The sequence below is a fragment of the Hydrogenophaga aromaticivorans genome (genome assembly GCF_013387465.1).
GTDB classification, from domain to species: domain Bacteria; phylum Pseudomonadota; class Gammaproteobacteria; order Burkholderiales; family Burkholderiaceae_C; genus Hydrogenophaga; species Hydrogenophaga aromaticivorans.
In genome coordinates, this window is record NZ_VYGV01000001.1 from 1 (window position 1) to 112,817 (window position 112,817).

General features: G+C 66.7%; 107 protein-coding genes and 1 tRNA gene (1 of these 108 running past the window's edge). 43 read left to right on the forward strand and 65 right to left on the reverse strand.

The genetic code is table 11. The features are described 5' to 3' along the window. A partial coding sequence (locus tag F3K02_RS00005) for an ABC transporter permease (RefSeq protein WP_177131864.1) occupies positions 1–570 on the reverse strand: 570 nt, incomplete at its 3' end. A gap of 196 nt (positions 571–766) precedes the next feature. On the opposite strand from F3K02_RS00005, the gene F3K02_RS00010 reads away from it, so the two are divergent. After that, complete coding sequence (locus tag F3K02_RS00010; protein ID WP_177131867.1) at positions 767–1,891, forward strand: ABC transporter ATP-binding protein; 1,125 nt, start codon at positions 767–769, stop codon at positions 1,889–1,891. Between the two features lie 7 nt (positions 1,892–1,898). On the opposite strand, the gene F3K02_RS00015 is transcribed toward F3K02_RS00010, so the two are convergent. Then, a complete protein-coding gene (locus F3K02_RS00015) occupies positions 1,899–3,197 on the reverse strand; it encodes an ATP-binding protein (protein WP_218179310.1) in 1,299 nt (432 codons plus the stop codon). Further along, the gene (locus F3K02_RS00020; RefSeq protein WP_177131870.1) at positions 3,194–3,952 is read right to left on the reverse strand and encodes a response regulator; all 759 of its coding nucleotides are present in this window, start codon (positions 3,950–3,952) and stop codon (positions 3,194–3,196) included. Before F3K02_RS00020 ends, F3K02_RS00015 begins: the two co-directional genes overlap by 4 nt. A 241-nt stretch (positions 3,953–4,193) precedes the next feature. On the opposite strand from F3K02_RS00020, the gene F3K02_RS00025 reads away from it, so the two are divergent. The 3 genes from F3K02_RS00025 (at position 4,194) to F3K02_RS00035 (ending at position 5,914) form a co-directional block, all read left to right on the forward strand. Further along, positions 4,194–4,814, forward strand: coding sequence for a hypothetical protein (locus F3K02_RS00025; RefSeq protein ID WP_177131873.1), 621 nt, complete (start codon positions 4,194–4,196; stop codon positions 4,812–4,814). A 22-nt stretch (positions 4,815–4,836) separates the two neighbouring features. Further along, positions 4,837–5,175 (forward strand): hypothetical protein, encoded by a 339-nt coding sequence (locus F3K02_RS00030; protein ID WP_177131875.1) that lies wholly within the window; start codon positions 4,837–4,839, stop codon positions 5,173–5,175. 70 nt (positions 5,176–5,245) lie between these two features. Continuing rightward, on the forward strand, positions 5,246–5,914 hold the full coding sequence (locus F3K02_RS00035) for a DUF2202 domain-containing protein (RefSeq protein ID WP_177131877.1): 669 nt from the start codon (positions 5,246–5,248) through the stop codon (positions 5,912–5,914). A gap of 94 nt (positions 5,915–6,008) precedes the next feature. On the opposite strand, the gene F3K02_RS00040 is transcribed toward F3K02_RS00035, so the two are convergent. From F3K02_RS00040 to F3K02_RS00095, 12 genes are all read right to left on the reverse strand, one after another. Next, positions 6,009–6,434 carry an ExbD/TolR family protein gene (locus F3K02_RS00040; RefSeq protein WP_177131880.1) on the reverse strand — a complete coding sequence of 142 codons (426 nt, stop codon included), beginning with the start codon at positions 6,432–6,434 and terminating at the stop codon, positions 6,009–6,011. A gap of 3 nt (positions 6,435–6,437) precedes the next feature. After that, complete coding sequence (locus F3K02_RS00045; protein WP_177131882.1) at positions 6,438–7,172, reverse strand: MotA/TolQ/ExbB proton channel family protein; 735 nt, start codon at positions 7,170–7,172, stop codon at positions 6,438–6,440. A gap of 35 nt (positions 7,173–7,207) precedes the next feature. Further along, positions 7,208–7,939: an energy transducer TonB gene (locus F3K02_RS00050; RefSeq protein WP_177131884.1), complete on the reverse strand. Its 732-nt coding sequence runs from the start codon at positions 7,937–7,939 to the stop codon at positions 7,208–7,210. Further along, positions 7,936–9,516, reverse strand: a complete 1,581-nt coding sequence (locus F3K02_RS00055; protein ID WP_177131886.1) for a PepSY domain-containing protein — start codon at positions 9,514–9,516, stop codon at positions 7,936–7,938. Before F3K02_RS00055 ends, F3K02_RS00050 begins: the two co-directional genes overlap by 4 nt. A 10-nt stretch (positions 9,517–9,526) precedes the next feature. Next, complete coding sequence (locus F3K02_RS00060) at positions 9,527–11,746, reverse strand: TonB-dependent receptor (protein ID WP_177131888.1); 2,220 nt, start codon at positions 11,744–11,746, stop codon at positions 9,527–9,529. Positions 11,747–11,841: 95 nt separating this feature from the next. After that, positions 11,842–14,136, reverse strand: coding sequence for a TonB-dependent receptor (locus tag F3K02_RS00065; protein ID WP_218179311.1), 2,295 nt, complete (start codon positions 14,134–14,136; stop codon positions 11,842–11,844). 254 nt (positions 14,137–14,390) lie between these two features. Beyond that, entirely contained in the window at positions 14,391–15,026 is a 636-nt protein-coding gene (locus F3K02_RS00070; RefSeq protein ID WP_177131890.1) for a cyclic nucleotide-binding domain-containing protein, read from the reverse strand. Positions 15,027–15,105: 79 nt separating this feature from the next. Continuing rightward, complete coding sequence (locus F3K02_RS00075; protein ID WP_177131892.1) at positions 15,106–15,495, reverse strand: DUF2946 family protein; 390 nt, start codon at positions 15,493–15,495, stop codon at positions 15,106–15,108. 41 nt (positions 15,496–15,536) lie between these two features. Next, positions 15,537–15,974 carry a Spy/CpxP family protein refolding chaperone gene (locus tag F3K02_RS00080; protein WP_177131895.1) on the reverse strand — a complete coding sequence of 146 codons (438 nt, stop codon included), beginning with the start codon at positions 15,972–15,974 and terminating at the stop codon, positions 15,537–15,539. Between the two features lie 32 nt (positions 15,975–16,006). Further along, entirely contained in the window at positions 16,007–16,501 is a 495-nt protein-coding gene (locus F3K02_RS00085; RefSeq protein WP_177131898.1) for a copper chaperone PCu(A)C, read from the reverse strand. 40 nt (positions 16,502–16,541) lie between these two features. After that, the gene (locus F3K02_RS00090) at positions 16,542–17,195 is read right to left on the reverse strand and encodes an SCO family protein (protein WP_177131901.1); all 654 of its coding nucleotides are present in this window, start codon (positions 17,193–17,195) and stop codon (positions 16,542–16,544) included. Positions 17,196–17,257: 62 nt separating this feature from the next. Next, complete coding sequence (locus F3K02_RS00095; protein ID WP_177131904.1) at positions 17,258–17,650, reverse strand: DUF2946 domain-containing protein; 393 nt, start codon at positions 17,648–17,650, stop codon at positions 17,258–17,260. 96 nt (positions 17,651–17,746) lie between these two features. On the opposite strand from F3K02_RS00095, the gene F3K02_RS00100 reads away from it, so the two are divergent. Next, positions 17,747–18,391, forward strand: a complete 645-nt coding sequence (locus F3K02_RS00100) for a glutathione S-transferase family protein (protein WP_177131907.1) — start codon at positions 17,747–17,749, stop codon at positions 18,389–18,391. Positions 18,392–18,401: 10 nt separating this feature from the next. Here F3K02_RS00100 and F3K02_RS00105 read toward each other — a convergent pair whose 3' ends face one another. From F3K02_RS00105 to F3K02_RS00130, 6 genes are read right to left on the reverse strand one after another with little or no spacing between them, the layout of a single operon-like run. Then, positions 18,402–19,145: a lysophospholipid acyltransferase family protein gene (locus tag F3K02_RS00105; protein WP_218179312.1), complete on the reverse strand. Its 744-nt coding sequence runs from the start codon at positions 19,143–19,145 to the stop codon at positions 18,402–18,404. Positions 19,146–19,162: 17 nt separating this feature from the next. After that, positions 19,163–20,491: a dihydroorotase gene (locus tag F3K02_RS00110; RefSeq protein WP_177131913.1), complete on the reverse strand. Its 1,329-nt coding sequence runs from the start codon at positions 20,489–20,491 to the stop codon at positions 19,163–19,165. After that, the gene (locus tag F3K02_RS00115) at positions 20,488–21,444 is read right to left on the reverse strand and encodes an aspartate carbamoyltransferase catalytic subunit (RefSeq protein ID WP_177131916.1); all 957 of its coding nucleotides are present in this window, start codon (positions 21,442–21,444) and stop codon (positions 20,488–20,490) included. The genes F3K02_RS00110 and F3K02_RS00115 overlap by 4 nt, the downstream gene beginning before the upstream one ends. Before the next feature lie 3 nt (positions 21,445–21,447). Further along, positions 21,448–21,963 carry a bifunctional pyr operon transcriptional regulator/uracil phosphoribosyltransferase PyrR gene (gene pyrR / locus F3K02_RS00120; RefSeq protein ID WP_177131919.1) on the reverse strand — a complete coding sequence of 172 codons (516 nt, stop codon included), beginning with the start codon at positions 21,961–21,963 and terminating at the stop codon, positions 21,448–21,450. Continuing rightward, positions 21,960–22,367, reverse strand: a complete 408-nt coding sequence (ruvX, locus tag F3K02_RS00125) for a Holliday junction resolvase RuvX (RefSeq protein WP_177131928.1) — start codon at positions 22,365–22,367, stop codon at positions 21,960–21,962. Before ruvX ends, pyrR begins: the two co-directional genes overlap by 4 nt. After that, positions 22,364–22,954 carry a YqgE/AlgH family protein gene (locus tag F3K02_RS00130; protein ID WP_177131934.1) on the reverse strand — a complete coding sequence of 197 codons (591 nt, stop codon included), beginning with the start codon at positions 22,952–22,954 and terminating at the stop codon, positions 22,364–22,366. The genes ruvX and F3K02_RS00130 overlap by 4 nt, the downstream gene beginning before the upstream one ends. Before the next feature lie 63 nt (positions 22,955–23,017). Between F3K02_RS00130 and F3K02_RS00135 the strand changes: the two genes are divergently transcribed. Further along, positions 23,018–24,529, forward strand: coding sequence for a cryptochrome/photolyase family protein (locus tag F3K02_RS00135; protein ID WP_177131936.1), 1,512 nt, complete (start codon positions 23,018–23,020; stop codon positions 24,527–24,529). 51 nt (positions 24,530–24,580) lie between these two features. Here the strand turns inward: F3K02_RS00135 and F3K02_RS00140 are convergent, their stop codons facing one another. The 6 genes from F3K02_RS00140 to F3K02_RS00165 form a co-directional block, all read right to left on the reverse strand. Further along, positions 24,581–30,772, reverse strand: a complete 6,192-nt coding sequence (locus F3K02_RS00140) for a hybrid sensor histidine kinase/response regulator (protein ID WP_177131938.1) — start codon at positions 30,770–30,772, stop codon at positions 24,581–24,583. Between the two features lie 34 nt (positions 30,773–30,806). Beyond that, the gene (locus F3K02_RS00145) at positions 30,807–33,056 is read right to left on the reverse strand and encodes a methyl-accepting chemotaxis protein (protein WP_177131940.1); all 2,250 of its coding nucleotides are present in this window, start codon (positions 33,054–33,056) and stop codon (positions 30,807–30,809) included. Between the two features lie 87 nt (positions 33,057–33,143). Then, a complete protein-coding gene (locus F3K02_RS00150; RefSeq protein WP_177131942.1) occupies positions 33,144–33,680 on the reverse strand; it encodes a chemotaxis protein CheW in 537 nt (178 codons plus the stop codon). 40 nt (positions 33,681–33,720) lie between these two features. Beyond that, positions 33,721–34,086: a response regulator gene (locus tag F3K02_RS00155; protein WP_177131944.1), complete on the reverse strand. Its 366-nt coding sequence runs from the start codon at positions 34,084–34,086 to the stop codon at positions 33,721–33,723. Next, entirely contained in the window at positions 34,086–34,487 is a 402-nt protein-coding gene (locus F3K02_RS00160; RefSeq protein ID WP_290965190.1) for a response regulator, read from the reverse strand. The genes F3K02_RS00155 and F3K02_RS00160 overlap by 1 nt, the downstream gene beginning before the upstream one ends. A gap of 74 nt (positions 34,488–34,561) precedes the next feature. After that, positions 34,562–34,735: a rubredoxin gene (locus tag F3K02_RS00165; RefSeq protein ID WP_177131951.1), complete on the reverse strand. Its 174-nt coding sequence runs from the start codon at positions 34,733–34,735 to the stop codon at positions 34,562–34,564. 144 nt (positions 34,736–34,879) lie between these two features. Here F3K02_RS00165 and thiD point away from each other — a divergent pair, with 144 nt between their 5' ends. Continuing rightward, on the forward strand, positions 34,880–35,815 hold the full coding sequence (gene thiD, locus F3K02_RS00170) for a bifunctional hydroxymethylpyrimidine kinase/phosphomethylpyrimidine kinase (RefSeq protein ID WP_177132732.1): 936 nt from the start codon (positions 34,880–34,882) through the stop codon (positions 35,813–35,815). A gap of 9 nt (positions 35,816–35,824) precedes the next feature. Beyond that, complete coding sequence (gene hemL, locus F3K02_RS00175) at positions 35,825–37,126, forward strand: glutamate-1-semialdehyde 2,1-aminomutase (protein WP_177131953.1); 1,302 nt, start codon at positions 35,825–35,827, stop codon at positions 37,124–37,126. Between the two features lie 440 nt (positions 37,127–37,566). On the opposite strand, the gene purH is transcribed toward hemL, so the two are convergent. From purH to dusB, 3 genes are read right to left on the reverse strand one after another with little or no spacing between them, the layout of a single operon-like run. Next, the gene (gene purH, locus F3K02_RS00180; protein WP_177131955.1) at positions 37,567–39,153 is read right to left on the reverse strand and encodes a bifunctional phosphoribosylaminoimidazolecarboxamide formyltransferase/IMP cyclohydrolase; all 1,587 of its coding nucleotides are present in this window, start codon (positions 39,151–39,153) and stop codon (positions 37,567–37,569) included. Between the two features lie 52 nt (positions 39,154–39,205). Beyond that, positions 39,206–39,445, reverse strand: a complete 240-nt coding sequence (locus F3K02_RS00185; RefSeq protein WP_177131959.1) for a helix-turn-helix domain-containing protein — start codon at positions 39,443–39,445, stop codon at positions 39,206–39,208. After that, entirely contained in the window at positions 39,442–40,482 is a 1,041-nt protein-coding gene (gene dusB / locus F3K02_RS00190) for a tRNA dihydrouridine synthase DusB (protein WP_177131962.1), read from the reverse strand. Before dusB ends, F3K02_RS00185 begins: the two co-directional genes overlap by 4 nt. Before the next feature lie 136 nt (positions 40,483–40,618). Between dusB and F3K02_RS00195 the strand changes: the two genes are divergently transcribed. Further along, the gene (locus F3K02_RS00195) at positions 40,619–41,104 is read left to right on the forward strand and encodes a YqaA family protein (protein WP_177131965.1); all 486 of its coding nucleotides are present in this window, start codon (positions 40,619–40,621) and stop codon (positions 41,102–41,104) included. A gap of 55 nt (positions 41,105–41,159) precedes the next feature. Beyond that, positions 41,160–42,347 (forward strand): MFS transporter, encoded by a 1,188-nt coding sequence (locus F3K02_RS00200; protein WP_177131968.1) that lies wholly within the window; start codon positions 41,160–41,162, stop codon positions 42,345–42,347. An 81-nt stretch (positions 42,348–42,428) separates the two neighbouring features. Here the strand turns inward: F3K02_RS00200 and F3K02_RS00205 are convergent, their stop codons facing one another. The 3 genes from F3K02_RS00205 to F3K02_RS00215 all read right to left on the reverse strand — a co-directional run bounded on the left by F3K02_RS00205 (position 42,429) and on the right by F3K02_RS00215 (position 45,276). After that, on the reverse strand, positions 42,429–43,202 hold the full coding sequence (locus tag F3K02_RS00205; RefSeq protein WP_177131971.1) for an RNA pseudouridine synthase: 774 nt from the start codon (positions 43,200–43,202) through the stop codon (positions 42,429–42,431). Positions 43,203–43,210: 8 nt separating this feature from the next. Beyond that, positions 43,211–44,302 carry a redox-regulated ATPase YchF gene (gene ychF, locus F3K02_RS00210; protein ID WP_177131976.1) on the reverse strand — a complete coding sequence of 364 codons (1,092 nt, stop codon included), beginning with the start codon at positions 44,300–44,302 and terminating at the stop codon, positions 43,211–43,213. Positions 44,303–44,391: 89 nt separating this feature from the next. Then, positions 44,392–45,276 carry an MOSC domain-containing protein gene (locus tag F3K02_RS00215; protein ID WP_177131979.1) on the reverse strand — a complete coding sequence of 295 codons (885 nt, stop codon included), beginning with the start codon at positions 45,274–45,276 and terminating at the stop codon, positions 44,392–44,394. 90 nt (positions 45,277–45,366) lie between these two features. Between F3K02_RS00215 and F3K02_RS00220 the strand changes: the two genes are divergently transcribed. The 4 genes from F3K02_RS00220 (at position 45,367) to F3K02_RS00235 (ending at position 49,721) form a co-directional block, all read left to right on the forward strand. Next, on the forward strand, positions 45,367–46,554 hold the full coding sequence (locus F3K02_RS00220; RefSeq protein WP_177131982.1) for an FAD-dependent monooxygenase: 1,188 nt from the start codon (positions 45,367–45,369) through the stop codon (positions 46,552–46,554). Between the two features lie 47 nt (positions 46,555–46,601). Then, a complete protein-coding gene (locus tag F3K02_RS00225; RefSeq protein ID WP_177131985.1) occupies positions 46,602–47,315 on the forward strand; it encodes a DsbC family protein in 714 nt (237 codons plus the stop codon). A gap of 74 nt (positions 47,316–47,389) precedes the next feature. Next, positions 47,390–47,869 (forward strand): DUF3429 domain-containing protein, encoded by a 480-nt coding sequence (locus F3K02_RS00230; RefSeq protein ID WP_343066926.1) that lies wholly within the window; start codon positions 47,390–47,392, stop codon positions 47,867–47,869. A 10-nt stretch (positions 47,870–47,879) separates the two neighbouring features. Further along, positions 47,880–49,721, forward strand: coding sequence for a M61 family metallopeptidase (locus tag F3K02_RS00235; RefSeq protein WP_177131988.1), 1,842 nt, complete (start codon positions 47,880–47,882; stop codon positions 49,719–49,721). Between the two features lie 27 nt (positions 49,722–49,748). On the opposite strand, the gene paaK is transcribed toward F3K02_RS00235, so the two are convergent. The 3 genes from paaK to F3K02_RS00250 are packed head-to-tail and all read right to left on the reverse strand — an operon-like array spanning position 49,749 to position 52,294. Then, entirely contained in the window at positions 49,749–51,044 is a 1,296-nt protein-coding gene (gene paaK / locus F3K02_RS00240) for a phenylacetate--CoA ligase PaaK (protein ID WP_177131991.1), read from the reverse strand. After that, on the reverse strand, positions 51,041–51,442 hold the full coding sequence (gene paaI / locus F3K02_RS00245; RefSeq protein WP_425485555.1) for a hydroxyphenylacetyl-CoA thioesterase PaaI: 402 nt from the start codon (positions 51,440–51,442) through the stop codon (positions 51,041–51,043). Before paaI ends, paaK begins: the two co-directional genes overlap by 4 nt. A gap of 45 nt (positions 51,443–51,487) precedes the next feature. Next, positions 51,488–52,294, reverse strand: coding sequence for an enoyl-CoA hydratase-related protein (locus tag F3K02_RS00250; protein WP_177131996.1), 807 nt, complete (start codon positions 52,292–52,294; stop codon positions 51,488–51,490). Between the two features lie 175 nt (positions 52,295–52,469). On the opposite strand from F3K02_RS00250, the gene F3K02_RS00255 reads away from it, so the two are divergent. The 5 genes from F3K02_RS00255 to F3K02_RS00275 all read left to right on the forward strand — a co-directional run bounded on the left by F3K02_RS00255 (position 52,470) and on the right by F3K02_RS00275 (position 55,260). Next, complete coding sequence (locus F3K02_RS00255) at positions 52,470–53,258, forward strand: enoyl-CoA hydratase (protein WP_177131999.1); 789 nt, start codon at positions 52,470–52,472, stop codon at positions 53,256–53,258. 150 nt (positions 53,259–53,408) lie between these two features. Beyond that, a complete protein-coding gene (locus F3K02_RS27925; RefSeq protein WP_425485551.1) occupies positions 53,409–53,828 on the forward strand; it encodes a high-potential iron-sulfur protein in 420 nt (139 codons plus the stop codon). A 64-nt stretch (positions 53,829–53,892) separates the two neighbouring features. After that, positions 53,893–53,969: transfer RNA gene (locus F3K02_RS00265), tRNA-Met, on the forward strand. Positions 53,970–54,038: 69 nt separating this feature from the next. Continuing rightward, entirely contained in the window at positions 54,039–54,599 is a 561-nt protein-coding gene (locus tag F3K02_RS00270; protein ID WP_177132006.1) for a YaeQ family protein, read from the forward strand. A 22-nt stretch (positions 54,600–54,621) separates the two neighbouring features. Then, a complete protein-coding gene (locus F3K02_RS00275) occupies positions 54,622–55,260 on the forward strand; it encodes a class I SAM-dependent methyltransferase (protein WP_177132009.1) in 639 nt (212 codons plus the stop codon). 12 nt (positions 55,261–55,272) lie between these two features. On the opposite strand, the gene F3K02_RS00280 is transcribed toward F3K02_RS00275, so the two are convergent. After that, positions 55,273–55,866, reverse strand: coding sequence for a carboxymuconolactone decarboxylase family protein (locus tag F3K02_RS00280; protein WP_177132012.1), 594 nt, complete (start codon positions 55,864–55,866; stop codon positions 55,273–55,275). 112 nt (positions 55,867–55,978) lie between these two features. Between F3K02_RS00280 and F3K02_RS00285 the strand changes: the two genes are divergently transcribed. The 7 genes from F3K02_RS00285 (at position 55,979) to mdoH (ending at position 65,227) form a co-directional block, all read left to right on the forward strand. Continuing rightward, entirely contained in the window at positions 55,979–56,347 is a 369-nt protein-coding gene (locus F3K02_RS00285; protein ID WP_246309035.1) for a hypothetical protein, read from the forward strand. Between the two features lie 117 nt (positions 56,348–56,464). After that, positions 56,465–57,817 carry a tRNA (N6-isopentenyl adenosine(37)-C2)-methylthiotransferase MiaB gene (miaB, locus tag F3K02_RS00290; protein ID WP_177132015.1) on the forward strand — a complete coding sequence of 451 codons (1,353 nt, stop codon included), beginning with the start codon at positions 56,465–56,467 and terminating at the stop codon, positions 57,815–57,817. A gap of 158 nt (positions 57,818–57,975) precedes the next feature. Continuing rightward, positions 57,976–59,397, forward strand: coding sequence for a sensor histidine kinase (locus F3K02_RS00295; protein ID WP_218179313.1), 1,422 nt, complete (start codon positions 57,976–57,978; stop codon positions 59,395–59,397). Then, entirely contained in the window at positions 59,387–60,067 is a 681-nt protein-coding gene (locus F3K02_RS00300; protein WP_177132021.1) for a hypothetical protein, read from the forward strand. The genes F3K02_RS00295 and F3K02_RS00300 overlap by 11 nt, the downstream gene beginning before the upstream one ends. Continuing rightward, entirely contained in the window at positions 60,064–61,497 is a 1,434-nt protein-coding gene (locus F3K02_RS00305; protein WP_246309037.1) for a sigma 54-interacting transcriptional regulator, read from the forward strand. Before F3K02_RS00300 ends, F3K02_RS00305 begins: the two co-directional genes overlap by 4 nt. Before the next feature lie 191 nt (positions 61,498–61,688). Beyond that, positions 61,689–63,257: a glucan biosynthesis protein G gene (locus F3K02_RS00310; protein ID WP_177132023.1), complete on the forward strand. Its 1,569-nt coding sequence runs from the start codon at positions 61,689–61,691 to the stop codon at positions 63,255–63,257. Then, entirely contained in the window at positions 63,230–65,227 is a 1,998-nt protein-coding gene (gene mdoH / locus F3K02_RS00315; RefSeq protein ID WP_177132026.1) for a glucans biosynthesis glucosyltransferase MdoH, read from the forward strand. The genes F3K02_RS00310 and mdoH overlap by 28 nt, the downstream gene beginning before the upstream one ends. Positions 65,228–65,265: 38 nt before the next feature. Here mdoH and F3K02_RS00320 read toward each other — a convergent pair whose 3' ends face one another. After that, positions 65,266–65,919: a hypothetical protein gene (locus F3K02_RS00320; RefSeq protein WP_246309039.1), complete on the reverse strand. Its 654-nt coding sequence runs from the start codon at positions 65,917–65,919 to the stop codon at positions 65,266–65,268. Positions 65,920–65,938: 19 nt separating this feature from the next. Then, positions 65,939–67,309, reverse strand: coding sequence for a signal recognition particle protein (gene ffh / locus F3K02_RS00325; protein WP_177132029.1), 1,371 nt, complete (start codon positions 67,307–67,309; stop codon positions 65,939–65,941). Between the two features lie 177 nt (positions 67,310–67,486). Here ffh and F3K02_RS00330 point away from each other — a divergent pair, with 177 nt between their 5' ends. The 8 genes from F3K02_RS00330 (at position 67,487) to F3K02_RS00370 (ending at position 77,884) form a co-directional block, all read left to right on the forward strand. Beyond that, the gene (locus F3K02_RS00330) at positions 67,487–68,287 is read left to right on the forward strand and encodes a cytochrome C assembly family protein (protein ID WP_177132047.1); all 801 of its coding nucleotides are present in this window, start codon (positions 67,487–67,489) and stop codon (positions 68,285–68,287) included. A 12-nt stretch (positions 68,288–68,299) separates the two neighbouring features. Then, positions 68,300–68,539 (forward strand): PP0621 family protein, encoded by a 240-nt coding sequence (locus F3K02_RS00335; protein ID WP_177132051.1) that lies wholly within the window; start codon positions 68,300–68,302, stop codon positions 68,537–68,539. 30 nt (positions 68,540–68,569) lie between these two features. After that, complete coding sequence (locus F3K02_RS00340; protein WP_177132054.1) at positions 68,570–70,366, forward strand: sensor histidine kinase; 1,797 nt, start codon at positions 68,570–68,572, stop codon at positions 70,364–70,366. Between the two features lie 16 nt (positions 70,367–70,382). Next, a complete protein-coding gene (locus F3K02_RS00345) occupies positions 70,383–71,852 on the forward strand; it encodes a sigma-54-dependent transcriptional regulator (protein ID WP_177132057.1) in 1,470 nt (489 codons plus the stop codon). Further along, positions 71,842–72,465 carry a 1,6-anhydro-N-acetylmuramyl-L-alanine amidase AmpD gene (ampD, locus tag F3K02_RS00350; RefSeq protein WP_177132060.1) on the forward strand — a complete coding sequence of 208 codons (624 nt, stop codon included), beginning with the start codon at positions 71,842–71,844 and terminating at the stop codon, positions 72,463–72,465. Before F3K02_RS00345 ends, ampD begins: the two co-directional genes overlap by 11 nt. Positions 72,466–72,945: 480 nt before the next feature. Further along, positions 72,946–75,810, forward strand: a complete 2,865-nt coding sequence (locus F3K02_RS00360; RefSeq protein WP_281362700.1) for a ribonucleoside-diphosphate reductase subunit alpha — start codon at positions 72,946–72,948, stop codon at positions 75,808–75,810. A gap of 143 nt (positions 75,811–75,953) precedes the next feature. After that, entirely contained in the window at positions 75,954–77,117 is a 1,164-nt protein-coding gene (locus F3K02_RS00365; protein WP_177132070.1) for a ribonucleotide-diphosphate reductase subunit beta, read from the forward strand. 218 nt (positions 77,118–77,335) lie between these two features. Then, entirely contained in the window at positions 77,336–77,884 is a 549-nt protein-coding gene (locus tag F3K02_RS00370; RefSeq protein ID WP_177132073.1) for a histone, read from the forward strand. A gap of 71 nt (positions 77,885–77,955) precedes the next feature. On the opposite strand, the gene F3K02_RS00375 is transcribed toward F3K02_RS00370, so the two are convergent. The 7 genes from F3K02_RS00375 to F3K02_RS00405 all read right to left on the reverse strand — a co-directional run bounded on the left by F3K02_RS00375 (position 77,956) and on the right by F3K02_RS00405 (position 84,564). Then, on the reverse strand, positions 77,956–78,843 hold the full coding sequence (locus tag F3K02_RS00375) for a carbohydrate kinase family protein (RefSeq protein ID WP_177132076.1): 888 nt from the start codon (positions 78,841–78,843) through the stop codon (positions 77,956–77,958). 17 nt (positions 78,844–78,860) lie between these two features. Then, a complete protein-coding gene (locus tag F3K02_RS00380; protein WP_177132743.1) occupies positions 78,861–80,207 on the reverse strand; it encodes a DUF3426 domain-containing protein in 1,347 nt (448 codons plus the stop codon). 82 nt (positions 80,208–80,289) lie between these two features. Beyond that, positions 80,290–81,174 (reverse strand): 50S ribosomal protein L11 methyltransferase, encoded by an 885-nt coding sequence (gene prmA, locus F3K02_RS00385; protein WP_177132745.1) that lies wholly within the window; start codon positions 81,172–81,174, stop codon positions 80,290–80,292. Positions 81,175–81,318: 144 nt separating this feature from the next. Further along, on the reverse strand, positions 81,319–82,668 hold the full coding sequence (gene accC, locus F3K02_RS00390; protein WP_177132079.1) for an acetyl-CoA carboxylase biotin carboxylase subunit: 1,350 nt from the start codon (positions 82,666–82,668) through the stop codon (positions 81,319–81,321). A gap of 11 nt (positions 82,669–82,679) precedes the next feature. Next, positions 82,680–83,144, reverse strand: a complete 465-nt coding sequence (accB, locus tag F3K02_RS00395; RefSeq protein ID WP_177132082.1) for an acetyl-CoA carboxylase biotin carboxyl carrier protein — start codon at positions 83,142–83,144, stop codon at positions 82,680–82,682. Positions 83,145–83,422: 278 nt separating this feature from the next. Continuing rightward, positions 83,423–83,950, reverse strand: a complete 528-nt coding sequence (locus F3K02_RS00400; RefSeq protein ID WP_177132085.1) for a TlpA disulfide reductase family protein — start codon at positions 83,948–83,950, stop codon at positions 83,423–83,425. After that, complete coding sequence (locus F3K02_RS00405) at positions 83,947–84,564, reverse strand: hypothetical protein (protein WP_177132747.1); 618 nt, start codon at positions 84,562–84,564, stop codon at positions 83,947–83,949. Before F3K02_RS00405 ends, F3K02_RS00400 begins: the two co-directional genes overlap by 4 nt. 90 nt (positions 84,565–84,654) lie before the next feature. Between F3K02_RS00405 and mpl the strand changes: the two genes are divergently transcribed. Next, positions 84,655–86,145, forward strand: a complete 1,491-nt coding sequence (gene mpl / locus F3K02_RS00410; protein WP_177132088.1) for a UDP-N-acetylmuramate:L-alanyl-gamma-D-glutamyl-meso-diaminopimelate ligase — start codon at positions 84,655–84,657, stop codon at positions 86,143–86,145. A 14-nt stretch (positions 86,146–86,159) separates the two neighbouring features. On the opposite strand, the gene F3K02_RS00415 is transcribed toward mpl, so the two are convergent. The 8 genes from F3K02_RS00415 to rodA all read right to left on the reverse strand — a co-directional run bounded on the left by F3K02_RS00415 (position 86,160) and on the right by rodA (position 95,229). After that, on the reverse strand, positions 86,160–86,480 hold the full coding sequence (locus F3K02_RS00415) for a hypothetical protein (protein WP_177132091.1): 321 nt from the start codon (positions 86,478–86,480) through the stop codon (positions 86,160–86,162). An 80-nt stretch (positions 86,481–86,560) separates the two neighbouring features. After that, positions 86,561–87,616, reverse strand: a complete 1,056-nt coding sequence (locus F3K02_RS00420; RefSeq protein ID WP_218179314.1) for a hypothetical protein — start codon at positions 87,614–87,616, stop codon at positions 86,561–86,563. A gap of 221 nt (positions 87,617–87,837) precedes the next feature. Beyond that, the gene (locus F3K02_RS00425) at positions 87,838–88,971 is read right to left on the reverse strand and encodes a 3-deoxy-7-phosphoheptulonate synthase (protein WP_177132098.1); all 1,134 of its coding nucleotides are present in this window, start codon (positions 88,969–88,971) and stop codon (positions 87,838–87,840) included. 239 nt (positions 88,972–89,210) lie between these two features. Beyond that, positions 89,211–90,575, reverse strand: coding sequence for a chromate efflux transporter (gene chrA / locus F3K02_RS00430; protein ID WP_177132101.1), 1,365 nt, complete (start codon positions 90,573–90,575; stop codon positions 89,211–89,213). Further along, positions 90,572–91,444: a chromate resistance protein ChrB domain-containing protein gene (locus tag F3K02_RS00435; RefSeq protein WP_177132104.1), complete on the reverse strand. Its 873-nt coding sequence runs from the start codon at positions 91,442–91,444 to the stop codon at positions 90,572–90,574. Before F3K02_RS00435 ends, chrA begins: the two co-directional genes overlap by 4 nt. Positions 91,445–91,601: 157 nt before the next feature. Next, the gene (gene tldD, locus F3K02_RS00440; RefSeq protein WP_177132109.1) at positions 91,602–93,062 is read right to left on the reverse strand and encodes a metalloprotease TldD; all 1,461 of its coding nucleotides are present in this window, start codon (positions 93,060–93,062) and stop codon (positions 91,602–91,604) included. A gap of 65 nt (positions 93,063–93,127) precedes the next feature. Then, positions 93,128–94,024: an NAD(P)-dependent oxidoreductase gene (locus tag F3K02_RS00445; RefSeq protein ID WP_177132749.1), complete on the reverse strand. Its 897-nt coding sequence runs from the start codon at positions 94,022–94,024 to the stop codon at positions 93,128–93,130. A 50-nt stretch (positions 94,025–94,074) separates the two neighbouring features. Next, a complete protein-coding gene (rodA, locus tag F3K02_RS00450; RefSeq protein WP_177132112.1) occupies positions 94,075–95,229 on the reverse strand; it encodes a rod shape-determining protein RodA in 1,155 nt (384 codons plus the stop codon). On the opposite strand from rodA, the gene F3K02_RS00455 reads away from it, so the two are divergent. From F3K02_RS00455 to F3K02_RS00490, 8 genes are all read left to right on the forward strand, one after another. Next, a complete protein-coding gene (locus F3K02_RS00455; RefSeq protein ID WP_246309041.1) occupies positions 95,228–95,884 on the forward strand; it encodes a YqiA/YcfP family alpha/beta fold hydrolase in 657 nt (218 codons plus the stop codon). The genes rodA and F3K02_RS00455 overlap by 2 nt on opposite strands. A 41-nt stretch (positions 95,885–95,925) precedes the next feature. Then, a complete protein-coding gene (locus tag F3K02_RS00460) occupies positions 95,926–98,010 on the forward strand; it encodes a ribonuclease catalytic domain-containing protein (RefSeq protein ID WP_177132119.1) in 2,085 nt (694 codons plus the stop codon). A 24-nt stretch (positions 98,011–98,034) separates the two neighbouring features. Next, on the forward strand, positions 98,035–98,901 hold the full coding sequence (locus tag F3K02_RS00465) for a TonB family protein (RefSeq protein WP_177132121.1): 867 nt from the start codon (positions 98,035–98,037) through the stop codon (positions 98,899–98,901). Next, the gene (locus F3K02_RS00470; RefSeq protein WP_177132124.1) at positions 98,901–99,686 is read left to right on the forward strand and encodes a transglycosylase domain-containing protein; all 786 of its coding nucleotides are present in this window, start codon (positions 98,901–98,903) and stop codon (positions 99,684–99,686) included. The genes F3K02_RS00465 and F3K02_RS00470 overlap by 1 nt, the downstream gene beginning before the upstream one ends. Positions 99,687–99,696: 10 nt before the next feature. Then, positions 99,697–100,314 (forward strand): lysophospholipid acyltransferase family protein, encoded by a 618-nt coding sequence (locus F3K02_RS00475; RefSeq protein ID WP_177132126.1) that lies wholly within the window; start codon positions 99,697–99,699, stop codon positions 100,312–100,314. Continuing rightward, positions 100,314–101,303, forward strand: coding sequence for a phosphatidate cytidylyltransferase (locus tag F3K02_RS00480; RefSeq protein ID WP_177132129.1), 990 nt, complete (start codon positions 100,314–100,316; stop codon positions 101,301–101,303). Before F3K02_RS00475 ends, F3K02_RS00480 begins: the two co-directional genes overlap by 1 nt. Before the next feature lie 20 nt (positions 101,304–101,323). Continuing rightward, positions 101,324–101,872, forward strand: coding sequence for a crossover junction endodeoxyribonuclease RuvC (gene ruvC, locus F3K02_RS00485; protein WP_177132134.1), 549 nt, complete (start codon positions 101,324–101,326; stop codon positions 101,870–101,872). A 345-nt stretch (positions 101,873–102,217) separates the two neighbouring features. Next, positions 102,218–102,814, forward strand: a complete 597-nt coding sequence (locus tag F3K02_RS00490) for a hypothetical protein (protein ID WP_226464929.1) — start codon at positions 102,218–102,220, stop codon at positions 102,812–102,814. A gap of 63 nt (positions 102,815–102,877) precedes the next feature. On the opposite strand, the gene F3K02_RS00495 is transcribed toward F3K02_RS00490, so the two are convergent. From F3K02_RS00495 to murD, 11 genes are all read right to left on the reverse strand, one after another. Then, complete coding sequence (locus tag F3K02_RS00495; protein ID WP_177132140.1) at positions 102,878–103,054, reverse strand: hypothetical protein; 177 nt, start codon at positions 103,052–103,054, stop codon at positions 102,878–102,880. A gap of 39 nt (positions 103,055–103,093) precedes the next feature. After that, the gene (gene lpxC, locus F3K02_RS00500) at positions 103,094–104,017 is read right to left on the reverse strand and encodes a UDP-3-O-acyl-N-acetylglucosamine deacetylase (protein WP_177132143.1); all 924 of its coding nucleotides are present in this window, start codon (positions 104,015–104,017) and stop codon (positions 103,094–103,096) included. Positions 104,018–104,223: 206 nt separating this feature from the next. Continuing rightward, entirely contained in the window at positions 104,224–105,432 is a 1,209-nt protein-coding gene (gene ftsZ, locus F3K02_RS00505; protein WP_177132145.1) for a cell division protein FtsZ, read from the reverse strand. Continuing rightward, positions 105,429–105,563: a hypothetical protein gene (locus F3K02_RS27730; RefSeq protein ID WP_281362699.1), complete on the reverse strand. Its 135-nt coding sequence runs from the start codon at positions 105,561–105,563 to the stop codon at positions 105,429–105,431. Before F3K02_RS27730 ends, ftsZ begins: the two co-directional genes overlap by 4 nt. A gap of 91 nt (positions 105,564–105,654) precedes the next feature. Further along, entirely contained in the window at positions 105,655–106,884 is a 1,230-nt protein-coding gene (gene ftsA, locus F3K02_RS00510; protein ID WP_177132150.1) for a cell division protein FtsA, read from the reverse strand. A gap of 13 nt (positions 106,885–106,897) precedes the next feature. Next, entirely contained in the window at positions 106,898–107,692 is a 795-nt protein-coding gene (locus F3K02_RS00515) for a cell division protein FtsQ/DivIB (protein ID WP_177132153.1), read from the reverse strand. 10 nt (positions 107,693–107,702) lie between these two features. Then, positions 107,703–108,683: a D-alanine--D-alanine ligase gene (locus F3K02_RS00520; RefSeq protein WP_177132157.1), complete on the reverse strand. Its 981-nt coding sequence runs from the start codon at positions 108,681–108,683 to the stop codon at positions 107,703–107,705. Continuing rightward, entirely contained in the window at positions 108,680–110,089 is a 1,410-nt protein-coding gene (gene murC, locus F3K02_RS00525; protein ID WP_177132160.1) for a UDP-N-acetylmuramate--L-alanine ligase, read from the reverse strand. The genes F3K02_RS00520 and murC overlap by 4 nt, the downstream gene beginning before the upstream one ends. After that, positions 110,086–111,165 carry an undecaprenyldiphospho-muramoylpentapeptide beta-N-acetylglucosaminyltransferase gene (gene murG / locus F3K02_RS00530; RefSeq protein ID WP_177132163.1) on the reverse strand — a complete coding sequence of 360 codons (1,080 nt, stop codon included), beginning with the start codon at positions 111,163–111,165 and terminating at the stop codon, positions 110,086–110,088. The genes murC and murG overlap by 4 nt, the downstream gene beginning before the upstream one ends. Further along, on the reverse strand, positions 111,162–112,406 hold the full coding sequence (gene ftsW / locus F3K02_RS00535; RefSeq protein ID WP_177132751.1) for a putative lipid II flippase FtsW: 1,245 nt from the start codon (positions 112,404–112,406) through the stop codon (positions 111,162–111,164). Before ftsW ends, murG begins: the two co-directional genes overlap by 4 nt. Positions 112,407–112,447: 41 nt before the next feature. Further along, positions 112,448–112,817, reverse strand: partial view of a UDP-N-acetylmuramoyl-L-alanine--D-glutamate ligase gene (gene murD, locus F3K02_RS00540; RefSeq protein WP_177132166.1) — the end only. It continues 1,472 nt past the right edge of the window; 370 of the gene's 1,842 nt are visible here — the last part of the coding sequence; the start codon falls outside the window, past its right edge; the stop codon is at positions 112,448–112,450.

The window sequence follows — 112,817 nt, forward strand, 5'->3', positions numbered from 1 at the left end:
GGCCAGCGGCAGCGCCACCTCGCGGATGCGGCGCGACAGCGGCGCACCCAGCAGGCGCGCGGCCTCCATCAGCTGGGAGGCGCGCTCAGACAGCGCGGTGCGCGCCAGCAGGTACACATAGGGATAGAGCGAGAAGGTGAAGACCCAGACCGCACCCGGCGTGTTGCGGATCTCCGGGAACACCCGCCCCCGCAGACCGAAGGCCTCGCGCAGCCCCACCTGCAGCGGCCCGCTGAACTGCAGGAAATCGGTGTAGGCGTAGGCCACCACGTAGGCCGGCATGGCCAGCGGCAGCAGCAGCGCCCACTCGAACAGGCGGCGGCCCGGGAAATCGAACAGCGTCACCGCGCTGGCCGTGCCCATGCCCACCAGCGCCACGCCCAGGGCCACGCAGACGCACAGCACCACGGTGGTGAGCGCGTAGTCCGGCAGCACCGTCTGCGCCATCTGGTGCAGCACGTCGCGCGCCGCGGCGTCGAACTGCAGCCACGAAGCCCCCAGCGACAGCACCGGCAGCGTCAGCAGCAGGGCCAGCAGGAGCAAGAAGGCAAAGGCCATCCAACGCGGCATGGGCGGTTTGAAAAAAGTGGGGAAGAAAAGACCAGCGGGAAAGCCGTGTCCATGATGGCACGGTCACCGCAGGCCCCGCCTGACAGGGCCCTTGACCCGCATCAACACAAATGAGAATTGTAGTCATCTACAATTTGAACCTGTCCGCAGGCTGTTTGAGGCTGCGGCCCCGAACAGCCCACCGCCAGGATCAGCCATGTTCCTCAACGTCTCCCAGCTCAGCGTGCGCTACACCGGCCAACAGCCGGCCGCGGTGGACGGCGTGTCGTTCGGCCTTCGTGCGGGCGACATCGGCGTGCTGATCGGCCCTTCAGGCTGTGGCAAGACCACGCTGCTGCGCGCCGTGGCGGGGCTGGAACGGGCCAGCAGCGGCAGCATCACCCTGCAGGGCGAAACGGTGAGCGACGGGCAACACCACATGCCGGCCGAACAGCGGCGCATCGGCATGGTGTTCCAGGACTACGCGCTCTTCCCCCACCTGGACATCGCGCGCAACGTCGGCTTTGGCATCGCCAAGCTCTCCCGCAACGAACGCGAAAAGCGCGTGACCGAGGTGCTCAAGCTCGTGGGCCTCGACGGCATGCAGGCACGCTACCCGCACGAACTCTCGGGCGGCCAGCAGCAGCGCGTGGCCCTGGCGCGTGCGCTGGCGCCGCGCCCGCGCCTGCTGCTGCTCGACGAGCCGTTTTCCAACCTCGACGTGGACCTGCGCGAGCGCCTGGCGCACGAAGTGCGCGCCATCCTCAAGGCGGCGGGCGCGACGGCGCTCTTCGTTACCCACGACCAGCTGGAAGCCTTTGCCATCGGCGACGTGATCGGCGTCATGCACCAGGGCCATCTACACCAGTGGGACGACGCCTACGCGCTCTACCACCGGCCGGCCACGCGTTTCGTGGCCGAATTCATCGGGCACGGCGTGTTCGCGCCGGCGCAGATCCGGCTGGTGGGCAACGAGGTTTCGGTGCAGACCCCGCTGGGCGCGCTGCACGACGTGGAAGAGTGCCCGCTGCCCAGCGCCTACGAGTCGGGCCTGTGCGACGTGCTGCTGCGCGCGGACGACATCGTGCACGACGACCTGGCGCCCGCCAAGGCGCAGATCGTCCGCAAGGCTTTTCGCGGCTCCGAGTTCCTCTACACGCTGCGCCTGGCCAGCGGCGAGACGCTGATGACGCACGTACCCTCGCACCACAACCACGCCGTGGGCGAGTGGATCGGCATCCGCGCCGAGGTGGACCACGTGGTCACGTTCGCGCGCGGTGCCTCGGCGACTTCGCCGCCCGCGCCAGGCGCCCGGAAGCCACCCGTCGACGCCCCGCTGTGAACAGGTCCTAAAGAACCACCCAGGCTTCCATGCCACCGCCGGCCCGCTCGCCGAGCGACACGCGCCAGCCGTTTGCCTGTGCCAGTTCGCGCACGATGGCCAGGCCCAGTCCGCTGCCACCGGTCTTGGGGCTGCGCGAGGGCTCCAGGCGCTGGAACGGCTGGAACATGGCTTCCACCTGATCGGCCGGAATGCCGGGCCCCCGGTCGAGCACGCCTACGCGGCAATGGGCTCCGTCCTGCTCGCACACCAGTTCCACCGGGCCCGAAGGGGCGTAGCGCAAGGCGTTCTGCAGCAGGTTGCCCAGCGCACGGCGCAGTGCGATGGCAGGCACCGGGCGCACGCAGGCTTCACAACGCACCTGCACCGGGCTGGCCGCGGTCGCGTGTTCGGCGGCCAGCTCGTGCAGCAAAGCCGCCATGTCCACCGGTGTGGCGGGTTCGTGTTCCAGCCCGCGCGCCAGGTCCAGCACGTTGCCGATCAGCTGGTTCATCAGTTCCATGTCGCGCTCCAGCCGGTCCAGCAGCGTGGGGCTGGGCTGCGTCCTGAGCATCTCCAGCGCCAGCCGCATGCGCGCCAGCGGTGTGCGCAGGTCGTGCGACACGCCGGCCAGCAGCGTGGTGCGGGCCGACAGCAGATCGCGCACCTGCACCGCCATGGTGTTGAAGCGCCGGCTCAGCGCCACGATCTCGCGCGGGCCGGTCTCGGGCAACAGGTCGGGCGCCACGCCCTGCCCCAGCTGGGTGCTGGCCTGTTCCAGCCGCGCGAGCGGCGCCACCACCCGGCGCGCCAGCAGCAGCGCCAGACCCACCGCCACCGCCAGCCCGGCGGCCAGACCGATGAGCAACACGGCCAGTGGCCGGCTGTTGATGCGCGCGCTGGACAGCCCCACCGCCAGCGTGCCGCCACCCGCGGGCACACGCGCCCAGTACCAGTCGAGACCGGCGTCGTCGGTGGCGCGGATCAGGTGCCGGTCCAGCCCGACGCGCCCGGCCAGGGCCGCCTCCAGCAGGTAGAAAAAGGGCGGGTGCCATTCGTCCACGCTGGCGCCGTCCACCTCGGGCCGGATCAGCAGCGACTGCCGCAAACGCAGTTCGGTTTCAAACGCCGGGCGCGTGGCCGGGGGCAGCTCGGCCCAGGTCTGGGCCGACAGCACCATCAAGCCCGCCAGGTCGTCGGCCGAGCGGCGCGCCATGGGCAGCATCACCAGCCAGACAAACGCCAGCACCACCAGCAGCTCGACGCCGATGAAGGCCAGGGCCAGCAACACCGTGTTCTGACGCACCAGACCCACGGACCGTTTCACACCAGATCTCCCTGCGGGTTGAACAGATAACCTTCGCCGCGCACCGTGCGGATGAACTGCGGCGCCGCCGGGTCGGCTTCGATCTTGCGGCGCAGACGGGTCACGCGGCTGTCCACGCTGCGGTCGAAGGGATCGCGGTCGTAGCCCTTGAGCATGTCCACCAGCACATCGCGCGACAGCACGCGGCCGGGGTGGCTGACAAAGGCGGCGAGCAGCGCGTATTCCGCACTGGTCAGGGCCACCTCGTGGCCGTCGCGCAGCAGGCGGTGGCCCGCCGTGTCGAGCTGGTAGGGGCCAAAAGCCGGCCGCAGCGCCCCGGCGGGCGCGCCCATTGGCGCGGCGAGCGGACGCTCGGCCACCACCGGGGACGGCGCGTGCGCGCGCCGCAGCACCGCCCGCAGGCGCGCCAGCAACTCGCGCGGACCAAACGGCTTGGGCAGGTAGTCGTCGGCACCCACCTCGAGGCCGATCACGCGGTCCATCTCTTCGCCGCGCGCCGAGAGCATGAGCACCGGCATGTCCCACTGCGCCTTGATGCTGCGCGTGAGCGACAGGCCGTCTTCACCCGGCAGCATCAGGTCCATGACGATGGCATCGGGCAGCTCCCTGGCCAGGGCTTCGCGCATCGCCGCGCCATCGCCCACGGTCCGCACCACAAAGCCGTTGGCTGACAGGTAGTCCGACAAGAGGCAACACAGATCGGGGTCGTCGTCCACCACGAGCACGCGCAGCGCAGAAGGAGTAGGCGCATTCATGCGCGAAGTGTAGGCCGACCACCGCGCGCCATGGCCCGCGATGCCGCCCCCTGACACCGGCTGACACACACCGGCACCACGCGCCACACGCCGGGCCCGAACCGGCATGTGCTGGCGACAGAGCGGGCCCAGGATTCAGCCATCGGCTCCGGCATTCGATGCCGAGCGTCGTCGGCCCAGCCGCTGTCCAGGTTGCAGCGGCCCGGTCCCACACCCCCCAACCTGGATGCAAAGGAACATCATGACCCCCGCCTCCAAGCTCCTCACCGCCCTGCTGGCCGCCCTCACGCTGACCGCCGGTTCCGCCATGGCCGCCGACCCGGTGCCCGTCGCTGGCCGCCAGTTCATGACCGAGCAGGAACAGGCGCAGATGCGCACCCGCATGCGCAACGCCACCACCGAGGAAGAACGCGCACGCATCCGGGCCGAGGAACATGCGCTGATCCGCGAACGCGCTGCGGCACAGGGCATCACCTTGCCTGAAACCCCGCCTGCCCAGGGTCAGGGCTTGGGACTGGGTCAAGGCCCAGGCCCAGGCCCAGGCCCAGGCCCAGGCCCAGGCGTCGGACAAGGCCCTGGCCGGCAGTTCATGACCGAGCAGGAACAGGCGCAGATGCGCACCCGCATGCGCAACGCCACCACCGAGGAAGAGCGCGCACGCATCCGGGCCGAGGAACATGCGCTGATCCGCGAACGCGCTGCGGCACAAGGCATCACCATGCCTGAAACCCCGCCGGCACAAGGGCAGGGCTTGGGACTGGGTCAAGGCCCTGGCGCCAGCGGCGCAGGTGCAGGGTCTGGAGCAGGGCCTGGCGCCGCGGGTGGCATGGGCCAGGGCCAAGGCCGGATGAACAAGCGCTGAGCCACCTCATCCACCACCGACCATGACGCTCTCCCGATGGACATCCGGTCTGGGGCTCTGCGCGCTGCTGTGCCTGCAGGCGCAGTCCGCCCTGGCCGCGGAACCTGAACGCCCGCCGGTTCGGCCGCGCGAAACCCCGGTGCCTGCATTGCTCAGCAGCGACGAAGTCCCGCCGGGCATGGCCTTGCCCTACGGGGCGGGCTACGAACAACGCCTGCGCGCCGCGGGATCGCAGAACGGCGCGACCAACCACGCGGCCAGCGGCGCTTCACAGGGCGCGGGTGCTTCGCGCGGTGGTTCGGGCAGTGGCTCAGGCGGCTCGGGGGGTCGCGGCAACGGCGGCGCGGGGCGCGGCCGGTGACGTGTCCGCGGTCACCCGGATCGCTCCGCCACAAGACAACCATCCCCACCTTCTTCTATGGAAAGACACCATGAGCCACCTCACGATCACCCGTTTTTCCGCCATCCTCCTGGCCTCCCTGGCGCTGGTCGCGTGCGGCGGTGGAACCGACGATGACCTGGACAAACGCGGCACCCCCACCTCGGTCAATGCCACGCTCGCCACACTGCCCATCGAAGCGCTGAGCCAGGCGGAGATCGACTCCCTGCTCTACATGCGCGAAGAAGAGAAGCTGGCGGGTGACGTGTACACCCGGATGGACGCGCTGTGGGGCCGCAGCGTGCCGGTGTTCAGCAACATCACCGCCAGCGAAGCCACCCACACCGAAGCGGTGCGCCAGCTGTTGCAGCGCTACAGCCTGCCCGACCCGGCCGCCGGCAACACGGTGGGCGTGTTCCAGAACCCGGACCTGCAAGCGCTGTACAACCAGCTGGTGGCCGATGGCTCGGTCTCGCTGATCGATGCCTTGAAGGTCGGTGTCCACATCGAAGAACTGGACATGGTGGACATCAACACCCACCTGGCCCGCGTGGACAACCAGGACATCCGGCGGGTCTACGAATCGTTGTTGCAGGGTTCCCGCAACCACCTGCGGGCGTACTACCAGACCTTGCTGAATCAAGGTGGCAGCTACACGCCGCAGTACCTGAGCCAGGCCGAGTTCGATGCCATCGTGAACTCGGCGATGGAGCGGGGGTGATCGCCTGCCACAGGGTGGCGTGCGCGCCGGGCATCCATTTCCGGCCCGTCAACCAGGCTGCCGTCCTTCATGCGGCAGGCTGCGAGGCACCCTGTCAGGGGCCCGGCCCAGGGGCCACAGGCTCGGTGATGAAGCCGATCTTGCGCACCCCGGCGCGCTGGGCGACGGCCATGGCCAGGGCCACGCGCTCGTAGCGCACGGCCTTGTCACCCCGGATGTGCAGCTCAGGCTGTGGATTCTGGGCCGCGGCAACGCTCATGCGTCGTTCGAAATCGGCGTCCTCCACTCGCGCCTCGTTCCAGAAATAGACGCCATCGGCACCCACCGACAAGCGGATGTTGTCCGGCTTGTCGAGCAGCTTTTCATTGCTGGCGCGCGGCAGGTCGATGTTGACCGCGTGTTTGATCACCGGCACCGTGATGATGAAGATGATGAGCAGCACCAGCATGACGTCGATGAACGGGATCATGTTGATCTCGGCGAGCATCTGATCGCTGTCGTCCTGGGTTCCGATGGCCATGGCTCAACCCCGCTTCATGAGAAGGACCTTGCTGTCGCCAGGGGCGGTCACGCGGGCGCCCGTCACCAAGTAGGCGTGCAGGTCGTGCGCGAAGCGGTTGAGCTGGTGGTTGATGCCCTTGTTGCCGCGCACCAGCGTGTTGTAGCCGAGCACGGCGGGGATGGCCACCAGAAGACCGAGCGCGGTCATGATCAGCGCTTCGCCGATCGGGCCGGCCACCTGGTCGATGCTGACCTGGCCCGCAGCGCCGATGCTCAGCAGCGCGTGGTAGATGCCCCAGACGGTACCGAACAGTCCGACAAAGGGAGCGGTCGATGCGATGGAGGCCAGCACCGTGAGGCCGCCTTGTGCGCGCGCGGTGAAGTCGTCCAGGCTGCGGCGCAGGCAGCGTTCGACCCAGTCGCTCACGTCCAATGTGTCGTGCAGTTGCGGGCCGGGCCGGCCGTCTTTGTGCTGGACGTGGCGCGCGGCCTCCCGGCCTTCCATCGCCAGCGCGCGGAACGGGTTGCCATCCTGCGAGCCCAGCTTGTCCAGGCCTTCGGCGAAGTCGGCGCTGTGCCAGAAGCCTTTACAGGCCTTGCCCTGTCGGCGCTGGGTGCGCTGGTCCAGCCACTTGAGCAAAAAGATGACCCAGGTGGTGAGCGACATCAGCAGCAGCGCGATGGCCACCGCGCGGGTGACGGTGTCGCCCTGGGTCCAGACGTGGGCCAGGCCGGAGGATGTGAAGTTCGATTCCATGGGGGTGTGACTGTGAGAGGGAAAGGCCCGGTCGTTCAACCGAGCACGAAGTGGATGGGAACGTCGAACCACATGGCTTGCGGAACGCCGCCCTGCTGACCTGGCACGTAGCGCCACTGGCGCGCGGTCCGAAGCGCGACCTGGTCCAGCCGTTCGTAGCCGCTGGAGACGACCACTTGGGCCTGGCGGGCCGTGCCATCGAGCTCGATGAACACCCGCACCACAACCCGGCCCGCTTCGCCGAGCTGGCGCGATACCGCGGGGTACGGTGGTGGCGCGTTGTGAAGGTAGGCGGCGCTGCTGGAGGGCAGCACGATCTGGGCGGGTGCCGGTGGTGCGACAGGCTCGGGCGGTGCGGTGGGGGCGCCCACGACCGGCTCTGGTGAAACGGGCACGACGGTGGGCGCGGCCGGCGGAGCAAACTGAACATCTGCGATGGGCGCCGACTGTGGAACCGGTTGCGGTCGCACGGGCTCGGCTGGCCTGGTTCTGGGCTGAGGTGTCAGCTGCACCTTGTGCGGTGCCGGCGGGATGAGCTGCGGTGGCGGCGCTTCGATAAGCTGGACCAGAACCGGCACCAGCGTGAACCGTTCCACCGCGCGGCCCAGCAAACCCGACTTCAGCGCCCACAGCCCCAGCCCGTGCAGCAGCACGACGCCCGCGACCACCGCCTGGCGTCGCAGGCCCGGCGGCACGACACGCCCTGGCGAACGCCCGGACAGGGGTGGCGCAAACGCGGGCTCGGACACGGGCACGCCTGCGTTCATCCCGCCACGCGGGCCGTTGGCCGCGCCAGGTTCTTGCGGGTGGCACGCAGCTTGAGCCCCAGGCGCCGCCAGCCGACCACCACCCCCGTCAGGCTGAGCAAGGCACCGCCCGCGCTGAGCGCGATCATCACGATGTCCCACAGCGGGCGCTGGTTCAGCAGGGGCAGCCAGTCCCAGCTGTGCAGCAGCGCAAACAGCCAGCGGCTGGTGCGGCGGCCCACGTCGGTGCGTCCCAGCACGGCCCCGGTGTGCGGATCAAGGTGCACCCAGCTGGCCTGCGGGTCCTGGTACACCACGCGCAGCATCGGCAGCGGCCGCTCGTTGCCGCCGCTCATGGTGTGGGCCTCGCGGTCGTAGTAATAGAAGTCGTAGGTGTCGAGGCGCTCGATGCGCGCGACGGGCGCGTCCAGCAGTCCGGCCGCGGCACGCCGCAACGCCAGCTCGTCCACCTGCCAAGCATGGGCGCTGCGGCTGTCGAGCAACTGCGGCCGCCCGGTGACGCGCAGGGCCTGCACGGTGAGCGTGCCCAACACCGGCACCCACCGCAGCTCACGGACCGCGCCACCGGCGGTGGCGAGCAAAGCGGCCGGGGCGGCGTCCTCGGCCGTCACCTGCAGGGCCACCCCCTGCAGCGTTGCCGTGCGCAGGGGCGCCGCACCGGTGTCGAACACGCGCCAGGGGTTCATCGACATCAGTCCGCTGAAGATCCAGGTGAACGCGATCAGCGCGAACAGCAGGCCCGAGATGTGATGCCAGCGCATCAGGCGCCCGGGATAGGGTGAACGCGAACCATGGCGGTAGGGTTGCCGCAAACGCCAGCGCATCACGCCCACCACCGTGCCCAGCAGGGTCACGGCAATGCCGGCGATGGACAGCCAGTTCACGATGTCGCTCCAGTACGGATCGAAGGCGTTGCCCCGGAAGGGATAGAGCCAGTGAATCCAGGCGCCGGCGTAGTTCCACCCGCGCTCGCTGCGCGTGGCGTCGCGCACCACCTCCCCCGTGAGGCTGGAGACGTAGAGCTGCGTGCCCTGCGCATCGGGCAGTTGCACCAGGTGCAGGGGGCGGTGTGCGTCGAGTGCCTTCGAATGGGTGAAGGCGTCTTCCTGCACCAGGCCCAGATGGCGCAGACCCTCAGCGGAAACGCCGGGTCCGGCGTAGGCCGCCGCACTGGCCAGCGCCAGCGCGGTGTCCGCGCCCCGCAGGCGCTGGCCCGTGGCCGCATCGACCACCACCGTGCCGCTGCCCGGTGGCGTGCGCCGCCGGCCGGTGGCGTCCGAAGGCGGCGACTCGGGCACAACCAGGTACACCGCCTGGCCACCGCGTCCGGCCGCCAGGCGCAACTCCTTGAGCGGGCCTTCGATTCCGGCCTTCTCCAGCGCCTGCCTGGGCGCGAGCAGCCCGGCACCGTCACCCAGCGAGGGCAGATGCGCCAGGCGCTCAGCCGGTGTGAGCTTGGGGTAGCCCACATACATCATCACCACGCCCGAGATGAACCACAGGGCGAAGAAGATGCACAACACGATACCCAGCCAGCGGTGGGTCAGGAACAGCCAGCGTTTGAGGCGCAGTTGCATCACGGCCTCTTCAGAAGCTCACGCGCAGCGCCAGGTCGGCCGTGCGGGGTGCGCCCAGGTAGACCATGGTGCTGCGCACGCTGGCGGCGTAGACCTTGTCGGTGGCGTTGCGCAGGCGCGCCGTCAGTTGCGCGTTGCGGTTGATCCGGTAGCTCATGCCCAGATCGACCAGCGTGTAGCCGGGCCAGCTTTGGGTGTTGGCGGCATCGGCATACACCGCGCCCACACGCCGCAGGCCCACGCTGGCTTCGAGCTGCGGCGTGAAGGCGTACGAGGTCCAGAGGTTCAGCACCGTGCGCGGCGTGTTGGTGGGCCGCTTGCCGGCCAGCGACATGCCATTCTGCGTGAAGCTCTCGTACTGCGCGTCCACGTAGCCCAGGTTGCCCTGGATGGCCCACTGGCGCGTGGGCTGCAAACCGACACCCGCTTCGACGCCCTTGGCCGACTGTTCGCCCACCAGCACCGTGAGGTTGCGGTCGTTCGGGTCCTGCGTGGCGATGTTCTTGCGGGTGATGTGAAAGGCGGACAGGGTGGCGTTGCCCCGGCCCTGCCAGAAGTCCAGTTTGCTGCCGACCTCGAATTGCCGCCCGGTGGTCAGCTCGCTGTTGTCGCGCACGTTGGCAAACGAAGCCGTACTCAGGATGCCCGCCGGTGGATCGGCCGCGGTGGCGAACTGGCCATACAGATTGGCTCCCGGGGCGAAGTCCCAGACCAGGCCGATGCGCCCCGTGGTGGGGTTGTAGCTGCGCGAATAGCTGGCCGGGTTGGCGGCGTTGATCTCGCGGCGGTTGGTCAGATCCAGTTCGATGCGCTCGTGGCGCAGCGCGGTCACCAGGTTCAGCGTGGGCACCAGCGCCGTGCGGTTCTCGGCGTACAGCGCCACGGTGCGGACGCGGTTGTCGCGATCGGGCCGGAACCCGGGCGCCATGCCGGGGATGGAGAAGAAGGACTCGGTCTCGAAGTGATAGGGATCGACCGTGCTCACCGTGCCGGACAGGCTGTTGGGGAACCGGGTCTGCTTGTTCTGGCTGACGTCCAGGCCAAACGACCAGTCGCTGCGCCGCTCGCCGATCTGGCCCTTGTAACTGCCGTCGATGCGGTCGCCGACCAGCCGCTGGTCGTGGCGCTGCAGCAGCGTGTTCGAGCGGACCACGGCCGTGTTGTCGCTGTTGAAGACATAGGTCTCGACGTTGCGGTAGTCGCGCAGCGCGTCGTAGACATAAAAGGTGTTCTTCCATTGCAGCGCATCGCTCACGCGCCAGTCGGTGACGGAACGCAGCCAGTGCACCCGCTGGGCGTAGACACCATCGGCGCTGTTGTAGTTTTTGAACCGGGTGCGCTCGTCGATGCGCAGCGTCCCGGCCACGGGGTTGAGCAGGGGCGTGCCCCAGTAGGGCCGGTCCACCTGCTCATCCTGGTACTCGTAGGCCAGGGTGTGGCTCACCCCGCCCCCGAAGTCCGACAGCAGCGAGGTCGCCAGCTGCGTGGCTTTCCTCTCAGTCCCTTCGGTCCAGGCGCCACCCTCGCGGTGGTTGAAGTCCAGGCGCAGGTGGTGGTCGCCGCTGCCCTGCCCATCCCCGGCGACGCGCCGGTTCAGCCCCAGGGACGCCTCCCTGAGGCTGTCGGTCCCCAGGCGCAGCTGGGCTTCGCTGAGGTCGTGCCTCGTCGCCAGTTTGGTGATGTGGTTGATGGTGCCGCCCACGGCACCGGCGCCGTAGAGAAAGCTCGACGGACCACCGATGGCCTCGACGCGCTCGTAGATCCAGCTGTCCACCGGACGGGCCGCAATCGAGTACTGCACGTCCACCCCGTTGAACAGCTGCGTGATGGACGCGCCGCTGAACCCCCGATACATCACGCCGATGCTGCCCGGCGCGTCGTGCGCGGTCACGCCCGGGATGCTGCGAAGCACGTCCTGCGTGTTCTGCGCACCACGGGCGTCGATGGTGGCGCGGTCCACCACGGTCACGCTGGCCGGTGTTTCACGCGAGGTCAGTCCCAGGCGGCTGCCCGTGTCCACCGGCGTGTCCAGCGGCAGCTTGCTGTTGGGCTGATCCGGTGAGGCTTTCACTTCGACGACAGACAGCGTGCCCGCGGCGGCTGGCGGGTCCTGGGCGGTTTGTGCCAGCACGGCAGGCGTGGCCAGCGCAGACAACGCAGCCGCCAGCGCCAGACGCAGCGAAGAGGCCACAAAGACTGGGTGAGACAGGTTCTTGAACGGTGGTTTCATGATGGAAGAGTGGTCAAGGGGTGTTGGGGGCGGGGCCGCCTGACGGCGGCCCCGGATACCGTGGATGGGGTGTGAGGACGGCGCGGTTCGCCCCGTCAGAACTTCACGTTCACGCCTGCGTACAGCGTGCGGCCCATGCCCGGCACGGCCGTGCCCCACTGCGGGTAGTTGGGCAGCATGGGGTTGCTCATCGTGGTGCCCTGGCCGACGTAGGCGCCGCCCGTGGGCAGGAAGTACAGACGGTCGAACAGGTTCTCGATGCCGAAGTCCAGCCGCACCGTTTTCCACGCGTAGCTGCCGCGCAGGTTGACCAGCCCGTAGCCCGGTGTCCGGATTTCGTTGCGCACCGATGACACGGTGGTCTTGGCCTTCACCGCCACCAGTTCCAGGCTGTTGTCCCAGCCGCCGATCTTGTGGGTCAGTGCCAGCTTGCCGTTGAGCGGCATCACGTTGTAGAGCCCGTTGCCGGTGTCGAGGTTTTTCCCGTGGGTGACGTTCAGCAGGCCCTTGACGCCCCAGTCACCCAGCGCGTTGTTGGCCAGTGGCGCGTGCCCGGCCAGATCCACGCCAAACAGGCGCGCGGTCTGGTTGGTGTAGCGCAGCACGCTGAACTTGTTCTTCACCGGGGTTGCGGCGGCCTGGTTGGTGGTGGCGTCCCACTGGACAGCGTCGATGTAGTCGCTGACGCGCGTGTAGTACGGCGTGGCCTGGAAGCCCCAGGCCTTGTCGGCGGCGTGCCAGTCGAACGTGGCGGACAGCGTGTTGGCCTTCTCGGGCTTCAGGTCGAGGTTGCCGACGTAGCCGTTGCCTTCGCCCACGAAGTTGTTCATCAGCGCAGCCATCTGCCAGGTGGACCACGGGAAGCGTTCGTAGACGTTGGGCGAGCGCTCCTTGTGGGCGAAGCCGAACTCGATGTCGACCTGCTCGCTGGCGGTGTAGCGCGCCAGGGCCGTGCCATCGACGTTGGTGTCGGTCGAGCGGTGGTCGCGGGCGTTGAAGGCGTTGGCGTCGCGGGCCTGGAAGCCCATGCCGGCCGGGTTGTAGCCGACCGCGCTCCCAGCGTTCATCGCCACCCGCTCCACGCGCGCGCCGACCAGCGTCATCCACTGCGCGCTCGGTCGCGACTCCCATTCGCTCCAGAGCCCCGTGCGGTCACGCTCGCCGTCGCGGATGTTCCAGAAGGTGCCGGGGTACATGCCACCGCCCGAGGGCGTCCACCAGTCGTTGATGCGGTAGCGCTGCAGATCGGCGCCCACCCGCAAGCGGTCCTGCTCGCTCAGCGGCAGCTCACCCTTGACGCTGAAGCCGGTGGTCTTGCCCTCGGTGAACATGGGCATGCCAGCGGCGCAGCTGGCGCTGATGGTGCTGCAGGGGGCGCCGTTGACCATCATCGGTCCGCCCGAAGCCGTGCCGTACCAGTAGCGCTTGTCGGCACCGAAGTCCATGAAGTGGTCCACGGTCTCGTGGTAGACGCGCGCTTCCAGCGTGCCCCAGTCGAGCTGGCCGGTGTAGCTCAGATTGATGCTCTTCTGGTCGTTGTCGAGCAGGTCCATGCGCTGATTCGGGTAGAGCTGGTAGGGCATGTCCTGCACCCCCAGCTTCGCCTCGAAGAAGTGGTTGTCCTGCTTGAAGGCCAGCCCCAGGGTGTGGTTGCGCGTCTCGTAGGCGGTGGAGCCCACTTCGTCGCGCGCCAGCGTGTGGCCCGGCCGGCCGGTGAAGTCGTAGGTCTTGAAGTCACCGCCCGCCGAGTAGTTGTCGGCCTGGCTGGTGGCGCCGCTGTAGCTGACGTTGAGCTGCTCGGTGGCCAGGGTGGCCGAGAGGTTCAGGCCCCGCGCGCGGTTGTTGCTGCGGTAGAAGGCGCCCACCTCGCCCTCCCGCAGCGTGCGCTGGCCAGGCTGTGCAAACACGGGCGGACGCGTCTCGGCCAGGATGCTGCCGCCGATGCTGTCACCGCCCGCACTGACGGGCGAGATGCCGGCATACACCTTGAGCGAACCCAGTTGTGTGGGATCGATGTAGGAGAGCGCCGGATTCATGTGGTTCGGGCAGGACGCGATCAGGTCCATGCCATCGATCTGGATGCGCAACCGGTCGTCGGCCAGGCCGTGCATCGAAGGCAGGCTGGACACGCCCCCGGCGCCATTGAGGCTCACACCGGGGATGTCCTGCAGCAGGCGGGCCGAGTCGCTGGTGGCCGCCCGCTGCGGCTGCAGGCTGGCCGGGTCCACGGGGGTGGCGCCGGGCAGCGACTCCTGGTCGGCACGGACGGTCACGGCCGGCAGGGTGCTGATCGCGGTGTCCTGCGCCAGCGCCTGGCTGCACAGCAGGCTCAGTGCGGGCATGGCCAGCGCCATGGCGCGGTGGAAGTGGGACGGGCGGAGATCGATCATGGAGAGTCCTTGTTGTTGAAGTCAAAAAAGAAGAGCAAGCGAATGGATGCAGCAGCGACGTGGCCAGCGGCGAACTTGCCTGGGCGCGGCGCGGGCACAGTGGTACCTCGCTCCGGGCGGGCAGCTCCCGCGCAGGGACGGCGCACATGCGCACGGCGTCACCGTCCATCCGCATCCGGTGGATCGCCCCGCGTGCCGTGCGCGCGATCCGTACTGCGGAGCGTCAGTGGTCGAGGTGTGTGGTCAGAAGGGCGTCAGGCGGCCGCACCGAGCGGTGCCGCGTTGGCCGCCCAGGCCGTGGCCAGGCGCGCGGGCGCTGTGCTCGACCAGTCGCGCACGGCGCGCACCGGTCCGCGCTTGCGGCTGCGCGGGGGCAGCAGTTGCGCCAGGGCGCGGCAGACGGTTTCGGTCTTGGCGTCCACCAGCAGGGCCACCTCGCGCAGCGCGGGCAGGGCCTCGCGCACCGCATCAGCCTGGCCCATACGGCCGGCTTCATGAACCGCGCGGTCCAGTCCCATCAGGCCCAGCAGATGGGTCAGACGCTGCTGCACGTTGCCGCTGCGCAGTTGGGCCATGTCCTGGCTGCGGTCCAGTTGCTGCAGCAGGGCCTGTTGCAGCAAGGGCTCGGGCGCAGCATCCGGGCGCACCGGCTCCAGCCGGCAACGCGTGAACGCGCTGGCGCTGAGCTGGTAGGGCTGGCCACACAGGGACTCGGCGCCGATCAGGTCGCCCGGCAGGGCCAGTTGCACCGGCTGGCGGATCGGGCCACTGTCGCGGTCCAGGTGCACGACACCTTCGACCACGAGCCACACGGGGCCGGATTCACCGGCGAGAAAAATCGACTGGTTGCTGGCGCAGGCCAGCGCCACGGAAGATACGGTTGAAGTCATGAAACGCTCCTGAGACATGCCGGTGGAACCCACCGGCCTCTGAACCAGCGACCCCACACCTGGGGGCCGCACGAAGGGTTCAGCTCAGCAGCGGGGGGCCGCGTGCGCCGGGGCTGGGCGCGGCCAGGTCGTGTTGGGTGGCCGCCTGGTGCCGCGGTGTGGCCCAGGTGCCATCGGCCGCTGGCACCACCGGCAGCGCCGGCAGCAGCGGCGCAAAGCGCTCGGCCGCCAGGGCGCAATGGCCGCAGTCGTCCAGCGCGTGCAGCAGGTCATCGGCGCTGGCCGGCTCGGCCGCCACCCCGTCGGCGGTCAACTGGACCCAATGCATGCCCTGCGACGTACAAAGCTCCACCCAGTCGCCCACCACCCGCGTGCTGGCCAGCGCACGCGAGACGGCGGGCGCGAGCACGGCCAGCAGCATCGCGGCCAGCAGGCCGCGCGCCAGGGCACGCATCAGACGGGTGGACATGGTGGGGTCGCCGCAGCCGTTTCAGTCAGCGCAAATGCCGATCAACGCAGACCGTCGAGGTAGAGCAGGCTGATCTGGGTGAACTGCTCGGCGCTCATGATCTTGCGCAGGGCCTCCACACAACGTTCACGGCCCTTGAAGTGCTCGACCTCGGCCTCGGCGATCTGCTTCATCAGCGCTTCGCGATTTGCGGCGGGCTGGTTGTCCAGGATCGCCATGCGCAGTTCGCCGCGCAGCGTCAGGATCTTTTTTTGCAACGCCACGCGGCCGGGCATGGCCTGCTTGCGGTAGTCGTCCAGCGCCTGGATCTGCTCGGCTGTGAGCTTGAGGTCCGCCTCGTGCTTCAGGGTCAGCGGCATCAGCTCGACCACGGGGATGGCGCCGTCGCCGGGCACGGATTTGGCCGCGGCCAGCCCGCTGCCCAGCACCAGGGCCAGAGCAAGGGCGGAATGACGAAGGGTGGAAGATGAAAAGTTCATGGCGTCGCTCCCGGAGTGGTCGAAGAAAATGCTCAGTGTTTGTGTTCCATGCTGGGCTTCATGTCAGCGCCCGGCTTCATGGGCATGGGAGCATTGCCGCCTCCCAGCGCGGTCACCGGCGCCTTGACTTCCTGTGTGAAGCGCTGCTTGGTGGCGTCTTCGAAAACCAGGGTGAGGGGCACGCTCTCGCCACCCTTGAGCGGCTGTTTCAGGTCCATCAGCATCACGTGAAAGCCGCCGGGCTTGAGCTCCGTGGTGCGGCCAGCGGCGAGGTCCAGACCCGGGATCTGGCGCATCTTCATGACGTCGTTTTCCATCGCCATTTCGTGGATTTCCACCACGCCGGCCACGGGCGACTCGACCGCCACCAGACGGGCATTGGCCGAGGGCGTGAGGCGCATGAAGGCGCCCGAGGCTTTTTGCGTGGCCACGGTGCCGCGCACCCAGGCGTCTTCGACTTTGACCGTGGTTTGCGCCCAGGCACCGGCGGTGACGGCGAGCAGCGAAGCGATGAGCAGTTTTTTCATGATGACTCCAGTTGGATTTGCGTTGAAGAAAAGGAAAACGTCAGACCGGCTTTTCGGCCAGCAGCTGCCGGATGTCGGCGGTGTAGTCGTCGGCGGTCTGTTCGTGGCGCAGCACCACGCGGATGTGGCCTTCGCGGTCGAACAGGTAGCTCAGCGCGGTGTGGTCCATGGTGTAGGTGCTGCCGGTCGGGACCTTCTTGTAATAAACCCGGAATTCGTCGGCCACCGCCTTGATCTGCTCGGGGCTGCCGGTGAGCGCCATGAACGAGGGGTCGAACGCGGCCATGTAGTCGCGCAGCAGCTCGGGCGTGTCGCGCTCCGGGTCCACGGTGACAAAGATCACCTGCAGCTGTGCGGCGTCGGCGCCGAGCTGCTGCTTCACGGCAGCGGCCCGCGTGAGTGCGGTGGGGCACACGTCCGGGCACTGCACGAAGCCGAAGTACAGCATCACCACCCGACCGCTGTAGTCGGCCAGGGTGCGCGACTGGCCGTTGAAATCGGTCAGTGCAAAACCACGCCCATAAGGCGCGCCGGCGATGTCGATGCCCTTGAAGGCGGCGGCAGGCGGGCCGCTCAGCGGCTGGTCACAGCCGGCCAGCAGGCCACCGAGCGCGGCCGCAGCCAGCCAGGCGTTGACGCGGCGGCGGGACGGCGCCTGGAGCGCCAGAGATGCAAAACGGGAGCGTCGAGGCATGGGGCCTCCTGAACGTCATGGAACACACGCAGCACCCGTGAAGGTGCGCAGCCGTGGTGAAGTCAGGAAGCGAGCGGGGGGCCGCGGGCCTGGGGCGCGGCCCAGACGGCGGAAGGTTCTGAGGCGCGAGAAAAAGCCGGCACCGGATCGGCCGGGGCATCCAAAAAGCCCGCAACGTGGGCCACGGGTGGCAGGCCGGCAGCCCCGCCGTGCAGGTTGCACCAGGGGCAATGCTGGGACGCATCGGACATGGGTTCGTCCATGCCCGCATCAACCGCCCCGGACCCGTCTGCCTTGACCCAGAGCATGCCGCTGGCGCTGCAGACCTCGACCCAATCGGCGCGGTCCGAAGAGGCCACCATGGCCTGGGCCACGGCCGGTGCCAGCGCACCAAACACCATGACCAGCATGGCAAGCCATGAGGTCAGTCGGCGGTGGGCGCGTACGAAATGCATACCGGGAGTCTATCAGCGACGGGTCAAATGCGCGACCCTGCGGTGTCCGGGTCGCCGATACGATGGGCGCTCGACAAGACCACAATGGAGACTTTCATGCTCACACTCTGCGGCTTCGCGGCCAGCAACTACTACAACAAAGTCAAGCTCGCCCTGCTCGAAAAAGGCGTGCCTTTTGAGGAAGAACTGGCCTGGGTGGGCCAGACCGACAGGGCCGCCAGCCCGCTGGGCAAGGTGCCTTACCTGAAGACCGACGAGGGCACGCTCTGCGAGTCCACCGTGATGCTCGAATACATCGAGGCGAAGTACCCGGAGCAACCGCTGCTGCCCGCCGATCCGTTTGCCGCGGCCAAGGTGCGCGAACTGCTGCGCTATCTGGAACTGCACCTGGAGCTGGTCGCGCGCAGCCTCTACCCCGAGGCCTTCTTCGGCGGCAAGATCAGCGACGCGGCCAAGGAAAAAACCGGCCAGCAGCTGGAGAAGAACATCGCGGCCTTCGCCAAGCTGGCGAAGTTTTCGCCCTTCATCGCCGGCGACAGCTTCACCCTGGCCGATGTGGCTGCTGCCGTGCACTTGCCCCTGGTGAGTGGCGCGACCCGGATCATCTATGGCCGCGACTACCTGGCCGATCTGCCCGTGCGCGACTACCTCAAGCGCCTGGGCGAACGGCCCGCCGTGCAGAAAGTCAATGCCGACCGCAAGACCAACACCGAGCTGATGATGCAGCGCGTGAAGGGCTGAACGGGCCGATTCAATGATTCGGTGGCGCCAGCCCCAGCATCTGCGCCACCTCGGTGCGCACGTCCTGCGCCCAGGCCCGCCGGTCGCGCCCCTGAAAGAGCTGGGGTTCGCCGTAGTGCACCACGGCCTGCAGACCCTGGGCGCGCAGTGTGCTCCAGATCGAAGCAACCAGCGTGGTGTCTCCGATGAACAGAGGGGCGTCGCTGCGCCCGCCGCTGGCACCATCCACATAGGCCATCGCGACCGGCAGCACCGGCGCATTGGCCGAAATGGCCGCCTGGAACAGGTTGGCGTGGAACGGCAGCAACGAACGGCCGTCGCCCGTGGTGCCTTCGGGAAACACGGCGATGCTGTCGTGGGCGCGCAGGCGTTCGGCCATCTGGTGCACGACGCGCATGGCATCGCGCCGGCTCTCGCGCTCGATGTAGAGCGTGCCCGCGCCGGTGATGAGTGCACCCAGCACCGGCCAGTGTTTCACGTCGGCCTTGGACACGAAGCGCGCCGGCTGCGCGGCGTTCATCACCACGATGTCGAGCCAGGAGATGTGGTTGGCCACCAGCAGCACCGGCCCGTTCGCGGGCGGCGTGCCACGCACCACCAGCTCCACGCCCATGATGCGCAGCATCTGGCGCGACCATTCGCGCACCATCAGCGCACACTGGTCGGGCGTGAGTTGCCCGAACTCGCTGCGGATGATCCACAGGCCGCTCAGCACATGGCCTAGGGCGCGAACGGCCCGCCACAGCGCTGTCAAGCGCGACCCGCGAGCGCTCACGCCAGCGCCGCGGCCGGGCTCAGCTCGTGCGCGACCTGGCCAGCCACCAGCGTGGCGCGCACTCGCACCGGCATTTCGTGACCACCGAAGGGCGTGTGTTTGCCCTGGCTGCGCAGCGCCGCAGGCTCCACACGCCAGCTGGCGTTGGGATCGAAGATGCACAGGTCGGCCTGCCCCCCCACGGTCAGCTGGCCCACGCTGTGCTGCAACGTGCCCAGGCTGTTGCCGAGCACCGCCTGCGGGCCGGTGGTCAGCACAGTGAGGGCCTGCATCAGGCCCAGGCCATCCTGTTGCGCCCATTTGCAGGCCAGGCCGAGCAGCAGTTCGACGCCGGTGGCGCCGGGCTCGGCTTCGGCGAAGGGCAGCACCTTGGCGTCGCTCTCCACCGGGTTGTGGTCGGACACCAGCGCATCGATGCTGCCATCGGCCAGGCCCGCTCGCAGCGCATCGCGGTCGCGCTGCTGGCGCACCGGCGGCTGCAGGCGCAGGCGGCTGTCGTAATAACCGATGTCCACATCGGTCAGGTGCAGGTTGTGCACACTCACGTCGCAGCTCACCGGCAGGCCCTCGGCCTTGGCCTGGCGCACCAGCGCCAGCCCGGCGGCGCTGCTGATGCGGCACAGGTGCACGCGCGCTTCGCTGCCCTTGCCGTGCACCGAGCGCAGCAGTTCGAACAGCGTGTGCAACGCGATCGTCTCGGCCATCACCGGAATGCCGGCCAGGCCCATGCGCGTGGCCAGCGGGCCGCTGGCGGCCACGCCCTTGCCGAGCCAGAAGTCCTGCGGACGCAGCCAGACGGTGTAGCCAAAGGTGGCGGCGTACTGAAGGGCGCGCTGCAGCACCTGCACGTTGACGATGGGCACCTCGGCCTGGCCGAAGCCGATGCAACCGGACTCGGTGAGTTCGGCCATCTCGGTGAGCTCTTCGCCCTTCAGCCCCCGGGTGAGCGCACCCAGCGGAAACACGCGCGCCTGGTGCAGTTTTTCGGCGCGGAACTTGAGCATGTCCACCAGGCCGGGTTCGTCCAGCACCGGATCGGTGTCGGGCGGGCAGACCAGCGAGGTCACACCGCCGGCCACCGCCGCGGCCATTTCGCTCTCAAGCATCGCGGCGTGTTCCTGGCCGGGCTCGCGCAGGCGCACCGCCAGGTCCACCAGGCCGGGCGCGACCACGCAGCCACTGGCGTTGATGGTGCGGTTGGCGTGGAAATCGGGCGCCACGTTGCCGATGGCGATGATGCGACCGGCTGCGATGGCGATGTCGGCCCGTTCGTCGCGGCCGGTGGCCGGGTCCATGACACGGCCGTTTTGGATCAGTATCTTCATGCTTCATTCCCTGCAACGATGCCCATCACCGCCATGCGCACGGCGATACCGAATGTGACCTGCGGCAGGATCACGCTCTGCGGACCGTCCACCACCGCGGAGTCGATCTCCACCCCCCGGTTGATCGGCCCGGGGTGCATGACGATGGCGTCGGGCTTGGCCCAGCGCAGGCGCTCGGGCGTGAGGCCGAAGCTCTTGAAATACTCCTGGCTCGACGGCAGCAGCGCGCCGCTCATGCGCTCGTTCTGCAGACGCAGCGTGATCACCACGTCGCAGTCCTTGATGCCTTCTTCCAAGGTGTGGCAGACGCGCACACCCATCTGCGAGAGATCACCGGGCACCAGGGTGCGTGGCCCGACCACGCGCACGTCCGGGCAACCCAGCGTGGTCAGCGCGTGGATGTCGGAGCGCGCCACGCGCGAGTGCAGCACGTCGCCGACGATGGCCACCGAGAGCTTGGTGAAATCTTTCTTGTAGTGCCGGATCGTGTACATGTCCAGCAGGCCCTGCGTGGGGTGGGCATGGCGGCCATCGCCGGCATTGATCACGTGCACGTGCGGCGCCACGTGTTGCGAAATCAGGTACGGGGCACCCGACTCGCTGTGCCGCACGACGAAGATGTCGGCCGCCATCGCAGAGAGGTTGGCGATGGTGTCGAGCAGCGACTCGCCCTTGGCAGTGGAGCTGCGCGCGATGTCCAGCGTGTACACATCGGCCGACAGGCGCGTGGCCGCGATGTCGAAAGTGGTGCGCGTGCGGGTGCTGTTCTCGAAGAACAGGTTGAACACGCTCTTGCCACGCAGCAGTGGCACCTTTTTGACCTCGCGGTTGCTGATGCTCACGAAGTTGGCCGCGGTGTCGAGAATTTTGGTGAGGATGTCGCGCGACAGGCCTTCGGTGGACAGCAGGTGAATGAGTTCACCGTTCTTGTTGAGTTGGGGGTTCTTGGCCACGTTTCAGGCTTCCTTCTTGTTTTCCAGCACGAAGCTCAGGCGCCCCTCGTGGTCGCGCGCGAGTTCAAGTGTTTGTGTCGGTGCCAACACCACCGTGGCCGCGCAGACCCGGGCCTCGATCGGCAGTTCGCGTCCGCCGCGGTCCACCAGCACCGCCAGCTGCACGCTGGCCGGGCGACCGTAGTCGAACAGTTCGTTGATCACCGCGCGCAAGGTGCGGCCGGTGTAGAGCACGTCGTCGATCAGGATCACATGCGCGCCGTTCACGTCGAACGGCAGCACGGTCTGGGCACTGAGCGCCAGACCGCGCTGGGCGAAGTCGTCGCGGTGCATGCTGGATGAGATCACGCCGGCATCGCCGTCGCGCCCGAGATCGCGCTGCAGGCGCTCGGCCAGCCAGGCGCCGCCCGATGTGATGCCGGCCAGGTACACCGGCTCGGGGGTGGAGGCGATCAGGTTTTTCACGCCCTTCAGCAACGCCAGGTAGAGCTGTTCGGCGTCCAGTTGCAATGCACTCAAGGCAGGCTCCTCAAAAACTGTTCCAGGATGATGCAGGCCGATGCGGCGTCGGCATCTTTCGCGCCCAGCGCATGGGCTTCGGTGGTGCTGTAGCGCTCGTCCACCTCATAGACCGGCAGACCGTGACGGCCACGCAGCTGGCGCGCAAATTTCAGCGCGCGGGCGGTGTTTTCGTGCGCTGCGCCATCGGGGTGGTAAGGCACGCCGACCACCAGGGCGTCGGGCTGCCACTCTCGGATGCGTTCGGCGACTTTGGCCAACCGCGCATCCCCTTCGGCAGCGATCGTGGCCTGCGGGGTGGCGGTGCGCGTGATGCGGTTGCCGCTGGCCACACCCGTGCGTTTCAGGCCGTAATCAAAGGCTAAAAAACTCTGACCGTTGACCGGAACTTCCACCACCATCATGCATGGCCCGCATCTGGCGACAGCATCCACGGCTGCAGGCCCAGCAGGGCCATGGCACGTTCGTAGCGCTCGGCCACGGGCGCGTCAAAGATCAGGCTCGGATCGGCCTCCACGGTGAGCCAGCTGTTTTCGGTGATCTCGGATTCGAGCTGCCCCTGGCCCCACGACGCGTAGCCCAAGGTGACAAACACCTTGCGCGGCCCGGCACCCGAGGACATGGCTTCGAGCACGTCTTTGGAGGTCGTCATCTCCAGCCCGCCCGGAATGGACAGCGTAGAAGCGTAGACCGACTCGCCCTCGCCGCCTTCGATCGCCTCATGCAGCACAAAGCCGCGCTCGGTCTGCACCGGGCCGCCCTGGAACACCGGCAACAGCGCCAGGTCTTCGCGACCCATGGGCAGGTCGACCTTTTCAAACAGGCGCGGCAACAGGATGTCGCTGGGCTTGTTGATCACCAGACCGAGGGCACCGCGCTCGCTGTGCTCGCACATGAACACCACACTGCGACCGAAAAGCTCGTCGCTGAGACCGGGCATCGCAATCAGGAAATGATTGGTCAGGTTGATGGGGGCAAAATCGTCGGTCATGGCTGGATTTTAAGCCGCCGCCCCGTTCGCAGCGCCCCGCCTTGCAACCCGACCGTCCAGCGCATGAACACCTACGACAAAGGCCTGATGTGGTTTCGCCGCGACCTGCGTGCCGAAGACAACGCCGCGCTCTACCACGCCCTCAAAAGCTGTCGTCAGGTGTGGTGTGTGTTCGTCCTGGACACCGAGATCCTGGAGCCGCTGCTGGCACGTGGTCTGACCGCCGACCGGCGGGTGGCGTTCATCCGTGAATCGCTGGTGCAGCTGGATGCCCGGCTGCGTGCGATGGGTCGCGAGCACGGCACCGAAGCCACCGGACTGATCGTGCGCCACGCGCGCGCGCGGGATGCAATCCCCGCCCTGGCCCGGCAGCTGCAGGTGCAGGCGGTGTTCGCCAACCACGACGACGAACCCGCCGCCCACGCGCGCGATGCGCACGTGCTGGGTCAACTGGCCCATGAAGGCATCATGTTCCATGGTCACAAGGACCACGTGGTCTTCGAGCGCCGCGAGGTGCTGACGCAGGCGGGCCACGCATTCGGCGTCTTCACGCCCTACAAAAACGCCTGGCTCAAGCAAGTCGACAGCTTCCAGCTCAAGCCTTACCCGGTGGCCCGGTACGCGGCGTCGCTGGGCGCCCTGCCCGGCCCGGTGGGTGGTGAATGGAATGCGCCCGTTCCACGTTTGTCCGACATCGACTTCGAACCCATCGACCCCGCCCAGCTCAAGATGGCGCCCGGCGAAAAAGGCGCGCACCAGCTCTTCGAGGATTTCGTGCAGCGCATCGACCGCTACCACGAGACCCGCGACTACCCTGCCATCAAAGGGCCCAGCTACCTCAGCGTGCACCTGCGCTTTGGCACCCTATCGATCCGCCAGGTGGCCAGCGTGGCCTACCAGATGCACCTGCAGGGCATGGCGGGCGCCAGCACCTGGCTGAGCGAACTGATCTGGCGCGACTTCTACCACCAGATATTGGCCAACTTCCCGCACGTGGTGGACAAGGCTTTCAAGCCCGAATACGACCACATCAGGTTCGAACAAGGCAAACACGCGAAAGAACTGTTCGCTGCCTGGTGCGAAGGCCGCACGGGCTACCCGCTGGTGGACGCGGCGATGGCGCAGATCAACCAGACCGGCTACATGCACAACCGCCTGCGCATGGTGGTGGCGAGTTTTCTGGTCAAGGACCTCGGGATTCACTGGCGCTGGGGCGAAGCCTATTTCGCCGACCACCTGATCGATTTCGACCTCGCGGCCAACAACGGCGGCTGGCAGTGGGCCAGTTCCAGCGGCTGCGACGCCCAGCCCTACTTTCGCATCTTCAACCCGGTCACCCAGAGCGAACGCTTTGACCCGCAAGGCAAGTTCATCCGTCGCTACCTGCCCCAGCTGGCGAACTTGCCCGACGCCTGCATCCATGCGCCCTGGCAGGCGCGTGAACTGGAGCTGGTCGCCGCGGGCGTGGAACTCGGCAAGACCTATCCACACCCGGTGGTGGACCACGCCGAGGCGCGCGAACGCACGCTGCTGCGTTACGCGGTGGTGAAAAAGCCCAACGCCACGCCCAAATGAAAGACCCCGGCGCGGTGGTCGGGGTCTTCAGGTTCGGCGCCTATTGAACGGTCAGGCTTCGATGCCCGCTTTAGCGTAGTGCCCGATCAGGGCCAGCAGCTCGTCTTCCGCGTACGGCTTGCCGAGGTAGTGGTCCACACCGAGTTCACGCGCGTGTTCGCGGTGCTTTTCGGCGATGCGCGACGTGATCATGATCACCGGCAAGGCCGCGAGGCGCGGATCACTGCGGATGTTGCGCACCAGATCGAAACCGTCCATGCGCGGCATTTCAATGTCGGACAACACCACCGTCGGACGTTCCTGCTGCAGGCGTTCAAGCGCCTGCAGACCATCGGCCGCGAGCGACACGCGGTAGCCTTCGCGTTGCAGCAAGCGCTGCGTCACACGGCGTACGGTGATGGAATCGTCGACCACCAGCACCAGCGGCACGGCGCTCGCCGCCATGTCCATCGGCAGCGGTGTCTCCGCGCCGGCCTGTACCGGCTGCTGCGTGTGGTTGGACACCCACTCCTGCACCTGGGGACCGTACACCGTGGCCAGCGCCACCGGGTTGTAGATCAGCGCCACCGCGCCCGAAGCCAGCACCGACATGCCCGCCAGACCCGGCAGACGCGAGAGCTGCGGCCCCAGGTTCTTGACCACCACTTCCTGGTTGCCCAGCACCTCGTCCACGTGCATGGCCACACGCTGGGCCGCACTTCGGAAAATCACCACCGGCAGGGTGCGCCCCTGGGCTTCCTGCGTCCGCACGGAGGACTGCAACAGCGCCCCGGCCCAGTAGAACGGCACCTCTTCGCCCGCCACGGTCAGAGTGCCCTTGGCATAGGACTGCGCCAGTTCATCGGCACTGACACGCCGCACCAGCTCGACCAGGTTCGACGGCACGCCCAGCGTGAGCGAACCCGCGCGCACCATCACCACCTGCGTCACCGCCGTGGTCAGGGGCAGCACCAGCTTGAAGTCGGTACCGAGGCCCGGCCGGGTGCGGGTCTCGACCCGGCCACCCAGAGCCACCACGTCGGTGCGCACCACGTCCATGCCCACGCCGCGTCCGGCCAGTGAAGAGACCTCACTGGCGGTGGTCAGTCCCGGCATGAAGACCAGCTGGGCCGCTTCTTCGTCACTGAGCTCGGTGCCCGCGACCACATAGCCCTGCGACAACGCCTTCTCGCGCAGACGCACCAGATCCAGCCCGGCGCCGTCGTCCTGGAACACCAGCGACACGTCGTTGAGCTCGTGGGCCAACCGGATCTCGATCCGGCCCTCGGCCGGTTTGCCCGCAGCGAGCCGCGCCTCGGGCGCTTCGATACCGTGCACCACGCAGTTGCGCAGCAGGTGTTCGAAAGCGGCGGTCATCCGGTCCAGGATGCCCCGATCCATCTCGATGTGGCCACCGACGATGTCCAGGCGCACCTGTTTGCCGGTTTCCTTGGAGGACTGACGCACCACGCGGTACAGGCGCTCGGAAATGCCTTCGAACTCCACCATGCGGGTGCGCAACAGGTCGCGCTGCAGCTCACGTGTCTGACGGCCCTGTGCGACCAGACCGTCTTCGGTCGCCTCCACGGCGCGCTGCAGGTTACGCTGCACGGTGGCCACGTCGTTCACCGACTCGGCCATCATGCGGGTGAGTTCCTGCACACGGGTGAAGCGGTCGAACTCCAGCGGGTCAAACGACTGGTCGGCATCACGGGCCTGTGCCAGACGCGATTGCATCTGGGTCTCGGCCTGCAACTCGATGTCCCGCAACTGGATGCGCAAACGGTCGAGGTTGCCCGTCAGGTCCTTGAGCGAACCGCGCAGGGTGACCAGCTCGGACTCCATGCGCGAGCGGGAAATCATCACCTCGCCGGCCTGGTTGACCAAGCGGTCGAGCAGTTCCGGACGCACCCGCACGGCGGCGCCGGCTCGGGCCTGCACGGCCTTCGGCGCGCTGGGCAAATCCAGACCGGTCAGGCCGGGCACGTTGGCCGTGTCGACCGGTTCCACCACCGGAGCGACCGGCTGCGCGACGGTCTCGGACTCTGGCGCCGACAGGGCTTCGGTGGCCGCCTGTTCGGGCGCGTGCCGGACCACATCGGGCACTTCGGGGTCGGTCCGGCGCAACAACTCGAAGCGGGCATTGATGGCATCAAAAGACGCCATCAAGGGCTCGACCTCGGCCGAATATTGCACCTCGGACCCCAGGCGCTCGGCCTCGGTTTCCATGCGGTGCGCCATCTCGCCCAGACGCAGCGCGCCAGCCAGCCGGGCACTGCCCTTGAGGGTGTGCAGGTTGCGCAGCACCTCGGCACGGGCACTCGTGTTCTCGGGGCGTGCCACCCACTGGCGCAGGGCCGCGCCCAGCTGGGGCAGCAATTCGAGCGCCTCATCCGCAAAGATGGGGAACAGGTCCACGTCGATGGTGTCGAGGGCGTCGATGTCGTCGTCGATGTCCTGCACAGGTCCCTGGCTCTCGACCTCGACCAGGGGCATGATCGCGGTTGCGGGATCGCCGAAACCTGTGGCCTCGAATGCCGGCGGGGCAAAGGCCGACGGCACATCCTCGGGCGACACCGTGCTGTCGATGGCCGGCTCTGCGTCTTGCGGCAGTTCGGCATCCCAGCGCGAAGGCAGCTCTGTGTCCAGCCCTTCGGTGCTGGGCACCGGGGCATGCAACAGCCGGTCCAGCGCGACCAGCAGGTCTTCGTTGGGCTCCTTGAAGAAGCCCGCGGCGAACTGGTGCAGCAGGCGGCGGATGTCTTCAGCGGCATCAACAAACAGCTGCGACTGTTCGGCGGTGGCAACCACCCCACCTTGCTGGTGCAGGGCCACGGCGCCCAGGGCATGCTCCAGCGCGCGGGCAATGTCCGACAGCGGCTGGAAGCCCACCGTGGCGGAAGCGCCCGCCAGCGAGTGCGCGAGCGCTTCGGCCTGGTCGGGCACGGGCTCGTGGCGCTCCAGCGACCACTCGGCGAGGCAGGTGCACAGGCGGCGCGACCACTCGTCGGCCTCGTTCAGGTACACGTTGTAGAGCTTGATGCCGATACGCAGCGGTCCGATCAACCGGGTCTGGTCATCGGGCATGTCGTCCGCCGGGGCATCGACCACCGGTTCTTCTTCCGGCGTGGCTTCCGGCGACGCCGGCTCCTCGTCCGCCACCGTCGCATCGGACGTCGCCTCTTCCGATGTCACTTCGGGCAGCGTCAGGTCTGTCGGGTTTCTCAGGTCCTCTGCAGGCTCAGGCTCAGGCTGTTCGGCCTGAACGTCCTCGAAGTCGATGACCTCGATCGTCACATCGGCCGCTTCGGGCGTGGCAAAGACATCCACGTCGACCTGGTCGGGCGCCTTGAGCGACCCGGTGGCGTCTGCCCCGGCTCCCTCGGACCCGGCCGCCGTTTCAACAGCCTGTGGCGCGGCATCGTCCAACGCCGACAGGTCGTCCAGATCGAGCGAAATGTCGTCGAACATCGACGACACGTCCGCGGCGGGGTGTTCTGCGCGGTCGACCGGCTCCACCGCCGCTTCGGCAGCATCCGGCACCTGCACCTTCGAAGACACCAGGGCGAGGCTGTCGAAATCGATGTCAGACAACATGGGCGACGACACTTCGACGCCCTTCATCGACGGTTCTGGTTCCAGACTGAAGTCGAGGTCGGCAGAGGACGTTTCGGCAAAATCGCGTGGCGCTTCATCGACCACTTCGGGTTGGTCCCAGTCCACCACGGTCACGGTCTGAGCAGCCTCCTGTTCGGGCTCGACCTGCACGGTCACCGACTCGGCCACGCCACTGGCCACGGCCAGCGGCAGGTACTGTGTCTGGTCGCGCCAGGCTTGCGCGCTGCGGATGAACGGTTCGGCTTTCCACTCGTCGGCGGCGCGTGCCTCGATCGCGTCCACCCAGCGGTCGAACGCCTCCATGGCGTCTTTCGCCAGTGTCAGCAGCCCGGCGGCAGCGGGGCGTTGCTCCGCCAGCACCGCGTTAAACAGCTGCTCCATCGCCCAGGCGGCCTCGCCATATTCGGTCAGGCCCACCATGCGCGAACTGCCCTTGAGGGTGTGAAAGGCACGGCGCAAGGTCGTGAGCTGCTCCAGCTCTCCCGGATGCGCCTGCAACTGCCGCACCGCGTCCAGTCCATTGACCACCACCTCGCGAGCTTCCTCCAGGAAGATGTCGAGCAGGTCTTCGTCGTCGTTGTCCTGGGCCGGCTGTGCCGGCTCAGCAGCGGACGCGGGCATCGCCACCTGCGACAACCCGACCAGAGCCTGCGCACCCGCCTGGGCGTCGTGGTTGACCACGGCTTGCGCGGCTTCGCGCGCGGCGCGCGCCACGCCGCTCTGTTCTGCCAGCTGGGCCTGATCGGCCAGGGTGTCGAGCTGCTGGCTCAGATCGGCCAGATTGACGTCGCCCTGCGCGCCCTCCACCACCCGCATCACGCCGGCGCTGATGGCCTGGACTTCGTCGGTCATCGCTGACGGCAAGGGATTCACTGTGCGCCCCATGACCGGACGCAACTCACCCGACTCTTCGTCAAAGACAAACAGCTTCTTGGCCAGCGCGGGCTGGTAGTTGAGCATGTCGACCAGGAAGCTCAAGGCGCTGAGGTTGTCGCCCAGGTGCTGGAACGTGCCCGCCTCGCGGGCCATGGCTTCGTCGACCTCGGTATCCAGAATCTGTTCGACGGCGGTGCGCATGCGGCTCACCGCCAGCACCGCCTGGTCCAGCCCCAGCACCGACAGCACGCCACGCATCTGGGCGAGCTGTGAGACCGCCACGTGGAGGCAGGCCTTTTCACGTGGCATGCGGAAAAACTGGTCCAGCGATTTTTCGGCCTCACCCAGCGAGACCTTGAGTTCACCGACAACACTGCCCATCGTCTGCCGGTCGCTCACCCGGCGGTAGAGCTGCTCCATCCAGGCGTCCAGGGGTTCCGCCGGCGCGCCTCCGAGAACGCTCTCCAGCCTCGCCGCGAGCGCCTGGGTGCGTTCCGTGAACTCCTCATCGCTGGGATCAAAATCTTCAAACGCCGCCTCAAGGTACAACGTGGTGGTGGCCACCTCCATCGAGAGCTCGGGGCGCATCACACCGGCCTGTCCACGCGCCGCCTGGTCCACCGCCTTGACCAGCACCTGGGCCAGCGCGGTGCTGGCGGGGTGCAGCTTGAGCAAGGAGTCGCCGATCAGGCCGAATTGATCCACCACCTGCCGCGCCCGGTTGGCATCACCACCGGAGAACAGCGCCCACGACTCCTTGGCCGCACCAATGCGCTTGCGCGCCTGCACCAGCACCGCCGGGTCAAACTGACCCAGGGAGGCCAGCGCGTAGTCCACCGGCAACGCGTCGGTCAGGCCAAATGCCTGTCGCACGGCGCTCAGGTAAGGCGTCTTGCCCCCGTCCATCGGCAGGCTCTGGGCACAGAAAAAAAGCAGGTCGCGCAGCAGGGTCTCGGACACCTCAGCCGGCTTGCCCGCCTGCGCCAACCCGGCGAACTGCAACAGGATGCGGGAAGCGGCCCGTTTGACATACACATCCGAGGGCAGCAGGTCGTGTGCCAAGGCTTCAAAATAGCCCGCCGCCACGCGCCAGAAGGTGCGCACCCGGGGCACGGCGGCGCCGGCCGAGAGACCCGCACTCAGACGCGCGAGTTGTTGCGCAGCAGCGTGGCTGTGGGTCTTGACCACCAGTAGGACCAGACGGTCAAACATCGAGCGCAGCTGGGGATCCGGCAACAAAGCCTTGGCACCCTCTGGCGGGACCATGTTGTTCGCCTGCCGTTCAAACGGCCAGAGGTCGGCGGGATGCACCCGCTCTGCCGCGGCCAGTTCCTGCACATCCCGGTACTGGGGGAACAAGGCCATGGGTTGCATCGGCTTGTTGTTCAACACCGCCTGGAGGTATTCCATGAGCGCAAAACCCGCGCGCTCCACCTTGGCCGCAGCGGCTTCGGTGCAGGTCTGGGGACGCTGCACAAAACGCTGAACGGCGGCTTCCATGCCCCTGAGCACCTGCGCGGGAGACACCAGCCCCACCATCTCCAGGGCGCCCACGGCCTGGTGCAATTGCTGGCGGGCCAAGCGCAGCGAGCCCGGATCGACCGCTTCCAGATCGTTGTGCCGCGATTGTTCGGACTCACGCACAAACCGCCTGACAGCCTTGTTGGCCCCGTCGAGCGACTTGCGCAATTCGTCGAACACCCAGGCGAGCGGACCGAGGTCGGCGAGCGGCGCGTCCGTCGGCAAACTGTCGGTGGTGGTGTCGAGCATGGCGATGTAGGGAAATGAAGACCCGACCTGTCGGTCAGGCGATCTTGAAACGGGACACCGACTGGCGCAGTTCTTCGGCCATGGCCGAGAGTTCGCGCACCTGCTGCGCGGTCGAACGCGTGCCTTCACCGGTCTGCTCGGTCACGGCAAAAATGTGCTGGATGTTGCCGGCCACCTCGTTGGCCGATTCGGCTTCGCGGGACGCGGCATCCGAAATCTGTTCGATCAGCTCGGCCAGGCGGCGGGACACACGGTCGATCTCTGACAGCGCGGTACCGGCGTTGTCGGACAGCTTGGCCCCTTCCACCACACCTTGCGTGGAGCGCTCCATGGCGGCCACCGCGTCTTGCGTGTCGGTCTGAATCGCCTTCACCAGCGCCGCGATCTGGCGCGTGGCATCTGCGGAGCGTTCGGCCAGGCGCTGCACTTCTTCGGCCACCACCGAGAAGCCGCGACCGGCTTCACCGGCGGATGCGGCCTGGATGGCGGCGTTCAGGGCCAGCACGTTGGTCTGCTCGGTAATGTCCGAGATCAGTTCGGTGATTTCACCGATCTCCTGCGACGATTCGCCGAGTCGCTTGATGCGCTTGGAGGTTTCCTGGATCTGGTCGCGGATGGCGTTCATACCGCCGATGGCGTCCTGCACGGCCTGCAGACCCTGTTCGGCAGCCTGCAGAGAGACGCGGGCCACCGAGGCCGACTCCTGCGCCTGACCCGACACCTGGTTGATGCGCTGCGCCATGTCCACCACCGACTGGCCGGTTTCGCGAATCTCGCGCAGCTGCTCGTTGGATGCGGCCAGCAGTTCGGTGGAGGTGCTTTCCACCGCCGAGGTGGTTTGCGCCACGCGGGTCGCCGTGGCTTGCACGTTGCCCACCAGCGAGCGCAGTTCTTCCACCGTGTAGTTCACCGAGTCGGCGATGGCGCCGGTGATGTCTTCGGTCACCGTGGCTTCCTGCGTCAGGTCGCCTTCGGCCACCGTCTGCAGCTCGTTCATCAGCCGAAGAATGGCGGCCTGGTTGGCGTCGTTCACCCGCTTGGCGTCCTGTTCCTGCGACTCGGCTGCGATCCGCTGGCTTTCGGCCGTCAGCTGGCTCTGGCGGCTTTCCTGCAGCTGGACATAGGCCAGTCCGCCACCGCACAGCAAGGCAAACAAGGCACTCGCCAGCAACGCCGCCAGCTCGCGGCCACCCAGTCCCGCACGGGCCGAGAGATCGCTCTGGAGTTTTTGCAGTCCGATGCGCAACGGTTCGCTGTCGGCAATGATGCTCGCCTGGGCTTCACGCGCTGAAGCCAGACCCTGCAGGTTGCCCAGAATGGCCGCCGCTTCGGTGCGGGTCTGGTCATACATCTTGAGCAGCGCTTCCAGGCGCTCGCGAATCTGCGTATCGCTGGTGGCTTTCAGGCGCAACTCGTCACTCCCGTTGAGCAACGCGTCGGCGATCTCCTTGAAGGTGTTCAGGTCCTTGCCGAGCAGGAACACCGCCTCGGGACTCACGCCCTCCAGCGTCAGGAATTCGTTGGCCGATTTGCCGATGCGCTGGGTCAGCATCACGAGCTGACCGGCCGCAGAGATGTCGTTGGCGGGCGCGTTACGCTCCAGCTTGAGCGCCGAAATCGTCTCGGCGATTTCCAGCAGATCCGAAGACTGGCGGTTGATCGAACGCAGCGAATCGCCCACCTGGGTCAGGATGGCCTGCTGGGCCAGAACGGTCGTGGCATTGCTCATGGCGGCATCGACCCGGGGCGTCAGTTCGGCCAGCTGGTCGGCGTAGGCCGCACCCAGGGCATCGATCGAAAGTTCTGCATCGCCCTCCTTGAACCCGCGCATGTTGCGCGAAAGCACCTCGGAACTCTCGCGCACTTCAGGGAACGCAGAAGGGCTTCCCACCAGGGCCTGGGACACGCTCTTGGCCAGTCGCTGCGATTGCATCAGCGCCTGACCGCTCGCAGCCACCTGCTGGCTGACCTTCTCGGTCTGGCTCAACACGAAAAAGATCACCGCCACCAGCAACACCAGCGCAAAGATGAGCAAGGTACCGAGGCTGCGCCGGTGCTGCTCGGCCGTCTTGCGTCCCAACAGAGGAAGGGACACCAGACCGGCCCCCGAGGCCAGGTCGTCATCGTCGGGTGCCAAACGGCTTTCGGCAAAATCCTCTGACCGGTCCGGCGCCAGCCGAGCCGCTGCGAGTTCGGCCATTTCCTGGTCTGTGACGTGGCTCAGATCGGGCTCGTCCGCGCCCTGCTTCTTGAACAGCCCCTGGAATCGATCAAGCATGGCCATGAAAAACCTTCCAACTAAATAACAAAGCCGCAACCAGCGGCAACAGCAAGCTCGGACAGCGCGTTAGCAGCCAGCTGCACGCCAACATCAGGCCGCAATGGCCAAAAATTCGGGTTCCGCTGCCAGCACCTGCAGGTCCAGCTCCTGCCAGGTCTGCCCGTCGCGGTCGATCAGAGAACGCGCCAGGTACGGCGGGGCATCGGGCGGACGGACGCCGAGCGCGGTGAATGTGGACGGGTTGCGCAAGCCCAGCAGGCGATCGACCCACAACACGGCGTTGACCCCCAGCGCGCTGTGCAGGCTCACCAGGCGCGATTCGGAAGACACCCGATCGCTGCCGGTCGCGGTGCCAGCACCACCCATCCCGGGCAACTGCAGCAGGTCCACAACACCGTGCAAACCACCGCGCAGGCTGGCCACCCCCACATACCAGGGCTTGGTGTAGGGCACGGTTTGCACCACGGTCCAGGGAAAAATCTCGCCCGACTGAACCAGCGGAAACAGGCATTTCTGCCCGCCCACTTCCACCGCCAGCCACGAGGCAGTGATGGCCTGTGTCTTGGCGGCGCTCAGGCGCTTGGCCAGACGTTCCTGGAGATCTTTGAGTGACTGTCGGTTGGCCATGTGCTCGGTGTGGATCGGTCGCTGGCGTTGTGCGGCGGCCTCAGCCGAGGGCCCGGATCTTGGACAGCAGTTCCTCGGCATTCACCGGCTTGGTCACGTAATCGCGTGCGCCCTGACGCATGCCCCAGACCCGATCGGTTTCCTGATTCTTGCTGGTGCACATGATGATGGGAATGCTGGAGTACTGGGGATCGCGTGCGATCGCCCGCGTCAACTGAAACCCATTCTGACCGGGCATCACCACGTCCATCAAAATGAGTTCCGGCTTTTCCTCGCTCAACCGACGAAAGGCCTCTTCAGCGTTCTCGGCGGTGCGCACGTTGTAGCCATTTTTTCCCAACAGGTCCGACAGAACCATCAGTTCGGTCTTGGAATCATCCACAACAAGAATTTTTTTAATGGACATCACGCCGCTCCGGTGAGGTGGTTACCGAACTGCTGCACGGCTTGCAGCAACTGGTCTTTGGTGAAGGGTTTGGTGAGGTAATCCTGCGACCCGACCATGCGGCCGCGCGCCTTGTCGAACACGCCATCCTTGGAAGACAGCATGACCACGGGAATGCTGGCAAAGCGGGCATTGCGCTTGATGATGGCACAGGTCTGGTAGCCGTCCAGACGCGGCATGAGGATGTCGCAGAACACCAGGTCGGGCTGGTAATCGTTGATCTTGGCCAGGGCATCAAAACCATCTTCGGCCAGCAGCACCTCGTGGCCACCCTGCTTGAGGAAGATTTCCGCGCTGCGGCGGATGGTGTTGCTGTCATCGACCACCAGAACTTTCAGCACAGGCGTCGTACTCACGGTGATGGGCTCCAGAAAACGTGTCAGGGGGACGCAGAAACCTCAGAGCCCGACCGGTCGGAACGGGCCAGGCGCAAACCTCAGATTTGCACCATTTCGAAATCTTCCTTGCGGGCACCGCATTCGGGGCAGGTCCAGTTCATCGGAACCTGTGCCCAGGGTGTGCCTGGCGCGATGCCATGTTCGGGAGACCCTGCCGCCTCGTCATAGATCCAGCCGCAAATCAGGCACATCCAAGTCTTGGTTTCGGTCATGGTTATAGGGGGCATTGTCTTAGAATGCAATCATTGTATCGAGCCACATGAAGCCGCCGTCGGGCCTTGGCCACCCGCTTCCTTGATGGGCGCAGCCGCCTGCCGGCCCTTGCGCAACCCGCCCAGAACACCCTGTCCACCTCCATGCCCGACACCCCCGAGTCCCTGACCGAAGCCGCCGCGTCTGGCGAAGCGTCTTTGCCCTGCGTGATGGTTTTCAACGCCAACGACCCCAGCGGCGCGGGCGGCCTGAGCGCGGACCTGACCGCCATGTCCAGTGCATCGGTCCATGTCATGTCCGTGGTCACTGGCGCCTATGTGCGCGACACCTCCGAGATCCACGACCACATCGCTTTTGATGAAGAAGCCGTGACCGATCAGGCGCGTTGTGCCCTGGAAGACATGCCGGTGCTCGCATTCAAGGTCGGCTTCGTGGGCAGCCCGGAGAACCTGAGCGCGATCGCCGCCATCACCACCGACTACGCCGAAGTGCCGGTGATCACCTACATGCCCGACCTGTCCTGGTGGGACGACATGGCCATCGAAACCTACCTGGATGCCTGCGCCGAATTGTTGCTGCCCCAGACCACGGTGTTGGTCGGCAACCACAGTACCCTCTGCCGCTGGCTGCTGCCGGAATGGGAAGGCGATCGCGCACCCAACCCGCGCGAGGTGGCGCGGGCCGCCGCCGTGCACGGTGTGCCCTACACGCTGGTGACCGGATTCAACGCCGCCGATCAATACCTGGAAAGCCACCTCGCCAGCCCGGAGACGGTGCTGGCCACAGCGCGCTACGAGCGCTTCGAAGCCACATTCAGCGGCGCCGGCGACACCCTGTCAGCGGCGCTGTGCGCCCTGATCGCGGGCGGCTCCGACCTGCAATCGGCCTGCGCCGAGGCGCTCACCTACCTGGACCAGTGCCTGGATGCAGGCTTCCAGCCGGGCATGGGCCATGCCGTGCCGGACCGGCTTTTCTGGGCCCACGATGACGACGGAGAAGACGAGGCGGGCACAGCCGACAGCTCATCCGACAGCACGCTGGACGCCGACGATTTCCCCCTCGACACCACAAGACATTGAACAAGCCCCATGACCGACCGCAACCAAGAACTGTTTGACCGCGCCAAGGCCCTGATCCCTGGTGGCGTGAACTCGCCCGTGCGCGCCTTCCGCGCCGTGGGCGGCACACCACGCTTCGTGCAGCGTGCGCAAGGTGCGTATTTCTGGGACGCCAACGGCCAGAAGTACATCGACTACATCGGATCCTGGGGTCCGATGATCCTGGGCCATGGCCACCCCGCGGTGGTGGAAGCGGTGCAGAAGGCCGTACTGGAAGGCTTCTCGTACGGCGCGCCGACCGAGCGCGAAGTGGAGCTGGCCGAAGAGATCATCAAGCTGGTGCCCAGCATCGACATGGTGCGCCTGGTGAGTTCGGGTACCGAAGCCGGCATGAGCACGATCCGCCTGGCGCGCGGCGCGACCGGACGCAAGAAGATCATCAAGTTCGAAGGCTGCTACCACGGCCATGCCGACGCGCTGCTGGTGAAAGCCGGTTCGGGTCTCGCCACCTTCGGCAACCCCACCAGCGCGGGCGTGCCGCCCGAGGTGGTGCAGCACACCATCGTGCTCGAATACAACAACATTGAGCAGCTCGAAGCCGCATTCGTCGAGCACGGCCCTGATGTGGCCTGCCTGATCATCGAGCCGATCGCGGGCAACATGAACTTCGTGCGCGCCAGCGTGCCGTTCATGAAGCGCTGCCGCGAGCTGTGCACGCAACACGGCGCGCTGCTGGCCTTCGACGAGGTGATGACGGGTTTCCGCGTCGCGCTCGGTGGCGCGCAGAGTGTGTACGCAAAACTGATCCCTGGCTTCGAACCCGACATGACGGTGATGGGCAAGGTGATCGGTGGCGGCATGCCGCTGGCGGCCTTTGGCGCCAAGCGCGCGGTGATGGAACAGCTCGCACCACTGGGCGGCGTTTACCAGGCCGGCACGCTCTCCGGCAACCCGGTGGCCACGGCCTGCGGCCTGGCGACGCTGAAAGAAGTCCAGAAGCCCGGCTTCTATGAAGCGCTGTCGGCCACCACGCAGTCGCTGGTGAGTGGCCTGACCTCCGCCGCGGCGGCCGAAGGCGTGACCCTGTGTGGCGACAGCCAGGGCGGCATGTTCGGTTTCTTCCTGTTTGATGAACTCCCGCAGAACTACGCGAAGGTCATGACGACCGACGGACCCACCTTCAACACCCTGTTCCACGGCCTGCTGGACCGCGGCGTGTACATCGCCCCGGCGCTGTACGAGGCCGGGTTCGTGAGCGCGGCGCACACGGCGCAGGACATTGCCGATACCGTTTCGGCTGCGCGGGACGTTTTCAAGCTGCTGGGCAAGTAAGCGCTCTTGCGTGGCGTCCCAACGGCCGGCTTTGTCCGGCCGTTTTGTTTGCATTCGTTGCGTATCCCGCCAACACCGCGCGCCAACAGCAACCCATCGAAACCAACGCTTTGGTTGTTGCATTTGGGCACGCCTACCCGCGAGTGGGGTAGGGGGTTGGGGTAGTCCGGTCGCAGGCTCCATTCGCGGTTGCCACAGACAGCGAGCGCCCATCCGGCGTTCACGAAGCAAAAGCAGCGGACCCGAACAGTCGCCCGCGAGGTGAGCCGGAGAACGGATGCCCCGACTCCCTGCCCTCCCACCGTGTTGGCGAGAAACTGCATCCGAGCGAAACCGCCGCAGAAAAAGAAAAGGGCTCCAAAGAGCCCTCACCCCAACCCTCTCCCAGAGGTAGAGGGAGGTAGAGGGAGCAAGGCACTTCCCGCGAAGCGTCCGATCGTTCAGTGCCTGAAGTGGCGCACGCCGCTGTACACCATCACCACACCGCGCTCATCCGCCGCATCGATCACTTCCTGATCGCGCATCGAGCCACCGGGCTGGATGACGCAGGTCGCGCCCGCATCCACCACCACGTCCAGACCGTCGCGGAACGGGAAGAACGCATCGCTCGCCACAGCGGTGCCCTGCAGCGACAGGTTCGCGTGACCGGCCTTGATGCTGGCGATGCGGGCCGAATCGAGGCGGCTCATCTGGCCGGCACCCACACCCATGGTCATGCCGTCCTTGCAGAACACGATGGCGTTGGACTTCACGAACTTCGCCACCTTCCAGGCGAACAGCAGGTCTTCCAGCTGCTGCTCGGTCGGCTGCAGTTTGGTCACGACCTTCAGGTCGGCGCGTTGCAGCACGTGGTTGTCGGCGCTCTGCATCAGCAGGCCCGAGCCCACCCGCTTGATGTCGGTGAGGTTCAGGCCCTTGTCCCACGCGGAGGGGCCGCCGGGCGGGAGCGCAATCTCTAGCACACGCACATTGGCCTTGGCCTTGAAGACTTCCAGCGCTTCAGGCGTGTAGCCCGGTGCCATCAGCACCTCCACGAACTGCTTGCTGATGGACTGCGCGCCGGCACCGTCGAGCACGCGGTTCAGGGCAATGATGCCGCCGAAGGCGCTGGTCGGGTCGGTCTGGAAGGCCTTGCTGTAGGCCTCCAGCGCATCCTTGCCCACAGCAACGCCGCAGGGGTTGGCGTGTTTCACGATCACGCAGGCGGGCACGTCGAAGCTCTTGACGCATTCCCAGGCCGCGTCGGCGTCGGCAATGTTGTTGTAGCTCAACTCCTTGCCCTGCAGCTGCTTCGCGGTGACCAACGAGCCCGGGGCCGGGTACAGGTCGCGGTAGAAGGCGGCGGTCTGGTGCGGGTTCTCGCCGTAGCGCAGGTCCTGCAGCTTGACGAAACGGCCGTTGGCCTGGCCGGGGTACTCGGAGCGTTTCGGCACACTGGCACCTTCTTCGAACTGAATCGAAGAGAGGTAGTCGCTGATGGCGCCGTCGTACTGGCTGATGCGGTTGAACGCGGCGACCGACAGGGCGAAGCGGGTCTTGTCGCTGAGCTTGCCGCTGACTTTCAGCTCGTCGATCACGGCCGGGTACTGGGCCGCGTCGGTCAGCACCGCCACGTCTTTCCAGTTCTTGGCGGCGCTTCGCACCATGGCCGGGCCACCGATGTCGATGTTCTCGATCGCGTCTTCCAGCGTGCAGCCGGGCTTGGCCACGGTGGCTTCAAACGGGTAGAGGTTGACGATCAGGATGTCGATGGTGTCGATACCGTGGGTCTTCAAGGCGGCCATGTGCTCGGGCACATCGCGGCGCGCCAGCAGGCCGCCGTGCACCTTGGGGTGCAGGGTCTTGACGCGACCGTCGAGCATCTCGGGGAAGTTGGTCACTTCGGCCACTTCGGTCACCGGCAGACCCTTCTCGGCCAGCAGCTTGGCGGTGCCGCCGGTGGAAATGAGGGACACACCGAGACCGTGCAGGGTCTGGGCCAGTTCGACGATGCCGGTCTTGTCGGAGACGGAGATGAGTGCGCGCATGGGAAGGGGTCTCGGGGAGGTTTTGAATTCGTTTCGTTATAAGGCGCAGTGCTCAATCGATGAGCTTGTGCTCCAGCAGCTTCTTGCGCAGGGTGTTGCGGTTCAGACCCAGCCATTGCGCCGCACGCGACTGGTTGTTCTGTGACTGCTGCATCACGACTTCGAGCAGCGGTTTCTCGACCGCCTTGAGCAGCATGTCGTGCAGGCCTGCGGGGTCGGTGCCGTTGAGGTCGCGGAAATACTCTTCCAGGCTGGCACGCACACAGTCGTGCAGGTTGTTGTGGTTGCTCATGCGGCCAGTTTCCAGTTTTCTTCTTGAAGGTTCATGTCGTTGTAGCCCGCAACGGTCCAGGCGTCGATGCTCTCGTCCACACATTGCAACTGCGCCTCGACGGTGGTCAGCGTGTTGATGCGCTGCCGGAAGGCCAGCGCCTCGCCCGCCGGGATGGGCAGCGCTGCGGCGTACCAGCCCAGGTGTTTGCGCGCACTGCGCACGCCGGTGAAGTCGCCGTAGAGGCTGTAGTGGTCTAGCAGGTGATCGAGCAGCCAGGCTTTCACTTCCAGCAGATCGGGCGGCGGCAGCACCTCGCCGGTGGCCAGAAAGTGCGCGATCTCGCGGAAGATCCAGGGCCGGCCCTGCGCGGCACGGCCGATCATGATGGCGTCGGCGCCGGTGCGCTTCAGAACGTCGCGCGCCTGCTGCGGACTGGTGATGTCGCCATTGGCCACCACCGGAATGTTCACGCGGCTCTTGATGTGGGCCACGGTGTCGTGTTCGGCACAGCCCTTGTAGCCCTGCTCGCGGGTGCGGCCATGCACGGTGAGCATCTGCACGCCAGCGGCTTCGGCCGCCAGCGCGATCACCGGCGCATTGCGCACGTCGGCGCACCAGCCGGTGCGCATCTTGAGCGTGACCGGCACGCCGTGCGGCGCGGCCGCGGCCACCACGGCTTGCACGATCTCGATGGCCAGCGCCTCGTCCTGCATCAACGCGGAACCGGCCCATTTGTTGCAGACCTTCTTGGCCGGGCAACCCATGTTGATGTCGATGATCTGCGCGCCGCGGTCGATGTTGTAGCGCGCGGCGTCGGCCATCATGGCCGCGTCGGTGCCGGCGATCTGCACCGCAATGGGCCCGGGCTCGCCGCTGTGGTCGGCGCGGCGCGAGGTCTTCAGGCTGTCCTGCAGATCCGGCCGACTTGTCACCATCTCGCTCACGGCATAACCGGCCCCAAGCCGCTTGCAGAGCTTGCGGAACGGCCGGTCCGTCACGCCGGCCATGGGCGCGACGAAAAGGGCATTGGGCAGGGTGAACGGACCCAGTTGCATGGAAGGGGCGAGTCGGATGGCGGGTTTGGAGGGCCACCGCGGTGCGGACATTTCGCAGGCGGGGGATGGGCATTGTATCTGCCTGTTTTTTCAGCAGGCGATATGCTCTCGCATTCCACGAACTCACCCGCTGCCCATGCCCGCCTGGATCGTTTCACTGCTGCACACATTGGCCTTGCCCGAGGTCGGTCTGAGCACGGTCTTTCTGGTCGCGTTCGTTTCGGCCACGCTCCTGCCACTGGGTTCCGAGCCCGCGGTGTTTGCACTGATCAAGCTCAACCCCGAGCTGTTCTGGCCCACCATCCTGGTCGCCACCGCGGGCAACACACTGGGTGGCGCGGTCAGCTGGTGGATGGGTTACGGCGCACACCGCGTGGTCGACAAGGCACGCCACGGCCACCCGACCCACGTGCGTGTGCTGGACTGGCTGGAACGCTTCGGCCCCAAGACCTGTCTGCTGTCCTGGCTGCCCGGCGTGGGCGATCCGATCTGCGCGGTGGCCGGCTGGCTGCGCTTTCCCTTCTGGCCCTGCCTGGGCTACATGGCGATCGGCAAATTTGCGCGCTACTTCACGATCACCGCCGGCCTGCTGTGGGTGTTCCCTGGGGGACTGCCGTTCTGACGCAGCCCGTGTCGCGCCGCCCATACTCTGCCGCTGCGAATCCACTCCGCCCGGCATGACCCCCACCATTCCACCGACCGACAAAGCCCTGCCCCGCTCGCTGTGGGCGTTGATGATGGGCAACTTCGTCATCGGCACCGGGGTCATGGTGGTGCCCGGCACGCTCAACGACATCAGCGCCTCGCTGAACGTGTCGATTCCCCAGGCCGGCCAGCTCATCACCGCGGCCGCCATCCTGATGGGCCTGGGCGCGCCCGCTTTCGCCACGCTGGTGGCGGGCTGGGACCGGCGTCGCCTGCTCACGCTCTCGTTGGTGTGGTACGCCCTGCTCACCGGCATCTGCGCACTGGCGCCGAACTACGCCACGCTGTTGCCGCTGCGCGTGCTCGCCGTCATCGCACCCGCCGTCTTCACGCCCCAGGCCGCCGCCAGCGTGGGCCTGCTGGTGTCTCCGGCCCAGCGCGGTCGCGCCATCACCTTCGTGTTTCTGGGCTGGTCGGTGGCTTCGGTCATGGGCATGCCGCTCTCGGCCTGGATCGGTGGCACGCTGGGCTGGCGCTGGGCGTTTGGCCTGGTGGCCTTGATGTCGCTGGCCAGCGCGGCCTGGGTGTGGCGCGAAATGCCCGACGGCATCCGCCCGGCGGCGCTGTCGCGCCAGGCCTGGGGACAGACCCTGGGCTCGGCGCCCCTGATGCTCGCCGTGGGCGTCACGCTGCTTTCGGCCTTCGGCCAGTTCACGCTGTTTTCCTACTTCGCACCCTACTTTTTCCAGACCCTCGGCCTGGGCGGCGGTGCGCTCTCGCTGATGTTCCTGTGGTTTGGCGCCTTTGGTCTGGCCGGCAACGTGGGGCTTTCGCGCTGGATCGACGGCATCGGTGCGCCACGCGCCGTGCTGCTCACGCTCGGCGCCATGGTGCTGAGCCTGCTGCTCTGGCCGCTGGGTCAGGCGGGCATCTGGCAACAGGCGCTGGTGCTGGTGCCCTGGGCACTGGGCTGCTTCGCCTGCAACTCGGCGCAGCAGGCCCGGCTGGTCCACCTCTCGCCAGCCTTGGCCCCGGCCACGGTCGCGCTCAACACCTCCGCCATGTACGGCGGACAGGCGCTGGGGGCAGCGCTGGGTGGTCTCCTGATCGCGCAAGGACACATGCTGCGCCTGCACCAGGTGGGTCTGGTGGTGTTGATCCTCGCGATGGCCCTGAGCGTGTGGGCCGCACGACTCCACAAGAGCCCGCCCTTCAGGTGAGAACAAGGCGCAGTGCCGCTGACAGTGCAGAAGCACGGCAAGGCGATGCAACGCCGTTATCGCCTGAAGGGCGGGCTCTTGTCAGAAGCGCTCGTACCCCAGCAGGTACCGCCACTCACCGACCGGCAGCCCTGTGAGGGCGACGCGGCCCATGCGCAGGCGCCGGACCGCCACCAGCTGCAAGCCCGCCCGTTCACACAGGTGCTCCACCTGGCCCGGCCGCGTGCCCTTGATGGCCAGGCGCAGGCGGTGTTCGCTCTGCCAGCTGGCGCGCGCCGAGGGCAGGCTCCAGCCGTCAAAAAACAAGGCCTTGCCGATCGACTTCAACACCGCTTCGCGCCGGACTTCGTCGTCCAGCTCAGGATCGGCCGCCACCTCGACCAGCCACTCGTGTTCGAGCTGCGCCGAATCGGCCGAGATCTTGCGCGCCACGCCGGGGTTCTGGGTGAACACCATCAGGCCACTCATGGGAGTGGACAACGGGGCCACGGGCAGCAGCTTGTGACGGTGGGCCTTGAGCGGGCGCACGCCCGAACGGTCGCCCTTGAAGCGGGTGGCGTTGGTGAAGAGTTCGGCCGCCAGCGCATCGGGCAAGGGCGAGACATCCGGCAGCGCCCGGCCCGCGGGCTTGTGCCAGATCAGCGTCACGGAATCCAGCGACTCCAGCTTGGCCTTGGGGTCCAGCGCCACGGTCTGGCCGTCGTGCACCCGCGCCATGGGTTCTTCAACCACCGCGCCGTCCACGCGCACCCACCCTCCGGCGATGTAGCGTTCGGCATCGCTGCGCGAACAGGGCAGCTGTGCGGCCAGGCGTTTGGCCAGGCGTTGGGGTTCGGACCGGCCGGTATCGGACATGGGCGCGTTCAGGACGAGAACAGGAAGTTCATCACGTCGCCATCCTTGACGACGTATTCCTTGCCTTCGGCCCGCATCTTGCCGGCGTCTTTCGCGCCCTGTTCGCCCTTGTAGGTGATGAAATCGTCAAAGGCGATGGTCTGGGCGCGGATGTAGCCCTTCTCGAAGTCGGTGTGGATCACGCCGGCCGCCTGCGGGCCGGTGTCGCCCACGTGGATGGTCCAGGCGCGCACTTCCTTCACACCGGCGGTGAAGTAGGTTTGCAGGCCCAGCAGCTTGTAGGCGGCGCGGATCAGGCGGTTCAGGCCCGGTTCGGTCTGGCCCAGCTCCTGGAGGAATTCGAGCCGGTCGGCGTCATCCATCTCGGAGAGTTCGGCCTCGATCTTGGCGCAGATGGCGACCACGGGCGCTTTCTGTTTGTCGGCGAATTCGCGCAGGCGGTCGAGGAAGGGGTTGTTCTCGAAGCCGTCTTCGGCCACGTTGGCGACAAACATGGCCGGCTTGGCCGTGATCAGGAAAAACTGCTTGAGCAGCGGCAGCTCTTCCTTGCTGAAGTCGATGCTGCGCACCGGTTTGGTGTCGTTGAGTGCCGCCTGGCATTTCTCCAGGATCGCCACCAGCTTGATCGATTCCTTGTCGCCCGAACGCGCGGTCTTCTGCACGCGGTGCAAGGCCTTCTCCACCGCGGCCAGGTCGGCCAGGCAGAGCTCGGTGAGGATGACTTCGATGTCGGCGATCGGGTCCACCTTGTTGGCGACGTGGATCACGTTCGGGTCTTCGAAGCAGCGCACCACGTTGACGATGGCGTCGGTCTCGCGGATGTGGGCCAGGAACTTGTTGCCCAGGCCTTCACCGGTGCTGGCACCGGCCACCAGGCCGGCGATGTCCACGAACTCCACGATAGCCGGCACCACGCGCTCGGGCTTGACGATCTCCGACAGCTGGGCCAGGCGCGGATCGGGCACCTCCACCACACCGGTGTTGGGCTCGATGGTGCAGAAGGGGTAGTTTTCGGCGGCGATGCCGGCCTTGGTCAGGGCGTTGAAAAGGGTGGACTTGCCCACATTGGGCAGGCCCACGATGCCGCATTGGAGGCTCATGGGGGACTTTCGGGTCGATCGGGGAAACCGGTGATTTTAGCGGGGCAGGCTGTTTCGGCGCCGCCAATGCCCTCGCGCGGGCAGCGGGGTCAATCGAAGCGCCAGTCGGCCGACACGCTCTGACCCACACGCAACAGCTGGCCGTCGCCCGCCAGCACGATCGCGTTCATGCCGAAGGTGACGGCGCCGTTCAGGCGCGGGTCGGCGCGGTAGGTCTGCAGGGTGTCGCCCACCAGCGGCGAAGCGGTGGCGGTGACCGGGTCGATGTTGGGGATCGGACAGCGCGCACAGGGTTTCACGGGTTCCATGACGGCGACGCCCTCATCCGTGGCGATGTGCATGGGCCCGAGGCGGTCTTCGTCGTGCGCCTCCACACCACCGAGCACGATGTTGGGGCGAAACCGCCGCCCCTCCACCGCCGCGTGGCCGGCCCGCGCCAGCCGCGCATTGAGTTCGTCCAGCGAGGCCGTGCTGGTCACGAGCACACCAAAACCGTCGGCGAACTGGGTGGTGGACTCGCGCCCTCCGGTCCATTTCAGGCTGCACAGGCGGCGCACCGCGGGGTCGAAGCGCGCCAGGCGCAGGCGCTTCAGGTCGACCGGCGCGTCCGGCCCCAGGAAATCGCTGAACCACTGCGCCGCCACGTCGCCCATGTCGTAGGCGTCGACTTCGTCGTCCCAGACCCGCACGCGCAGCGGTGCTTCGGCGGCGTCCAGCGCCAGGTGCAGCGCCAGCATGCCGGGCGCACGCAGCACCAGCTGGCCCAGCTTGAACGCCGGCTGGATCAGCGCCATGCGCGGCAGTTCGCGCTGGGTGACGAATGTGCCCTGCCCGTCCACCACCATCCAGCTGCGGTCGTAGGCCAGCCCGGTTTCCGTCAACTCGGCTTCGTTGAGCGAGATGCCGGCGCAGGACTTCACCGGATAGATCCAGAGCTGGTCGATGCGGGCGGTCACGTCGGTGGGTGTGGTCATGGCGGGTGCGGCGGTCGGTAGAGGCCGGTGCGGACGGGGGTTTTGGCGGAGCGAATCGGGCGCATTGTGCCCTGCTCCTAAAATCCCGCCATGTCGCCCACTTCCCACCGTTCCTCTGCCCACCGGCGTTTTGACGTCACCATCCGGGGCGGCGGCGTGGTCGGGCACACCCTGGCGCTCTTGCTCGCCCGCGATCGGCTGCGTGTGGCCCTGGTCAGTGCCCCGCGCCCGGCGACCGGCATGCCCGATGTGCGCGCCTACGCGCTCAACACCGCGGCACGCGACCTGTTGCGCTCGGTGCGCGCCTGGCCCGAAGACAGCGCCGCGCCCGCCGGCAGCCCCTTGTCCGAAACCGGCGTCCCGACCGTGACGCCGGTGAGCGGCATGCAGGTCTTTGGCGACCACGGCGGAGCCCTTCAGTTTTCAGCGGTCGACCAGGGCAGCGAGGCGCTGACCTGGATCGTGGACGTGCCGGCGCTGGAACAACGGCTGGCCCATGCCGTGCATTTCCAGAGCGGCATCGAGTGCCTGACGGAAGCCCCGCCCGCTGCGCTCACGGTGATCTGCGAAGGCAAACGCAGCGCCACCCGCGACGAACTCGGGCTGACCTACGAGGTCCGCCCCTATCCGCACAAGGCCGTGGCCGCCCGCCTGCGCTGCGCCCAGCCACACGGCGGCGTGGCACGCCAGTGGTTCCAGAACGGCGAGATCATGGCCCTGCTGCCGCTGGAGGGGCCGCAAGGGAACTCTGTGGCGCTGGTGTGGTCACTGGAAGCACAGCAGGCCGATCACTGGCTGGCGGCCGCGCCCGAAGCGCTGGCGCAAGCGGTGCAGACGCGGTGTGCGCAGGTGCTTGGCGAGATGCAACTGGAAAGCCCGGCCCAGGCCTGGCCCCTGGAGCTCTCCAAAGCCCAACGCTGGATCGCCCGCACGCCCCAGGGCGGCGTGGTGCTCGCGGGCGATGCGGCGCACGCCATGCACCCGCTGGCTGGACAGGGACTCAATGTGGGCCTGGCCGATGCCGCCGAACTGGCCCGCGTGCTGCACGGGCGCGAGTACTGGCGCGAGCTGGGCGACCTGAAGCTGCTGCGTCGCTACGAGCGCGCGCGGCAGGCCGATGTGAACGCCATGGGCTGGGTGACCGATGGCCTGTTTGGGCTGTTCGCCCAGACCGACAGCCGCGTGATGGCCCTGCGCAACTGGGGCATGACGGGCGTGGATCGCCTCGGCCCGCTGAAACACTGGCTGGCCCGCCAGGCCATGGGGCAGGCGGGCTGATGCCAGCCCTGCCGACTTTTTAACCTTGAACGCCCTCGGGCCACTTTATGAAACTCGCCAAGATCCCCCTGCTCGCGCTGCTCGCTGCGCTGTCGCTGAGCGCGTTCGCGCAGGAAGCCACCATCCGCAAGAACCTGGCCGAACGCCTGCCCAAGCTGCCTGCCATCGATGAAATCACCAAGACGCCGATGCCCGGCCTCTACGAGGTGCGCATCAACCACAGCGACATCTTCTACACCGACGAAAAAGGCGACTTCCTGATCCAGGGCTCGCTGATCGACACCAAGGCCCAGCAGGACCTGACCGAACAGCGGGTTGAAAAGCTCACCGCCATCGCGTTCAAGGACCTGCCGCTCAAAGACGCCTTCACCATCGTGCGTGGCAATGGCAAACGCAAGATGGCCGTCTTCGAAGACCCGAATTGCGGCTACTGCAAGCGCTTCGAACGCGACCTGGTCAAGATCGACAACGTCACGGTCCACGTCTTCCTCTACCCCATCCTCAGCGCCGACTCGGGCGAAAAGTCGCGCAACATCTGGTGCGCCAAGGACAAGGGCAAGGCCTTCCTCGACTGGATGGTCAAGGACATGACGCCGCCCGACGCGAAATGCGATGCCGCTGCCGTGGCCCGCAACTTCGAGTTCGGTAAAAAGGCCCGAATCACCGGCACCCCCACCATCATCTTTGCCGACGGATCGCGCGTGCCGGGCGCCATCGGCGCCGACCGCGTCGAGAAGCTGCTCGCCGAAGCCAAGCCCTGATCGGCGCGCTGGATGAGCACAGCGCCGGACCGTTTCCAAGCCAGCTCGCACTGCAGCCCGCAGAAGGTACGCCAGTGACCGCGCCGGTGCTGCACGACCCGAACGACACCGCCCTGGTGCGGACCCTGGGCCATGCCGGCCTGATCCCCTTTGTGCTGCTGGCCGCCCTGCTCTGGCTGGTGGATACCGCATTGCAGGCCTGGGTGGCGATCGCGCTGGCCGCCTACGCCGCGCTGATCGCGTCATTCTTGGGCGGGGTGCACTGGGGCATTGGCTGGCTGGCCAGCCGGCATGCGGCGGCCCTTGCCGAGCGCCCGCACCACGCCCAGCGCAACCACTTTCTCTGGGGCATCGTGCCCTCGCTGCTGGCCTGGCCCGGTGTGCTCATGCCCCCGTTCGCCGGTCTGGCCTGGCTGGGCTTCGTGCTGGTGCTGAGCTACCTGGCCGACCGCACGCTCTACACCCGCGCCGGCCTGCAGGCCTGGCTGACCCTGCGCTTCCGCCTCTCGGCGGTGGCCGCGCTCAGTTGTTTTGTGGGCGCTGGCGCCCTGTGAACGGACTTCCATGAACCTCCCCCGTCGGACCTCCCCGCGCGCCCAAGCGGTCTCCACAGCCGCAACGAAGCCCACCGTCCGCTACCGCGTCGAGGTGCTGAGCCCGCAAGCCCACCTGTTCGCCATCACATTGGAGATCGATCACCCGGCACCACGGCAACGCCTGAGCCTGCCGGTGTGGATTCCCGGCAGCTACCTGGTGCGCGAGTTCTCTCAGCACCTGCAGCACCTGCAGGCCACCCAGGGCGGTGAACCCGTGCCGCTGCGCCAGCTCGACAAGAACAGCTGGCAGGTGATGGCCGATGCCGGCCACCCGCTCGTGCTGCACTACGAGGTCTACGCATTCGACGCCTCGGTGCGCACCGCCTTCCTCGACAGCACCCGTGGTTTCTTCAACGCCACCAGCCTGTGCCTGCGCGTCAACGGGCAGGAAGACCAGGCGCAAGGCCTGGAAGTTGTTCCCGGACAGGCACCCGCGGACTGGCGGGTCGCCACCGGGCTGGCCAGCACCGATGTGGATGGCGCCGGCTTCGGCCACTACACCGCTCAGGACTACGACGAACTCGCCGACTGCCCGGTGGAGCTGGGCAGCTTCTGGAGCGGCGAGTTCGTGGCCCACGGCGTGCCCCACCGCTTCGTGGTCAGCGGCGCGGGCGGCTGGTTCGACGGCGCACGCCTGCTGGCCGACACGCGCCGCATCTGCGAAGCCCAGATCGGCTTCTGGCACGGCACCGGCGGCGAAGCACCGTTCAAAAGCTACCTCTTCATGATGCACGCCAGCGGCGAAGGCTACGGCGGGCTGGAGCACCGCAATTCCACGGCGCTGATCTGCCAGCGCACCGACCTGCCGAAGCTGTTGGTCAAGGATGAAAAGCCTCCGGCGCTGAAAGCCACCGACGGCTACACCACCCTGCTCGGCCTGATCAGCCATGAATATTTCCACACCTGGAACGTCAAGCGCCTGCGCCCGGCCGAGTTCAAGCGTTACGACTACGACCAGGAAAACTACACCGAGCTGCTCTGGTTCTTCGAAGGCTTCACCAGCTACTACGACGACCTGATCCTGCGACGCGCCGGCCTGATCGACGACGCCACCTACCTCCAGCTGGTGATGAAGACCTTCAACCAGGTGCAGCAGACGCCCGGCCAGCAGGTGCAGACCGCCGCCCAGGCCAGCTTCGACGCCTGGATGAAGTACTACCGCATCCACGAAAACACGCCCAACGCCACGGTGAGCTACTACACCAAGGGTGCGCTGGTGGCGATGTGCTTCGACCTCACGCTGCGCGCCGAGGGCCACAGCACGCTCGACGCCGTGATGCGCGAACTCTGGGCGCAAACCAGCGGTGGTCCGATGAAAGAAGCCGATTTCGCGCGCGCGCTCAAGCGCCTGGGCGGACGAGCCTTCGACCGCGAACTGCGCGACTGGGTGCACGGCACGTCCGACCTGCCGGTGCTGCCCCTGCTGCAGCAACACGGCGCCAAGGTCCACCACGACAAGGCGCCGCTGGCCCAGCAACTGGGTCTGCGCGTGAGCGAATCCCACGGCCTCGTGCTCAAGAACGTGCTGCGCGGTGGCGCGGCCGAGGCGGCGGGCATGGCCGCGGGCGACGAGTGGCTGGGGGTGGAGTTCGCGCCGCCCAGGCGTGGCCAGCCGGCGGAAGCCTGGCGCATTCACAAGCTGGACGAAGTGGCCCAGTTGCGCGGCCAGCGCCAAAAGCTCACCGCCCTCGTCTCGCGCGACAAACGCCTGCTGCGCTGCCCTCTGGAATGGCCGACACCGACACAAGCGGTGCGCTTGACGGTGGGCGACGCCAGCCTGCTCAAGCCCTGGCTGGCCTCGGCGGCCTGACCAGCGGCGGAGCGTGGGGGAGGCTAATTACTTCGGCCGCAAATCCACCACGCGCTTCGCCTTGCCCTGGCTGCGCTCCACGCCGCCCTCGGGCTTGAGCACCACCTCGACGCTGCTGCCCACGAACACCTTCACCTCGTGGCGCAGACGCTCGGCGGCGGTGCGCGCCTCGATGCTCTCGGGCACAAGCCCCGGGCGCGTTTCGACCACCACCGACAGGCAGTCCATGTGGCTTTCGCGCGTGAGCACACACTGGTAGTGCGCGCTGAGCTCGGGCCGCTTCAGGATCAGCTCCTCGATCTGAGTCGGAAAGACGTTGACGCCGCGCACGATCATCATGTCGTCGCTGCGGCCGGTGATCTTTTCCATGCGGCGCATGGTGCGCGCCGTGCCCGGCAGCAGCCGCGTGAGGTCGCGCGTGCGGTAGCGGATGATGGGAAGCGCCTCCTTGGTCAGGCTGGTGAACACCAGCTCGCCCATCTCGCCGTCGGACACGGGTTCACCGGTTTCGGGGTGGATGATCTCGGGGTAGAAATGGTCTTCCCAGATGGTCGGGCCGTCCTTGGTTTCGACGCACTCGTTGGCCACGCCCGGGCCCATCACCTCCGACAGGCCGTAGATGTCCACCGCGTCGATGTCCATGCGGGCCTCGATCGCCACGCGCATGTCGTTGGTCCAGGGCTCGGCGCCGAAGATGCCGATGCGCAGGCTGCTCTCGCGCGGGTCCAGACCCAGGCGCTCGAACTCGTCGGCGATGGCCAGCATGTAGCTCGGTGTGACCATGATGATGTCGGGCCGGAAGTCCTGCATCAGCTGCACCTGGCGCTCGGTCTGGCCGCCGCCGAAGGGCACCACCGTCAGGCCCAGCTTCTCGGCGCCGTAATGCGCGCCCAGGCCACCGGTGAACAGGCCGTAGCCGTAACTCACGTGCACCATGTCGCCCGGCCGCGCGCCGCTGGCGCGGATGCTGCGCGCCACCACGTTGGACCAGGTGTCGATGTCCTTCAGCGTGTAGCCCACCACCGTCGGCTTGCCGGTCGTGCCGCTGCTGGCGTGGATGCGCGCGCAGCGCTCGCGCGGCACAGCGAACATCCCGAAGGGGTAGCTGTCGCGCAGGTCTTTCTTGGTCGTGAAGGGGAATTTGGCCAGGTCGGCGAGCGAACGGCAGTCGTCCGGGTGTACGCCGGCTTCGTCGAACTTGGCCTTGTAGACCGGCGAGTTCGCGTAGGCGTGGCGCAGCGTGCCCTGCAGGCGCTTGAGTTGCAGCGCACGCAGCTCGTCAATGCTGGCTTTTTCGATCGGTTCCAGCGCGAAGTGGTTCATGCCTGCACCTCTTCGGGAAAGACCTGCCCGGGAATCACCGCACTCTTGCCTCTGAACATCGCGATCACCTCACCCTTCTGGTTGGTGACCCGCATGTCGTAGATGCCGTGCCGGCCCTGCAGCACCTGCTCCTGGCCCTCGCAGGTGAGCACGTCACCGTCGTGCCCGGGCTTGAGGAACTCGATGCTGCAACCCGCCGCCACCGCGTTCTTGTTGTAGCTGTTGCAGGCGTAGGCGAAGGTGGTGTCGGCCAGCGTGAAGATGAAGCCGCCATGGCAGATCTGGTGGCCGTTGAGGTGCAGCGTCTTGACGGCCATGCGCAGCACGGCGCGCCCGGGCCCGACGCTGACCAGTTCGATGCCCATGGTCTCGCGGGCCGCCACGTCCACGGCGAACATGGATTCACCGACCTTGGCGGCGCGTTCTTGCGGCGTCATGCTCATTCAATCCCCCTTGAACTGCGCCGGGCGCTTCTGACGGAACGCCATCACACCCTCGATGTAGTCGTGTGTGGCGCCCAGCGCCGACTGCGTGTCGCGCTCCACGTCGAGCTGCTGGTTCAGCGTGCGGGTGCCGGCGTCGCGCAACAGGGCGCGCGTGGCGACCAGCGCCTTGGTGGGCATCACGGCCAGCTTCTCCGCCATGGCCAGCGCGGCGGCCAGCGGATCGTCCTGCACGTCCCAGATCATTCCCCACTCTTTCGCCTGCGCGGCGGGCAGCTTGTCGCCCGTCATGGCCAGCGCCATGGCGCGCGCCAAACCCAGACGCTCCACCAGGAACCAGCTACCGCCAGCGTCCGGGATCAGCCCGATCTTGCTGAACGCCTGGATGAAACTCGCGCCGGGTGCGGCGATCGCGATGTCGCAGGTCATGGCCAGCGAGGCGCCCGCGCCCGCGGCCACGCCGTTGACGGCGGCGAGGACCGGAAAACGCAGCGACTGGATGCGCCGCGCCGTCGGATTGAAGGCCTGGTCGATCACCGGACCGGGGTCGGCGCGTTTGACCAGATCGGGGCCGGGCTCGAAGTCGAACTCGGCCAGGTCGGCACCGGCACAGAAGCCACGGCCCGCACCGGTGATGACCATGGCGCGGATCACCGGGTTGGCCTCGGCGCGGTCCAGCGCGGCCCACAACTCGCGGTGCATCTGGCGTGTGAAACTGTTGAGGGCGTCCGGGCGGTTGAGCGTGACAAGGGCGACGGCGCCACGCTCTTCGTAGAGAACGGTGCTGCCCGCGGCGGGTGCGTTCATGGGTGTCTGTCTCCTGGCGCCGTCGTTCCGCAGCGCTGGTGGTGGGATGGGAACGGCAATCTACCATTAACCGACCCATCGGTCGGTTAATGTTTTCCCTTGGGTGGCCCGGTATCGGACGGCCCGCTATAGTTGACGTTTACGTCAATCATCACACACCACCCGAGGAAACACCATGAGCGAAACCGCCACCCCCGAACTGATCACCGTGCGCACCGAAGGCCGCGTGGGCGTCATCACCCTGAACCGCCCCAAGCAGCTCAACGCGCTGAACGACCAGCTGATGACCGAACTGGGCGCAGCGCTCCAGGCGTTTGATGGCGACGAAGGCATCGGCTGCATGATCATCACCGGCAGCGAAAAGGCCTTTGCCGCGGGTGCCGACATCGGCGCCATGGCCACCTACACCTTCGCCGACGTCTACAAGGGCGACTACATCACCCGCAACTGGGAAACCATCCGCAGCGTGCGCAAGCCGGTGATCGCCGCGGTCAGCGGTTTCGCCCTGGGTGGCGGCTGCGAGCTGGCCATGATGTGCGACTTCATCATCGCCGCCGACAACGCCAAGTTCGGCCAGCCCGAGATCAAGCTCGGCATCATCCCCGGCGCCGGTGGCACGCAGCGCCTGCCGCGCGCCGTGGGCAAGGCCAAGGCCATGGACATGGCCCTGACCGGCCGCATGATGGACGCCATCGAGGCCGAACGCGCCGGGCTGGTGAGCCGCGTGGTGCCGCTGGACAAGCTGATGGACGAGGCCCTGGGCGCTGCGCTCATGATCTGCGAGTTCTCGCAGCCCAGCGTGATGGCCGCCAAGGAATGCGTGAACCGCGCCTTCGAAGGCGGACTGGCCGACGGCGTGATGTTCGAGCGCCGCCTGTTCCATGCGCTGTTCGCCACCGCCGACCAGAAAGAAGGCATGGACGCCTTCGTGAACAAACGCAAGGCGGTGTTCCAACACCAGTGAGCGCCTTGTTGGGACTCACACAGGCTGTAACAAGGCACCCGGTGGCACCGGCGTATAAAAGGCTTCGGCTCCACGCCTCTGGCAAGCGATGACCGTCGTGGTCTGAGCCCGGCGGGCGTGGATCGCGCCGATCCACTCCAGGAGACCCCCATGACCACACGCCGACGTTTCATTTTCATGATTCCCGCCTCCGGGGCCGTGTTGGCAACGGCCTGCTCGGACCAGGCAACACCACCCCCCGCTGCAGCGCCCGAGGCGGCTCCCGCCGCGGCCCCGATGGCCGCCCCACCCGCACCCGAGCCCGCCGCTCCACCGGCGGCGCCACAAGCCAGCGGCAGCGCCCCCATGCTTGACGAGGCGGACCCCGCTGCCGTGGCCCTCGGTTATGTCGCGGACACGACCCGGGCCGACAAGACCAAATACCCCAACCACGCCGACAGCCAGTCCTGCGCCAATTGCGGTCTGTACCAGGGCACCGCGGGCGCGGACGCCGGGCCTTGCCCGCTGTTCGCGGGCAAGCAGGTGGCGGCCCAGGGCTGGTGCGCCTCGTACGTGAAAAAGCCGGCCTGATCGCGCGTTGCGCTGGCCGCGCTCTTTTTCGGGGTTTGAATTGGGCTACAATGCCGACCGCGTTGGCGATATAGCTCAGTTGGTTAGAGCGCAGCATTCATAATGCTGATGTCGGTGGTTCAAGTCCACCTATCGCCACCAAAGTTTCAAAAAGCGGACCCCGGCGACGGTGTCCGCTTTTTTCTTGCCCGGCCCATTTCCCCACCGTCCATGGCCATCAAATCCACCATCTTCAAGGCGAACCTGCAAATCGCAGACATCGACCACGGCTACTACGCCGACCACGCGCTCACGCTCGCCCGCCATCCCAGCGAGACCGATGAACGCATGATGGTGCGGCTGGTGGCGCTGGCCATTCACGCCCACGAGCTGCAGGACACCTGCCATGGCGACGGCACGCTGGCCTTTGGCGCCGGCCTGTCCGACCCGGAAGACCCCGATGTGTCGCTGACCGACTTCACCGGTCGCAAACGCATCTGGATCGAGGTCGGCCAGCCCGAAGACAAGCCCATGGCCAAGGCCTGCAGCAAGGCCGACGCGGTGTTCGTCTACGCCTTCGGCTCGGCGGCCGATGTGTGGTGGCGCGGCATCGAGACCAAGCTGACCCGGCTCGACAAGCTGCAGGTCTGGCGCCTGCCGACCGAGGCCGCCCCGGCCCTGGCGGCGCTGGCCGAACGCAGCATGCAGCTGCAGGCCACGATCCAAGAGGGCGAGATCACGCTCTCCAGCACGCAGGGCAGCGTGCACATCGTTCCGCTGCGCTGGAAATAAACCGCCCCGGCAGAGCCTGTCCATGCGCTGCCCGGTCTGTGAACACGACGCCGCGCATCCCTTCCAGACGGTGGGCCCGCGCCACTACTGGCGCTGCCCCACCTGCAGCTGTACTTTTCTGCAACCCGACCAGCGGCCCGGCCCGGCGGCGGAGCAGGCCGAGTACCGGCTGCACCAGAACCACCCCGGCGATGCGGGCTACCGCCGCCACTTGGAGCAGCTGACCGGCCCGCTGCTGCAGCGCCTGCCCCCGGCCCAGTCGGGCCTGGACTTCGGCTGCGGACCGGGCCCGGTGCTGCCCGACCTGCTGCGCGACGCCGGACATGCGGTGGCGCTGTACGACCCGTTTTTCCACCCCGACGACACCACGCTTACCACGCGCTACGACTTCGTCACCTGCACCGAAGTGGTCGAGCACTTCCACCACCCGGCCGATGAGTTCCGACGCCTGCAGGGGCTGCTGAAGCCCGGCGGCTGGCTCGGCGTGATGACCCGCTTCCAGACCGACGACGCGCGTTTTGCCCAGTGGCACTACCGCCGCGATCCGACGCATGTGGTGTTCTACCGGGAAACCACGCTGCGCTGGCTGGCGCAGCACCACGGCTGGTTGTGTGAAATTCCCGGCCCCAACGTCGCGCTGCTGCACAAGCCGGTGGACTGACCCCAACAGTGTTCAACCGCCGTGCTTGCCCGGCGTCCAGCCCTGGTCGCCCAGCGCCTGCTGCGCCAGCTGCTGCGGCGCGGCCTCCAGCGGCGTGGCCAGCGTGTCGTTCCAGCGGTTGAGGAAAGCGAACATCGCGATCACGCCCAGCATTTCGACGATTTCGCCCTCGCTCCAGTGCCGCTGCAGCGTCGCGAACTGTTCGTCGGTCACCGCGTTGGGCTGGGCGGCTGCGGCCAGCGCAAAGTCCAGCGCCAGGCGCTCGCGCTCGTTGTAGTGCGGGCTGCTGGCGTACTGCCAGATGTCGGCCAGCTTGGCATCGCTCACGCCAAAGTTCTTCGCGCCCAGCAGCGTGTGGGCCTGGCAGTAGCGGCAGCCCGAGACCTGGCTCACCACGTGGCCGATGAGGCGGCGAAAGCCCAGGTCCACGTCACCCGCCGGGTCCATCACGGCGGCGTTCATCACCGCCAGCGCCTGGGCCAGCTTGGGCCGGCGCTGCATGGTCAACACGCTGTTGGGCGTGAAGCCCAGCGTGCCCAGGAAGAAGTCGAAGTGTGGCTGGAGTTCGGGCGTGGTTTCGGGCGGCAAGGGTTGCAGGCGGGCCATGGTGTCTCCGGTCAAACGGGTTTTTCACTGTACGCGAACGACCGGCTGCGTGAGACAATCGCAGCCCCACCCGTTCCGGGTTTTCCCTTGTCCCAGCCTCTGGATCTAAACCATGAACCGCTGCCTTGCCTCCCGCTTCCGCGCCACCCGCCGCGCCGCTGCCCTTGCACTTGGCCTGCTGGCCTTCGGTCTGGCGCCTGCGGCCCTGGCCCAGAACCAGCCGCGCCCCTTTCCGGCCAACGCCCTGCGCGGCGCACTGGTCGTGGTGCAGCCCCCCGTGATCCAGCTGGACGGCAAGTCCGCACAGCTCTCGCCAGGCGCCCGCATCCGGGGCACCAACAACATGCTGTTGATGTCGGGCAGCCTGTTGAATCAGGAACTGCTCGTGAACTACACCGTGGAGCCCAACGGCCTGGTGCACGACGTCTGGATCCTGACCGAAGCCGAAGCCGCCGAGAAGCGCAAGCGCGCCGGCGAATAACCCCAAGCAACCAGCAAAGGCCCCGCCAGGCGCACCGCGGAACCGGCTTCGCCGGGCCGCCAGTGCGGTCCCCCTTCCAGGGGGAAGCCGCGCAGCGGCGCAGGGGGTGATCACAGCATGTCCAAAAAAGTCTTTATCAAAACCTTCGGCTGCCAGATGAACGAGTACGACTCGGACAAGATGGCCGACGTGATGAACGCGGCCGAAGGCTACGAGCCCACGCAGGACGTCAACGAGGCCGACCTGATCCTGTTCAACACCTGCTCGGTGCGCGAGAAAGCTCAGGAAAAGGTGTTCTCCGACCTCGGCCGCGTGCAGCACCTGAAGAAAAAGGGCGTGCTGATCGGCGTCGGTGGTTGCGTGGCCAGCCAGGAAGGCGCCGAGATCATCAAGCGCGCGCCCTATGTGGACGTGGTGTTCGGTCCGCAGACCCTGCACCGCCTGCCCGAGCTGCTGGCCCGGCGCGAGCGCCAGTCGCGGCCCCAGGTCGACATCAGCTTCCCCGAGATCGAGAAGTTCGACCACCTGCCGCCCGCGCGGGTCGACGGCTGCAGCGCCTTCGTGTCGATCATGGAAGGTTGCTCCAAATATTGCAGCTACTGCGTCGTGCCCTATACCCGCGGCGACGAGGTCAGCCGCCCGTTTGAGGACGTGCTGGTGGAGATCGCCGGTCTGGCCGATCAGGGCGTGCGCGAGGTCAACCTGCTGGGCCAGAACGTCAACGCCTACCGCGGCAAGATGGGTGACACGGCCGAGATCGCCGACTTCGCGCTGCTGCTCGAATACGTGGCCGACATCCCCGGCATCGAGCGCATCCGCTACACCACCAGCCATCCCAACGAGTTCACGCCGCGCCTGATCGAGGCCTACGCGAAGATCCCGAAACTGGTGAACCACCTGCACCTGCCGGTGCAGCACGGGTCGGACCGCATCCTGATGGCCATGAAGCGCGGCTACACCGCCATGGAATACAAGAGCACGGTGCGCAAGCTGCGCGCGATCCGCCCCGATCTGGCCATGAGCAGCGACTTCATCGTCGGCTTCCCCGGCGAAACCGAAGAAGACTTCAGCAAACTGATGAAACTGATCGACGATGTGGGCTTCGACATCAGCTTCAGCTTCATCTTCAGCCCGCGCCCGGGCACACCGGCCGCCAACCTGCCCGATGACACGCCGCACGACGTGAAGCTCAAGCGCCTGCAGCACCTGCAGGCCACGGTGGAAGCCAACGTGGCGCGCATCAGCGCCAGCCGGCAGGACACGGTGCAGCGCATCCTGGTCGAAGGGCCGTCGCGAAAATCCACGGCCGAGGTGCCCGAGCTCATGGGCCGCACCGAATGCAACCGCGTGGTCAATTTCGCCGCCGGACCGAACGCCGCCCGTCTGGTGGGCCAGATGATCGACGTGCGCATCACCGAAACCTTTGCGCATTCGCTGCGCGGTGAAGTGATGGTGAGCGAAACCGCATGAGCCTGCACCCGGCCGTTCCGAAAGGGGCTCGCACCGCGGCCCGCCGGGCGAAGGTCCTCCCATGAGCGCCGCCCGGCCGTTCCGAAAGCGCTCAGCCCCGCAGTGCACAGCGCGGAGGGCTGTCCCGTGAGCGCTCCCTTGACCCGGGGCACCCTGTGTTGAAAGCCACGCTGCGGTTTTCCTTCCCCCAGTTGCTGCTGGTGGCCTTCGTGCTGATCGGCGCGCTGCTGGGCGCGGCCGCCGTGCGCACGCTGTTTTCGCTCGACACGATCATGGCGCAGAGCCGGGAGAGCACCACCCAGGCGATCGCGCTGAGCACCGCGGCCCAGTCGCTCAGCGAGCGCAGCCTGACCATGGAGCGGGCCGCCCGCCAGGCGCTGGTGCTGGGCGACCGCCAGCTGCGGCAGCGTTTTGAGGAAGCGGCCGGCCACGCCAGGGACATCCTGCGCCGGCTCGAAAGCAACGAACTGCCGCCCGAGTTTTCGCGACAGTGGCTGCAACAGCTGAGCGACGTCGAGGCGCTGCTGGACGGTTCACCGGAAACCGCGCTCGACCGCGAGCGTGCCGTGGCCCGCGCCTTCCGCGAGCTGGACGGCCACAGCGCAGCGATTGCCCAGCAGGTCCAGGCCATCATCGGCAACCGCAACGACGCGCTGCAGGACCGGGTCGAGAAAAGCCGCCGGCAGCTGACACAACAGGTGCTGGGCTCCATCGCCCTGGCCGCGGTGATGGCGCTGGGTTTCGGCGTCTGGCTGGCCCGGCCGTTCCAGCGGCTGGAGAAAGCCATTGTGGGTCTGGGCGAGAACCGGCTCGACCTGCCGATCGACATCCCCGGTCCGCCCGATGTGCGGCGGGTCAGCCAGCAGCTGGAGTGGCTGCGCCTGCGGCTCACCGAACTCGACGCCGACAAGGCCCGCTTCCTGCGGCATGTTTCGCACGAACTCAAGACGCCGCTGGCCTCGCTGCACGAGGGCGTGGCGGTGCTGGGCGACGGTGTGGCCGGGCCGCTCAGCCCCAGCCAGGCCGAGGTGGTGAGCATCCTGCAGCACAACACCCAGCTGCTGCAACACCAGATCGAGGCGCTGCTGCGATTCAACGCCGCGGCTTTTGAAGCCCGCCAGCTCAAGCGCGAACCCACCGACCTGCTGGCCCTGGTGGAAGACCAGATCGAAGCCCAGCGCCTGCGCTGGCAGTCGCACCAGCTCAACGTGCGCGCCGAAGGTCCGTCGATGGTGTTGCCCGTGGATCGCGAAAAGGTGGCCTCGGCCATTGGCAACCTGTTGTCGAATGCGATCCGTTTTTCCCCCCAGGGCGGACTGGTCCGCCTGGTGCTGCAGGACGACGCCGGCCGGGCATGTCTCGACGTGATCGACCAGGGACCGGGCGTCGCAGAAGCCGACCGCGACCGCGTTTTTGAACCGTTTTACCGGGGAGAACGCCAGCCAACGGACACCGTGAGGGGCACCGGCATCGGCCTGTCCATCGTGCACGAGTACATTGGAGCGCACGGCGGCCGAGTCCAGCTGCTGCCCGCGCGCAACGGCGCCCATTTCCGCATCGAATTGCCCCATGCCAGTTGATACCTTCCAGCGAGCGTTCCGCCGCGTCCACCTGAAGACCCGGTCCCGTCGCGTCGCCCTGTGCCTGAGCGCTGCCGTGTGCCTGAGCGCCTGCGCCACACCGGAACCCGCTCCCGCACCACCGCCGGTCCCCGCCATCGATCAGCCCACAGCACCCGCCACGACGGCGGAGACCACCGCACCGGTGCCAATGCCTCCCGCGCTGGCCGCCGGGGACCGGGACAGCCGGCCCGCCGGGGACGCCTCCGCGCCGCCGCCCCTGGAGTCGATGCTCGCCTACGCCGACCGCCTGCGGAGTCTGCCGGCGAACGAGCTGGCAAACGAGCTGGCCGCACTCGGCGATCCCGGCAACCTGCCGGTGCGCCAGTTCCAGCTCGCACTGGTGTTGATGCACAGCCACCAGCCGGCCGACACGGCCCGCGCGCTCGGACTGCTGCAGCGGGTCATGGCCCACCCGGCCCCGGAGAGTGCGCCCCTCAAGCCGCTGGCCCGTCTGCTGGCCGCCCGCCTGCTCGATCAGCGTCGCCTGGAAGACGGCGTGGAACGGCAGTCGCAGCAGCTTCGCGACAGCCAGCGCCGCATCGAGGTGCTGAACGAACGGCTCGAAGCCATGCGCGCCATCGAACGCAGCCTGACACCGCGCGGTGCCGGGCGCCTGTCGAGTCCATGAACACGCCGGTCAGCCCGTCATCCCCGATGCCTGCCGCGGCGCGCGCCCGCCTGCTGGTGGTGGACGACGACGCCGACATGCTGCGCCTGCTGTCGATGCGGCTGGGCGCGGCGGGGTACCAGGTCACGGCGGTCGGTTCGGCCGAAGCCGCGCTGAGCCAGCTCGACATCGAGCGCCCGCAGCTGGTCCTGTCGGATGTGCGCCTGCCCGGGCGCGACGGCCTGGCCCTGTTCGACGAGATCCGGGCGCGCCACCCTTCGCTGCCGGTGATCCTGCTCACGGCGCACGGCACCATCCCGGATGCGGTGGAGGCCACGGCGCGGGGTGTCTACGGCTACCTCACCAAGCCCTACGAAGCCCGGGAACTGCTGGAAAAGATCGCCCAGGCCCTGGCACTCAGCGCCCCGGCAAGCCCCAGCCACCCCGCCGACGAACAGTGGCGCGCCGAGATCGTCAGCCGCTCCAACCGCATGGCCGATCTGCTGGCCGAGGCCCGCATGGTCGCCCAGTCCGACGCCAGCGTGCTGCTGCGCGGCGACAGCGGCACCGGCAAGGAAGTGCTGGCGCGGGCGATCCACCGGGCCAGCCCGCGCGCCAGACGGCCCTTCATCGCGGTCAACTGCGGCGCCATCCCCGAGGCCCTGCTCGAATCCGAACTGTTCGGTCACATGAAGGGCGCCTTCACCGACGCGGTGGCCAACCACAAGGGCCTGTTCCAGGCCGCCGACGGCGGCACGCTGCTGCTGGACGAGATCGGTGACATGCCACCGGCCCTGCAGGTCAAGCTGCTGCGCGTGCTGCAGGAGCGCGCGGTGCGGCCCCTCGGGTCCAGCCAGTCGGTGCCGGTGGACGTGCGCATCATCTCGGCCACGCACCGCGACCTCGAAGCCGCGATGGCCATGGGCCAGTTCCGCGAAGACCTCTACTACCGGCTCAACGTCGTCACGCTGACCCTGCCCACCCTGGCCGAGCGGCGCGAAGACATCGCCCTGCTGGCCAACCACTTCCTGGCCAAACTGGCCGCCAAATACGGCAAGCGCAGCTCCGGCTTCGCCCCCGAGGCACTGAAGGCGCTGACGATGTCCGCCTGGCCGGGCAATGTGCGCCAGCTCTACAACGTGGTCGAACAGGTCTGCGCCCTGTCCACCACGCCCCTGGTGTCGCTGGCGCTGGTGCAGCGCGCCCTGCGCACACCTTCGGTCGAGGTGCTGAGCTTCGCCGACGCGCGTCAGCGCTTCGAGCGCGAATACCTCGTCGGACTGCTGAAAATGACCGACGGCAACGTGGCCGATGCGGCCCGACTGGCCCAGCGCAACCGCACCGAGTTCTACCGCCTGCTGCAAAAACACGCGCTCACGCCCGGTCTGTTCAAGAGCGATGCCGGCGCCGGTGCGGGCGCCGAACCCAGCGACCCTGTCGCCGATGTGTGACAACAAAAAACCGTTGATCTGAAACGGTTTTTTTTTCAACACCCGCCTGCCTGTCGCCGATCGACGACAAAAACAGGCCTCTTGGACCGCCCCAGTGACGCGAAACCGACCGCTCACATCAAAATCAACTCATAACCAATTGATTTAAAAGGATTTTTCAGAGCTGGCACAGGGTTTGCCCTTATCAAGGCATGCCCACCCCCTTTCAACCGTTTCCTGCGCCCCGCATCCAGCGCAGCCGATCCCTGCTGATCGCGCTGCTGGCCATGCTGGCCGCGGCTTCCACGCAAGCCCAGGGCTTTGACTGGAACACCCTCAGCCAGCTGGCCCGGACCCGCGCACAGGCGCCCTACAGCGCAAACAGCGACAAACTCCCCGCGGACCTCGCCGCCCTCGATTACGACCAGGTGCGCGACATCCGCTTCCGTCCCGAGCAGTCGCTCTGGCGCGCGGAAAAGCGGTCTTTCGAGACCCAGTTCTTCCACCTGGGCCTGTACCAGACACAACCCGTTCGCATCCACGAAATCACGCCCGAGGGCGTGCGGCACCTGTCCTACCGTGGCACCGATTTCGATTTCGGCCGCAACACCGTGGACGCCAAGGCCTGGGGCGACCTGGGCCATGCCGGTTTCCGCCTGCACTATCCGCTGAACGCCGGGGCCTACAAGGACGAGCTCGTCGCCTTCCTCGGTGCGAGCTACTTCAGGGCCCTGGGCGCCGGCCAGCAGTACGGCCTGTCGGCCCGTGGCCTCGCGATCGACACCGTGGGCGGCAGCGGCGAAGAATTCCCGCGCTTCACCGAGTTCTGGCTGGAACGCCCGGCGGCGGACGCGAAGCAGATCACGGTCTACGCCCTGCTGGAATCGCCGCGCAGCACCGGGGCCTACCGGTTCGTGCTGCGTCCGGGGACCCAGACCACCGTCACCGTGCACGCCCGGGTCTACCTGCGCCCGGGGTCGGCGCCGGTGAACACCCTCGGTCTGGCACCGCTGACCAGCATGTTCCTGTTTGGCGAGAACCAGCGCAGCGCCACCGACTTCCGTCCGGAAGTCCACGACTCGGACGGCCTGATGATGGTCACCGGGGACGGCGAGTGGCTGTGGCGCCCGCTGCAGAACCCGCGCCAGCTGGTGGTGAGTTCGTTCGCCATGCAACAGCCGCGCGGCTTCGGTCTGATGCAGCGCGACCGCAGCTTCGCCAACTACGAGGACGTGGAAGCCCGCTACGAGCGCCGCCCCAGCGCCTGGATCCAGCCGCTGGGCAACTGGGGTGCCGGCCGCGTGGAACTGGTGCAGTTGCCCACGCCCGACGAGACCCACGACAACATCGTCGCCTACTGGGTGCCCGCCACCCTGCCCACGCCCGGCGAACCTTTTGAATACGCCTACGAGCTGGCCTGGCAGGGCGACACGCAACAGCGCCCTCCGTCGGCCTGGGTCACCCAGAGCCGCCGCGGCTACGGCTACACCAAGCTGAGCGTCAGCGAACAGGCGCTTCAACCCCAGTACGTGCTCGACTTCGCCGGTCCGGCGCTGGAAGCCCTGCCTGCCGGCGCCCCGGTGCGCGCGGTGGTGAGCGCCGACACCAATGGCCGCGTCCTCGAAGCCCTGGCCTACCCCAATCCGGCCACGCGCACCTGGCGCGTGACCCTGCGCGTGGAACGCATCGACCCGAGCCGCCCGGTCGAGCTGCGCGCCTTTCTCCAACACCAGAACGACACCCTGAGCGAAACATGGACACAACTACTCCTGCCCGAGTGACCGCCCCCTTGAGTGGCCGCAGCCTGCTGCGTGAAGAACGCCACCCGAACGCGGTGACGGCCCCGCCGGTGAACCGCGGGTCCATGGCGCCGCGCCCCTGGCGGGGCTTCTGGAACAGCATCGGCACCGCCGTGCTGGCCAGCGCCAGCCGGTTGCTGCCACCGCGCACGCCCAAGGTGCGCCCCAGCGGCCTCCCGAAACCACAGGCCTGGGAAATCGCGGCCAACCGGCGCCGCACGGTGTTCGTGATGTTGACGCTGCTGAGCACGGTGCTGGCCGCCAGCCTGTACATCACCGCCCAGCCGGACGATGAACACACCTGGCTGCAATCGGCCCAGCTGGTGCTGTTCGCCGTGTTGTCCGCCTGGGTCGTCACCGGCTTCGTGACCGCACTCATGGGTTTCTGGGTGCTGCTGCGCGGCGACCGCCACACCCTCACCGCGGCCTCGGTGCGCGATCACGCGCTGAACCCCGACGCGCGCACCGCCATCATCATGCCCATCTGCAACGAAGATGTGGCCACCGTGTTCGCCGGTCTGCGCGCCACCTGCGAATCGTTGATCGGCACCAGCCACGCCAAGCAGTTCGACGTCTTCGTGCTGTCCGACAGCTACGACCCCGCCATCGCCGCGGCCGAGCGCAGCGCCTGGGAAGCCTTGCGCGCGGCCCTGGCCGAGCAGCCCGGCCACCCACCGATCGAGGTGTACTACCGCCTGCGCAAGCGCCGGACCCACCGCAAGGCGGGCAACGTGGCCGACTTCTGCCGTCGCTGGGGTAAGGACTACGACTACATGGTGGTGCTCGACGCCGACAGCGTCATGAGCGGTAGCTGCCTGGTGTCCATGGTCAAGCTGATGGACGCGAATCCGAGCGCCGGCATCATCCAGACCGCCACCCAGGCCATCGGTCACGCCACGCTGCACGCGCGCGCACAGCAGTTCGGTTCGCGCGTCACGGGCCGTCTGTTCACCCTCGGCATGCAGTTCTGGCAGCTCGGTGAATCGCACTACTGGGGCCACAACGCCATCATCCGTGTCGAACCCTTCATGCAGCACTGCGCGCTGGCCCCGATCAAGGGCACGGGCGGCATGTCCGGCGGCATCATGTCGCACGATTTCGTTGAAGCGGCCCTGATGCGCCGCGCCGGCTACCACGTGTGGCTGGTGTCCGACCTCACCGGCAGCTACGAGCAGCAGCCGCCCGATCTGCTGAGCGAGCTGCAGCGCGACCGCCGCTGGTGCCAGGGCAACCTGCAGAACTCGCGCCTGATGGCCGAACCCGGCATCCACCGCGTGCACCGTTCCATGTTCGCCATCGGCGCCATGTCCTACCTGTCGGCGCCGATGTGGCTGGCCTTCCTGGCTTTCGGCACCGCCCTGTGCGTGGCCGACCCGAGCCAGCTGCCGGGCTGGTACGACTCGTCCAGCGAGCGCCTGGGTCTCTGGATCTGGACCCTGTGCCTGCTGTTCCTGCCCCGCGTGCTGGGCTTGCTGGCGGTGTTCCTCAAGGGCGAACAAAAAGGTTTCGGCGGCGCGGGCATCCTGCTGTCCAGCGCACTGCTGGAGAGCGCCCTGGCCCTGCTTCAGGCGCCCATCCGCATGGTGGCGCACTCGCTGTTCGTGCTGGTCGCCGTCACCGGCATCCAGCTCGACTGGAAGTCCCCGCCCCGGGAAGCGGTCGGCGTGGCCTGGCGCGGCGCGTTCGCCCAGCTGGCTCCGATCGCAGCCGTCATCGGCGTGCTGGTGTTCGGTGTGGCCTCGTTGAACATCGAAGCCCTGGTCTGGATGTTGCCGGTGACCCTGCCGTTGCTCCTGGCGGTGCCGTTCACCGTGGCCACCGGTCACGTTGCGCTCGGGTCCTGGATGCGCGCCCGAGGCGCCTTGCTGATCCCGGAAGAGTCGTGGTCACCGGCCGTGCTGCGCCGGGCCTGGCGCCACGCCTCGCGCCTGTCGCTGCTCAAGGCCGCCTGATCACCGGTGGCGAGCCGGGCGGAAGGCCCGGCCAGCGTTCAGGGCTTCGGTGATTTGAGATAGCGCTCGTCGGACCAGGTCGCCAGCCATTGCGGCGCAAAGGCCACGAAGATGGCGCTGAACATGCCCGTCAGAAAGGCGTCACCCCAGGCCATGAGCCAGCGCGCCACCAGCGCCTGCTCGTGTGGGGCTCCGCCGGCCCACTCGTGGGCAGTTTCCAGCAACACGCCCGACAGAAACACCGCCGCGGCGGTGCCGATAAAGCCCCGCCCCAGGGTGTAGACAAAAGGATTGGGCGGCAGCCAGCGGCGCAACAGCGCCCCGATACCCAGCGCCAGCGTGGCCGGCACCAGACCGATCCAGACCCATTGGGACAGCGCGGCAGCCGGATCCGAGTGGCCCAGCAGCCACACGGCCAGCACCACGCCCGAGAGCACCAGCACCGCCAGCGGCCAGCCCAGCATCAGGACCAGCAGACAGGCGCCCGAGAGCTGCACCTGAAGGCCTTGCGGCATCTTCTGCGGCAACAGCCAGAGCCAGGGCAACAGGGCGAGCGCAGCCAGCGCGGGCGTGAGCAAGGGGCCCGCCAGCATGCGCCAGGGGCGGAACCACAAGGCCATCACCGTGCAGGCCATAGCCAGCGCCATTTCGATACCAGTCAGCATGGGCAGGGAGTATGGGCCGCTGACCATGCCCCTCACTTGACTTCGGTCAACCCATGCCGGGCATCTTGGGCATGCCTTTCATGCCGCCCATGCGCTTCATCATCTTCATGAGGCCGCCGCCCTTCATCTTTTTCATCATGCCCTGCATCTGCTCGAACTCCTTGAGCAGGCGGTTGACTTCCTGCACCTGCACGCCGGCACCGGCGGCGATGCGGCGCTTGCGCGTGGCCTTGATGAGTTCGGGCCTGCTGCGCTCCCGGAGCGTCATGCTGCAGATGATGCCTTCCTTGCGCTTGATGTCCTTTTCAGCGCGGTCCATGTCCACCTGACCGGCCTTGGCGGTCATGGCGCTGGGCAGCTTGTCCATCAGACTGGAGAGCCCGCCCATCTGTTTCATCTGGCGGATCTGGTCGAGAAAATCGTTGAGGTCAAAGCCCTCTCCGCTCTTGACCTTGGCGGCCAGCTTCTGCGCCGCGGCCATGTCCACGCCGGCCGTGACCTGCTCGACCAGGGCCAGGATGTCGCCCATGCCCAGGATGCGGCCGGCGTGGCGCTCGGCGTCGAACACCTCCAGGCCATCGATCTTTTCGGACACACCGGCGAACTTGATCGGCACGCCGGTGACGCTGCGCACCGACAACGCCGCGCCGCCGCGGGAATCGCCGTCGAGCTTGGTGAGGATGATGCCGGTCAGCGGCAACGCATCCTTGAAGGCCTTGGCGGTGTTGATCGCGTCCTGGCCCTGCATGGCGTCCACCACGAAGAGCGTTTCCACCGGGTTGAGCACCGCGTGCAGTTCCTGGATCTCGCGCATCAGCGCTTCGTCGATCGCCAGGCGACCGGCCGTGTCGACCAGCAGCACGTCAAAGTAGTGCCGGCGCGCGTAGTCGATGGCGGCGCGCGCGATGTCCACCGGTTTCTGGTCGGGCGTGCTCGGGAACCACTCGGCGCCGGCCTGCGCGGTCACGGTCTTCAGCTGTTCGATGGCCGCCGGGCGGTAGACGTCACCCGAGACCGTGAGCACCTTCTTCTTGCGCTTCTCGATCAGGTGTTTGGCCAGCTTGGCGGTGGTCGTCGTTTTACCGGCACCCTGCAGGCCGGCCATCAGGATCACCGCCGGCGGCTGGGCCGCGAGGTTGATGTCCGACACGCCCTCGCCCATGGTGGCGGCCAGTTCGCGGTTGACGATGCTCACCAGCGCCTGCCCCGGCGAGAGCGAACCGATCACCTCCTGGCCCAGCGCCTTTTCTTTCACCCGGGCGATGAAGTCGCGCACCACCGGCAGCGCCACGTCGGCTTCCAGCAAGGCCATGCGCACCTCGCGCAACATGTCGGCGACGTTGCCTTCGGTGATGCGGGCCTGGCCGCGCATTTCCTTGACGATGCGTGAGAGGCGGTCTGAGAGGGCTGATGCCATGGTGTGCTCGGGTGTGCTGGTGGGCGCCGGGAAGGGCGGCGACGGGTCGGACGGAAGGCCCGCGCGTCCCGGATGGACTGGTCGGTACCCGGCGAACTCGGTCGGGGCAAGACCGTTAAACTGTGCGGATGATTTTAGCCGTGCCCTGTGGCGCCTGCTGCGTCCCACGCTGAACCAATGAACCTGTTGCCCACCCTGTCGACGAACCCGCCCGCCGCCCTGCTGTCCGCGGTGGCGGCGCTGTCGTACGCCGTGCTGGCCTGGGCCCACCCGCGCCTGACGGCAGCGCAGACACGCGGCGTGCTGGCCATTGCCTGGCTGCTGCACCTGCTCGTGCTCGCATCGGGCCTGCTCGAACACCCGCCCCGCTTTGGCTTCGCACCCGCGCTCTCGGTCACGGCCTGGCTGGTCCTGACGGTGTATCTGGTGGAAACCCGGCTGTATCCCCAGATGCGCGCCCGCTGGACGCTGGCCGTGCTGGGCACCGTGGCGGTGCTGCTGGCCCTGGTATTCCCCGGCTCGCCCTACCCGGCCCTGCGCTCGAGCTGGTTGCCGCTGCACTGGGCGCTGGGCATCGCTTCCTACGGACTCATCGCCGCGGCCGTGGTGCACGCCTGGATGATGCAGCGGGCAGAGAAGTCCATGCGCCTGGGCGCCTCGGCCGAAACCACCCTGCCACTGCTGACCCTGGAACGGCTGACCTTCCGCTTCGTGGCGGCCGGCTTCGCATTGCTCAGCGCCACGCTGCTGGCCGGCTGGTGGTTCTCGGGAACGCTCAACCACGGCTGGGTCTGGGACCACAAGACCGCCTTCTCGGTGCTGTCCTGGCTGACCATGGGCATCCTGCTGGTCGGCCGCTGGCGGCTGGGCTGGCGGGGCCGCACCGCGGTGCGCACCCTCTACGTCGGCGCAGGCTTTCTGCTGCTCGGGTACGTCGGCTCCCGCTTCGTGCTCGAAGTCGTGCTGCAGCGAGTCTGAGGACCCCACCCCATGAAATTTCTGCTCGTACTGGCGGTGGTCCTGGTGGCATTCTGGGTCTGGCGCAACAACCGCTCGCAGGACCTTGACCGCGGCCAAGCCCCGGCGCCCCGAAAACCCCTCCCGCCCGTGGCCATGGTGGCCTGCCTGCAATGTGGCGCGCACCTGCCCGAGAACGAGGCCATCAAAGGCCCGCGAGGAGCCTACTGCTGCGCCGAACACCGCGCGCAGCACGAGCGCCAGGGCAGCTGATCCGGGCCTGTGCGTCAGGCAAGAACACCCATGGCCCAGGACCACAACCCCAGTTTCGCGCCCTCCTGGTTCTCCACCTTTGAGGACCACGGATCGCTGGGACGCGAACAGCGGCGCCACGCCTTCGAGCGCCTGTGGCGCGCCTTCATGCGGGCCAGGGCCTTCATTGCCGCGGTCTTGCTGGCCTTGCAGGTGTTCGAGCTGCTCAACCACAGCGGCGGCCCGAACTGGCTGGTGCTGGTCAGCGCCCTGCACCTCACGGCCGCGCTGGCCGTGATGTTCTGGTGGCCGGTGGACAACCCGGGGAAGGCCGGTGGCCTGCAGTGGCCACTGACCATCGGCGTTGACCTGCTGGTGTTCGCCCTGTTGCAGTTTTTCCAGCAGGGCGGCCTCAATTACACGCCCCTGTTTGCCTTGCCGGTGCTGCTGGCGGCGGTCCTGGGGTCGATGACCCTGGCACTCGCCACGGCAGCGAGCGTCACGCTGTTCCTGCTGGGCGAAGCGGCTGCGAGCGCGGCATTGCTGAGCGAAGTCTCCGCCTCGCGCTTCCTGCAGGCGGGTCTGACGGGCACCGGTTTCTTCATCATTGCCCTGCTGGCCAACCAGCTCGCCGTGCGGCTGGCGCGCGAAGAGGTGCTGGCCCAGAGCAGCCAGGCCGCCGCCCGTGCGCAGGCCCAGGTCAACGAACTGGTGATCGAGAGCCTGAGCGAAGGCGTGCTGGTGGTCGACCCGCACGGCGTGGTGCGCAACGCCAATCCGGCGGCCAAATCCATGCTCATGGGCGAACACTACCCGCACGCCGCCAAGCTGTTGCTGTCGGCACGCCACGGGTGGGAAGGGCTGTCCCATCTGGTGAACGAAAGCTTCGCGCTCGGGCAACCCATGCAGTCCGAGGTTCGCATCGACATCGACGAATTCACCTCGCACCGGTTTTTCGCCCGCACCCGGCTCACGCGCACCCAGGGCGAAGGGCACGCCGCCCTGTGCGTGCTGTTCCTGGAAGACCTGCGTGAAGTCGAGGCCCGCGTGCGCACCGAAAAGCTGGCCTCCATGGGCCGCATGTCGGCGGCTGTGGCGCACGAAATCCGCAACCCGCTGTCGGCCATCACACAGGCCAATGCGCTGCTCGACGAAGAAGTGGTGGAACCCGGACAAAAGCGGCTCACACGCATGATCGAGCAGAACGCCCAGCGGCTCTCGCGCATCGTGGACGACATCCTCAATGTGGCGCGTGTCCAACCCCACCAGGACGGGGCGTACGCGGCGGCGCTGCCACTGGATCCGACCGTGCGCCAGATCACGCACGAATGGAACCGGCAGAACCAGGTCCAGGGCATCCTGGGTGTGCACCTGCACGCGCCACAAGCCCATGTGGGCTTCGACCCCGAGCACCTGCGGCGCCTGTTGATCAACCTGCTGGACAACGCCCTGCGCCACGCCAGTGGCAAGCCCTCTTCCATCCGTGTCATCACGCAGCCCGGCGGCACAGACCGGGTGCGCCTGTCGGTCTGGAGCGATGGCGCACCGCTGGAGGCCAGCGTGTTGCGCCACCTGTTCGAGCCTTTCTTTTCTTCGGAGAGCCGCTCCAGCGGCCTGGGTCTGTACATCTGCCGGGAGCTGTGCGAGCGCTACGGGGCACAGATCGCCTACCAGCGCAGCCGGCTCGACCAGCGTGAAGGCAACGAGTTTTTTGTACTCCTGCCCGGCGCAACTGCGGGCAACCTGCCCGCACAACAAAGCCTGGCCTACCCCATGGGCGACTCGGTGCCCGGCCTGACCCGCCCTGGCCTCTCCCAGGCGGACCCGCCGTCCCTGTCCACGCTGTGACCCCCACGACCGATCGATGACCGCACCCACTCCCACGTCCATCCTGGTCGTCGACGACGAGCCGGACCTGCGCACCCTCTACGAGTTGACGCTGCTGCGCGAAGGCCACGAAGTGGTGTCCGCCCCCGACCTCACCCAGGCCCGCGAGTGGCTGGCGCAACGCCACTTTGACGTGCTGATCACCGACATGCGACTGCCCGACGGGCTGGGCCTGGAATTGCTGCGCGAACTGGGCGCCGATCAGCGCACCGAAAAGAGCATCGTCATCACCGCCTACGGTTCGGCCGAGAACGCGGTCGAAGCGCTCAAGACCGGCGCCTTCGACTACCTCACCAAACCGGTGGACCTCAAGCAGCTGCGCGCCGCGGTGACGGCCGCACTGCAAAGCCAGCGGTACCCGTCCGCGATGCGGCCGCCTTTGGGCGACGCCGTGTTGCGCAGCGCACCACCGCCTCCGGCCGGTGTGCAGGCCCTGGCGCGCATCGTCGGTACCTCGGGTTGCATGGTGCAGATCCGCAACCGCATTGAAAAAGTGGCGACCAGCATGGCGCCCGTGCTCATCCTGGGCGAATCGGGCACCGGCAAGGAACTGGTGGCGCGCGCGGTGCACGAATGCAGCCACCGGGCCAGTGGCCCCTTCGTCGCGGTCAACTGCGGCGCGATCCCTGAAAACCTGATCGAGGCCGAATTTTTCGGTGCCCGCAAGGGCGCCTTCACGGGCGCGACCCAGGACCGCGAAGGCTATTTCCTGGCGGCCAAGGGCGGCACCCTGTTCCTCGACGAAATCGGCGACCTGCCGCTCCAGATGCAGGCCAAGCTGCTGCGCGTGATCCAGGAGCGCCGCGTGCGCCCGCTCGGCGGCGTGCAGGAAGAAGCGGTGGACGTTCGCCTGGTCAGCGCCACGCACCGCGATCTGGCCGCACTCGTCAAAAGTGGCGAGTTCCGGCAAGACCTGTTCTACCGGCTGAATGTGATCAGCCTGCGCACACCCGCCCTGCGTGAACGGCGCGAAGACCTGTCCGAACTGGCCCATGCCCTGCTGCAGCGCATCTGCAGCGAATCGGGCCAGCCGGTGCCCGAATTGTCCGACACGGCTCTGGCCTGGTTGCAGGCCTGCGAGTTGCCCGGCAATGTGCGTGAACTGGAAAACCTGCTGCAACGCGCGCTCGCTCTCAGCAGTGGTGCGGTGCTGCAGGCTGACGATTTCGGTGACACGAGTGACACGGCGATGCGTCCCGAGAGCCCGTCAACGACAGCCGCGTTCTCGGTGCCCACCCCGGCACCGGACCCGGCCGCGGGCATACCGCCCGACCTGCAGACCTACCTGGACGACCAGGAGCGCCAGGTCCTGCTCAAGGCACTGAAGGAAACGGATTTCAACCGCACCGCCGCCGCAGCACGTCTGGGTCTGAACCTGCGCCAGATGCGCTACCGCATCCAGCGGCTGGGCATTGCCACCCCCGCGGACGGTGACGATGAAACCTGAAGCCGGCGATCGGTCCGTGTCGCCCCCCCCCTGGGAGGGCGGCTGGTTCGGCGCCGCCCGCCGCTGCGCTTCGCCCAATTTCGGCCCGCGTCCCGAGGGCGCACGGATCGACCTGATCGTGATCCACTCCATCAGCCTACCACCCGGTGTCTACGGCGGCCCGGAAGTGGAACAGCTCTTCACCAACCAGCTCGACTGGGACGCCCATCCTTACTTCCAGCAGATCCGTGGCATGGAAGTCTCGGCGCATTTTTTCATCCGCCGCGATGGCGAGCTGGTGCAGTTTGTGGATGCCGACGCACGCGCCTGGCACGCCGGCAGTTCCTGCTGGCGTGGCCGCAGCAACTGCAACGACGACTCCATCGGCATCGAGCTGGAGGGTCTGGAAGGCGATTCCTTCACCAGCGCGCAATACGACGGTCTGACCCGCCTGTGCGCCGGCCTCGGCGTGCGTTACCCGATCGCCTACGTGGCGGGCCACGAGCACATCGCTCCCGGCCGCAAGCAGGACCCCGGCAGCGGGTTCGACTGGACGCGTCTACAACAAAGTCTGGGCTGGGCCCATGCGTGTTTTCCTGGCGACACGCCTCCGAACACCAACGTTGCGGCCTGAAGCCTGCCGGACCTGAAAGCCCGCAGTGGACACAGCGCGCCATTGGCGCCGCTTTCAACGACAAAACCGCTGGAAACCCGCATCGATGCTGCAAAAAAAAAGCAACAGCAAGGCACATTGGGCGGTCACAACACATCCTTTGACATTGAAGCAGCACGGGAAATCCCCGACCTTTTTGCCTGCAAAAATGGACACATAGCGCGGGACGAAGATTTTGTACAAACACTACCTGTAGTGGCTTGAACACCCGTCACACACCAGATATAGTGTGCTCTGCGCGTTGCGGTCGCCCGGTCACATGGCTTGAAACCCTCCCATGACACGCTCCTGCAGATCCCGTCAAGCCAGCGGATCTGCCCTGGACCCGGCCTCCCCACCCCGCTGCCATCCGACACCGCGCGCCTTCGCCGCCGACACAAAACAAACGAAAGAGGAACCATGCTGACAGCTCAATCCCCCACATCCACCACCGCGTCCGCGATGCATTCCGCTGGTGCCACCAGCGCTGCCATGCCCGACAGCGCCAGCTCGGTTTTTGCCCAGTACCAGATCATCCGCCGCAACGGCGCGGTCGTGCCGTTCGAGCCGAGCAAGATCGCGGTGGCACTGATGAAAGCCTTCCTCGCGGTGCACGGCACCCAGGGTGCGGCCTCGGCCAGCGTGCGCGAGACGGTGGACGCGCTGACGCAGAACGTGGTGCGCGCGCTGATGCGCTCGCGCCCCGCCGGCGGCACCTTCCATATTGAAGATGTGCAGGATCAGGTCGAACTCGGCCTGATGCGCAGCGGTCACCACGAAGTGGCACGCGCCTACGTGCTGTACCGCGAACGCCGCACCCAGGAACGTGCCCACCAGGCCGAAGCGCAGAAGCCGGCCGAAGCCCTGCTGCACGTGATGGACGGCGGTCAGCGCGTGCCGCTGGACCTGAACCGCCTGCAGCACCTGATCGAAGACGCCTGCAAAGGCCTGGGCCAGGACGTCAAAGCCGACCCGATCGTCGCCGAGACCAAGCGCAACCTGTACGACGGCGTGCCGATCGAAGAGGTCTACAAGGCCTCCATCCTCGCCGCGCGCACCCTGATCGAAAAAGACCCGGACTACACCTACGCCACCGCGCGCCTGCTGCTGCACACCATCGTCAAGGAAGTGATCGGCGAAGAAGTCCCGTCCAGCGAGATGGGTGCCCGTTACGCCGACTACTTCCCGCAGTTCATCAAGAAAGGCGTGCAGAACGAGCTGCTCGACGAGAAGCTGCAGCAGTTCGACCTGGACCGCCTGGGTGCCGCGCTCAAGCCCGAGCGCGACCTGCAGTTCGACTACCTTGGCCTGCAGACCCTGTACGACCGCTACTTCCTGCACGTGCGCAAGAGCCGCATCGAGCTGCCGCAGGCTTTCTTCATGCGCGTGGCCATGGGCCTCTCGCTCAACGAGATCGATCGCGAGGCCCGCGCCATCGAGTTCTACGAGGTGCTGTCCTCGTTCGACTTCATGTCCAGCACGCCCACGCTGTTCAACAGCGGCACCCGCCGCTCGCAACTCTCCAGCTGCTACCTGACCACCGTGCCCGACGACCTCGACGGCATCTACGAATCGATCAAGGAAAACGCGCTGCTCTCCAAATTCGCCGGTGGCCTGGGCAACGACTGGACCCGCGTGCGCGCCCTGGGCGCCCACATCAAGGGCACCAACGGCGAATCGCAAGGCGTGGTGCCGTTCCTGAAAGTGGTGAACGACACCGCCGTCGCGGTGAACCAGGGTGGCAAGCGCAAGGGCGCGGTCTGCACCTACCTGGAAACCTGGCATCTGGACATCGAAGAATTCCTGGAGCTGCGCAAGAACACCGGCGACGACCGCCGCCGCACGCACGACATGAACACGGCGAACTGGATTCCCGACCTGTTCATGAAGCGCGTGATGGAAAAGGGCGAGTGGAGCCTGTTCTCTCCCAACGACGTGCCCGACCTGCACGACCTGTTTGGCGCCGATTTTGAGAAGGCCTACGTCGCCTACGAAGAAAAGGCCGCGCGCGGCGAGATCAAGCCCTACCGCAAGCTGGCCGCCACCGACATGTGGCGCAAGATGCTCTCGATGCTGTTCGAGACCGGCCACCCCTGGATCACCTTCAAGGACGCCTGCAATGTCCGCTCACCGCAGCAACACGCTGGCGTGGTGCACAGCTCCAACCTCTGCACGGAGATCACGCTCAACACCAGCGACACCGAAACCGCGGTCTGCAACCTGGGTTCGGTCAACCTGCTCAACCACATCAAGCGCACCGACGACGGCGCCAAGATGCTCGACCACGACAAGCTGCAGGTCACCATCAAGACCGCGATGCGCATGCTCGACAACGTGATCGACATCAACTACTACGCGGTCAAGAAGGCGCGCGACTCCAACATGCGCCACCGCCCGGTCGGGCTCGGCATCATGGGATTCCAGGACGCGCTCTACGAACTGCGCATCCCCTATGCCTCCAACGACGCGGTGGAGTTCGCCGACCGATCGATGGAAGCGGTCTGTTACCACGCCTACTGGGCCTCCACCGAACTGGCCCGCGAGCGCGGCCGTTACGCCAGCTACAAGGGCTCGTTGTGGGACCAGGGCATCCTGCCGCCCGACACGCTGGACCTGTTGGCGCAAGAACGCGGGGGTTATGTGGACGTGGACCGCAGCAGCAGCCTGGACTGGGACGCGCTGCGCCAGAAGATCGCCACCGACGGCATGCGCAACTCCAACTGTGTGGCGATCGCGCCGACCGCGACCATCTCCAACATCATCGGCGTGGACGCTTCGATCGAGCCCTGCTTCGGCAACCTCTCGGTCAAGTCCAACCTGTCGGGCGAGTTCACCGTCATCAACGGCTACCTGGTGAAAGACCTGAAGCGGCTGGGCCTGTGGGACGACGTGATGGTCATGGACCTCAAACACTTCGACGGTTCGCTGCGTTCCATCGACCGCGTGCCGCAGGAAGTGAAGGCGCTGTACGCCACCGCCTTCGAAGTGGAACCGCTGTGGCTGGTGGAAGCCGCAGCGCGCCGCCAGAAGTGGATCGACCAGGCGCAGAGTCTGAACATCTACATGGCCGGCGCCTCGGGCAAGAAGCTCGACGACACCTACAAGCTCGCGTGGTTGCGAGGCCTCAAGACCACCTACTACCTGCGCACCACCTCGGCCACACAAGCCGAAAAATCCACCGGTCGCACCGGTCAGCTCAACGCGGTCTCGGTGCACGGCAACGAAGCTTCGATGAGTGCAACTGCGGCGACTGCGGTGGCTGATGAACCTGCGACCGACATCAAGTTTTGCGCGATCGATGACCCCGGTTGCGAAGCCTGCCAATGACCTTTGCATGTGTTGTGTGTGCGTGTTGTGGTGCTGAACGTCGCGCATTCGATGCGACACCGCAACACAAAACATTCATCACACGCATGAGTCCTTTGCATTTCATGCAGACACTTCGATAATCCACCGAATTGGACACACCTATGTTGACCTGGGACGATCAAGTTACTCCCTCCTCGAAGCCCGCATCGATTCCCCTGCCACCTCACATGCCGGGTGTGCAAGCGTCACTGTCCTCCGCGACAAATCCCTCCCCCGCTTTCACTGCACCCAAGGCCACGCCGAGTGCACACCGCGTCAACGCGGCCGACAAGCGCATCATCAACGGCAAGACCGACGTCAACCAACTGGTGCCGTTCAAGTACAAGTGGGCCTGGGAGAAATACCTCGCCACCTGTGCCAACCACTGGATGCCGCAGGAAGTGAACATGAGCCGCGACATCGCGCTCTGGAAAGATCCGAACGGCCTGACCGAAGACGAGCGCCGCATCGTCAAGCGCAACCTCGGCTTCTTCACCACCGCCGATTCTCTGGCCGCCAACAACATCGTGCTCGGTACCTACCGCCACATCACCGCGCCCGAGTGTCGCCAGTTCCTGCTGCGCCAGGCCTTTGAAGAAGCGATCCACACGCACGCCTACCAATACATCGTGGAGTCGCTGGGCCTGGACGAATCCGAGATCTTCAACGCCTACAACGAAGTGCAGTCGATCCGCGACAAGGATGAGTTCCTGATCCCCTTCATCGAAGCGATCATGGACCCGGCCTTCGCCACCGGTTCGCCCGAGAACGACCAGACCCTGCTGAAAAGTCTGATCGTCTTCGCCTGCCTGATGGAAGGCCTGTTTTTCTACGTTGGCTTCACACAGATCCTCGCGCTGGGTCGCCAGAACAAGATGACCGGCGCCGCCGAGCAGTACCAGTACATCCTGCGCGACGAGTCCATGCATTGCAATTTCGGCATCGATCTGATCAACGCGATCAAGATGGAGAACCCGATGCTCTGGACGGCTGAGTTCAAGGCCGAGATCAAGGCGCTCTTCATGAAGGCGGTTGAACTGGAGTACCGCTACGCCGAAGACACCATGCCGCGTGGCGTGCTCGGCCTCAACGCTTCCATGTTCAAAGGCTATCTGCGCTACATCGCCAACCGGCGCGCCACACAGATCGGTCTGGAGCCCATGTTCCCGAACGAAGAAAACCCGTTCCCCTGGATGAGCGAAATGATCGACCTCAAAAAGGAACGCAATTTCTTCGAAACCCGCGTGATCGAATACCAGTCTGGCGGAGCGCTTTCCTGGGACTGACACAGTCACCACCCGGGGCCGCAACCATTCATCACATGTTTTTTGAACATTCAGAACCCTGCTCCCTGCGCCCTGGCGTTGGGGTCAGGGTTTTGTCACAGGATTCAACGCCTTGGGGTCAGCCGTGGATGCATCCGCACGACCCCAGGGCCTTGAATCACTTCATCGGCACAAAGACCGACTGAAGTGCTCTTTGCAACTTGATCAAGGAGAAAACAATGGCAACTGCGAAAAAAGCCCCGGCCAAAAAGGCCGCTCCGGCAACGAAAGCCGCTCCGGCTAAAAAGGCCGCTCCGGCCAAGAAAGCCGTCGTGAAGAAGGCCGCCCCGGCCAAGAAAGCTGCACCGGCCAAAAAAGCCGTCGTGAAGAAGGCAGCCCCAGCGAAGAAGGCCGCTCCGGCCAAGAAAGCTGCACCGGCCAAAAAAGCCGTCGTGAAAAAGGCAGCCCCAGCGAAGAAGGCCGCTCCGGCCAAGAAAGCTGCACCGGCCAAAAAAGCCGTCGTGAAAAAGGCAGCCCCAGCGAAGAAGGCCGCTCCGGCCAAGAAAGCTGCACCGGCTAAAAAAGCCGTCGTGAAAAAGGCAGCCCCAGCGAAGAAGGCCGCTCCGGCCAAGAAAGCTGCACCGGCCAAAAAAGCCGTCGTGAAAAAGGCAGCCCCCGCAAAAAAAGCTGAGCCGGCCAAGAAGCCGGCAGCCCCTGCGGCACCAGCAGCTCAAACCAAGCTGAACCCTCAGGCTGCCTGGCCGTTCCCGACGTCCAGCAAGCCCTGAAGTCGTCCTTGCGATGACTTGACAAGCCCGGCGTGAAAGCGCCGGGCTTTTTCATTTGTGGCGCGCGGCGATCAGTCCGCCAGCGTGTAGTTCTGTCCACCGCGGCTGGCGATCTTGGCCGAGCCGATGCGGTTGCCCAGCTCGGCACAGCGCGGCAGCGACCAGCCTTGTGCCAGACCGTGCAGCAATGCCGCGCGGAAGGCATCACCGCACCCCGTGGGGTCGAGCACCTCGGCCGCCTTCACGCCGGGCACCAGGGTCTTGCCACCCTGCTCCCAGACCTCACACCCGTGCTCGCCGAGGGTGACGATCAACCCCTTGACCCGTGCCGCGATGGCCTCAAAGCTCAGACCGGTGCGGTCGCTGAGCATCTTGCCCTCGTAATCGTTCACAGTGACCCAGGTGGCGAGCTCGATGAACTGCGTCAGCTCTTCGCCGTTGAACATGGGCAGACCCTGCCCCGGATCGAACACGAAAGGGATGCCCGCGGCGTGCAGCTGCTGCGCGTGCTGCAACATGGCGTCGCGACCATCGGGCGAGACGATGGCCAGCTGAATGGCGGCATCGGTCGGCACCGCGTTCGCATGGGCCTCGGACATCGCGCCCGGGTGAAAGGCCGTGATCTGGTTGTTGTCACGGTCGGTCATGATCATGGCCTGGGCGGTGTAGTTGTCCGAGGTCGTGCCGATGAAACGCGTGTCCACGCCCAGCCCTTGCAGTCGACCCAGGTAGTCTTGCGCGTCGTTGCCCACTATGGCCAGCGGCACCGCTGGTGAGCCCAGCTGCCTCAGGCCATAGGCGATGTTGCCAGCACAGCCACCGTATTCGCGCCGCAGGCCCGGCACCAGGAAGGAAACGTTCAGGATGTGCAACTGGCTGGGCAGGATCTGCTCGGCGAAGCGGCCCTCAAACGTCATGATGGTGTCGAAGGCGAGCGAGCCGCAGATGAGGATGGACATGGTGGGAGTGGGAGGGTTCAGGGATAAAAAACGAGTGCACGGTAACCGGTCATGGCGCTCGCCCCGCCTTCGGCGAGCGAGAGACGCAGGCTCACCGCCTGCGTGCCCTGGGCGGGCAAGACCACCGGCGCACCGGGCAACTCTTCCGCAAGAAAGACACGGCGCGCAATCACGGCGTCGGTCGTGTCTGTGAGACTGAGTTCCAGAGCCGGCATGGCCACCGGTGTGGAAGCGCTGTTCTTGAGAACCAGGTCGAAAGAGTAGAAGTTGCCCAGACGACGGACCAGGGTCGAGCTGTCGATGACCACCGCTTCGATGTTCCGTGGTGCCTGCAGCACACACCCCGAGGGTTTGCACAACAGGTTCAGCAGGGGTACCAGAGAAGGTTGCCGGGCGGCGAGTTGATCGCGCTCCTGCACAGCCCACTGCGCCGCAAGCAACGCCGTCAAAGTCACCGCCAGCAACAGCAGCGCCGCGCGCATGCCCGGGGAACGCCAGAAGGCCTGTCGCCGGGCCTGCAGCACAAAACCGGGCTCGACTTCCTGCACAGCCGGATCATCTTCCAGCGAGACCCTTTCGGGTTGGGGCAACGGCACAGACGGAGGAGCAGGTGCAGGTGCAGGTGGTGGCGGTGCCGTTTTGACTTCGGCCTCAACGGCCCGGGAAGCGCCGGCCGCTGCGGCAGCGAACCGCTTCAGTTCCGCCTGAAAGTCCGCACTGTCATCCCGGCTCGCCACCGCCGGCGACTCCGGCTGGTTGGCCAGCTCCAGCTGGCCTTCGAAGTCCAGTGGCCCGGATTCAGCCAGCGCGCGCACGGCCTCCAGCGGCGCGAAGGGCGACTCAAACGGTGGGTCGACGGGGGCCTGCAGTGCCTGCCAGTCGGCAGCATCTTGTGCTTCCCGCTGCGGCGACCATTCTTCTGCTGGCGGCGCGAGAAGCCAGTCACCGTCGTCGATATCGGACGAAGCCAGCCACCCGTTTTGCGGCGTTTGACCGGACAGTTCGTTGGCATCCTCGATGACCGCGGCGCTGGGATCCCAGACCCCCGTGGCTTGCGGGATGGCCTCTTCGATGGCGGGGGTCAACGACTCCTGGCTCGGGAGAGCGTTCGCCGTCTCCGATGGCACCGAGGCTGGCGCCATGCCGGACGGGTGCCCTGCGGGTGATTCGAGTGCCGCTGCGGGGGCGGCCGCGGGTACCGGCTGGGGTTCGGGTGCTGGCGCCTCCCAGGTCTGCAGGTACAGCGTGGCGTCGAACACGTCAGCGCAATGGCCACAACGCACCCAGCCGTCGGAGATCTTCAACTGGTCGGGCACGACCTTGAACATCGTTCCGCAAGCCGGACAACGGGTGGTGAAACTCATGCCAAGATTATTGCAGGCCGGCAGTGCCCGACCGGCCCGCCGGCCGCGACGCAGGCATCAGTCATTGCGACGCGTCAAGGTGTCAGGCCTTGACCGCGGTCATCAGGATCCAACCGTCCTCTTCGTCGCTGACGGACAGAGTCACCCAGGGCGCATAGGCCTCCCTCAGTTCATCGGCCTGCCGCGCCAGAATGCCGGCCAGCACCAGGTGCCCACCGGCGCGCACATGGCTGCAAAGCAGCGGCGCCAGCACCTTCAGCGGCGTGGCCAGGATGTTGGCCAGCACCAGGTCGTATTCGCCCAGTGCCCGGTCGGGCAGACCCGCATTCAGCTGGGCGTGATTGGCCGCGGCGTTGAGCCGCGTGGCTTCGACCGCCGCGGGGTCGATGTCGACCGCGTCGATCTCGCGCGCCCCGTGCTTGGCCGCACCGATGGCCAGGATGCCCGAACCACAACCGTAATCGAGCACCCGCTGCCCCTGCGCACCCTGTTGCGCTGTCCAGCGCAGACACATGCGCGTGGTCGGGTGGGTCCCGGTGCCGAACGCCAGGCCCGGATCGAGCCGGATCACCTGCTGCGCCGCGGCGGGCGGTTCGTGCCAGCTCGGCACGATCCAGAAGGTGGGCGTGATCTCCACCGGGTCGAACTGCGACTGGGTCAGACGAACCCAATCCTGCTCGACCACGGCCTGCACACCCAGCACCTCACAACCTTCAAAAAAATCCTGCACGATCAACAACGCCGCCGCTTCGCGCGCTTCGGCTTCGGTCTGGAACAGCGCCACCACGCGTGAGCGGTTCCAGCCAGCCTTGGGCGCCGGCATGCCCGGCTCGCCAAACAGCGCCTGCTCGGACGGCGTCAGGGCATCGGCGTCCTCCACCGAGACGCTCAAGGCGTCCAGCGCCACCAACGCGTCGCTGACCATCTCTACCGCGGCTTCAGGGGCCAGCAAGACCAACTCATACAGGGAGGACATGGGGTGAATTTCGAACAGTCAACGAAAACTCAACAAATGAGGAGAGACTTCCCGAGCACACCGCGGAACCGGCTTTGCCGGGCCGCAGGTGTTCCCCCTGAGGGGAAGGCGCCGAAGGCCGTTCGGGGGAGAGGCTTACCTCTCACGCTGGGACAACCACTCTTCAAGGTAGTGGATGTTGGTGCCACCGGTCACAAAACTGGCGTCGACCATCAGCTCGCGGTGCAGCGGGATGTTGGTCTTGATGCCTTCGATCACGGTTTCGGCCAGCGCTGTGCGCATGCGCGCCAAGGCCTGCTCACGCGTGTCGCCGTGCACGATGATCTTGCCGATCATGGAGTCGTAGTTCGGCGGCACGAAGTAGTTGGCGTAGGCGTGCGAGTCGACACGCACCCCCGGCCCTCCGGGCATGTGCCAGGTGGTGATGCGGCCCGGCGAGGGCGTGAACTTGTAGGCGTCTTCGGCGTTGATCCGGACCTCGATGGCGTGGCCGCGCAACTGGATCTGGCGCTGTGTGAACGGCAGCTTCTCGCCAGCCGCCACCGCAATCTGGGTGCGCACGATGTCCACGCCCGTGATCCACTCGGTCACCGGGTGTTCCACCTGCACGCGGGTGTTCATCTCGATGAAATAGAACTCACCGTTTTCAAACAGGAACTCGAAGGTGCCCGCACCCCGGTAGCCGATCTTCTTGCAGGCGGCCGCGCAGCGCTCACCAATCTTCTCGATCAGTCGACGGGGAATGCCGGGCGCCGGCGCTTCTTCGATCACCTTCTGGTGGCGCCGCTGCATGGAACAGTCGCGCTCGCCGAGGTACACCGCGTTGCGGTGCGTGTCCGCCATCACCTGGATCTCGATGTGGCGCGGGTTCTGGAGAAACTTCTCCATGTACACCTCGGGGTTGCCGAAAGCGGCCCCGGCTTCGGCCTTGGTGGTCTGCACCGCGTGCAGCAGCGCCGCCTCGGTGTGCACGACGCGCATGCCACGACCGCCACCACCACCCGCCGCCTTGATGATGACCGGGTAGCCCACCGCCTTGGCGGTGCGCTTGATGATGACCGGATCATCGGGCAAGGCGCCGTCCGAACCGGGCACGCAAGGCACGCCGGCGCGGATCATGGCCTGTTTGGCCGACACCTTGTCGCCCATCAGGCGAATCGACTCGGGCGACGGACCGATGAAGGTGAACCCGCTCTGCTCGACCCGCTCGGCGAAATCGGCGTTCTCCGACAGGAATCCGTAGCCGGGGTGAATGGCTTCAGCGTCGGTCACTTCGGCCGCGGAGATGATCGCGGGCATGCTGAGATAGCTCTGCCCCGACGCCGCCGGCCCGATACAGACCGACTCATCCGCCAGGCGCACATACTTGGCATCGCGATCGGCTTCGGAATAGACCATCACCGCCTTGATGCCCATCTCACGGCAAGCGCGCTGGACCCGCAAGGCAATTTCACCCCGGTTGGCGATCAGGATTTTTTTGAACATGGGCCGACCGCTTATTCGATGACAAACAGGGGCTGGCCGTATTCGACCGCCTGCCCGTTGTCCACCAGGATCTGCTTGACGGTGCCACTCTTGTCGGCCTCAATCTCGTTGAGGATCTTCATCGCCTCGACGATGCAGATGGTCTCGCCTTCCTTGATCGTGTCGCCGACTTCAACAAAGGCCTTGGCGCCGGGGCTGGACGAGCGGTAGAAGGTGCCGACCATGGGTGATTTGACGGTGTGCCCGGCAGGCTCGGCCGACACGATGGCGGGCGCTGCCGCCACCTCGACCGCCGGCGTTGCTGCCACGGAGGGCGCCGGAACCGCCGGGGCCATGGTGTAGGTCACCGGGGCGTGCATGCCGACCGGCGCGCTCTTGACGATGCGAACCTTGCCTTCGGCCTCCGTGATTTCCAGCTCGGACACGTTCGACTCGGACACCAGGTCAATCAGTGTCTTCAGTTTTCTCAGATCCATGATTACTCCAACGAAAATCTGTCAAATCCAACCATTTGCACTCAAGTTCCTTGAACATGCATGCAGCTGGCCAAATGGGGTGCCGCAGTGTACACGAAGCGACCCATTCCAGACCTCATGGAACGCAGGCGCATGACACCATGAACAAACTGAAGAAACGACCGTTTCGCGGCAATTTATGGGACTTTATCCCTTTTTCCGCCAGATTTGAGCCGTCATGACCAACGGCATGTGTGCCCGTTTTTTGGAGCGGAAGTATCCCCGTCCCGCGCCATCTGTCAAGCGAGTTGCGCCCACAAATCCAGATCGGTCTGGCTGACTTTGCCCACCTTTTGATGCAGCACCACGCCCGATCGATCGAACACGACGGTGTAGGGCAGGCCACCACCGGGATTGCCCAGGACACGGCTGAGCTCGGTGCCGGCAAAGCCAACCATGCCCACCGGAAACGCCAGCGGCAATTTCTGAAGGAAGCTGCGCACCGCAGGCAGCTGGTCGACGGCCAGTCCCACCACCTGCCATCCCCGCGCCTGGTGCGCGCGGTAGAACGCGTTGAGCATCGGCAATTCCTCGACGCAGGGCGGACACCAGGTGGCCCAGAAGTTCACCAGCAAAGGCTGACCGCGAAAGCGCTCCAGCGCCAGCGGCTGGCCGTCGGGGTCTTCGAAACGCGAAGCCCAGAACTCGGCCTCGGCGTCGGACAACACCGGCTGCGGCTGGTGACGCCACAGCGCCAGCCCGGCCCCGGCGGCGCCTGCGGCCGCCGCCACGCCCAACATCCACGCTGTCCGTCGATTCATGCTCATGCGGAATTTTCCTCGGTTCCCTGGGTCATCAAATCGCGCAAGGCCTGCGCGTCTCCTCGCGGCTTGCGGCCCTGTCCGTCCGGTTTGAGCGCCCCACGCAGATCGTCCAGGTCGTGCACCAGAAGATGGATCAGCACCCATTGCCCCAGTTCCTCACAGCGCACGCGCAAGGTCAACACATCCACCGGCTCGCCGCGCCAGCCCATGACCGTGCCGGGGCGGTAATCCACCCGGCGATCGAGCAAGGCCCATTCGGCCGCCTTGGGATCGTCGCAGAACAGCTGGATATGGATGTCGCTGTGCCGGGTCGCGGTGCCGTGCCAGACAGCGCCGCTCAAATGCGGCCTGAAATCCGCCAGCCGGTCCAGCCAGACCAGGGCCTCCCGCCGCAACACCTGCAACTCGATCGCCTGGGTTTCGGCGCAAAAAATGGCGATGTGCTCGCGCACCGCTGCGTCCAGCGTCGCGTTGTCGGGCCAGAGCCCGCGCGATGACAAGCCGAGCTGCTTGCCGGCAAGGCGCTTGGCCGTCGCGTATTCGAGCCCTTCTTCCACCACGAGGCGCGCAGCCACGGCGGCAATTTCTGCGGTGGGACCGGTCCGATCAACTTGCATCGGGGCATTTTGCCTGCTGGCCCGCGCCCATGCCGCCAAGGACAGCTTTGGTCTGCCGGCCAGCAGGGTTGGTCCCCCTAGAATCACACGATGCATATTCATATCCTGGGCATTTGTGGCACGTTCATGGGCGGTCTGGCCGCGCTCGCCCGCGAGGCCGGCCACCGCGTCACCGGCTGTGACGCCGGCGTCTACCCCCCCATGAGCGACCAGCTCCAGGCGCTGGGCATCGACCTGATCGAAGGCTTTGGTGCCGACCAGATGGCGCTGGCGCCCGACATGTTCGTGGTCGGCAACGTGGTGAGCCGGGGACGCCTGCCCGATGGAAGCCCGAAGTTCCCGCTGATGGAGGCCATCCTGGACGCTGGCGCCGCGTACACCAGCGGTCCGCAATGGCTGGCCGAACACGTGTTGCAAGGTCGTCATGTGCTGGCGGTGGCCGGCACCCACGGAAAGACCACCACCACGGCCATGCTGACCTGGATCCTGGAAGCCAACGGCCTGAAACCGGGCTTTCTGGTCGGTGGTGTGCCAATGAACTTTGGCGTCTCGGCGCGTTTGGGCCAATCGGTGGCCGGCAGTGCCCGTTTTGCCGCCGGGCCGCCCCAAGGCAATACAGCCCCCTGGGGGGGCAGCGACCCGCGCAGCGGCGGAGCGTGGGGGCCCACATTCGTCATCGAAGCCGACGAATACGACACCGCGTTCTTCGACAAGCGCAGCAAGTTCGTGCACTACCGCCCGCGCACGGCCATCCTGAACAACCTTGAATTCGACCACGCGGACATCTTCGACGACCTCAAGGCCATCGAGCGCCAGTTCCATCACCTGGTGCGCACGGTGCCGGGTTCGGGCCGGGTGGTGGTCAATGGACTCGAAGAAAGCCTGGACCGGGTGCTGCACCAGGGCCTGTGGAGCGAGGTGCGCAGCTTTGGCGCCGCGGTCAGCGACTTCACCGCCGTGGGCGAACCCCACGCCTTTGATGTGCTGGAGCGGGGTCAAACCGTGGCCCGGGTGGAATGGGCGCTCACCGGCGTGCACAACCAGCTCAACGCACTCGCCGCCATCGCGGCGGCACAGCATGTGGGCGTTGCGCCGGACGCCGCAGCCCATGCACTGGGTCGCTTCGAGAATGTGCGCCGCCGCATGGAGGTGCGAGGCACCGTCGCCCGACCGGGCGGCGCCATCACGGTGTACGACGATTTTGCCCATCACCCGACCGCCATTCGCACCACGCTGGACGGCCTGAGGCGCCGCCTGGATCAGAAGCTCACATCGGGCGGTCGCATCCTCGCGGTGTTCGAGCCGCGCAGCAACACCATGAAGCTGGGCACCATGAAGTCACAACTGCCCTGGAGCCTGCATTCGGCCGATCTGGCGTTCTGCCACGCCGGCGGCCTTGACTGGGATGCAGTGGAAGCCCTTCAACCCATGGGTGAACGCGCCCAGGTGGCCCGCTCCATCGATGAACTGGTGGCGCAAGTGGTGGCCGCCGCACGCGACGGTGACCACGTGGTCTGCATGAGCAATGGAGGCTTTGGAGGCATCCACGCCCGCCTGCTGTCAGCCCTCGGGACGGCCTGAAACGGCGTGGCGCGTCAGTAGCCGAGCGACTGCGTCACCAGATCCACAGACACCACCGGCTTGGCCAGGGCGGCGCTGGTGGCACGGGCGAATGTCATGGCCCATTCGCGGTGGGCCGCTTCGCGAAAGTGCTCTTCCCCCGCGGCCTGCGCCACACACAACACCTTGTCGGCCGTCAGCACCTTGCCGGTCAGGCGGATCGGCTCACACCCCAGCGTGGTGAACTGTTCGTCGAGCCAGGATCGGGCCTGGTCGTGCGGCATGGGCTGCACCTCCTCCAGGTCAAAGCGGTAGGTGGATGTTTCACCCCAGGTCACGGTGACTTGGCTGCGCATACGGACAACTCCTCGGTGTGGATCTTGGTCAGAACCTGATTGTGCCTTGGCGCGTCAGGACTGACCAGCAACCGCCCCTGTCAGGAGCGCACGGGAGAAGGTGGCGACTCATCACCGGGCGCAACGGACGCGGTCGAGACGCGCAAGGGCGAGTGCGGTGCCTCGCGCAGGATGCTGGAGGGTGGCATCTGCTCGGTCAGTCCCACGCGCGAACGCAGGTCGCTCTCGTGATCGCCCTGGTCAAACTGCAGCGCCGTCATCGCGCGCCGCGCAGCGGGCTCAGCCCGGCGCGCGCTGTCGGCGTCCGTGGTCAGACCACCCGCGTGGTAGAGCACCGCCAGATGGTGCGCCAGCTCGGACGCTTCGACGCCGGTGCGCTCGCGCAACCGGTCAAAACCGGTCGGGGTCACCAGCAGCTCGCGCATGAGGAGCAGGTGCACCTCGTCAAACCAGCGCGCCGGTACATGCGGCACCCGCCGCAAATAAACCGTCTTTTCGCGGTAACGCTCCGGCAACACATCCAGGCGCGTGCGCACGGCGTAGGTCCACATGACCCGGTGCAACGGCAACCGGATGAAGGACGAAGGAATCTCGCGCGACAACCCGGGGTGTTGCACCCACTCGGCCATGGCCAGATCCACCGGACGGGCCGGGATCAGCAAACCAGCCTGCCAGCGCTCGAAATCGATCACCGCCAGCAGCTTGCCTTCGTGCACGATGTGCACCACGCCTTTGTAGAGCCCGTTGCGCTTCACCACCTCGGCCCCGAGTGCAAACTGGCTGCGCAGCGGCCGCAGCCAGGCTTCAAAACGCTGCAGGCGCTGGCGCACGCTGAGTTCGTCGTCCGCCTCGAAAAACTCGGCCGACGCAAAACCCTCGGGCAAGGGCGTGGCGAAGGCGAGCGGTCGATCCACCTCGGCGCGGTTGAGCGTCAGGCGCTCGCCACTCCCGAACGGGTGGCGGATGACCACCTCGTCCCGACCCAGCACGTCGACCGACGCGCCATTGATCATCCAGGCGTCGGCCAGATGGGGGTCGCAGCTTCGCCACTGCGGCCAGCCTTCATGCACCTGGGCGGCCCAGGCTTGCAGCCTCAGCCCCGCCGGATCGGCAAACCCCAACAGTCCCAGACGCAATACCGGTTGCTCCACTCCAACTCCCGACAACTCTGGCCTCCCTGTCCGTGAAGCACGCGGACGCCAGAAAGTTCTACCGCTTTTCCTATCGGCACGAAGGCCAGAATATCAAGGGTCCTGAACCGCGACAACGTGCCCTGGCGTGCAAACGTCACGGTTCTGCCCGATTCGATACAGGACTTGACCCACACGGGGCACCACAGCCGCACCCCCATTCGACATCAAGGCTTCAGCTGGCGCGCACCCTGCACGGCCGCAGAAAGCACCTCCAGCGCCTCCAGCGAGTCGGCCCAGCCCAGGCAGGCGTCGGTGATGCTCTGACCGTAGACCAGCTTGCTGACATCGTCTTTGCCGGGGGTGAATTTCTGTGCGCCCGGTTCAATATGGCTTTCGATCATCACGCCGAACACGCTGCGCGAGCCGCCTGCGATCTGTGCCGCGATATCGCGCGCCACATCGAGTTGCTTTTCGTGCTGTTTGCTGCTGTTGGCGTGGCTGCAGTCCACCATCAGGCGAGGAGCCAACTTGGCGGCTTCAAGCTCCTTGACCGCAGCGGCCACGTGGCCGGCGTCGTAGTTCGGGGACTTGCCGCCGCGCAGGATCACGTGGCAGTCCTTGTTGCCGTTGGTCTGCACGATGGCGACCTGGCCGTTCTTGTGCACCGAGAGGAAGTGGTGGCCACGCGCGGCGGCCTGGATCGCGTCGGTCGCGATGCGGATGTTGCCGTCGGTGCCGTTCTTGAAGCCGATCGGTGCCGACAGGCCCGAGGCCAGTTCGCGGTGCACCTGGCTCTCGGTGGTGCGCGCGCCGATGGCGCCCCAGCTGATGAGGTCACCGATGTACTGCGGTGAGATCACGTCGAGGAACTCGCTGCCGGCGGGCAGGCCCAGGCGGTTGATCTCGATCAGCAACTGGCGCGCGATGCGCAGGCCTTCGTCGATGCGGAAGCTCTGGTCCAGGTAGGGGTCGTTGATCAGCCCCTTCCAGCCCACCGTGGTGCGTGGCTTTTCGAAATACACGCGCATCACGATCTCCAGCGTGTCGGCGTACTTCTCGCGCAGCGGTTTGAGGCGGCGCGCGTAGTCCAGCGCAGCGGCCGGGTCGTGGATCGAGCACGGGCCGATCACCACCAGCAGGCGGTCGTCCTGCCCGTGCAGCATGTTGTGAATGGATTTTCGCGTCTGGCTGATGAGTGCCTCCACCGGCGTGCCGCCGATGGGGAAAAAGCGGATCAGGTGTTCGGGAGGCGGGAGCACGGTGATGTCCTTGATGCGTTCGTCGTCGGTCTGACTGGTCTTGTCGGCGGGACGCGAATGCCAGGCATCGGCTCTGGCGGGGGTGGCTTTGGCGGTCATCAGGGAGCTCCTCGGTGGGGGTTGCGGAGAAAACGGAAGAAGAAAAACAGGGGCCAAAAAAAACCGCCGGGCTTGTGGCTCCGGCGGTTTTGTCGAGATTCGGTGATGCGCTTACAGCTTCGCCTCTCGTCCGCCGGGGACTGAGAACCAAAAATAAAAGCCGAAGGCGAAGCGCTGTTGCATAAGTTTGGAATGTAGCACAGGCGGCTTGACAAGCGTCTTACACCCCGCCGCCAACTTCAGGCCCAGACGACGCCACGCAACGCCCAACCCATCAACGCACAGGCGACGATGACGCGGATCACTCCCTGCTGGAACCGGATCAGCGCCAACGCAGCCACCGCGACCAGAACCAGCGCCACCCAGTCCGGTCGCATCCAGCCGTTCGCGGCGACGCCCGCCGGATAGGCCACATGGGCCAGGAAGAACAGCGCCAGGCTGGCGATCACACCCACCACGGCCGCGGTGATCGCGGTCAGCGGCGCGGTGAAATGCAGCCTGCCGTGCGTGCGCTCCACCAGCGGGCCACCCGCCAGGATGAAGACGAACGAAGGTAGAAAGGTGAACCAGGTGACCACCACCGCAGCCAGCGCTGCGCCGAGGAACAGCGCGTCCGGCCCCAGCACCTGCTGGCCCCAGCCGCCCAGAAAGCCCACGAAGGCCACCACCATGATGAGCGGCCCCGGTGTGGTTTCACCCAGCGCCAGACCGTCGATCATCTGCGGCCCGAGCAACCAGCCATGCTCCACCACCGCACCTTGGTACACATAAGGCAACACCGCATAGGCGCCGCCGAAGGTCAGCAGCGCCGCCTTGGTGAAAAACCAGCCCATGGCAGCCAACGTGCCGCTCCAGCCTTGCCAGGCCACCAGCAGGCCCATGGGCAGCGCCCACAGAGCCGCCCCGGTCAGCAACACGCGGACCAGCCGCGCACGGCTGAAGCGCGCATGGGCCGGGGTGGGTGTGTGGTCGTCGATGACCGCCGGCACATGGACGCCATCGGTCACGGCGGCGGTGTGCCCGCTGCCGGCGCGCGCAAACTGCGCCGGCACCCAGCGCCCTCCCAGCCAGCCCAGCGCCAGCGCCGCCAGCACCACGGCCGGAAAGGGCACCGAAAACACCGCAATGGCCACAAAGCTGCTCACTGCAATGGTCCACAGCAGCGGTGCGTACCGGGGGTGCCGCAGCGTCTTGCCGCCCATGCGGTGCACCGCCTGCAGCACCAGCGCCGCCACCGCCGGCTTGATGCCGTAGAGCAGGCCCGCCACCCAGGCCACCTGGCCGTACACCACATAGACCCAGCTCAGGCCGATCAGGATCAGCAGCGAGGGCAACACGAACAGCACGCCGGCCACCACACCACCCCAGCTGCGGTGCAGCAGCCAGCCGATGTAGGTGGCGAGCTGCTGCGCCTCCGGCCCGGGCAGCAGCATGCAATAGTTGAGCGCGTGCAGGAACCGCTGCTCGCTGATCCAGCGCTTTTCCTCCACCAGCTCGCGGTGCATGACGGCGATCTGCCCCGCAGGCCCGCCAAAACTGATGAAGCCCAGCTTGAACCAGAAGCGCAAGGCCTCCCGGAAATTCACGGTGCGCGCGGTGTTCATGCCGGTCTCCAGCTGTGGGTTTCTGCGTTGCCGCCCAGTTGATCGCAGTACCAGGCGAAGAGCGCGTCGTACACCGGCATCATGGCCGCCAGCAGGGCGTGGTCGTTGTCGGCGTGGCGGCGCGACATGCCCAGTGACACCGCCAGCAAGCCCGCTGCGGGAGCGGCCAGGTCCAGCCGGTCGGTGTCGGCCCCGCGCACGATGTGGGCCAGGCGTTGAAGCGCCGGCAACTCCAGGCCAAACGCGCCCAGCAAACTGTCGAAGCTGCAGTGTTCGCCCTCGTGCGAAATGGGCGCACCGGGCAGGTCGAAGGCGATGGCGTTCAGGTGCCCGGCCTGCTCCAGCACCTGGCCCGTGGGTACAAACAAGAACTCGGCCTCGCGGTCAATGAAGCGGCGCACCAGCCAGGGGCAGGCGATGCGGTCGATCTTGGGGCGCTCGCGCGTGATCCAGCGCGAACGGCCAACGCCGGTGACGCCCAGATCCGGGCGCTGGCGCAGCCGCGGTGCTGGCGTGGCTTGCCAGCTGGCCAGCAGGTCCGGGGCATCCACCCCGGGCTCTCCGCCTTCGATGCCCCCCAGCAGGTAGCGCGCGTCCCAGCCCGCAGCGCGCAACCACGCCGCGGCGTTCTGGCTGACTTCGTGGCCGTACACGCAATACAGCACCACGGCCTGTGGCGTTCTGTGCCGCATCCAGCCGGCCAGCGCATCCGGAGCCACATGCTGGGACAGCGGCAGCCGGTACAGGTTCTGTGCGAAGCGTTCTGGGCGCCGCACGTCGAGAATCAAGGGGGTGTCGGGTTGCCCGAGCAGCGCCGCCAACGCGGCAGGGCTGACAGCGTGTGAGGGATTTGTGTCGACGGTTTCCATGGTTGGCACTCCACATCAGGTGGTGGCCAGCACTTGGACGAAAACCGTCTATTCCGCAAGGAACTCGGGAGGCTGTTTTCCCGATGGACAAATGATATCAAAGCGGCCGCAGCGGGGCCAGCGAGGCAGGCTGGGAACCCGCCCAGCCTCCGCAGGTTCAGGCGGTGCCGCCGACCGTCAACCCGTCGATGCGCAAGGTGGGCTGGCCCACGCCCACTGGCACGCTCTGGCCTTCCTTGCCGCAGGTGCCCACGCCGCTGTCCAGCCGCATGTCGTTGCCGATCATGCTGATCTTCTTGAGCGATTCGGGGCCGCTGCCGACCAGCGTGGCGCCCTTGACCGGGTACTGGATCTGGCCGTTTTCCACCCAGTAGGCCTGGCTGGCGGAGAACACGAACTTGCCGCTGGTGATGTCGACCTGACCGCCGCCGAAGTTGGTGGCGTACAGGCCCTTCTTGATGCTGGCCACGATTTCTTCGGGGCTCTTGTCGCCTCCCAGCATGTAGGTGTTGGTCATGCGCGGCATGGGCACATGGGCGTAGCTCTCGCGCCGACCATTGCCGGTGGGCTTCAGGCCCATCAGGCGCGCGTTCATCGCGTCCTGGATGTAGCCGCGCAGGATGCCGTCTTCGATCAGCACGTTTTTCTGTGTCGGGCAGCCTTCGTCGTCCACGTTGAGCGAGCCGCGGCGGTCGGCCATGGTGCCGTCATCGAGCACGGTCACGCCCTTGGCCGCCACGCGCTGGCCGACACGGCCGGCAAACGCGCTGGAGCCCTTGCGGTTGAAGTCGCCTTCGAGCCCGTGGCCCACCGCTTCGTGCAGCAGCACACCCGGCCAGCCCGAACCCAGCACCACGGTCATTTCACCCGCGGGCGCGGGCCGCGCGTCGAGGTTGGTGAGCGCTGCGTCCACGGCTTCGTCCACGTAAGACTGGACCATGGCGTCGTCAAAATACGCCAGACCGAAACGGCCACCCCCACCCGAAGAACCGACTTCGCGCCGGCCCTTCTGTTCGGCGATCACGGTGACCGACAGGCGGATCAGCGGGCGCACGTCGGCGGCCATGGTGCCGTCGGCACGCGCCACCAGCACCACGTCGTGCTCGGCCGCCAGGCCCGCCATGACCTGCACCACGCGCGGGTCCTTGGCCTTGGCAAGTTTTTCCACTTTTTCCAGCAGCGCAACCTTGGCGGTGCTGTCAAGCGTGCCGATCGGATCCAGACCGGGGTAGAGCGAACGCGATTTCGCCACCTTGGTGGCCGGCGTGCGCACCTTGCGATCCTGGCCCTGGGCCGTGATCGTGCGCACGGTGTGCGCCGCATCCAGCAACGAGGCCCAGGAAAGGTCGTCGGAATAGGCGAAAGCGGTCTTTTCACCACTGACGGCTCGCACGCCCACGCCCTGGTCGATGCTGAAGCTGCCGGTCTTGACGATGCCCTCTTCCAGGCTCCAGCCCTCGCTGCGCGTGGTCTGGAAATAGAGGTCGGCGTCGTCCGCGCCACGCGACATGATTTCGCCCAGTGCGCGCTGCAAATGGGAGGGGGTCAAACCAAAGGGATCGAGCAAGAGGCTCTGGGCGCTGGACAAACGGGCCAAGGTGGGTTCGCGTGCAATCATGGGGCCATTGTAAGAAGGACAGCGTTCGCGCGCTGGCGGCGTGGTCTTGCCAGGCGCTGCGCGCCTCAGGCTCGCGCGCCGCGCAAGAGCTGCAGCAGCGCCGCGTCGTCCAGATCGGCCATGCCGGCGGCGTGCGCCTGCTCGAACACGCCGGCCGCACGCTCGCCCAGCGGCCCGGCAAAACCGGCCGCGCGCGCGGCCTGCACCGCCAGCCGGGTGTCTTTTTCCAGCAGGGTCACGTGGGCACGCGGCGCCAGGTCGCCCGCAATGGCGCGGCGCATGCGGTCCGAGCCGATCCAGCTCTGGCCACTGGATTGTTCGATCACGTCCAGCGTCGTCGACAAGTCCAGCCCGAGGCGCTCGGCCAGCACGAGCACCTCGGCAGCACCCACCAGGTTGATGCCGGCGAGCAGGTTGTTGACCAGCTTGGTGCGGGCACCATCGCCCACGCGCTCGCTGATGCGAAACACCTTGGTGGACAAGGCGGCAAGCAGCGGCGCGTGGCGCTCCAGCACCCCATCGGGCGCAGCCACGATCAGGCTCATGCGGCCGTCGCGAGCCCGCACCGGTCCGCCGGACATGGGCGCATCGATGCAGTCCAGCCCAAGTGCCTGCAGCGCCCCTGCCAGCGCTTCGGTGTCCTGGGGCGCGATGGTCGGGCACAGCATCACGGCCTGGCCACTGTGCAGGGAAGCAGCGGCGCCACCTCCACCGAAGAGCACGTCATGCGACTGCGCCGCATCCACCACGCAGACGATCAACACGCCGTCGGCCACCAGCGCACGGGCCGCCGTCTCGGGGGTGTCGGCGAGGCAGGCGCCGGCTTCCAGCGCCTGTTGCTGGCGCACAGGGTCGATGTCGCACACCACCACCGACCAGCCCAGTTCACACAGGCGCGCGACCATGGCGCCACCCATGTTCCCGGCACCCACGACTGCCACCCGGCAAGCGGGCAGGTGCATGGCAACGCCTTCGCCCACTGGCGACGGGGTGCGAACCCCTCGCATGCGGCTCATGACTGCATCAGGCGCTTTGACTTGGCCACCGACATCAGAATGCCCAGACAGACGCCGAGCGTCACCATCGCCGTGCCCCCGTAACTGATGAACGGCAAAGGCACCCCCACGACCGGCAGGATGCCGCTCACCATGCCCATGTTGACGAAGGCGTAGACGAAGAAGTTGGCGGTCATGGCAGCGGCCACCAGGCGCGAAAACAGGGTTGGCGCCTCCATCGCGATGATGAGCCCGCGGATCAGCAGGAAGAGGAACGCCGCCATCAGCGCCAGCGTGCCCACCAGACCGAATTCCTCGGAAAACGCCGCGAAGATGAAGTCGGTGGTGCGCTCGGGAATGAACTCTAGGTGGGTCTGCGTGCCCTGCATGAAGCCTTTGCCCCAGACGCCGCCGGAGCCGATGGCGATCATGCCCTGGATGATGTGGAACCCCTTGCCCAGCGGATCCTTGAACGGATCGAGCAGCGTGCACACGCGCTGGCGCTGGTATTCGTGCAGGACGCGCCAGTCCACATCGGGCGCACACCACTGGGGTTCCATCGCGATCAGCGTGACCACCCCCACCATGCCCAGCAGCACCGGCGGAATGATCAGCTTCCAGCTCAGCCCGGCAAAGAAGATGACCGCCAGGCCAGAGGCCACCACCAGCAGGGTGGTACCCAGGTCGGGCTGCTTGAGGATGAGCGCCGCCGGTATCGCCAGCAACAAGCCCGCCACCACAAAATCCAGCGGCTTGAGCTGGCCCTCGCGGCGCTGGAACCACCAGGCCAGCATCAGGGGCATGGCCACCTTCATGAGTTCACTGGGCTGGATCACCACACCCACATTGAGCCAGCGCTGGGCCCCCTTTTTCTGGATGCCGAACAGGAACACCGCCAGCAGCAAGGCCACCCCGACCACGTACATCGGGACCGCCAGCGCCATCAGGCGCTGCGGCGGCACCTGGGAGACGACAAAAAGCACGCCGGCCGCCAGCATCATGTTGCGGCCGTGGCTGGCGAAGCGCGAGCCGTGATCGAAACCCACCGAATACATGGTCATCAGGCCCGCGCACGCGAGCAGCAGGATGGCAAAAACCAGCGGACCATCAAACCCCTGAAAGATCGGAGCGATGCGCTGCAGCAGGGTGGGTTTGTCAAAGACGACGGCCATGGGCACCGATTATCCTTCGGCAATGAACCCCGTCACCACCCCGCCGCCAGAGACCACCCACCTGCTCTACCTGCACGGCTTCCGCTCGTCACCCCGATCGGTGAAAGCGGAAAAGGTGGCCACGCGGGTGCACACACAACACCCGCACGTCACCTGGTGGTGCCCGCAACTGCCGCCTTCGCCCGCGGCCGCCACCGCCCTGATCAGGCAAGGCACCGCCAGCTGGCCGCGCGGACAGATGGCCGTGGTGGGCTCGTCATTGGGCGGCTTTTACGCTCGCTGGCTGGCCCTTCAGACCGGCTGCCGCGCGGTGCTGCTCAACCCGGCCGTGCACCCGTCGCGCGATCTGGCGACATACATCGGGGAACAGACGGCGTGGCACGATCCGCAGGAGCGCTTCTTTTTTGAACCCGCCTTCGTGGACGAACTGAGCGCGCTGGAGGCCGACATCCAGCGCCTGGCACCGCAGCACCCGGCCACGCCGCAGCGCCAGTTCGCCATCGTGGCGCAGGGCGACGAGGTGCTGGACTGGCGGGAAATGGTGGCTTTCTGCGCCGGCGGTGCGCTGCGCCTGCTGCCCGGCAGCGACCACGCCATCAGCGACTTTGACGACCACATCGACGCCATCTTCGAGTTTCTTGACCTCCAGCGCTGAGCCCGCCAGGCCAAAACCGCCCGCATGGGACAATCCCGTCCATGCACATTCTGTTCGACGACGCCGGCAAACTGATGACCGGCCGCCTCCTGTCCGAAGCCGAAAGTTCCCTGCAGGTGGAGCTGGATTCGGGCAAGCGGGTCAAAGTCAAGTCCGCCAACGCGCTGCTGCGCTTTGACAAACCCGCCCCCGCCCAGCTGATGCCCGCGGCCACCGCGCTGGCCGAGACCATGGAACTGGAGCTGGCCTACGAATTCGCCCCCGAAGGCGAGTTCGGGTTTGCCGAACTGGCGCAGGAGTATTTCAGCGCCAGCGCCGGTACCGAACAGCAGGTGGCGGCCCTGCTCTGCCTGCAGGGCGCCCCGCACTACTTCCGGCGCGCCGGCAAGGGCCGCTACAAGAAAGCGCCACCCGAGATCCTGGCGCAGGCGCTCGCCGGCATCGAGAAAAAGAAACAGATACAGGCCCAGATCGAAGCCTGGGCGGCCGAGCTGGCCAGCGGGCAATGCCCCGAGCCGGTGCGCCAGCAGCTCTACAAGATCCTGTTCAAGCCGGACAAGAACGCGCCCGAGTACAAGGCCGTGGTGGAAGCGGCGCGCAACAGCCACACCGCGCCGCTCACCCTGCTGCAAAACGCCGGCGCCATCGCCAGCGCCTACCAGTTCCACTGGCAGCGATTCCTGTTCGACCAGTTCCCCAAAGGCACCGGCTTCCCAGCGTTGCAAGCCCCCGCCATCGCCGACGAGCTGCCGCTGGCCGCCGTGCAGGCTTTTTCCATCGACGATTCGCACACCACCGAAATCGACGACGCGCTCTCGTTGCAGGGGCTGGGCAGTGGCACGGTCACGCTGGGCATCCACATCGCGGCGCCCGGCCTCGCGGTGCTGCCCGACAGCCCCATCGACCAGGTGGCACGCAACCGCCTGTCCACGGTCTACATGCCGGGCCACAAGATCACCATGCTGCCCGACGAGGTGGTGCAGGCCTACACGCTGATGGCTGGGCGCGACTGCCCCGCCGTGTCGCTCTACGTCAGCTTCGACGAGGCCACACTGGAGCCCAAGGACAGCCGCACCGTGCTGGAGCGCGTGCCGATCGCGCACAACCTGCGCCACGACCAGCTCGACACCGTGATCACCGAAGACTGGCTGACCGGCCAGGCACCAGCCAGCGCGGCGATCGCCGAAGCCCATCTTGAAGAGTTGCAGCCGCAGCTGGCCTTCATCTTCCGGCTCGCGCGCCACCTGAAGGCGCAGCGTGAGGTGGTGCGAGGCAAGCCGGAGAATTTCAACCGGCCGGACTACACCTTCCGCCTCGAAGGCGTGACGGGCAGCGAGCCCGCGGGCGACGAAACCGTGGTGATCGGCACACGCCAGCGCGGCGCGCCGCTCGACCTGATGGTGGCCGAGGCCATGATCCTGGCCAACAGCACCTGGGGCAACTGGCTCGCCGACTGCGGCGTGCCCGGCATCTACCGCAGCCAGGCCAGCCTGGCGCCCGGCGTGAAAGTGCGCATGGGCACCAAGGCGCAGCCGCACGCGGGCATCGGCGTCAAGAGCTACGCCTGGAGCACCTCGCCCCTGCGCCGTTACGTGGACATGGTCAACCAGTGGCAGATCATTGCCTGCGCGCGCCACGGCAAGACCGCCGCGCTCGCCGCGCCGTTCAAGCCCAAAGACGCCAACCTGTTCGCCATCATCAGCGGCTTCGATGCCGCCTACACCGCTTACAACGGCTTCCAGAACGGCATGGAACGTTACTGGACGCTCAAACACCTGCAGCAGGCCGGCATCTCCGAACTCACCGCCACGCTGTTCAAGGACAACCTGGTGCGAGCCGACAGCCTGCCGCTGGTGTTGCCGGTCATGGGCGCCGAAGGCCTGCCGCGCGGCGCGCACGTGCGGGTGCGGCTGGGCGCCATCGATCACATCACGCTGGACGTGCACGGCACCGTCATCGAGCGACTCGACCTGCCGGTCGACAGCGTGGATGACAGCAGCGAGTCCGAGGACGGCGAAGACGACGAACTGGCCGCACCGCTGGCGCTGGCCATTGACGTCGACGATGCCCAGGTCGATGCCCCGGAAACCGCCGCCGAAACCGCTGCCGAGGCGCCCGGGCTGTGAGCCACCAGCACCGATAATGCTCGCGTGAAACCGGTCCTGGCCTTCCTCAAACAACTGAGCACCCTGCAGCTGGCGCTGGGGGTGTCGGTCGCCGTGCACGCCGCGCTGCTGACGGTGCGTTTTGTCGATCCCGAGAACTTCAACCGCGTGTTCCAGGACACGCCACTCGAAGTCATTCTGGTCAATGCCAAGAGCGACGAGCGTCCCGAGAAGGCCAAGGCCATTGCGCAGGCTTCGCTGGCCGGTGGCGGCGAGAGGGAAAAGGGGCGTGCCACCTCGCCCCTGCCGCCCAACCCGACGGTCCGCATCGGCGACACCCCCGAAGAAGACGAGCGCATGATCGAGGCGCTCAAGGAACAGCAAAAGCAGATCCTGGCCCTGGTGCGCAAGCAACTGGCCAACCTGCCACCGCCGGACCTGCAGGCCGTCAACCCCAGCCAGGAGGCCGTTGAGCGCGAACGCAAGCGCCGGGCGCTGGTGAAGGTGCTGGCCGAGATCGAAAAGCGCATCAACGAAGAAAACGCCCGACCGCGCAAACGCTACATCAGCCCGGCCACGCGCGAAGAGGTCTACGCGATCTACTACGACGAACTGCGCCGCAAGATCGAAGACCGGGGGACCACCAACTTCCCCGAGGCCGCCGGTCGCAAGCTCTATGGCGAGCTCACCATGGTCATCACGGTGAACCACACCGGTACCGTGCTGGACACCGAGGTGGTGCAGACCTCGGGCAACACCACGCTGGACCGGCGTGCCCAGGCGATCGTGCGCGGCCTCGGCTTTGGCCGCTTCAACGAAGCCATGCGCCAGCGGGCCGACCAGATCGTGGTGGTGTCGCGGTTCCGTTTCACCCGCGACGCCACGTTGCAGACACAAATGTCCAGCCAGTGATGAAATCGATCGGTCGATGGCTGTTGTGGGTGGTGCTGGCTGGCCTGGCGCTGCAACTGTTTTTTGTCTTGCGTGTCGCGCTGATGGTGGTGGTCGACCCGCAAAGCACCGCCTTCATGCGCTCCGAGGCCTGGCGGGTTGCGGGCCAGAGCCTCCGGTCCGACAAGGACTGGCGCTGGTCCGCCCAATGGGTGGACTACGACGAGATCAGCCCGCACCTCAAGCGCGCCGTGATGGCGTCCGAGGACGCGGGCTTTGCCGAGCACGACGGCGTGGACTGGAGCGCCATCGAAGCGGCCTGGGTCAAGAACGAAAGACGCCAGGAGCTGGTCGAGAAGCGGACCGCACAGCTCGAACGCAAGCTCGCCAAAAAGCCCGAAGCGGCCGAAGCCGCCATCAAGGCGATCAAGCCGCCCAAGGTGATCGGCGGCTCCACCATCACCCAGCAACTGGCCAAGAACCTGCTGCTCTCGGGCGAACGCAACCTGCTGCGCAAGGGCCAGGAGCTGATGCTCGCACTCACGCTGGATGCGCTGCTCAGCAAGCAGCGCATTCTTGAGATCTACCTCAACAGCGTGGAGTGGGGTGAAGGGGTCTTCGGCGCCGAAGCCGCGGCCCAGCGTTATTTCCAGAAGCCCGCCGCCAAGCTGAGCGCCTACGAGGCGGCCCGCCTGGCCGTGATGCTGCCCAGCCCCAAGTTCTTCGAAACCCGGCAGGGCTCGGCCTACCTCGCTCGCCGCACCGGCACCATCGTGGCGCGCATGGGCGCAGTTCAGGCGCCGTGAGGACACGCTCATGAACTGGCGTGCCCAGGCCATGAGCACCTTCCTGCTCGGCCTGGTGCGCCTGCTCACCGGCGCCCAGGCCCGCTGGTACGGTTGCCCGCCCAAGGCGGAGCAGCGCATCTATTTCGCCAACCACCAGAGCCACGCCGACCTGGTGCTGATCTGGGCGGCCCTGCCCCAGGAGCTGCGCAGCATCACCCGCCCCATTGCCGCGCGCGACTACTGGACGGCATCGAATTTCAAACGCTGGATCACCACCGAGGTGTTCAACGCGGTCTACGTCGAGCGCGAAAAGAAGGGCGACGAGGACCCGTTGCAGCCCCTCATCGATGCCCTGGAGAGTGGCGACTCGCTGATCCTCTTTCCCGAAGGCACCCGCGGTCACGCGGAAGATCCGCAGGCCTTCAAGTCGGGGATCTACAACCTGGCCCGGCGCTTTCCCCAGGTGGTGCTGGTGCCCGCCTGGATCCACAACGTGCAACGGGTCATGCCCAAGGGCGAGGTGATTCCGGTGCCGGTGCTGTGCTCGGTGACGTTCGGGGAGCCCGTGGCGCTGGGTGCCGACGAAGCACGCGCCGATTTCCTGCAACGCGCACGCAGCGCCGTCATGGCCTTGCGGGAGGTCTGATGGGGTCCTTCCTGCGCAGCCTCTCCCCCGAGCAACAGGTCAGCCTGATGTTTGTGCTGCTGTTTGGCCTGCTGCTGATCGCCAGCGGCGCGGGCGTGCTGCTCTCCCTGCGCGAACGCCAGCAGGCCGACGACCACACCGGCGACCGCGCCCAGCGGCTGCACGACTACCAGGCCCTGCTGCGCAACTCGTGGCTGATGACGCTGGTGTTCTGGGTCGGCTGGGCCGCGGGCGAAAGCGTGGCCATCGTGCTGTTCGGTCTGGTCTCGTTTTTCATCCTGCGCGAGTTCATCAGCCTCTCGCCCACCCGGCGCGGTGACCACCGCAGCCTCGTGCTGGCGTTCTTCATCGTGCTGCCGCTGCAATACGCCCTGGTCTGGAACCAGCACTTCAACCTGTTCACGGTGTTCATCCCGGTCTATGTGTTCCTGGCCATCCCCGTGGTGAGCGCGCTGGGCAACGACCCGCAACGCTTTCTGGAACGCAACGCCAAGTTGCAGTGGGGCATCATGGTCTGCGTCTACGGCATGAGCCATGTGCCGGCGCTGCTGTTGCTCAACTTCCCGCGCTTTGCCGGCAAGACCGCGTTCCTCGTGCTGTTCCTGGTGCTGGTGGTGCAAACTTGCATGCTGGTCCAGCACCTCGTGGCCCGGCGCTTGCGCGACCCGGTGGCACCGGCCATCAGCGCCAGCTTCCACTGGCGCAGCTGGTTGGCGGGCCTGGCCGCTGGCGGCCTGCTCGGCGTCGCCCTGGCCGGACTCACGCCCTTCAAGCCGCTGCAGGCCCTGGCGATGGCGCTGGTGGCGTGCATGGCCGGCTCGTTCGGACACCTGGTCATGAAAGCCATCAAACGCGACCGTGGCGTGACCCACTGGGGTTCGGCCGGGCGCTCGGTCACCGGGGCCAGCGGCCTGCTCGACCGCGTGGACGCGCTGTGTTTCGCCGCTCCGGTGTTTTTCCACTCCGTGCGCTGGACCTTCAACCTCTGAACGCTGAAACGGCACACCCCATGCGCATCCTCGGCATCGACCCCGGCCTGCAGTGCACCGGCTTTGGTGTCATCGACACCGAGGGCGCCGCACTGCATTACGTGGCCAGCGGCACCATCCAGACCAGCCCGAAAGACGGCGCCTTGCTGCCCGAGCGGCTGAAGATCCTGTTTGACGGCATCAGCGAGGTGGTGAAGCGCTACCAGCCCGAAGCCTCGGTCTGCGAGATCGTGTTCGTCAACGTCAACCCGCAGGCCACATTGCTGCTGGGCCAAGCCCGCGGCTGCTGCCTCACGGCGCTGGTGGCCAACGGCCTGCCGGTGGCCGAGTACACCGCCCTGCAGCTGAAGAAAGCGGTGGTCGGTTATGGCCGCGCCGACAAGGCGCAGATGCAGGAAATGGTCAAACGCCTGCTGCAGTTGCCCGGTCTGCCCGGCAAGGACGCGGCCGACGCCCTGGGCTTGGCCATCACCCATGCGCAGGTCAGCCGCACGATGCAGGCCATCAACAAGGTGTCCCCCCTGCAGGCACGTACCCATGCGGCTTACAAAGGCGGCCGGAACTACTGAAAACAGTGGACAGGCCGTCAGCGGTTCGATGGTACGCGGTTGTGACGAACCGTACATGGACGTAACAACAGTATCTGCACGCCCCAGAGCATCCCCCATTTGAGGGATGGAAACAACAGCTTCATTGGGGTTTTCCCCCTGAAGACCCCCTTTTGTACAAATTGATAAATATCAATGACAACGGGACCAACCGTTGCAACTGCGCACAGATGACCACGGTCTGGGTAGGCACATTAGCGGCCAAGGCTTCGATGCAAACTTCCATCGGGCCCCGGAGCCCGTTTCTGTCGGGACAGTCCTTGACCCTTCACCCGGATACCTCAAATGGAACTTGAATTTTCACGAATGGCCCTCGTCTATGCCCACCTGATCGCCTGTTGCGCGGCCATCGGGTTGATCCTCATGAGCGACATTGCCATGGTCAAACAGCTCATCTCAGGCGACCCCCACGAACGCATGGACCCGAAACACCTGCAGGAATTGCAGAACACCGTGGCCCTGGCCCTGGCCGCACTCTGGGCCACCGGCGCCGGCATCATCGCGCTGGACACATCGGTCAAAGGCCTGGAGTACTTCGCCAACCCCAAGCTGCAGGCCAAGATCACCGTCGTTGCCCTGCTGACCCTCAATGGCATCCTGCTGCACCACCGCGTCCTGCCGCTGATGAAGAAGGCCGGCACCCTGCTGAACATGTCGTTCTCGCAGCGCAGCTTCGCCGTGTTTGCGGGTTCGGTGTCGGCGGTGTCGTGGTTCTACGCCGCCTTGCTGGGCGTCGGCCGTCCGCTGAACTGGAAGTTCCCGCTGACCGACATCCTCGCTGCTTACCCGGTGCTGATCGCCGGTGGTTTTGCCGCGCTGATGCTGATGGTGGCCTGGGCGCAGTACCGCACCAGCGGTGAGTCCCGTTCGTTCGAAGGCACCCGCTTCGTCGGCGCCCACTGAATCCGGCTCCACACCTGAAAGCCAAAGGCCATCCTTCGGGATGGCCTTTGGCTTTTCAGCGCATCAGAGAAGGCGCTCCAGCACCAGCACACCAAAAAAGCCCAGCGCCGCGATGACCGTCCATTTCAGGATCACGATCCCGTACTGGCGAAACCGCGCCTGCCCCGTGCCGATGTAGAAGGCGAACGACACGCCGGCCGCCAGCAGGAGCATGAAGATGGTCCAGCGAAACAGCAGCATGGCTTGTTTTTCGGTGAAGCCCCGGGCGCCGGCTGGCGCTTACCAGGCGGGAGCGAGTTGCGCGAAGCCGGTGGGCGCTTCACGCTCCTGCTCAAAGCTCACGATCTCGTAAGCATCGGGTCGGGCCAGCAGCGCACGCAGCAGCTGGTTGTTCATGGCGTGACCCGAGCGGAAGGCGCTGTAGGCGGCCAGCAGCGGCTTGCCGATGATGTAGAGATCGCCGATGGCGTCGAGGATCTTGTGCTTGACGAACTCATCCTGGTAGCGCAGACCGTCGGCGTTGAGCACCTTCACATCGTCCATGACGATGGCGTTGTCCAGTCCGCCGCCCAGCGCCAGGCCATGGGAACGCATCATCTCCACGTCGCGAGTGAAGCCGAAGGTGCGGGCCCGGGCGATCTCCCTCGCGTAGCGGCCGCTGCCCATGTCGAACTCGACCCGCTGGCCGCTGGAATTCACCGCCGGGTGGTTGAACTCGATCTCGAAGCTCAGCTTGTAGCCGTGGTAAGGGTCTAGCCGCGCCCACTTGAGGTTGCTGCCCTCCCCTTCGCGCACCTCCACCGGTTTGGTCACCCGGATGAAGCGCTTGGGCGCCTTCTGCGTCACGATGCCCGCGCTCTGCAGCAGATAAACGAACGAGGCCGAGGATCCGTCCAGGATCGGCACCTCTTCGGCCGTGATGTCCACATAGAGGTTGTCCAGCCCCAGGCCCGCGGCGGCACTCATCAGGTGCTCGATGGTGTGCACCTTGGCGCCGCCCTTGGCGATGGTCGACGCCAGACGCGTATCGGACACGGCATCGGCGTTCACCGGAATCTCCACCGGCTCGGGCAGGTCCACGCGGCGGAACACGATGCCGGTGTCCGGCGCGGCCGGGCGCAGCGTCAGCTCCACCCGCTGGCCACTGTGCAGGCCGACACCAACCGCCTTGGTGAGAGATTTCAGGGTTCGTTGAGCGAGCATCGGATGATTTTAGTTTTCCGAACGAATAAGTGCTGGCAGGAAAACCTATGCCCGGGATAGGAGCCGAAAACAAAGGTCTCCTTTGATGGGTCGAAAAGCGTAGCGAGCGGCCCGAGGTGGCGTTGAAGCGCGGAGCCGTACTCTCGTACGGCGAGCGCTGCAGACGCCAGATCGGACCGCGCAATAGCTTTGCGGCCCGTCAAAAGTCAGTCGGCTTGCTTACGAAGGAAAGCAGGAATCTCGAAATCGTCCATGCCACCGGAAGCCAGCGCATCCACCTTGGCAGCCGCCTGTGTGCGGTTGGTGCGCCAGACACTGGGCACGGCCATGGAGTTGTAGTCGGGCTGGGCGGCACCCGGACCACCCACCGCGGCATGCACCGTCGGGATGTTGAACGCCACGTTGTCGGTGCCGGTGCGCAGCACCTGCAGCGGCGGCGCGGTGCGGCGGGCGCCCTGTCGGGACAGGCCCGTGGCCACCACGGTGACGCGCATCTCGTCGCCCAGGCTGTCGTCGTAGGCCGCGCCATAGATGACGTGTGCATCGGGAGAAGCGTAGGCGCGGATGGTGTTCATCGCCAGCTTGGACTCGGACAGCTTGAGCGAACCCTTGGCGGCCGTGACCAGCACCAGCACGCCCTTGGCACCCGACAGGTCGATGCCTTCGAGCAGCGGGCAGGCCACGGCCTCTTCGGCAGCGATGCGGGCGCGGTCCGGGCCGGCGGCAACCGCCGTACCCATCATGGCCTTGCCGGGCTCGCCCATCACGGTGCGCACGTCTTCGAAGTCGACGTTGACGTTGCCGTACTCGTTGATGATCTCGGCGATGCCGCCGACGGCGTTCTTCAGCACGTCGTTGGCGTGGGCAAAGGCTTCGTCCTGCGTCACGTCGTCGCCCAGCACTTCGAGCAGCTTCTCGTTCAGGATCACGATCAGCGAGTCCACGTTGGCTTCGAGCTCGGCCAGACCGCTGTCGGCGTTGGTCATGCGGCGGCCACCCTCCCAGTCGAACGGCTTGGTGACCACGCCCACGGTGAGGATGCCCATTTCCTTGGCCACGCGCGCGATCACGGGCGCAGCGCCGGTGCCGGTGCCGCCGCCCATGCCGGCGGTGATGAACAGCATGTGAGCGCCCTCGATGGCGGAGCGGATCTCGTCGATCGCCAGTTCGGCCGCATCACGGCCCTTTTCCGGCTTGCTGCCGGCGCCCAGGCCGCTGGTGCCGAGCTGGATGGTGCGGCTGGTGGCGCTGCGGGCCAAGGCCTGCGCGTCGGTGTTGGCGCAGATGAATTCCACCCCCTGCACGCCGCGGGTGATCATGTGTTCCACGGCGTTGCCGCCGCCACCGCCCACGCCGATGACCTTGATCTGGGTGCCCTGGTTGAACTCTTCCACTTCAATCATTTCGATGCTCATTTTTCTCTCCTGTTGTTGCCCTGAACCTGCGGCACCGGGCGTTGTTTCAATAAAAAATCGTTGTATTCATCAAGGGGGTGGCCGCTGCGCGGCCCCGGCATCACCCAGGCGGCCCGGTGCATTCCGTACATCGGTGCACCGGGTAGTGGCCCGCGGCGCCATGGCGCGCGGGGGCAACAGGGGATCCGAACAAACCGCTCATCGTGTGTGTGTGATTCATGATCAGAAAGTCCCCACAAACCAGTTCTTCATGCGTTCCAGCGCGCCCTGCATGGAGCCCGCCTTCTGCGCCACCTTGTGCCCGCGCACACGCGCCAGGCGCGCTTCTTCCAGCAGGCCCATGACCGTGGCCGCACGCGGCTGGGCCACCATGTCCGACAAGGCCGACGCGTAGTGCGGGATGCCGCGGCGCACCGGCTTCAGGAAGATGTCTTCGCCCAGCTCGACCATGCCGTGCATGACGGCGCTGCCGCCCGTGAGCACGATGCCCGAAGACAGGACTTCTTCGAACCCGGAGTCGCGCACCACCTGCTGCACCAGCGCAAAAATCTCTTCCACCCGCGGCTCGATCACGCCGGCGAGCGCCTGGCGGCCGAGCAGACGCGGACCGCGGTCGCCCAGACCGGGCACCTCGACCTGGGTGTCGGGGTCGGCCAGCAACTGCTTGGCACATCCGTATTCGACCTTGATGTCTTCGGCGTCCTTGGTGGGCGTGCGCAGCGCCATGGCGATGTCGCTGGTGATCAGGTCGCCCGCGATCGGGATCACCGCGGTGTGGCGGATCGCGCCGCCCGCGAAGATGGCCACGTCGGTGGTGCCGGCGCCGATGTCGACCAAGGCCACGCCGAGTTCCTTCTCGTCATCGGTCAGCACCGCCTGGCTGGACGCCAGCGGATTGAGCATGAGCTGGTCCACCTCCAGCCCGCAGCGGCGCACGCACTTGATGATGTTTTCGGCCGCGCTCTGGGCGCCGGTCACGATGTGCACCTTGGCTTCGAGCCGGATGCCACTCATGCCGATCGGCTCTTTCACTTCCTGGCCGTCGATCACGAACTCCTGCGGCTCCACCAGCAGCAGGCGCTGGTCGGTCGAGATGTTGATGGCCTTGGCGGTTTCGATCACGCGCGCCACGTCGGCCGGCGTGACCTCGCGGTCCTTGATGGCCACCATGCCGCTGGAGTTGATGCCGCGGATGTGGCTGCCGGTGATGCCGGTGTAGACGCGGGCGATGCGGCAGTCGGCCATCAGCTCGGCCTCTTTCAGGGCCTGCTGGATGCTCTGCACCGTGGCGTCGATGTTGACCACCACGCCGCGCTTCAGGCCGTGGCTGGCCGACACACCCAGGCCCGCGAGCTTGAGTTCGCCGTTGGCCTGGACCTCGGCCACCACCACCATGATTTTGGCGGTGCCGATGTCGAGTCCAACCACCAGATCTTTGTATTCCTTGGCCATGATGATTTCTTGATTACCGGGTGTTGTTCGCGGGTTTCGCGTCTTCTTCGTTGACGGTGGTGACGCCGCGCATGCGCAGGGCGTAACCATTGGGGTAGCGCAGGTCGACGGACTGCACCGCACCGGGGTAGCGTTCGGCGAGTTGGCTCACGGTGGCGGTGAAGCGGCGCGCACGCGCCAGCAGTTCCTCGGGAGTGCCGCGCCCCAGCTCCATGCGGGCGCCGTTGTCCAGCGTCGCGCGCCAGCTGCCGCGTTCGCTGAGTTCGAGCCGTTCGATGCCGAGGTCCAGCCGCTCCAGCTCGGCATCGAGCAACTGGTACAGGGCCCAGACTTCACCCACCCGCGCGGTCGGCCCGGCCAGCTCGGGCAGGCCGTCGCCATCGTCCGGACTGGCATCAAAGATCTCACCCAGGTGGTTGACCAGCTGACCGCCGCCAGCCTGCCCCCACCAGGCCACCGCCCGGTGTTCTTCGAGCGTGACGCGCAGGCGGTTGGGAAACTCACGCTGCACCAGCGCCTGCCGCACCCAGGGCACGGCCTCGAACATCTGCCGCACCGGCTGCAGGTCCATGGCCAGCAGGCCACCCGACAGCCGGCTCCGCATCTGGGTCGCCAGCTGGGCGCGCAGGCCCACCGCGTTCTGGTGGTCCACCTCGCCGTGCACCGCGATCGCCCGCACCGCCCAGACCGGGTGGCGCAGCACCCAGTTGGCCAACGCGCCCAGACACAGCACGGCAAACACCATCACCAGGGCGTGGGTCACCATGGTCATGAGCTTGACGTCCAGGGGCAGGTCGGTCTGGGCCATGGCGGGTCTTTCAGCCTTGTCCGTTTGCCGGGTTGTCCAGCGCCGCACTGGCCAGCAGCGTCAGGCACAGGTCTTCGTAGGAAAGCCCGGTGGCGCGCGCCGACATCGGCACCAGAGAATGCCCGGTCATGCCCGGCGAGGTGTTGATTTCCAGCAGGTACGGCTTGCGCGTCCTGCCGTCGATCATCACGTCGGCCCGGGCCCAGCCGCGGCAGTCCAGCGTCCGGAAGGCCTTGAGCACCAGCGCCTGGATGGCGGCCTCTTCGCCTTCGGGCAGGCCGCAGGGCACGAGGTATTTCGTGTCGTCGGTGAAGTACTTGTGCTGGTAGTCGTAGTTGCCGTCGGGCGCCACGATGCGGATCACCGGCAGCGCGCGGGCCTCGGCGCCCGTGCCCAGCACCGGGATGGTGACTTCGTCGCCGGCGATGAACTGTTCACACATCACCATCGGGTCCTGGCCCGAAGCCAGCGCGTAGGCGGCGTCGCATTCCGCCAGCGTCAGGACCTTGCTCAGGCCGATGGTGGAACCCTCGCGCACCGGCTTCACGATCATGTGCGAACCCAGGGCCGCGAAGGCGGCGCGGGTTTCTTCGGCGCTGTGCACCTGGCGCCAGGCCGGGGTGGACAGGCCCTCGGCGATCCAGATGCGCTTGGTCATGAGCTTGTCCATGGCCACCGCCGAAGCCATCACGCCCGGGCCGGTGTAGGGAATGCCCAGCAGCTCCAGCGCGCCCTGCACCGTGCCGTCTTCGCCGAAGCGGCCGTGCAGCGCGATGAAGCAACGCGCAAACCCTTCGCGCTTGAGATCACCCAGATCGCGTTCGGCCGGATCGAAGGCGTGCGCATCCACGCCCTTGGACTGCAGCGCGGCCAGCACGCCCGTGCCCGACATGAGCGACACCTCGCGCTCGGCCGAGCGCCCTCCCATGAGCACGGCCACCTTGCCCAGTGCCTTGACGTCGATATTCACGGTCTTCACCCCTGCGTTCATGTCCTGTCCTTCTGCGCCAGCTCAACCACCTGTCCGGCCACCGCCCCAATGGAGCCCGCGCCCATGCAGAGCACCACGTCGCCGTCGCGCGCGTTGTCCAGCACGGCCTGCGGCATGGCGGCGATGTCGTCCACAAACACCGGCTCCAGCTTGCCCGCCACCCGCAGCGCACGCGCCAGCGAACGACCGTCGGCCGCCACGATGGGCGCCTCGCCCGCGGCGTACACCTCGGCCAGCAGCACCGCGTCGGCCTGGTTGATCACTTTCACGAAATCTTCGAAACAGTCGCGCGTGCGGCTGTAGCGGTGCGGCTGGAAGGCCAGCACCAGGCGACGGTCCGGGAAGGCACCACGCGCCGCGGACAACGTGGCCGCCATCTCCACCGGGTGGTGGCCGTAGTCGTCCACCAGGGTGCAGCTGCCACCCGAAGGCAGGGCCGCTTCGCCGTAGCGCTGGAAGCGCCGGCCCACGCCCTTGAACTCGGCCAGCGCCTGCTGCACCGCCGCGTCGGCGACCCCCAGCTCGACCGCGATACCGATCGCGGCCAGCGCATTGAGCACGTTGTGGTTCCCGGGCAGGTTGAGCACCACGTCCAGGTCGGGCATCTGGATGCCGTTCTTGCGCTGCACGGTGAAGTGCATCTGACCACCCACCGCACGCACGTTCACCGCACGCACCTGGGCGTCTTCCGAGAAGCCGTAGCTGGTGATGGGGCGCGCGATCTGCGGCAGGATCTCGCGGATCGACGGGTCATCCACGCACACCACGGCGGTGCCGTAGAACGGCATCTTGTGCAGGAACTCGATGAACGCGCCCTTGAGCCGGCCGAAGTCGTGGCCATAGGTGTCCATGTGGTCGGCGTCGATGTTGGTGACGACCGAGAGCACCGGCAGCAGGTTCAGGAACGAGGCGTCGGATTCGTCGGCCTCGACCACGATGTATTCACCCGAACCCAGTTGCGCGTTGGCGCCCGCGCTGTTGAGGCGGCCGCCGATCACGAAGGTCGGGTCCAGGTTCGCGGCGGCGAGCACGCTGGCCACCAGGCTGGTAGTGGTGGTCTTGCCGTGCGTGCCGGCGATCGCCACGCCTTTTTTCATGCGCATCAGCTCGGCCAGCATCACGGCGCGTGGCACCACCGGCACCAGCTTGGCGTGCGCGGCGATCACCTCGGGGTTGTCGTCCTTCACCGCGGTGGAGGTGACGATGGCGTCGGCCCCGCCGATGTGGGCCGCATCGTGGCCGATGAACACCTCGGCGCCCAGCGCCACCAGCCGGCGCGTGACCGTGCTCTCGCCCAGGTCGCTGCCGGAGATGCGGTAACCCTGGTTGAGCAGCACCTCGGCGATGCCGCTCATGCCGCTGCCGCCGATGCCGACGAAGTGAATATGGCGAATGGCGTGTTTCATGACGGTTGTACTTTCGCGAGTTGCTCGCAGGCGGACACCACGGCCGCCACGGCTTCTGTCTTTTCCATCTGCTTGGCCTTGCCGGCCATCTCCATCAGTTGTTCGCGCTGCAGCGTCTGCAGCTTCATCGCCAGCGAGGCCGGCGTGAGTTCGGTCTGCTGCACCAGCCAGGCGCCACCGGCATCCGTCAGGAAGCGGGCGTTGGCGGTCTGGTGGTCGTCCACCGCGTGCGGGAACGGCACGAACAGCGCCGCCGCGCCCACCGCGGCGATCTCGGTGACAGTGCTGGCGCCGGCCCGGCAGACGATCAGGTCGGCGTCGGCAAACGCCTGTGCCGTGTCATCGATGAAGGGCGTGAGTTCGGCCAGCACACCGGCCGCCGTGTAGTTGGCGCGCAGCGCCTCGATCTGCTTTTCGCCGCTCTGGTGAATGACCTGCGGACGCTGGGCCGAGGGAATGAGCGCGAGGGCCTGCGGCACCGTGTCGTTGAGCGCCTTGGCGCCCAGGCTGCCACCCACCACCAGCAGGCGCAAGGGGCCGCTGCGTCCGGCAAAGCGCTCGGCGGGCACCGGCTGGCGCAGGAATTCGGCGCGCAGCGGGTTGCCCACCCATTCGGCTTTCTTGAAGACGTTGGGAAAAGCGGTGAACACCCGGTCAGCGACGCCGGTGAGCACCTTGTTGGCCATGCCGGCCACCGAGTTCTGCTCGTGCAGCACCAGCGGCTTGCCGAGCAGCGTGCCCATCATGCCGCCGGGGAAGGTGATGTAGCCGCCCAGGCCGACCAGCACGTCGGGCTGGACGCGGCGCACCACCTGCAGCGCCTGCCAGAAAGCGCGCAACAGGCGCAGCGGCAGCAGGAACAGCGTTTTCACGCCTTTGCCGCGCACGCCGCCGAAATCGACCAGCTCCAGCGGGAAGCCGCGCGGCGGCACCAGCCGGCTCTCCATGCTGCCGGGTGCGCCCAGCCAGTGTACGCGCCAGCCGCGCTCACGCAAGGCTTCGGCCACGGCCAGACCGGGGAAGATGTGGCCACCGGTGCCGCCGGCCATGATGAGGGCGCAAGGCGTCTTGCTCATGACCGCCCACCTTTCATCAACTGTCTGTTCTCGTAGTCGACGCGCAGCACGATGGCCAGGGCGGTGAGTTCGAGCAGGATGGCGGATCCGCCGTAGCTCATCAGCGGCAAGGTCAGGCCCTTGGTCGGCAGGGCACCGAGGTTCACACCGATGTTGATGAAGGCCTGGAAACCCATCCACAGGCCCACGCCTTGCGCCACGAGGCCGGCGAACACCTGGTCGAGCGCGATGGCCTGGCGGCCGATGTGCATGATGCGGCGCGTGAGCCAGAGGAACAGACTGATCACGACCAACACCCCGATCAGGCCGAACTCTTCCCCGATCACCGCGAGCAGGAAGTCGGTGTGGGCCTCGGGCAGCCAGTGCAGCTTCTCGACACTGCCGCCCAGACCGACGCCAAAGATCTCGCCACGCCCGAAGGCGATCAGCGAGTGCGAGAGCTGGTAACCCTTGCCCAGCGCATGCTCCATGCTCCAGGGGTCGAGGTAGGCAAACACCCGCTGGCGCCGGAACTCGCTGGTCATGACCATGACCGCGAACGCGCCCACAACCACCAGCGCCATCAGGAAGAACATGCGCGCGTTGACGCCGCCGAGGAACAGGATGCCCATGGCGATGACCACGATCACCATGAAGGCGCCCATGTCTGGCTCGGCCAGCAGCAGCATGCCGACCACGCCCACGGCCACCGCCATCGGCGCCACGGCGCGGAAGAAGCGCTCCTTGACGTCCATCTTGCGCACCATGTAGTCGGCGGCGTAGAGCAGCACCGCGAGCTTGGCCAGCTCGGAGGGCTGGAAGTTCATGATGCCCAGCGGAATCCAGCGCCGGGCGCCGTTCACACCCTTGCCGATGACGGGGATCAACACCAGCACCAGCATCAGCAGCGCCACGGCGAACAGCCAGGGGGCGAGTTTTTCCCAGGTGCGCAGCGGGAACTGGAACGCCATCAGCGCGGTCACGAGACCGATGAGGATGGAGAAGCCGTGGCGCACCACGAAGTGCGTGTGCGCGTAGTTGGCGAAGCGCGGGTTGTCGGGCAAGGCGATCGAGGCCGAATACACCATCACCAGCCCCCAGGCCATCAGCGCCACTGCGACCCAGAGCAGCGGCTGATCGAACCCGAGTTCACGCACCGGACCCTGGCGCGTGCCCGCGTAGGTGCGGTTGGACAGGCGCACCGGCAGACCATCGCCGCCCGCCGGGCCCAGGCCCACCAGACGCGGCAGCAGTCCGCCCATGGCGGCGCGCAGACCGCTCAAGGTGTTGTGCAGGCGCGTGCTCACAGCCCGCCCTCCAGTTCCACGCCCTGTTCATGGGCGAGCTCGGCGACCGCCTCGACGAAGACCGCGGCGCGGTGCTTGTAATCCTTGAACATGTCCAGGCTGGCGCAGGCGGGTGACAGCAACACCGCATCGCCCGACAACGCCTGCTGCGCCGCCAGCGCGACGGCCCCGGGCAGGCTGCTGGCGTCCAGCAGGGGAATGCCGGCTTCTTCGACGGCCTGCGCCACCTGGCCACGGAGGGTCGCCGCGTCGCGACCGATCAGCAGCACGGCGCGGGCGTGGCGGGCCAGTGGCGCAGCCAGTGGCGAAAAATCCTGCCCCTTGCCGTCACCCCCGAGGATCACGACCAGGCGCCGGTCGGCACCC

What these genes read in the sequence shown, in the direction of transcription:
- F3K02_RS00155 (WP_177131944.1), bottom strand. Translation starts at nt 34,086, where the DNA reads ATGTCCATTAAAAAAATTCTTGTTGTGGATGATTCCAAGACCGAACTG.
- F3K02_RS00445 (WP_177132749.1), bottom strand. Translation starts at nt 94,024, where the DNA reads ATGCACCTGCCCGCTTGCCGGGTGGCAGTCGTGGGTGCCGGGAACATG.
- F3K02_RS00380 (WP_177132743.1), bottom strand. Translation starts at nt 80,207, where the DNA reads ATGAGTTTCACCACCCGTTGTCCGGCTTGCGGAACGATGTTCAAGGTC.
- purH (WP_177131955.1), bottom strand. Translation starts at nt 39,153, where the DNA reads ATGCGCGCACTCATCTCCGTCTCCGACAAGACCGGCATCGTCGAACTG.
- F3K02_RS00080 (WP_177131895.1), bottom strand. Translation starts at nt 15,974, where the DNA reads ATGAACTTTTCATCTTCCACCCTTCGTCATTCCGCCCTTGCTCTGGCC.
- hemL (WP_177131953.1), top strand. Translation starts at nt 35,825, where the DNA reads ATGACCGACCGCAACCAAGAACTGTTTGACCGCGCCAAGGCCCTGATC.
- ffh (WP_177132029.1), bottom strand. Translation starts at nt 67,309, where the DNA reads ATGGCATCAGCCCTCTCAGACCGCCTCTCACGCATCGTCAAGGAAATG.
- F3K02_RS00110 (WP_177131913.1), bottom strand. Translation starts at nt 20,491, where the DNA reads ATGAAGATACTGATCCAAAACGGCCGTGTCATGGACCCGGCCACCGGC.
- F3K02_RS00220 (WP_177131982.1), top strand. Translation starts at nt 45,367, where the DNA reads ATGTCGCCCACTTCCCACCGTTCCTCTGCCCACCGGCGTTTTGACGTC.
- ruvC (WP_177132134.1), top strand. Translation starts at nt 101,324, where the DNA reads ATGCGCATCCTCGGCATCGACCCCGGCCTGCAGTGCACCGGCTTTGGT.
- F3K02_RS00085 (WP_177131898.1), bottom strand. Translation starts at nt 16,501, where the DNA reads ATGAAAAAACTGCTCATCGCTTCGCTGCTCGCCGTCACCGCCGGTGCC.
- F3K02_RS00010 (WP_177131867.1), top strand. Translation starts at nt 767, where the DNA reads ATGTTCCTCAACGTCTCCCAGCTCAGCGTGCGCTACACCGGCCAACAG.
- F3K02_RS00375 (WP_177132076.1), bottom strand. Translation starts at nt 78,843, where the DNA reads ATGTCCATCCTCATCTGCGGCTCGCTCGCCTTCGACACCATCATGACG.
- F3K02_RS00435 (WP_177132104.1), bottom strand. Translation starts at nt 91,444, where the DNA reads ATGGAAACCGTCGACACAAATCCCTCACACGCTGTCAGCCCTGCCGCG.
- F3K02_RS00415 (WP_177132091.1), bottom strand. Translation starts at nt 86,480, where the DNA reads ATGCGCAGCCAAGTCACCGTGACCTGGGGTGAAACATCCACCTACCGC.
- F3K02_RS00135 (WP_177131936.1), top strand. Translation starts at nt 23,018, where the DNA reads ATGAACACCTACGACAAAGGCCTGATGTGGTTTCGCCGCGACCTGCGT.
- F3K02_RS00495 (WP_177132140.1), bottom strand. Translation starts at nt 103,054, where the DNA reads ATGCTGCTGTTTCGCTGGACCATCTTCATGCTCCTGCTGGCGGCCGGC.
- F3K02_RS00065 (WP_218179311.1), bottom strand. Translation starts at nt 14,136, where the DNA reads ATGATCGATCTCCGCCCGTCCCACTTCCACCGCGCCATGGCGCTGGCC.
- F3K02_RS00075 (WP_177131892.1), bottom strand. Translation starts at nt 15,495, where the DNA reads ATGTCCACCCGTCTGATGCGTGCCCTGGCGCGCGGCCTGCTGGCCGCG.
- F3K02_RS00035 (WP_177131877.1), top strand. Translation starts at nt 5,246, where the DNA reads ATGAGCCACCTCACGATCACCCGTTTTTCCGCCATCCTCCTGGCCTCC.
- F3K02_RS00090 (WP_177131901.1), bottom strand. Translation starts at nt 17,195, where the DNA reads ATGCCTCGACGCTCCCGTTTTGCATCTCTGGCGCTCCAGGCGCCGTCC.
- F3K02_RS00255 (WP_177131999.1), top strand. Translation starts at nt 52,470, where the DNA reads ATGAGCGAAACCGCCACCCCCGAACTGATCACCGTGCGCACCGAAGGC.
- ampD (WP_177132060.1), top strand. Translation starts at nt 71,842, where the DNA reads ATGAAACCTGAAGCCGGCGATCGGTCCGTGTCGCCCCCCCCCTGGGAG.
- F3K02_RS00150 (WP_177131942.1), bottom strand. Translation starts at nt 33,680, where the DNA reads ATGGCCAACCGACAGTCACTCAAAGATCTCCAGGAACGTCTGGCCAAG.
- F3K02_RS00330 (WP_177132047.1), top strand. Translation starts at nt 67,487, where the DNA reads ATGAACCTGTTGCCCACCCTGTCGACGAACCCGCCCGCCGCCCTGCTG.
- F3K02_RS00300 (WP_177132021.1), top strand. Translation starts at nt 59,387, where the DNA reads ATGCCAGTTGATACCTTCCAGCGAGCGTTCCGCCGCGTCCACCTGAAG.
- tldD (WP_177132109.1), bottom strand. Translation starts at nt 93,062, where the DNA reads ATGATTGCACGCGAACCCACCTTGGCCCGTTTGTCCAGCGCCCAGAGC.
- F3K02_RS00520 (WP_177132157.1), bottom strand. Translation starts at nt 108,683, where the DNA reads ATGAACGCAGGGGTGAAGACCGTGAATATCGACGTCAAGGCACTGGGC.
- F3K02_RS27925 (WP_425485551.1), top strand. Translation starts at nt 53,409, where the DNA reads ATGACCACACGCCGACGTTTCATTTTCATGATTCCCGCCTCCGGGGCC.
- F3K02_RS00370 (WP_177132073.1), top strand. Translation starts at nt 77,336, where the DNA reads ATGGCAACTGCGAAAAAAGCCCCGGCCAAAAAGGCCGCTCCGGCAACG.
- F3K02_RS00020 (WP_177131870.1), bottom strand. Translation starts at nt 3,952, where the DNA reads ATGAATGCGCCTACTCCTTCTGCGCTGCGCGTGCTCGTGGTGGACGAC.
- F3K02_RS00320 (WP_246309039.1), bottom strand. Translation starts at nt 65,919, where the DNA reads ATGGTCAGCGGCCCATACTCCCTGCCCATGCTGACTGGTATCGAAATG.
- F3K02_RS00060 (WP_177131888.1), bottom strand. Translation starts at nt 11,746, where the DNA reads ATGAAACCACCGTTCAAGAACCTGTCTCACCCAGTCTTTGTGGCCTCT.
- dusB (WP_177131962.1), bottom strand. Translation starts at nt 40,482, where the DNA reads ATGCAACTGGGTCCGTTCACCCTGCCCAATGCCCTTTTCGTCGCGCCC.
- F3K02_RS00055 (WP_177131886.1), bottom strand. Translation starts at nt 9,516, where the DNA reads ATGCAACTGCGCCTCAAACGCTGGCTGTTCCTGACCCACCGCTGGCTG.
- ftsA (WP_177132150.1), bottom strand. Translation starts at nt 106,884, where the DNA reads ATGGCCAAGGAATACAAAGATCTGGTGGTTGGACTCGACATCGGCACC.
- chrA (WP_177132101.1), bottom strand. Translation starts at nt 90,575, where the DNA reads ATGAACACCGCGCGCACCGTGAATTTCCGGGAGGCCTTGCGCTTCTGG.
- F3K02_RS00205 (WP_177131971.1), bottom strand. Translation starts at nt 43,202, where the DNA reads ATGTCCGATACCGGCCGGTCCGAACCCCAACGCCTGGCCAAACGCCTG.
- F3K02_RS00130 (WP_177131934.1), bottom strand. Translation starts at nt 22,954, where the DNA reads ATGACCGACGATTTTGCCCCCATCAACCTGACCAATCATTTCCTGATT.
- miaB (WP_177132015.1), top strand. Translation starts at nt 56,465, where the DNA reads ATGTCCAAAAAAGTCTTTATCAAAACCTTCGGCTGCCAGATGAACGAG.
- F3K02_RS00345 (WP_177132057.1), top strand. Translation starts at nt 70,383, where the DNA reads ATGACCGCACCCACTCCCACGTCCATCCTGGTCGTCGACGACGAGCCG.
- F3K02_RS27730 (WP_281362699.1), bottom strand. Translation starts at nt 105,563, where the DNA reads ATGTACGGAATGCACCGGGCCGCCTGGGTGATGCCGGGGCCGCGCAGC.
- F3K02_RS00070 (WP_177131890.1), bottom strand. Translation starts at nt 15,026, where the DNA reads ATGACTTCAACCGTATCTTCCGTGGCGCTGGCCTGCGCCAGCAACCAG.
- F3K02_RS00285 (WP_246309035.1), top strand. Translation starts at nt 55,979, where the DNA reads ATGAACCGCTGCCTTGCCTCCCGCTTCCGCGCCACCCGCCGCGCCGCT.
- ftsW (WP_177132751.1), bottom strand. Translation starts at nt 112,406, where the DNA reads ATGGGCGGACTGCTGCCGCGTCTGGTGGGCCTGGGCCCGGCGGGCGGC.
- mdoH (WP_177132026.1), top strand. Translation starts at nt 63,230, where the DNA reads ATGGACACAACTACTCCTGCCCGAGTGACCGCCCCCTTGAGTGGCCGC.
- F3K02_RS00335 (WP_177132051.1), top strand. Translation starts at nt 68,300, where the DNA reads ATGAAATTTCTGCTCGTACTGGCGGTGGTCCTGGTGGCATTCTGGGTC.
- F3K02_RS00165 (WP_177131951.1), bottom strand. Translation starts at nt 34,735, where the DNA reads ATGACCGAAACCAAGACTTGGATGTGCCTGATTTGCGGCTGGATCTAT.
- F3K02_RS00140 (WP_177131938.1), bottom strand. Translation starts at nt 30,772, where the DNA reads ATGCTCGACACCACCACCGACAGTTTGCCGACGGACGCGCCGCTCGCC.
- ychF (WP_177131976.1), bottom strand. Translation starts at nt 44,302, where the DNA reads ATGAGCCTCCAATGCGGCATCGTGGGCCTGCCCAATGTGGGCAAGTCC.
- F3K02_RS00460 (WP_177132119.1), top strand. Translation starts at nt 95,926, where the DNA reads ATGCACATTCTGTTCGACGACGCCGGCAAACTGATGACCGGCCGCCTC.
- murG (WP_177132163.1), bottom strand. Translation starts at nt 111,165, where the DNA reads ATGAGCAAGACGCCTTGCGCCCTCATCATGGCCGGCGGCACCGGTGGC.
- F3K02_RS00470 (WP_177132124.1), top strand. Translation starts at nt 98,901, where the DNA reads ATGAAATCGATCGGTCGATGGCTGTTGTGGGTGGTGCTGGCTGGCCTG.
- F3K02_RS00235 (WP_177131988.1), top strand. Translation starts at nt 47,880, where the DNA reads ATGAACCTCCCCCGTCGGACCTCCCCGCGCGCCCAAGCGGTCTCCACA.
- lpxC (WP_177132143.1), bottom strand. Translation starts at nt 104,017, where the DNA reads ATGCTCGCTCAACGAACCCTGAAATCTCTCACCAAGGCGGTTGGTGTC.
- paaI (WP_425485555.1), bottom strand. Translation starts at nt 51,442, where the DNA reads ATGTTCGCCGTGGACGTGGCGGCCCGCGAGACCATGGGCATCGAACTG.
- F3K02_RS00185 (WP_177131959.1), bottom strand. Translation starts at nt 39,445, where the DNA reads ATGAGCAACCACAACAACCTGCACGACTGTGTGCGTGCCAGCCTGGAA.
- F3K02_RS00340 (WP_177132054.1), top strand. Translation starts at nt 68,570, where the DNA reads ATGGCCCAGGACCACAACCCCAGTTTCGCGCCCTCCTGGTTCTCCACC.
- F3K02_RS00030 (WP_177131875.1), top strand. Translation starts at nt 4,837, where the DNA reads ATGACGCTCTCCCGATGGACATCCGGTCTGGGGCTCTGCGCGCTGCTG.
- ftsZ (WP_177132145.1), bottom strand. Translation starts at nt 105,432, where the DNA reads ATGAGCATCGAAATGATTGAAGTGGAAGAGTTCAACCAGGGCACCCAG.
- mpl (WP_177132088.1), top strand. Translation starts at nt 84,655, where the DNA reads ATGCATATTCATATCCTGGGCATTTGTGGCACGTTCATGGGCGGTCTG.
- F3K02_RS00360 (WP_281362700.1), top strand. Translation starts at nt 72,946, where the DNA reads ATGCATTCCGCTGGTGCCACCAGCGCTGCCATGCCCGACAGCGCCAGC.
- F3K02_RS00310 (WP_177132023.1), top strand. Translation starts at nt 61,689, where the DNA reads ATGCCCACCCCCTTTCAACCGTTTCCTGCGCCCCGCATCCAGCGCAGC.
- accC (WP_177132079.1), bottom strand. Translation starts at nt 82,668, where the DNA reads ATGTTCAAAAAAATCCTGATCGCCAACCGGGGTGAAATTGCCTTGCGG.
- F3K02_RS00275 (WP_177132009.1), top strand. Translation starts at nt 54,622, where the DNA reads ATGCGCTGCCCGGTCTGTGAACACGACGCCGCGCATCCCTTCCAGACG.
- F3K02_RS00195 (WP_177131965.1), top strand. Translation starts at nt 40,619, where the DNA reads ATGCCCGCCTGGATCGTTTCACTGCTGCACACATTGGCCTTGCCCGAG.
- F3K02_RS00405 (WP_177132747.1), bottom strand. Translation starts at nt 84,564, where the DNA reads ATGCAAGTTGATCGGACCGGTCCCACCGCAGAAATTGCCGCCGTGGCT.
- paaK (WP_177131991.1), bottom strand. Translation starts at nt 51,044, where the DNA reads ATGAACCACTTCGCGCTGGAACCGATCGAAAAAGCCAGCATTGACGAG.
- ruvX (WP_177131928.1), bottom strand. Translation starts at nt 22,367, where the DNA reads ATGATGGTGGTGGAAGTTCCGGTCAACGGTCAGAGTTTTTTAGCCTTT.
- F3K02_RS00480 (WP_177132129.1), top strand. Translation starts at nt 100,314, where the DNA reads ATGGGGTCCTTCCTGCGCAGCCTCTCCCCCGAGCAACAGGTCAGCCTG.
- F3K02_RS00490 (WP_226464929.1), top strand. Translation starts at nt 102,218, where the DNA reads ATGGCCCTCGTCTATGCCCACCTGATCGCCTGTTGCGCGGCCATCGGG.
- F3K02_RS00040 (WP_177131880.1), bottom strand. Translation starts at nt 6,434, where the DNA reads ATGGCCATCGGAACCCAGGACGACAGCGATCAGATGCTCGCCGAGATC.
- F3K02_RS00425 (WP_177132098.1), bottom strand. Translation starts at nt 88,971, where the DNA reads ATGACCGCCAAAGCCACCCCCGCCAGAGCCGATGCCTGGCATTCGCGT.
- F3K02_RS00025 (WP_177131873.1), top strand. Translation starts at nt 4,194, where the DNA reads ATGACCCCCGCCTCCAAGCTCCTCACCGCCCTGCTGGCCGCCCTCACG.
- F3K02_RS00200 (WP_177131968.1), top strand. Translation starts at nt 41,160, where the DNA reads ATGACCCCCACCATTCCACCGACCGACAAAGCCCTGCCCCGCTCGCTG.
- murC (WP_177132160.1), bottom strand. Translation starts at nt 110,089, where the DNA reads ATGAAACACGCCATTCGCCATATTCACTTCGTCGGCATCGGCGGCAGC.
- F3K02_RS00095 (WP_177131904.1), bottom strand. Translation starts at nt 17,650, where the DNA reads ATGCATTTCGTACGCGCCCACCGCCGACTGACCTCATGGCTTGCCATG.
- F3K02_RS00475 (WP_177132126.1), top strand. Translation starts at nt 99,697, where the DNA reads ATGAACTGGCGTGCCCAGGCCATGAGCACCTTCCTGCTCGGCCTGGTG.
- F3K02_RS00045 (WP_177131882.1), bottom strand. Translation starts at nt 7,172, where the DNA reads ATGGAATCGAACTTCACATCCTCCGGCCTGGCCCACGTCTGGACCCAG.
- F3K02_RS00455 (WP_246309041.1), top strand. Translation starts at nt 95,228, where the DNA reads ATGGGCACCGATTATCCTTCGGCAATGAACCCCGTCACCACCCCGCCG.
- F3K02_RS00365 (WP_177132070.1), top strand. Translation starts at nt 75,954, where the DNA reads ATGTTGACCTGGGACGATCAAGTTACTCCCTCCTCGAAGCCCGCATCG.
- F3K02_RS00250 (WP_177131996.1), bottom strand. Translation starts at nt 52,294, where the DNA reads ATGAACGCACCCGCCGCGGGCAGCACCGTTCTCTACGAAGAGCGTGGC.
- accB (WP_177132082.1), bottom strand. Translation starts at nt 83,144, where the DNA reads ATGGATCTGAGAAAACTGAAGACACTGATTGACCTGGTGTCCGAGTCG.
- thiD (WP_177132732.1), top strand. Translation starts at nt 34,880, where the DNA reads ATGCCCGACACCCCCGAGTCCCTGACCGAAGCCGCCGCGTCTGGCGAA.
- F3K02_RS00100 (WP_177131907.1), top strand. Translation starts at nt 17,747, where the DNA reads ATGCTCACACTCTGCGGCTTCGCGGCCAGCAACTACTACAACAAAGTC.
- F3K02_RS00305 (WP_246309037.1), top strand. Translation starts at nt 60,064, where the DNA reads ATGAACACGCCGGTCAGCCCGTCATCCCCGATGCCTGCCGCGGCGCGC.
- F3K02_RS00280 (WP_177132012.1), bottom strand. Translation starts at nt 55,866, where the DNA reads ATGGCCCGCCTGCAACCCTTGCCGCCCGAAACCACGCCCGAACTCCAG.
- F3K02_RS00145 (WP_177131940.1), bottom strand. Translation starts at nt 33,056, where the DNA reads ATGGCCATGCTTGATCGATTCCAGGGGCTGTTCAAGAAGCAGGGCGCG.
- F3K02_RS00050 (WP_177131884.1), bottom strand. Translation starts at nt 7,939, where the DNA reads ATGAACGCAGGCGTGCCCGTGTCCGAGCCCGCGTTTGCGCCACCCCTG.
- F3K02_RS00225 (WP_177131985.1), top strand. Translation starts at nt 46,602, where the DNA reads ATGAAACTCGCCAAGATCCCCCTGCTCGCGCTGCTCGCTGCGCTGTCG.
- rodA (WP_177132112.1), bottom strand. Translation starts at nt 95,229, where the DNA reads ATGGCCGTCGTCTTTGACAAACCCACCCTGCTGCAGCGCATCGCTCCG.
- F3K02_RS00400 (WP_177132085.1), bottom strand. Translation starts at nt 83,950, where the DNA reads ATGAGCATGAATCGACGGACAGCGTGGATGTTGGGCGTGGCGGCGGCC.
- F3K02_RS00270 (WP_177132006.1), top strand. Translation starts at nt 54,039, where the DNA reads ATGGCCATCAAATCCACCATCTTCAAGGCGAACCTGCAAATCGCAGAC.
- F3K02_RS00515 (WP_177132153.1), bottom strand. Translation starts at nt 107,692, where the DNA reads ATGGCCCAGACCGACCTGCCCCTGGACGTCAAGCTCATGACCATGGTG.
- F3K02_RS00215 (WP_177131979.1), bottom strand. Translation starts at nt 45,276, where the DNA reads ATGACCACACCCACCGACGTGACCGCCCGCATCGACCAGCTCTGGATC.